This window comes from Rhodococcus sp. MPR-R1B, from assembly GCF_058793255.1.
The window spans coordinates 115,343-229,231 of sequence record NZ_JBXAFO010000006.1 but is presented as its reverse complement, the minus strand read 5'-3'; the positions used below and the strand labels follow the sequence as shown (position 1 = coordinate 229,231).

At 63.1% G+C, this 113,889-nt stretch carries 109 protein-coding genes, 1 tRNA gene and 1 pseudogene (1 of these 111 running past the window's edge); 42 read left to right on the top strand and 69 right to left on the bottom strand.

Annotated features, from left to right (window positions below):
- Positions 1–72: 72 nt before the first annotated feature.
- The 3 genes from AC1Q61_RS11475 to AC1Q61_RS11465 all read right to left on the bottom strand — a co-directional run bounded on the left by AC1Q61_RS11475 (position 73) and on the right by AC1Q61_RS11465 (position 3,226).
- On the bottom strand, positions 73–1,410 hold the full coding sequence (locus AC1Q61_RS11475) for an ABC transporter substrate-binding protein (RefSeq protein WP_030536939.1): 1,338 nt from the start codon (positions 1,408–1,410) through the stop codon (positions 73–75).
- A gap of 251 nt (positions 1,411–1,661) precedes the next feature.
- Positions 1,662–2,156, bottom strand: coding sequence for a general stress protein (locus tag AC1Q61_RS11470; RefSeq protein ID WP_003945065.1), 495 nt, complete (start codon positions 2,154–2,156; stop codon positions 1,662–1,664).
- 107 nt (positions 2,157–2,263) lie between these two features.
- Entirely contained in the window at positions 2,264–3,226 is a 963-nt protein-coding gene (locus AC1Q61_RS11465) for an HpcH/HpaI aldolase/citrate lyase family protein (RefSeq protein ID WP_020908461.1), read from the bottom strand.
- A 72-nt stretch (positions 3,227–3,298) separates the two neighbouring features.
- Here AC1Q61_RS11465 and AC1Q61_RS11460 point away from each other — a divergent pair, with 72 nt between their 5' ends.
- The 5 genes from AC1Q61_RS11460 to AC1Q61_RS11440 all read left to right on the top strand — a co-directional run bounded on the left by AC1Q61_RS11460 (position 3,299) and on the right by AC1Q61_RS11440 (position 8,839).
- Complete coding sequence (locus AC1Q61_RS11460) at positions 3,299–4,585, top strand: magnesium transporter MgtE N-terminal domain-containing protein (RefSeq protein WP_003945077.1); 1,287 nt, start codon at positions 3,299–3,301, stop codon at positions 4,583–4,585.
- A complete protein-coding gene (locus AC1Q61_RS11455; RefSeq protein ID WP_003945067.1) occupies positions 4,582–5,124 on the top strand; it encodes a DUF1003 domain-containing protein in 543 nt (180 codons plus the stop codon). The genes AC1Q61_RS11460 and AC1Q61_RS11455 overlap by 4 nt, the downstream gene beginning before the upstream one ends.
- Before the next feature lie 75 nt (positions 5,125–5,199).
- Positions 5,200–6,669, top strand: coding sequence for a lytic transglycosylase domain-containing protein (locus AC1Q61_RS11450; RefSeq protein ID WP_223304678.1), 1,470 nt, complete (start codon positions 5,200–5,202; stop codon positions 6,667–6,669).
- Positions 6,670–6,814: 145 nt separating this feature from the next.
- The gene (locus AC1Q61_RS11445; RefSeq protein WP_003945171.1) at positions 6,815–7,678 is read left to right on the top strand and encodes a lytic transglycosylase domain-containing protein; all 864 of its coding nucleotides are present in this window, start codon (positions 6,815–6,817) and stop codon (positions 7,676–7,678) included.
- A gap of 24 nt (positions 7,679–7,702) precedes the next feature.
- Positions 7,703–8,839, top strand: coding sequence for an Mrp/NBP35 family ATP-binding protein (locus AC1Q61_RS11440; protein ID WP_003945178.1), 1,137 nt, complete (start codon positions 7,703–7,705; stop codon positions 8,837–8,839).
- A gap of 64 nt (positions 8,840–8,903) precedes the next feature.
- Here the strand turns inward: AC1Q61_RS11440 and tatB are convergent, their stop codons facing one another.
- The 4 genes from tatB to sigE form a co-directional block, all read right to left on the bottom strand.
- Complete coding sequence (gene tatB, locus AC1Q61_RS11435; RefSeq protein WP_003945177.1) at positions 8,904–9,296, bottom strand: Sec-independent protein translocase protein TatB; 393 nt, start codon at positions 9,294–9,296, stop codon at positions 8,904–8,906.
- A 74-nt stretch (positions 9,297–9,370) separates the two neighbouring features.
- Entirely contained in the window at positions 9,371–10,894 is a 1,524-nt protein-coding gene (locus AC1Q61_RS11430; RefSeq protein WP_374195732.1) for a trypsin-like peptidase domain-containing protein, read from the bottom strand.
- Between the two features lie 30 nt (positions 10,895–10,924).
- Positions 10,925–11,284 (bottom strand): hypothetical protein, encoded by a 360-nt coding sequence (locus AC1Q61_RS11425; RefSeq protein ID WP_003945180.1) that lies wholly within the window; start codon positions 11,282–11,284, stop codon positions 10,925–10,927.
- Positions 11,285–11,336: 52 nt separating this feature from the next.
- A complete protein-coding gene (gene sigE, locus AC1Q61_RS11420) occupies positions 11,337–11,933 on the bottom strand; it encodes an RNA polymerase sigma factor SigE (RefSeq protein WP_029255812.1) in 597 nt (198 codons plus the stop codon).
- Positions 11,934–12,263: 330 nt separating this feature from the next.
- On the opposite strand from sigE, the gene AC1Q61_RS11415 reads away from it, so the two are divergent.
- Positions 12,264–12,899, top strand: coding sequence for an O-methyltransferase (locus tag AC1Q61_RS11415; RefSeq protein ID WP_007736091.1), 636 nt, complete (start codon positions 12,264–12,266; stop codon positions 12,897–12,899).
- On the opposite strand, the gene glgC is transcribed toward AC1Q61_RS11415, so the two are convergent.
- Complete coding sequence (gene glgC, locus AC1Q61_RS11410) at positions 12,896–14,110, bottom strand: glucose-1-phosphate adenylyltransferase (RefSeq protein WP_003945185.1); 1,215 nt, start codon at positions 14,108–14,110, stop codon at positions 12,896–12,898. The genes AC1Q61_RS11415 and glgC overlap by 4 nt on opposite strands.
- A gap of 132 nt (positions 14,111–14,242) precedes the next feature.
- Between glgC and glgA the strand changes: the two genes are divergently transcribed.
- Entirely contained in the window at positions 14,243–15,415 is a 1,173-nt protein-coding gene (gene glgA, locus AC1Q61_RS11405) for a glycogen synthase (RefSeq protein WP_042923364.1), read from the top strand.
- 6 nt (positions 15,416–15,421) lie between these two features.
- On the opposite strand, the gene AC1Q61_RS11400 is transcribed toward glgA, so the two are convergent.
- The 10 genes from AC1Q61_RS11400 to dapE all read right to left on the bottom strand — a co-directional run bounded on the left by AC1Q61_RS11400 (position 15,422) and on the right by dapE (position 23,871).
- Positions 15,422–16,261, bottom strand: coding sequence for a putative RNA methyltransferase (locus tag AC1Q61_RS11400; RefSeq protein WP_058228132.1), 840 nt, complete (start codon positions 16,259–16,261; stop codon positions 15,422–15,424).
- Positions 16,262–16,378: 117 nt separating this feature from the next.
- Positions 16,379–16,546: a DUF3117 domain-containing protein gene (locus AC1Q61_RS11395; protein WP_003945169.1), complete on the bottom strand. Its 168-nt coding sequence runs from the start codon at positions 16,544–16,546 to the stop codon at positions 16,379–16,381.
- A 151-nt stretch (positions 16,547–16,697) separates the two neighbouring features.
- A complete protein-coding gene (locus tag AC1Q61_RS11390) occupies positions 16,698–17,267 on the bottom strand; it encodes a DNA-3-methyladenine glycosylase I (protein ID WP_003945189.1) in 570 nt (189 codons plus the stop codon).
- Complete coding sequence (locus AC1Q61_RS11385; RefSeq protein WP_003945181.1) at positions 17,267–17,644, bottom strand: DivIVA domain-containing protein; 378 nt, start codon at positions 17,642–17,644, stop codon at positions 17,267–17,269. Before AC1Q61_RS11385 ends, AC1Q61_RS11390 begins: the two co-directional genes overlap by 1 nt.
- Positions 17,645–17,676: 32 nt before the next feature.
- Complete coding sequence (locus AC1Q61_RS11380) at positions 17,677–18,618, bottom strand: glucosyl-3-phosphoglycerate synthase (protein ID WP_042923362.1); 942 nt, start codon at positions 18,616–18,618, stop codon at positions 17,677–17,679.
- A complete protein-coding gene (folP, locus tag AC1Q61_RS11375) occupies positions 18,615–19,514 on the bottom strand; it encodes a dihydropteroate synthase (protein WP_070161742.1) in 900 nt (299 codons plus the stop codon). Before folP ends, AC1Q61_RS11380 begins: the two co-directional genes overlap by 4 nt.
- Positions 19,515–19,544: 30 nt before the next feature.
- Positions 19,545–21,317 (bottom strand): long-chain-acyl-CoA synthetase, encoded by a 1,773-nt coding sequence (locus AC1Q61_RS11370; protein WP_042923358.1) that lies wholly within the window; start codon positions 21,315–21,317, stop codon positions 19,545–19,547.
- Positions 21,318–21,429: 112 nt separating this feature from the next.
- Positions 21,430–21,987: an LOG family protein gene (locus AC1Q61_RS11365; RefSeq protein WP_492650966.1), complete on the bottom strand. Its 558-nt coding sequence runs from the start codon at positions 21,985–21,987 to the stop codon at positions 21,430–21,432.
- Complete coding sequence (locus AC1Q61_RS11360) at positions 21,981–22,784, bottom strand: LOG family protein (RefSeq protein ID WP_003945176.1); 804 nt, start codon at positions 22,782–22,784, stop codon at positions 21,981–21,983. Before AC1Q61_RS11360 ends, AC1Q61_RS11365 begins: the two co-directional genes overlap by 7 nt.
- Before the next feature lie 16 nt (positions 22,785–22,800).
- Positions 22,801–23,871, bottom strand: coding sequence for a succinyl-diaminopimelate desuccinylase (dapE, locus tag AC1Q61_RS11355; protein WP_030536946.1), 1,071 nt, complete (start codon positions 23,869–23,871; stop codon positions 22,801–22,803).
- A 49-nt stretch (positions 23,872–23,920) separates the two neighbouring features.
- Between dapE and dapD the strand changes: the two genes are divergently transcribed.
- Both dapD and AC1Q61_RS11345 read left to right on the top strand, forming a co-directional pair.
- A complete protein-coding gene (gene dapD, locus AC1Q61_RS11350; protein ID WP_019749368.1) occupies positions 23,921–24,874 on the top strand; it encodes a 2,3,4,5-tetrahydropyridine-2,6-dicarboxylate N-succinyltransferase in 954 nt (317 codons plus the stop codon).
- Positions 24,874–26,256: an amino acid permease gene (locus tag AC1Q61_RS11345; protein WP_063316838.1), complete on the top strand. Its 1,383-nt coding sequence runs from the start codon at positions 24,874–24,876 to the stop codon at positions 26,254–26,256. Before dapD ends, AC1Q61_RS11345 begins: the two co-directional genes overlap by 1 nt.
- A 9-nt stretch (positions 26,257–26,265) precedes the next feature.
- On the opposite strand, the gene AC1Q61_RS11340 is transcribed toward AC1Q61_RS11345, so the two are convergent.
- Together AC1Q61_RS11340 and AC1Q61_RS11335 are read right to left on the bottom strand one after the other, a co-directional pair.
- Entirely contained in the window at positions 26,266–27,024 is a 759-nt protein-coding gene (locus tag AC1Q61_RS11340; RefSeq protein WP_003945183.1) for an ABC transporter permease, read from the bottom strand.
- Entirely contained in the window at positions 27,024–28,013 is a 990-nt protein-coding gene (locus tag AC1Q61_RS11335; RefSeq protein WP_125051626.1) for an ABC transporter ATP-binding protein, read from the bottom strand. The genes AC1Q61_RS11340 and AC1Q61_RS11335 overlap by 1 nt, the downstream gene beginning before the upstream one ends.
- Before the next feature lie 211 nt (positions 28,014–28,224).
- Here AC1Q61_RS11335 and AC1Q61_RS11330 point away from each other — a divergent pair, with 211 nt between their 5' ends.
- The gene (locus tag AC1Q61_RS11330; RefSeq protein ID WP_241199015.1) at positions 28,225–29,445 is read left to right on the top strand and encodes a DUF222 domain-containing protein; all 1,221 of its coding nucleotides are present in this window, start codon (positions 28,225–28,227) and stop codon (positions 29,443–29,445) included.
- Here AC1Q61_RS11330 and AC1Q61_RS11325 read toward each other — a convergent pair.
- The 8 genes from AC1Q61_RS11325 to AC1Q61_RS11290 all read right to left on the bottom strand — a co-directional run bounded on the left by AC1Q61_RS11325 (position 29,442) and on the right by AC1Q61_RS11290 (position 38,629).
- The gene (locus tag AC1Q61_RS11325; RefSeq protein WP_042926345.1) at positions 29,442–31,043 is read right to left on the bottom strand and encodes a substrate-binding and VWA domain-containing protein; all 1,602 of its coding nucleotides are present in this window, start codon (positions 31,041–31,043) and stop codon (positions 29,442–29,444) included. The two genes, AC1Q61_RS11330 and AC1Q61_RS11325, sit on opposite strands and share 4 nt — an antisense overlap.
- A gap of 213 nt (positions 31,044–31,256) precedes the next feature.
- Complete coding sequence (locus AC1Q61_RS11320; RefSeq protein ID WP_492650982.1) at positions 31,257–32,669, bottom strand: acyl-CoA synthetase; 1,413 nt, start codon at positions 32,667–32,669, stop codon at positions 31,257–31,259.
- Positions 32,670–32,681: 12 nt separating this feature from the next.
- Positions 32,682–33,362: a rhomboid family intramembrane serine protease gene (locus tag AC1Q61_RS11315; protein WP_042926347.1), complete on the bottom strand. Its 681-nt coding sequence runs from the start codon at positions 33,360–33,362 to the stop codon at positions 32,682–32,684.
- Between the two features lie 64 nt (positions 33,363–33,426).
- Positions 33,427–34,530: a succinyldiaminopimelate transaminase gene (gene dapC, locus AC1Q61_RS11310; protein ID WP_039972669.1), complete on the bottom strand. Its 1,104-nt coding sequence runs from the start codon at positions 34,528–34,530 to the stop codon at positions 33,427–33,429.
- A gap of 5 nt (positions 34,531–34,535) precedes the next feature.
- Positions 34,536–34,859, bottom strand: a complete 324-nt coding sequence (gene fdxA / locus AC1Q61_RS11305) for a ferredoxin (RefSeq protein WP_003945248.1) — start codon at positions 34,857–34,859, stop codon at positions 34,536–34,538.
- Between the two features lie 146 nt (positions 34,860–35,005).
- The gene (locus tag AC1Q61_RS11300) at positions 35,006–35,764 is read right to left on the bottom strand and encodes a hypothetical protein (protein WP_042926350.1); all 759 of its coding nucleotides are present in this window, start codon (positions 35,762–35,764) and stop codon (positions 35,006–35,008) included.
- A complete protein-coding gene (locus AC1Q61_RS11295; RefSeq protein WP_003945208.1) occupies positions 35,764–38,322 on the bottom strand; it encodes a bifunctional FO biosynthesis protein CofGH in 2,559 nt (852 codons plus the stop codon). Before AC1Q61_RS11295 ends, AC1Q61_RS11300 begins: the two co-directional genes overlap by 1 nt.
- A 118-nt stretch (positions 38,323–38,440) precedes the next feature.
- Positions 38,441–38,629: an Rv3202a family protein gene (locus AC1Q61_RS11290; RefSeq protein WP_003945217.1), complete on the bottom strand. Its 189-nt coding sequence runs from the start codon at positions 38,627–38,629 to the stop codon at positions 38,441–38,443.
- An 82-nt stretch (positions 38,630–38,711) separates the two neighbouring features.
- Here AC1Q61_RS11290 and AC1Q61_RS11285 point away from each other — a divergent pair, with 82 nt between their 5' ends.
- Together AC1Q61_RS11285 and AC1Q61_RS11280 are read left to right on the top strand one after the other, a co-directional pair.
- Positions 38,712–39,215 carry a PH domain-containing protein gene (locus AC1Q61_RS11285; protein WP_042926352.1) on the top strand — a complete coding sequence of 168 codons (504 nt, stop codon included), beginning with the start codon at positions 38,712–38,714 and terminating at the stop codon, positions 39,213–39,215.
- On the top strand, positions 39,212–40,783 hold the full coding sequence (locus AC1Q61_RS11280; RefSeq protein ID WP_080726593.1) for a PH domain-containing protein: 1,572 nt from the start codon (positions 39,212–39,214) through the stop codon (positions 40,781–40,783). Before AC1Q61_RS11285 ends, AC1Q61_RS11280 begins: the two co-directional genes overlap by 4 nt.
- Here AC1Q61_RS11280 and AC1Q61_RS11275 read toward each other — a convergent pair.
- The 6 genes from AC1Q61_RS11275 to typA all read right to left on the bottom strand — a co-directional run bounded on the left by AC1Q61_RS11275 (position 40,743) and on the right by typA (position 47,138).
- Positions 40,743–41,588: a uroporphyrinogen-III synthase gene (locus tag AC1Q61_RS11275; RefSeq protein ID WP_003945251.1), complete on the bottom strand. Its 846-nt coding sequence runs from the start codon at positions 41,586–41,588 to the stop codon at positions 40,743–40,745. The genes AC1Q61_RS11280 and AC1Q61_RS11275 overlap by 41 nt on opposite strands.
- Positions 41,589–41,639: 51 nt before the next feature.
- Positions 41,640–42,056, bottom strand: a complete 417-nt coding sequence (locus tag AC1Q61_RS11270) for a hypothetical protein (protein ID WP_042926353.1) — start codon at positions 42,054–42,056, stop codon at positions 41,640–41,642.
- Positions 42,057–42,148: 92 nt separating this feature from the next.
- Positions 42,149–42,307 carry a hypothetical protein gene (locus AC1Q61_RS11265; RefSeq protein WP_198531608.1) on the bottom strand — a complete coding sequence of 53 codons (159 nt, stop codon included), beginning with the start codon at positions 42,305–42,307 and terminating at the stop codon, positions 42,149–42,151.
- A gap of 107 nt (positions 42,308–42,414) precedes the next feature.
- The gene (gene mshB / locus AC1Q61_RS11260; RefSeq protein ID WP_492650967.1) at positions 42,415–43,299 is read right to left on the bottom strand and encodes an N-acetyl-1-D-myo-inositol-2-amino-2-deoxy-alpha-D-glucopyranoside deacetylase; all 885 of its coding nucleotides are present in this window, start codon (positions 43,297–43,299) and stop codon (positions 42,415–42,417) included.
- Positions 43,296–45,080 carry an ABC transporter family substrate-binding protein gene (locus AC1Q61_RS11255; protein WP_492650968.1) on the bottom strand — a complete coding sequence of 595 codons (1,785 nt, stop codon included), beginning with the start codon at positions 45,078–45,080 and terminating at the stop codon, positions 43,296–43,298. The genes mshB and AC1Q61_RS11255 overlap by 4 nt, the downstream gene beginning before the upstream one ends.
- A 150-nt stretch (positions 45,081–45,230) precedes the next feature.
- Positions 45,231–47,138, bottom strand: a complete 1,908-nt coding sequence (gene typA / locus AC1Q61_RS11250; RefSeq protein ID WP_007726276.1) for a translational GTPase TypA — start codon at positions 47,136–47,138, stop codon at positions 45,231–45,233.
- Between the two features lie 324 nt (positions 47,139–47,462).
- Here typA and AC1Q61_RS11245 point away from each other — a divergent pair, with 324 nt between their 5' ends.
- Complete coding sequence (locus AC1Q61_RS11245; protein WP_003945207.1) at positions 47,463–47,639, top strand: hypothetical protein; 177 nt, start codon at positions 47,463–47,465, stop codon at positions 47,637–47,639.
- On the opposite strand, the gene AC1Q61_RS11240 is transcribed toward AC1Q61_RS11245, so the two are convergent.
- Positions 47,617–48,042 carry a (deoxy)nucleoside triphosphate pyrophosphohydrolase gene (locus tag AC1Q61_RS11240; RefSeq protein WP_007726279.1) on the bottom strand — a complete coding sequence of 142 codons (426 nt, stop codon included), beginning with the start codon at positions 48,040–48,042 and terminating at the stop codon, positions 47,617–47,619. The two genes, AC1Q61_RS11245 and AC1Q61_RS11240, sit on opposite strands and share 23 nt — an antisense overlap.
- 16 nt (positions 48,043–48,058) lie before the next feature.
- Between AC1Q61_RS11240 and AC1Q61_RS11235 the strand changes: the two genes are divergently transcribed.
- The 3 genes from AC1Q61_RS11235 to AC1Q61_RS11225 all read left to right on the top strand — a co-directional run bounded on the left by AC1Q61_RS11235 (position 48,059) and on the right by AC1Q61_RS11225 (position 49,853).
- Positions 48,059–48,361, top strand: a complete 303-nt coding sequence (locus tag AC1Q61_RS11235) for a 4a-hydroxytetrahydrobiopterin dehydratase (RefSeq protein WP_003945236.1) — start codon at positions 48,059–48,061, stop codon at positions 48,359–48,361.
- Positions 48,362–48,632: 271 nt separating this feature from the next.
- Positions 48,633–49,376, top strand: coding sequence for an Rv1157c family protein (locus AC1Q61_RS11230; protein ID WP_003945233.1), 744 nt, complete (start codon positions 48,633–48,635; stop codon positions 49,374–49,376).
- Between the two features lie 78 nt (positions 49,377–49,454).
- Positions 49,455–49,853: a hypothetical protein gene (locus AC1Q61_RS11225; RefSeq protein ID WP_042448789.1), complete on the top strand. Its 399-nt coding sequence runs from the start codon at positions 49,455–49,457 to the stop codon at positions 49,851–49,853.
- Here AC1Q61_RS11225 and AC1Q61_RS11220 read toward each other — a convergent pair.
- On the bottom strand, positions 49,844–50,302 hold the full coding sequence (locus AC1Q61_RS11220; protein WP_492650969.1) for a MarR family winged helix-turn-helix transcriptional regulator: 459 nt from the start codon (positions 50,300–50,302) through the stop codon (positions 49,844–49,846). The genes AC1Q61_RS11225 and AC1Q61_RS11220 overlap by 10 nt on opposite strands.
- Positions 50,303–50,387: 85 nt before the next feature.
- Between AC1Q61_RS11220 and AC1Q61_RS11215 the strand changes: the two genes are divergently transcribed.
- A complete protein-coding gene (locus AC1Q61_RS11215; protein ID WP_054188751.1) occupies positions 50,388–51,818 on the top strand; it encodes an MFS transporter in 1,431 nt (476 codons plus the stop codon).
- Positions 51,819–52,053: 235 nt separating this feature from the next.
- Positions 52,054–52,554, top strand: a complete 501-nt coding sequence (locus tag AC1Q61_RS11210; RefSeq protein ID WP_042920826.1) for a nuclear transport factor 2 family protein — start codon at positions 52,054–52,056, stop codon at positions 52,552–52,554.
- On the opposite strand, the gene AC1Q61_RS11205 is transcribed toward AC1Q61_RS11210, so the two are convergent.
- On the bottom strand, positions 52,541–53,323 hold the full coding sequence (locus tag AC1Q61_RS11205; RefSeq protein WP_042920828.1) for a DUF1906 domain-containing protein: 783 nt from the start codon (positions 53,321–53,323) through the stop codon (positions 52,541–52,543). The two genes, AC1Q61_RS11210 and AC1Q61_RS11205, sit on opposite strands and share 14 nt — an antisense overlap.
- 879 nt (positions 53,324–54,202) lie before the next feature.
- Between AC1Q61_RS11205 and AC1Q61_RS11200 the strand changes: the two genes are divergently transcribed.
- Positions 54,203–54,433 carry a PLD nuclease N-terminal domain-containing protein gene (locus AC1Q61_RS11200; protein ID WP_007726301.1) on the top strand — a complete coding sequence of 77 codons (231 nt, stop codon included), beginning with the start codon at positions 54,203–54,205 and terminating at the stop codon, positions 54,431–54,433.
- On the opposite strand, the gene AC1Q61_RS11195 is transcribed toward AC1Q61_RS11200, so the two are convergent.
- The 8 genes from AC1Q61_RS11195 to AC1Q61_RS11160 all read right to left on the bottom strand — a co-directional run bounded on the left by AC1Q61_RS11195 (position 54,421) and on the right by AC1Q61_RS11160 (position 61,782).
- Positions 54,421–55,362 carry an antibiotic biosynthesis monooxygenase gene (locus tag AC1Q61_RS11195; protein ID WP_042920831.1) on the bottom strand — a complete coding sequence of 314 codons (942 nt, stop codon included), beginning with the start codon at positions 55,360–55,362 and terminating at the stop codon, positions 54,421–54,423. The genes AC1Q61_RS11200 and AC1Q61_RS11195 overlap by 13 nt on opposite strands.
- Position 55,363: 1 nt before the next feature.
- A complete protein-coding gene (locus tag AC1Q61_RS11190; protein WP_042920833.1) occupies positions 55,364–56,764 on the bottom strand; it encodes an amidohydrolase family protein in 1,401 nt (466 codons plus the stop codon).
- Positions 56,765–56,833: 69 nt separating this feature from the next.
- The gene (locus tag AC1Q61_RS11185) at positions 56,834–57,532 is read right to left on the bottom strand and encodes a CPBP family intramembrane glutamic endopeptidase (protein WP_020908494.1); all 699 of its coding nucleotides are present in this window, start codon (positions 57,530–57,532) and stop codon (positions 56,834–56,836) included.
- Between the two features lie 168 nt (positions 57,533–57,700).
- Positions 57,701–58,663: an ABC transporter substrate-binding protein gene (locus AC1Q61_RS11180; RefSeq protein WP_252194525.1), complete on the bottom strand. Its 963-nt coding sequence runs from the start codon at positions 58,661–58,663 to the stop codon at positions 57,701–57,703.
- 109 nt (positions 58,664–58,772) lie between these two features.
- Positions 58,773–59,252 carry a VOC family protein gene (locus tag AC1Q61_RS11175; RefSeq protein WP_003945229.1) on the bottom strand — a complete coding sequence of 160 codons (480 nt, stop codon included), beginning with the start codon at positions 59,250–59,252 and terminating at the stop codon, positions 58,773–58,775.
- An 85-nt stretch (positions 59,253–59,337) separates the two neighbouring features.
- Positions 59,338–60,324 (bottom strand): alpha/beta hydrolase, encoded by a 987-nt coding sequence (locus AC1Q61_RS11170; RefSeq protein ID WP_277377437.1) that lies wholly within the window; start codon positions 60,322–60,324, stop codon positions 59,338–59,340.
- Positions 60,321–61,325, bottom strand: coding sequence for an alpha/beta hydrolase (locus tag AC1Q61_RS11165; RefSeq protein WP_042920840.1), 1,005 nt, complete (start codon positions 61,323–61,325; stop codon positions 60,321–60,323). The genes AC1Q61_RS11170 and AC1Q61_RS11165 overlap by 4 nt, the downstream gene beginning before the upstream one ends.
- Before the next feature lie 331 nt (positions 61,326–61,656).
- A complete protein-coding gene (locus tag AC1Q61_RS11160; RefSeq protein ID WP_257898927.1) occupies positions 61,657–61,782 on the bottom strand; it encodes a hypothetical protein in 126 nt (41 codons plus the stop codon).
- 271 nt (positions 61,783–62,053) lie between these two features.
- On the opposite strand from AC1Q61_RS11160, the gene AC1Q61_RS11155 reads away from it, so the two are divergent.
- On the top strand, positions 62,054–63,175 hold the full coding sequence (locus AC1Q61_RS11155) for a winged helix DNA-binding domain-containing protein (protein WP_042920842.1): 1,122 nt from the start codon (positions 62,054–62,056) through the stop codon (positions 63,173–63,175).
- 114 nt (positions 63,176–63,289) lie between these two features.
- Positions 63,290–64,987: a fumarate hydratase gene (locus tag AC1Q61_RS11150; protein ID WP_029536802.1), complete on the top strand. Its 1,698-nt coding sequence runs from the start codon at positions 63,290–63,292 to the stop codon at positions 64,985–64,987.
- 60 nt (positions 64,988–65,047) lie between these two features.
- Here the strand turns inward: AC1Q61_RS11150 and AC1Q61_RS11145 are convergent, their stop codons facing one another.
- The 7 genes and pseudogenes from AC1Q61_RS11145 to AC1Q61_RS11115 form a co-directional block, all read right to left on the bottom strand.
- Positions 65,048–65,398 (bottom strand): hypothetical protein, encoded by a 351-nt coding sequence (locus AC1Q61_RS11145; RefSeq protein WP_003945214.1) that lies wholly within the window; start codon positions 65,396–65,398, stop codon positions 65,048–65,050.
- A 52-nt stretch (positions 65,399–65,450) separates the two neighbouring features.
- Positions 65,451–66,014: a mismatch-specific DNA-glycosylase gene (locus tag AC1Q61_RS11140; RefSeq protein WP_003945221.1), complete on the bottom strand. Its 564-nt coding sequence runs from the start codon at positions 66,012–66,014 to the stop codon at positions 65,451–65,453.
- A gap of 20 nt (positions 66,015–66,034) precedes the next feature.
- A complete protein-coding gene (locus AC1Q61_RS11135) occupies positions 66,035–67,363 on the bottom strand; it encodes a WS/DGAT domain-containing protein (protein ID WP_030536239.1) in 1,329 nt (442 codons plus the stop codon).
- A 32-nt stretch (positions 67,364–67,395) separates the two neighbouring features.
- On the bottom strand, positions 67,396–67,872 hold the full coding sequence (locus tag AC1Q61_RS11130) for an SRPBCC family protein (protein ID WP_003945238.1): 477 nt from the start codon (positions 67,870–67,872) through the stop codon (positions 67,396–67,398).
- Positions 67,873–67,947: 75 nt separating this feature from the next.
- Positions 67,948–68,291 (bottom strand): annotated as a pseudogene (locus AC1Q61_RS11125) (VOC family protein).
- 17 nt (positions 68,292–68,308) lie between these two features.
- Positions 68,309–68,695, bottom strand: coding sequence for a phage holin family protein (locus AC1Q61_RS11120; protein WP_003945275.1), 387 nt, complete (start codon positions 68,693–68,695; stop codon positions 68,309–68,311).
- 40 nt (positions 68,696–68,735) lie between these two features.
- The gene (locus AC1Q61_RS11115; RefSeq protein ID WP_037132004.1) at positions 68,736–69,701 is read right to left on the bottom strand and encodes an L-lactate dehydrogenase; all 966 of its coding nucleotides are present in this window, start codon (positions 69,699–69,701) and stop codon (positions 68,736–68,738) included.
- 107 nt (positions 69,702–69,808) lie between these two features.
- Between AC1Q61_RS11115 and AC1Q61_RS11110 the strand changes: the two genes are divergently transcribed.
- Together AC1Q61_RS11110 and AC1Q61_RS11105 are read left to right on the top strand one after the other, a co-directional pair.
- Positions 69,809–70,651 (top strand): PE-PPE domain-containing protein, encoded by an 843-nt coding sequence (locus AC1Q61_RS11110; RefSeq protein WP_042921041.1) that lies wholly within the window; start codon positions 69,809–69,811, stop codon positions 70,649–70,651.
- Positions 70,652–70,713: 62 nt separating this feature from the next.
- Positions 70,714–71,811: a glycerophosphodiester phosphodiesterase family protein gene (locus tag AC1Q61_RS11105; RefSeq protein ID WP_172827019.1), complete on the top strand. Its 1,098-nt coding sequence runs from the start codon at positions 70,714–70,716 to the stop codon at positions 71,809–71,811.
- Between the two features lie 296 nt (positions 71,812–72,107).
- Here the strand turns inward: AC1Q61_RS11105 and AC1Q61_RS11100 are convergent.
- A tRNA-His gene (locus AC1Q61_RS11100) sits at positions 72,108–72,183 on the bottom strand.
- Between the two features lie 188 nt (positions 72,184–72,371).
- On the opposite strand from AC1Q61_RS11100, the gene AC1Q61_RS11095 reads away from it, so the two are divergent.
- Both AC1Q61_RS11095 and AC1Q61_RS11090 read left to right on the top strand, forming a co-directional pair.
- Positions 72,372–73,340, top strand: coding sequence for a pseudouridine synthase (locus tag AC1Q61_RS11095; RefSeq protein WP_042920844.1), 969 nt, complete (start codon positions 72,372–72,374; stop codon positions 73,338–73,340).
- Positions 73,341–73,976: 636 nt separating this feature from the next.
- Positions 73,977–75,932 carry a hypothetical protein gene (locus tag AC1Q61_RS11090; protein ID WP_308251931.1) on the top strand — a complete coding sequence of 652 codons (1,956 nt, stop codon included), beginning with the start codon at positions 73,977–73,979 and terminating at the stop codon, positions 75,930–75,932.
- Between the two features lie 716 nt (positions 75,933–76,648).
- On the opposite strand, the gene ychF is transcribed toward AC1Q61_RS11090, so the two are convergent.
- Both ychF and AC1Q61_RS11080 read right to left on the bottom strand, forming a co-directional pair.
- Positions 76,649–77,728, bottom strand: coding sequence for a redox-regulated ATPase YchF (gene ychF, locus AC1Q61_RS11085; protein WP_042920847.1), 1,080 nt, complete (start codon positions 77,726–77,728; stop codon positions 76,649–76,651).
- A 70-nt stretch (positions 77,729–77,798) separates the two neighbouring features.
- Positions 77,799–78,317, bottom strand: a complete 519-nt coding sequence (locus AC1Q61_RS11080) for a CD225/dispanin family protein (RefSeq protein ID WP_371683539.1) — start codon at positions 78,315–78,317, stop codon at positions 77,799–77,801.
- A gap of 92 nt (positions 78,318–78,409) precedes the next feature.
- On the opposite strand from AC1Q61_RS11080, the gene AC1Q61_RS11075 reads away from it, so the two are divergent.
- The 3 genes from AC1Q61_RS11075 to AC1Q61_RS11065 all read left to right on the top strand — a co-directional run bounded on the left by AC1Q61_RS11075 (position 78,410) and on the right by AC1Q61_RS11065 (position 82,594).
- On the top strand, positions 78,410–79,987 hold the full coding sequence (locus AC1Q61_RS11075; RefSeq protein WP_037132028.1) for an FMN-binding glutamate synthase family protein: 1,578 nt from the start codon (positions 78,410–78,412) through the stop codon (positions 79,985–79,987).
- A gap of 112 nt (positions 79,988–80,099) precedes the next feature.
- Positions 80,100–82,382, top strand: a complete 2,283-nt coding sequence (locus AC1Q61_RS11070) for a carbon starvation CstA family protein (RefSeq protein WP_007726338.1) — start codon at positions 80,100–80,102, stop codon at positions 82,380–82,382.
- A 2-nt stretch (positions 82,383–82,384) separates the two neighbouring features.
- Positions 82,385–82,594: a YbdD/YjiX family protein gene (locus tag AC1Q61_RS11065; RefSeq protein ID WP_083291716.1), complete on the top strand. Its 210-nt coding sequence runs from the start codon at positions 82,385–82,387 to the stop codon at positions 82,592–82,594.
- A 6-nt stretch (positions 82,595–82,600) separates the two neighbouring features.
- Here the strand turns inward: AC1Q61_RS11065 and AC1Q61_RS11060 are convergent, their stop codons facing one another.
- Entirely contained in the window at positions 82,601–83,005 is a 405-nt protein-coding gene (locus AC1Q61_RS11060) for a hypothetical protein (RefSeq protein ID WP_042920849.1), read from the bottom strand.
- A gap of 152 nt (positions 83,006–83,157) precedes the next feature.
- On the opposite strand from AC1Q61_RS11060, the gene AC1Q61_RS11055 reads away from it, so the two are divergent.
- Positions 83,158–84,351: an AI-2E family transporter gene (locus tag AC1Q61_RS11055; protein WP_003945249.1), complete on the top strand. Its 1,194-nt coding sequence runs from the start codon at positions 83,158–83,160 to the stop codon at positions 84,349–84,351.
- Here AC1Q61_RS11055 and AC1Q61_RS11050 read toward each other — a convergent pair whose 3' ends face one another.
- Positions 84,352–87,330, bottom strand: coding sequence for an AAA family ATPase (locus AC1Q61_RS11050; protein ID WP_042920852.1), 2,979 nt, complete (start codon positions 87,328–87,330; stop codon positions 84,352–84,354).
- A complete protein-coding gene (locus tag AC1Q61_RS11045; protein WP_030536250.1) occupies positions 87,327–88,502 on the bottom strand; it encodes an exonuclease SbcCD subunit D in 1,176 nt (391 codons plus the stop codon). The genes AC1Q61_RS11050 and AC1Q61_RS11045 overlap by 4 nt, the downstream gene beginning before the upstream one ends.
- Before the next feature lie 217 nt (positions 88,503–88,719).
- Here AC1Q61_RS11045 and AC1Q61_RS11040 point away from each other — a divergent pair, with 217 nt between their 5' ends.
- Positions 88,720–89,676, top strand: coding sequence for a DUF6542 domain-containing protein (locus AC1Q61_RS11040; protein WP_007726347.1), 957 nt, complete (start codon positions 88,720–88,722; stop codon positions 89,674–89,676).
- 70 nt (positions 89,677–89,746) lie between these two features.
- Here the strand turns inward: AC1Q61_RS11040 and AC1Q61_RS11035 are convergent, their stop codons facing one another.
- Complete coding sequence (locus tag AC1Q61_RS11035) at positions 89,747–90,760, bottom strand: 4-hydroxy-3-methylbut-2-enyl diphosphate reductase (RefSeq protein ID WP_042920853.1); 1,014 nt, start codon at positions 90,758–90,760, stop codon at positions 89,747–89,749.
- 153 nt (positions 90,761–90,913) lie between these two features.
- Here AC1Q61_RS11035 and AC1Q61_RS11030 point away from each other — a divergent pair, with 153 nt between their 5' ends.
- From AC1Q61_RS11030 to AC1Q61_RS11020, 3 genes are read left to right on the top strand one after another with little or no spacing between them, the layout of a single operon-like run.
- A complete protein-coding gene (locus AC1Q61_RS11030) occupies positions 90,914–91,513 on the top strand; it encodes a lipid droplet-associated protein (RefSeq protein ID WP_030536251.1) in 600 nt (199 codons plus the stop codon).
- Positions 91,510–92,775, top strand: a complete 1,266-nt coding sequence (gene xseA / locus AC1Q61_RS11025; protein ID WP_042920858.1) for an exodeoxyribonuclease VII large subunit — start codon at positions 91,510–91,512, stop codon at positions 92,773–92,775. Before AC1Q61_RS11030 ends, xseA begins: the two co-directional genes overlap by 4 nt.
- Positions 92,772–92,990, top strand: a complete 219-nt coding sequence (locus AC1Q61_RS11020; protein WP_003945276.1) for an exodeoxyribonuclease VII small subunit — start codon at positions 92,772–92,774, stop codon at positions 92,988–92,990. Before xseA ends, AC1Q61_RS11020 begins: the two co-directional genes overlap by 4 nt.
- A gap of 21 nt (positions 92,991–93,011) precedes the next feature.
- Here the strand turns inward: AC1Q61_RS11020 and AC1Q61_RS11015 are convergent, their stop codons facing one another.
- Positions 93,012–93,581 (bottom strand): DUF4245 domain-containing protein, encoded by a 570-nt coding sequence (locus AC1Q61_RS11015; RefSeq protein WP_003945206.1) that lies wholly within the window; start codon positions 93,579–93,581, stop codon positions 93,012–93,014.
- Between the two features lie 180 nt (positions 93,582–93,761).
- Between AC1Q61_RS11015 and glpX the strand changes: the two genes are divergently transcribed.
- Together glpX and AC1Q61_RS11005 are read left to right on the top strand one after the other, a co-directional pair.
- Positions 93,762–94,796: a class II fructose-bisphosphatase gene (glpX, locus tag AC1Q61_RS11010; protein WP_003945202.1), complete on the top strand. Its 1,035-nt coding sequence runs from the start codon at positions 93,762–93,764 to the stop codon at positions 94,794–94,796.
- A 101-nt stretch (positions 94,797–94,897) separates the two neighbouring features.
- The gene (locus AC1Q61_RS11005) at positions 94,898–96,301 is read left to right on the top strand and encodes a class II fumarate hydratase (protein WP_042920861.1); all 1,404 of its coding nucleotides are present in this window, start codon (positions 94,898–94,900) and stop codon (positions 96,299–96,301) included.
- A gap of 49 nt (positions 96,302–96,350) precedes the next feature.
- On the opposite strand, the gene AC1Q61_RS11000 is transcribed toward AC1Q61_RS11005, so the two are convergent.
- Entirely contained in the window at positions 96,351–97,070 is a 720-nt protein-coding gene (locus AC1Q61_RS11000; protein WP_128637866.1) for an NADPH-dependent F420 reductase, read from the bottom strand.
- 59 nt (positions 97,071–97,129) lie between these two features.
- Complete coding sequence (locus AC1Q61_RS10995; protein WP_042920867.1) at positions 97,130–97,585, bottom strand: nitroreductase family deazaflavin-dependent oxidoreductase; 456 nt, start codon at positions 97,583–97,585, stop codon at positions 97,130–97,132.
- A 340-nt stretch (positions 97,586–97,925) separates the two neighbouring features.
- Between AC1Q61_RS10995 and AC1Q61_RS10990 the strand changes: the two genes are divergently transcribed.
- The 5 genes from AC1Q61_RS10990 (at position 97,926) to AC1Q61_RS10970 (ending at position 102,750) form a co-directional block, all read left to right on the top strand.
- Positions 97,926–98,492 carry a TetR/AcrR family transcriptional regulator gene (locus AC1Q61_RS10990; RefSeq protein WP_492650970.1) on the top strand — a complete coding sequence of 189 codons (567 nt, stop codon included), beginning with the start codon at positions 97,926–97,928 and terminating at the stop codon, positions 98,490–98,492.
- Positions 98,493–98,589: 97 nt separating this feature from the next.
- Entirely contained in the window at positions 98,590–100,161 is a 1,572-nt protein-coding gene (locus AC1Q61_RS10985) for an MFS transporter (RefSeq protein WP_215516113.1), read from the top strand.
- 97 nt (positions 100,162–100,258) lie between these two features.
- A complete protein-coding gene (locus tag AC1Q61_RS10980; RefSeq protein ID WP_051649517.1) occupies positions 100,259–101,872 on the top strand; it encodes a serine hydrolase in 1,614 nt (537 codons plus the stop codon).
- 17 nt (positions 101,873–101,889) lie between these two features.
- The gene (locus AC1Q61_RS10975; RefSeq protein ID WP_007726363.1) at positions 101,890–102,315 is read left to right on the top strand and encodes a limonene-1,2-epoxide hydrolase family protein; all 426 of its coding nucleotides are present in this window, start codon (positions 101,890–101,892) and stop codon (positions 102,313–102,315) included.
- Positions 102,316–102,345: 30 nt separating this feature from the next.
- Positions 102,346–102,750, top strand: coding sequence for a carboxymuconolactone decarboxylase family protein (locus tag AC1Q61_RS10970; RefSeq protein WP_003945227.1), 405 nt, complete (start codon positions 102,346–102,348; stop codon positions 102,748–102,750).
- Positions 102,751–102,810: 60 nt separating this feature from the next.
- Here AC1Q61_RS10970 and phoH2 read toward each other — a convergent pair whose 3' ends face one another.
- From phoH2 to AC1Q61_RS10945, 5 genes are all read right to left on the bottom strand, one after another.
- On the bottom strand, positions 102,811–104,178 hold the full coding sequence (gene phoH2, locus AC1Q61_RS10965) for an RNA 5'-3' helicase PhoH2 (RefSeq protein ID WP_003945274.1): 1,368 nt from the start codon (positions 104,176–104,178) through the stop codon (positions 102,811–102,813).
- Positions 104,179–104,453: 275 nt separating this feature from the next.
- Entirely contained in the window at positions 104,454–105,170 is a 717-nt protein-coding gene (locus AC1Q61_RS10960) for a helix-turn-helix transcriptional regulator (protein WP_042920874.1), read from the bottom strand.
- Between the two features lie 26 nt (positions 105,171–105,196).
- Positions 105,197–106,630: an amidase gene (locus AC1Q61_RS10955; RefSeq protein ID WP_042920876.1), complete on the bottom strand. Its 1,434-nt coding sequence runs from the start codon at positions 106,628–106,630 to the stop codon at positions 105,197–105,199.
- A gap of 152 nt (positions 106,631–106,782) precedes the next feature.
- Positions 106,783–108,090 (bottom strand): serine hydroxymethyltransferase, encoded by a 1,308-nt coding sequence (glyA, locus tag AC1Q61_RS10950; RefSeq protein WP_003945195.1) that lies wholly within the window; start codon positions 108,088–108,090, stop codon positions 106,783–106,785.
- A 76-nt stretch (positions 108,091–108,166) separates the two neighbouring features.
- Complete coding sequence (locus tag AC1Q61_RS10945) at positions 108,167–109,363, bottom strand: hypothetical protein (RefSeq protein WP_007726370.1); 1,197 nt, start codon at positions 109,361–109,363, stop codon at positions 108,167–108,169.
- A gap of 172 nt (positions 109,364–109,535) precedes the next feature.
- Here AC1Q61_RS10945 and coaA point away from each other — a divergent pair, with 172 nt between their 5' ends.
- Complete coding sequence (gene coaA, locus AC1Q61_RS10940; RefSeq protein ID WP_003945270.1) at positions 109,536–110,468, top strand: type I pantothenate kinase; 933 nt, start codon at positions 109,536–109,538, stop codon at positions 110,466–110,468.
- A gap of 6 nt (positions 110,469–110,474) precedes the next feature.
- Here the strand turns inward: coaA and AC1Q61_RS10935 are convergent, their stop codons facing one another.
- Positions 110,475–111,242, bottom strand: coding sequence for an isoprenyl transferase (locus tag AC1Q61_RS10935; protein ID WP_003945211.1), 768 nt, complete (start codon positions 111,240–111,242; stop codon positions 110,475–110,477).
- 172 nt (positions 111,243–111,414) lie between these two features.
- On the opposite strand from AC1Q61_RS10935, the gene trhA reads away from it, so the two are divergent.
- Positions 111,415–112,083 (top strand): PAQR family membrane homeostasis protein TrhA, encoded by a 669-nt coding sequence (gene trhA / locus AC1Q61_RS10930; RefSeq protein ID WP_042920879.1) that lies wholly within the window; start codon positions 111,415–111,417, stop codon positions 112,081–112,083.
- Here trhA and AC1Q61_RS10925 read toward each other — a convergent pair.
- Positions 112,050–113,889, bottom strand: partial view of a thioredoxin domain-containing protein gene (locus AC1Q61_RS10925; RefSeq protein ID WP_492650971.1) — the 3' portion only. 188 nt of this gene lie beyond the right edge of the window; only the last 1,840 of its 2,028 coding nucleotides appear in the window; its start codon lies beyond the right edge, outside the window — the gene reads right to left on this strand; the stop codon is at positions 112,050–112,052. The genes trhA and AC1Q61_RS10925 overlap by 34 nt on opposite strands.

The following is a 113,889-nucleotide window of genomic DNA, read 5'->3' as shown; positions in this document are numbered from 1 at the left end:
TCGCGGAGTGCTTCGGCTCCGGCGATGCCGTCGCGACTGTTGGTGCAGCTCCCGAATTTTCGCTGTCGATCGTCACGGAATCAGCCCCTCGGAATTGACTGCCTTGCGTACCTGCTCGGCAAGATCGTTCACGGTCGATTCCGGATCGATGTTTCCCACAGGGTTCAGCGTGGCAGTGATGAGCGTCGAAATACTCTGATAGGCAGGAGAAACCGGACGAACCGAAGCGGTGTCCAGGCTGTCGCGAACCTCACGCCACGCCGGGTACGCCTCCTGGAACGCCGGGTCGTCGTACAGGCTCTCGAGAGTCGGCGGAACGCCACCGGCTACCGCGTTGTTGCGCTGATTCTCCTCGTTACGCAGACAGGTCAGCGCATCGAAAGCGAGGTCCGGATGCTGGCTGGTCTTGGCCACCGCCACGTTGAAGCCGCCGATCGTGACCTCGGCCGGCTTACCCTCGATCACCGAGGGATACGGAGCGGCAAGGAAATTCCGTTCTCCGTTCACCGTGAGCACCGTGTTTCCGGTGTTCTCACTGGTGACGTTGCCCTTGTCGTCGATGTACGGCAGATCGCCCTTCTCGGCGTTCTCCATGATGCCGGGCAGCACGAACGGCCAGTTGACCTGGAAGGCAGATTTGCCGCTCTCCATACCCAGTCGCGACGACGCTTCATCCCCCTGCGAGATCGAGGGATCCGCACCCTTGGCGGTAGCGACGCGCTTCATGACGGTCAGCGCCTGCTGGGCAGCATCACCGTCGGCCACCGTCACGGTTGTTCCGTCCGGCCCCACCACCGATCCGCCGGCACTGGCGAGAAGGGTGTTGAACCAGACCATCAATCCTTCGTACTGCTTGCCCTGCACACCGATCCAGCTGGGGCGCCCCTCCGCGGCCAGGCCTTCGGAGATGTCGATCATCTGATCCCAGGTCTGGGGTGGTTGCCCGTCCGGCATCAAATCCTTTCGATACCAGAGCAATTGGGTGTTGGTGTTCAATGGCGCCGCATAGAGTTGGTCCTGCCACTTCGCCGACTCCAGCGGACCCTCGAGCGTCCCGTTGCTGACCTCGGCCGCCACGTCGTCAGGAAGCGGCAATGCCCATCCCGCTTCGGCGAATTCGGCAGTCCACACCACGTCGAGCGTCATCAGATCGAGTGACTTGTCGTTGCCGGTCAGACGCCGGGCCAACTGAAGTCGCTGGTCGTCGGCACCCTTGGGCAGAGTTTTCTGCTCGACCCGGTACGCGCCGTTCGACGCCGCCGAACAATTGGCGGCGGCCTCCGCATACTGCTCGGCGCCGTCGGCAGCGGTGTAGAAGGACAGCACCACGCCGTCGTCATTGTCCGATCCGCACGCACTGAGCAAGGGCGCCAACAACAATGTTGCCGCGCCGAGCAGCCCCGCCCGCAATTTCTTCTTCTGTCCCGCCCGCGATCTCTCGTTCTGCCCCGCCCGCGATCTCTTGTTCTGCACAGCCGTCCTCCTCGGGCGGCGAGACGGCGCAGTCGTTACGGCTGGCCGACGCACCACACATCGGCACTTTTGCCGGAGAAGGGACCTATTTCCTTGTCCGGCAAACGGTCACGGGAAGCGAGTACTACCTCGCCCGCGTGTACATAAAGTAACCGAGATCACACAAGTTGGCAGCCCGAGCGAGAATGTCAGATGGCGAGCTTGGCGAGCAGGTCGCGCGCCGACTCCGCCGTCTTGGGCTCACACAGTACGTCGTAACGTCCGGCGACCAACTGCATCGTCGAGGCGAAGTCCCGCTGCCCACGCGTCGCGGCGTACGGAATCGTCGTGGAGATGACACCGAAGATGATGCCGCCCACGATGCCCGCGATCAGCGGAGCGAGGAAACCACCGGTGACGATTCCGAGCACCAGGCCGAAGAAGACACCGAGCCAAGCACCGGAGACGATGCCGCCACCGATCACCTTGGCCCACGTCAACCGACCGAGAACTCGCTCGACCTGCATCAGGTTCACGCCGACGATCGTGACGTCCTGAACCGGGAATTCCTGATCGGAGAGGTAATCGACTGCGCGCTGCGCCTCGGCGTAGGTGGGGTACGACCCGATGGGCCATCCCGAAGGCGGTGTCGGCAACGCTCCACGGCGCGACCCATTCGACGATTGACCGAGCGGATTGGACATGGCTGGCTGCGCTCCTCTTTTCGGGCACGTCATCCACGCGGATGACGCAAGTACATCTACCCCCTATTGTGCCCTTTACAGACCTGATTCGTTCGGCTATGCGAGCGTCAGGCGTGTTCGGGCGGCGTGAATTCCGAGGTGCGCGTCATCCCCGCGGCGCGGCCCTTGGCCGAAATGACCAGTGCCATCTTGCGACTCGCCTCGTCGATCATCTCGTCGCCGAGCATGACGGCGCCCCGCCCTCCCCCGGCAGCCGAGGTGTGGAACGCGTACGCGTCCAAGATGAGTTCCGCACGGTCGTAGTCGGATTGGCGCGGACTGAACACCTCGTTGGCCGCCTCGATCTGCGTGGGGTGCAGAACCCACTTGCCGTCGAAACCGAGCGCTGCCGTTCGCGCAGCCGACCGAGTGAAAGCCTCGACGTCGCGGATCTGCAGGTACGGCCCGTCGATGGCCTGGACGCCGTGCGCCCGCGCGGCCATCAAGATGGTCATCAGGATGTGGTGATACGCGTCACCGCGGTCGTAGCCGTCCGGTTGCTCACCGACGACCAGAGTTCGCATGTTCAAGCTCGCCATGAAGTCGGCCGGGCCGAACACGAGCGCCTCGACGCGGGGACTCGCGGTGGCGATCGCGTCGATGTTGGTCAAGCCGATCGCGTTCTCGATCTGCGGTTCGATCCCGATCTTGCCGACCTCGAGACCGTTGGCCTTCTCGACCTGCGTCAACAACAAATCGAGCGCCTGGACGTGACTCGCATCGGGAACCTTGGGCAGCAGAATGGCGTCCAGATGCGCTCCGGCGCGGCCCACCACCTCCACGACGTCGGCATACGTCCATTCGGTGGTCCAGTCGTTGACCCGGACGACCTTGACCTGTTTGCCCCACCCGTCCTCGGCCAACGCGTCGCCGATCGACTCCCTGGCCGCCTGCTTCGCCAGCGGCGCCACCGCATCTTCGAGGTCGAGAAAGATCTCGTCGGCGGGCAATCCCTTCGCCTTGTCGATCATCTTCCGACTGCTGCCGGGAACTGCCAATACCGATCGACGGGAACGGTTGCGTGAAGTCATTGCGGACTGCCCTTCTCGATTTTCGGTGGCGCCGTTGCAGATTTTGACGCTGGACGAATTAGCCTTGCAATCATGGCAGCAGCAGGCAAGGTATTTGCAGCCAGGCTTGCCGGCCTGGTTGTACTCGGCCCGGACGGCGAATCGATCGGTCGTGTGCGCGACGTCGTCATCACGGTCCGCATCGGACGCCAGCAACCCCGCGTTCTCGGTCTGGTGATCGAAATGTTCACGCGCAAACGCATTTTCGTTCCGATGTTGCGTGTGACAGCAATCGAACCGAGTGCAGTCACCCTCACCACCGGTAACGTCAGTCTGCGGCGCTTCAACCAGCGCCCGGGCGAAGTGCTCGCTCTGGCGCAGGTACTCGATTCGCATGTGCGCGTGGACGACCCGGAACTCGAGGAGCTTCACGGCGTCGACACGATAGTCGTCGATCTCGGAATCGAATCGACGCGGACGCGAGACTGGGTGGTCTCCAAGGTCGCGGTTCGCGGCCATCGCGGACGCCTCGGTCGACGCGCGGCGATTCACATCGTCGACTGGCAGCACGTCGCCGGCCTCACCCAGAGCGATCTCTCACTCCCCGGCCAGGGCGTAGCTCACCTGCTTCTCCAGTACGAAGGCATGCGACCCGCCGATGTGGCCAACGCCATGCGCGAACTGCCGGAGAAGCGCCGCCACGAACTGGCCGTGGCGCTCGACGACGAACGCCTCGCCGACGTCGTGCAGGAACTGCCGGCGGACGACCAGACCGATCTGCTGATGCACCTGGAAGTCGAACGCGCCGCCGATCTACTCGAAGCGATGGATCCCGACGACGCCGCCGACCTGTTGGGCGAGCTGCCCGAAACCGAGGCCGAGTCACTGCTTCAGTTGATGGACCCGCAGGATTCCGAACCTGTTCGACGCCTGCTCGAGCATTCCCCGGACACTGCCGGTGGTCTGATGACGCCCGAACCGGTGGTACTGACGGCCTCGACGACGGTCGCGGAGGCCCTTGCCCGCGCCCGCAACTACGACGTGACCCCGGCGCTGTCGAGCATGGTCTTCGTCGTACGTCCGCCGACGGCGACTCCGACCGGGCGGTATCTCGGCTGCGTCCACTTGCAGAAGCTTCTCCGCGAGCCTCCCGCCAGCCTGGTAGGCGGACTACTCGACACCGACATGCCCCGGTTGGCCCCGGACGACTCGTTGGCGTCGGTCACCCGATATTTCGCGACGTACAACTTGGTATGCGGGCCGGTCGTGGACGACGAGAACCACCTGATCGGGGCCGTGACGGTCGACGACGTGCTCGATCACCTCCTGCCGGAAGACTGGCGTGAGGATTACTCCGACGACGAGGAACTACTCCGATGAGCGAACGGGCGTCGAGCACGACTGCACGGCAACGACTGGAAACGCCCCGCGGAAGCCGCCGGTTCAATCTCGATTTCGACGTCGAAGCTGTCGGGCGCGTCAGTGAACGCATCGCCCGCTTCCTCGGTACCGGGCGTTATCTCGCAATCCAGACGATCATCGTGATCGTCTGGATCCTGATCAACGTGTTCGCGGTGGCCCTGCAGTGGGACCCGTACCCATTCATCCTGCTCAACCTGGCCTTCTCCACCCAGGCCGCCTACGCGGCGCCGCTGATCCTGCTGGCCCAGAACCGTCAGGAGAACCGCGACCGGGTCTCGCTCGAGGAGGACCGCTCACGCGCCGAGCAAACCAAGGCGGATACCGAATTCCTCGCCCGAGAACTCGCAGCTCTGCGTATCGCCGTCGGCGAGGTTGCCACCCGCGACTACCTGCGACGGGAGCTCGAGGAGATCAAGTCGATCCTTGCTGCCGACGGCGAACCGACCCCGAAGAAGAAGCACCGTGACTCGAATACTGCGAAACAAAGTCACAACTAGCTGAGCGTTCGCTGAGTTTTGCTGCACGCACCGTGACCGATATGTAACGTAAGTCACAGGAATATGGATATCACGGTGGGTACTCCGGAGCGGGAGCGCCAGCAAAGGGGAATCGTGCGAGTACGCGGAATGATTGCAGCATCCACACTGGTGGGGGGACTGCTCGTCGTCACAGGTCCAGCGGCCCTCACTGCCGGAAGCGCACCGACCGGAGGGTCACAGGTTCCGATCGCACTGGCGGGCTCCGCCTCGATTGCGCAGCCGGACTCTGTCGACTTCCTCCCGACGCCCCGCACGGTCCGAACGCAAAGATCGGCCCCGCCCAGCGATACGGTCGCCGGCGCCCCGGCAGCGCCTAACGCTGCGGCCGTCGTCCTCACCTCTCTGGGCATCCCCGAGATCGTCCTGAACGCGTACCGCTCCGCGGAGCTGGTGATGATGACCGAGGCACCGGGATGCGGAATCCCCTGGCATCTTCTGGCCGGCATCGGACGCATCGAATCCGGTCACGCCAACGGCGGCAAGACGACCTCGGTGGGTACGACAGTCACCCCGATCCTCGGCCCCGTCCTCGACGGACGGCTGGCAGGCAACGAAGTCATTCGGGACACCGACAAGGGCGCGATCGACGGCGACCCCACTCACGACCGCGCCGTCGGGCCGATGCAGTTCATTCCGGCCACCTGGGCCGGATATGCCAGCGACGGCAACGGGGACGGAATCAAGGACCCCAACAACGTCTTCGATGCGGCGCTCTCGGCAGCGAAGTACCTCTGCAGCGGCGGACTCAACCTGCGCGATGTCGCCCAGGAGACCAAAGCTGTTCTGCGATACAACAACTCGGCCGCTTACGCAGCAAACGTGATCATGTGGTCGACGGCATACAAGAACGGTGTCATTCCTTCCGGTCAGCTGCCGTACACCTCGGGCATCAACACCGGCAGCTCCGCGATCAACGCCGCCGCCTCGGCAGACTCCGCCGCTTCGGCCGTACTCGCCGCGGCTGCGGCTACCGATCCGGCGGCCGGCGACAAGGAATCAGCGTCGACGACGCCGACCCCGACCACCACTCCCCTCTTCCCGGGTCTGCCGGACATGCCTGCACTCTCACCCGAGATCCAGGCACTGATCCCGCCGGGCGTCATGCCGACCAGCCCCGCTCCGGGACCCAACGCCGCCCGGAATGCGGCTCCCGGTCCGATCATCCCGCTCCCCGTCCTCACCTCACGGGGTCTCGTGTGGCCGATTCTGACGGCCGAGGGATGGCGCTGGCCCGACGACATGTGTGTGATCCTTCCGGACCCCGCAGCCCTCGACGCCTTGCAGGACGGCATCCTTCTGCCGTGCACGATCCCGGGCATGGCAGTGGCCGCCACGGCACCCGCCACCACCGACGCGGCTCCCGCGGAATCCTCTCCACCCGCCGCCCCCTCTCCGGAGCCCGCACCGGCACCCGCACCCGCACCCGCACCGGAGCCCGCTCCGGCCCCGGCTCCGGCATTCGTGCCGTTCTTCCCGGGCCTGCCCGGCATGCCCGCTCTGTAACCGAAAAATCACGAAAGAACAGTGCATATGCCCCAAACTGCCCTTCTAGATCACGGTTGAATAACGGAAACGCAACAAATCAGGTAGCCTCGACTCCGTCAGTTGAACGGAAAACCTCCTCGCGGAGGTTCAGGAGGCATACACAGTGGGTCGGCACAGCAAGAAGACAGATTCGCACATCCGTCGAAATTCGGTCATCGCGCTCACCGGACTCATCCCTATCGGACTCGTCACCGCAGCCAACACGGCCGGCGCCGCTCCCAAGGTCCCGTTCTTCAACACCAGCTCCGCCGAAACGGTGGACACCGCCGCACAAGCCACGCAGGAGCCGCAGGCGCAGATTCTGCCCGCCGTCGAAGCAATCGCCGAGCCGGCTCCCGCCCCCGCGCCGGAACCCGCGCCGCTGGCTCCCGTGCAGGCCACTCCCCCGCTCCCCGCGTCCATGGCCGAGGGAGCACTCGGAATCCCGAGCGTGAGCGTCGCCGCCTACCAGAACGCCGAGCGGATCCTCGCCGTCGAGAAGCCCAACTGCAACATGCACTGGACGCTCCTCGCCGGTATCGGCCGCGTCGAATCCGGCCACGCCAACGACGGCAAGGACGCCGACGCGAACGGCAACCTCTACAAGCCCGTGATCGGCCTGCCACTCAACGGCAGCCTCCCCGGCCAGGCCGTCATCATGGACACCGACGGCGGCGCCCTCGACGGCGACACCGTCTACGACCGCGCAGTCGGCCCGATGCAGTTCATCCCGTCCACGTGGAACCAATACGCCGGTGACGGCAACGGTGACGGAATCGCCGACCCCCAGAACCTTTTCGACTCCGCACTGACCACCGGCAAGTACCTGTGCGACGGCGGACTCAACATGCAGGACGTCACCCAGGTTGCCTCCGCGATCCACCGCTACAACAACTCGGCCGCCTACGTCGCCAACGTTCTTGCCTGGTCGCTCGGGTACTCCACCGGCATCGTGCCCGCCGCATCGGACCTGCCGCGCATCCACTGACCTACCTGGACTTACCATGGAGTCATGTCTGTACTGACCGAGTCCGACGTTCGCTCCGCGCTCGCGCGAGTTCTGGACCCAGAGATCCGCAAACCCATCACCGAACTGGGGATGGTCAAGGGGATCTCCCTCTCCAGTGACAACAGCGTCGACATCGGCATCTATCTCACGACCGCCGGCTGCCCGATGCGCACCGAGATCACCGAACGCGTCACCAAGGCCGTCGCCGACGTCGCCGGGGTCGGCGCGATTCGCGTCGAACTCGACGTCATGGACGACGCTCAGCGAACCGAGCTTCGCAAGTCGCTTCGCGGCGATTCCGCCGAGCCCGTCATCCCGTTCGCCCAGCCCGGTTCACTCACCCGCGTCTACGCCGTGGCCTCCGGTAAGGGCGGAGTCGGAAAGTCCAGCGTGACAGTCAATCTCGCGGCAGCAATGGCCGCGCGCGGACTGTCCGTGGGTGTACTCGACGCGGATATCTACGGCCACTCGATCCCCCGCATGCTCGGCACCGACGCCAAGCCCACTCAGGTCGAGCGCATGATCATGCCGCCCGTCGCCCACGACGTGAAGATGATCTCCATCGCGCAGTTCACCCAGGGCAACACACCTGTCGTCTGGCGCGGACCGATGCTGCACCGCGCGCTCCAGCAGTTCCTCGCCGACGTGTTCTGGGGCGATCTGGACGTGCTGCTGCTCGATCTGCCGCCCGGCACCGGTGACATCGCCATCTCGGTGGCTCAGCTCATCCCGAGCGCCGAGATCCTGGTCGTCACCACACCGCAGCAGGCTGCTGCCGAGGTCGCCGAGCGCGCGGGCGCCATCGCCCTGCAGACCCGCCAGCGCGTCGCCGGCGTCGTCGAGAACATGTCCTGGCTCGAACTTCCCGATGGCACCCGCATGGACGTCTTCGGCGAAGGCGGCGGGCAGACCGTCTCCGATCGCCTCACGAAGGCCGTCGGCGCCAAGGTTCCGCTTCTCGGACAGATCCCGCTGGATCCGTCCGTCCGCGAGGCAGGCGACGCCGGGACGCCGATCGTCCTCAGCGCTCCCGATTCACCCGCAGCCATCGCACTCAAGGACATCGCCGACAAGTTGGCCGTCCGTCAGCGCGGGCTGGCCGGAATGTCGCTCGGTATCAACACGGTTCGCAACCTGTAGAACCCCCTCATACGGAAGGGCGCCTGTCACCGATCGGTGACAGGCGCCCTTGCGTATGTCGAATCTAGGTGGCGTCGAAGTCCACAGGAGGACGTTCGCCGGCGGTGAGTGGCTTGTCCTTCGACAGCGTCTTCGGCTCCTGTACTCCGCTCTGCGGCTTCTTGTCGAAGTTGCCCGTGAAGATGGAGTCGTCGCCGTCGAGGAGGTGCTGGGTGATCACAGCGCGCGGCGTCATTCCGCGCAGCTTGTTCAGATCTGCGAGCGGTTTACGCAGATCCTCGAAATCGGTGCCCAGTTCCTCCTTGAGCTGATTGGAAGCGCCCGAAGCATATTCGCGCACCTGCCTCAGGGATTTCGTGACCCAGGAGACCGCACCAGGAAGCCGCTCAGGTCCCAAGATGACCAGAGCCGCTACGAGGAGGATCATGAACTCGCCCCAACCGATGTTGCCAAACACAGGGTCAGCCTACTGTGTGCTCGCTCGGTGCGCGCATGTCCGGATCAACCTCACAGGAAGATCGCAGGGGCCGATCAGTCCGACACCGGCGTGACCGAAATGTCGACCTGCCGTCCGTCGCGGATCAACTGAACGTTGACGGGTTGGTCGACGGTCGTCGCGTTGACCGCAACCACCAATTCGTCGGCGCTTGTCACCGGTCGGTCACCGACCTTGACGATGACGTCCCCCTCGACGATCCCCGCACGTTGAGCGGGGCTGCCGTCGCGGACATTGGCCACTGCCGCACCACTGGTCGCGTCGTTGACCGCGGTGCGGGCATTCACGCCGATGTCGGGGTGATGAACCTTGCCGTCGCGGATGATGGTCTGCGCCACCTCGGTCACCGTGTCGATCGGAATCGCGAAGCCGAGCCCGACCGAACCGCCGGACTCACTGAGCATTGCGGTGTTGATGCCGATGACGCGGGCTTCGTCGTCGACGAGCGCACCACCGGAGTTGCCGTGGTTGATCGCCGCGTCGGTCTGGACGGCGTCGATGACGGCGTTGGTGTCGGTGCCTTCACCCGACAACCGCAGAGGCCGGTTCAGTGCACTGACGATTCCGCGGGTGACGGTCTTGCTCAATCCGAGCGGTGAGCCGACGGCGACGACGTCGTCGCCCACCTGTACATCCTCGGATTTTCCGAGCTGAGCGACCGTCAGATTGTTCGCCGACACCTTGAGCACTGCGAGGTCTGTCTTGACATCACGTCCGACGATCTGGGCGTCGGTCTTGGTTCCGTCGGAGAAGATCACCTGGATCTTCGCGTCCTGAGCGGGCGGAACGGCCGAGGAGATCACGTGGTTGTTGGTGACGATGTATCCGGCGCCGTCGATGACCACACCGGAACCCGTGCTGCCCTGGTCACCGACGGCGACCTGAATCGACACCACGGATGGCAGTACGGCGTCGGCGACCTTCGCCACCTGAGACTCCGGCTGTTCCCCACCGCCGGATTGAACGAGCGTGACACGTGAGCTGGTGAGTGAACTGCGATCGGCAGTGATGACAGTGGCAAGCAATCCACCGACGAGAGCGATGACAAGCGCCATGCCCGCAAGCGCGGCCAGCGCCGAGGGGGCGACCTTGCGACCGAACAACAGCTCACGCACGTCGAGTTTCTGGGCGGGAGGCAACTGCACCGGCGCCTCGGACTCTGCGGGCTTGCCCAGCGAGACGGCGGATTCAGGATCACGCCACGGATCACGCGGCGGTTCTTCGTCGGGCGTGTTGTTCGCCGTCGCCTCGGGATCGCGACCGATCGACTCGGTGGCGTCTGCGGGTCGACCGAACGCTTCGGCCAGAACCGGGTCCGGAGTCCCGATCACGACATCGGAGGACGGAGTCGATCGCGCGGCCACCGGAGTGAACGAGCCCTCGACTCCACTCGGCCGACCGAACACCTGGCGCGAGGCCGGATCGATCTGGGGTCGATAGACCGGACGGGGGTCGAGAACCGGCGCATCTGCCGGTCTGTCCACCGAACCGTTTGCCGAAGAATCCGAACTCACTCCGGAGTGCCCCCTTTTTCCGTCAGTCACATGGTCCAGTATCACTGATCCGCGCCGGGAAGCTGGCGCGCGGCGTCATTTGCGCCAGCGACGGGACAACCTCTTGCTGATGGTGGAGAAGCCGGCGGGTTGATTACCGACGGAACTGTCGGCGTTTTCCGAATTCGGCCCGGTAGTCGGACTGTTGCACGAGGGAATCTGGCTGAGAAGTCCCACCAGGGACAACGGCATCGTCATCTCGCCGCTTCGACGCAGCGCACCACGTGCCTGTTGCTGAGCATCGACGGCCGCAGCGCACTCGGCGCAGATCGAGATGTGATGCGAGGCCCGCAAGTAGGCCTGCATTCGGAGTTCTCCGTCGACGTAGGCAGCGATTGCCTCGCTGGCCAGATGTTCGGTCGAACCGAACTGGCGATGTGCCCGCGCCTCCGTCATTCGTCCCTCCAGGTGATTGACCACGTCCCGCTCTGTAGCTCGAACCCGACCGTCAGAAACCGACGAGTTCGGATTCGGCTGCGCGCTGCGCTGCCAGATGATCACGAATCGCCTGTCGCCCACGATGGATACGGCTACGAACCGTTCCGAGCTTCACTCCCAGTGTGGCACCGATTTCCTCGTACGACAGACCTTCGATGTCACAGAGCACGACAGCGGCACGAAATTCAGGTGCGAGTGAGTCCAGTGCGGCTTGCAGACCTGCGTCGAGGCGCGCGTCGTGGTAGATCTGCTCGGGGTCGGGACCGGGCGAGGGAACGCGGTCGTAGTCCTCGGGCAGCGCTTCCATACGGATGCGATTGCGTCGGCGAACCATGTCGAGGAACAGGTTTGTGGTGATGCGGTGCAACCAGCCCTCGAAAGTTCCGGGCTGATAATCGGAGAGCGAGCGGAACACCCGGATGAAGGTGTCCTGCGTCAAGTCCTCGGCATCCTGGGCATCGCCTGACAACCGGTAGGCCAGGCGGTACACCCGGTCACCGTGCTGACGCACGAGTTCGTCCCAAGACGGCATGGAGGACTTCTCACCAGTTGCATCGAACACAGCAGTGCCGATCAACTCGGAATCCACAGCCGATTCCGTCGTCAAAACTTCCGACTCTCGAGGGCGAGGCTCGTCGTTGACCTGGTAAATAAGTTGATCCTCCTGCTCGGGATCGCGTAGTTCGATCACCGCGTTGTCCGAATCACGTGATGCGCGATATTCGGGAGAACCAGCCGATGCTGTGATTTGTTCCCGATCACCGAGCTGCGAAAGATCAACTTGGTAGAAATCGATACCGCCGTGCGATCTTCGATCCGGCGATGTATACACCTTTTCTCATCGCGGTGTGCACGCCATATGAGGAGCCTGAGGGATTCCTGAGAATCCTGGTGACTGCGCGCCTTGCAGCGACAATCCGAACCGCCCGATAACCTCATGAGCGTGACCCACGCCGAACAGATACTCCGCCACGTCGAGGACGTAGTTTCCGAGGACGAGATTTTGACCGCGGCGCGAGATCGAGCGCTGGATCTCGGAGCCCATCCGGTGACGCCCGCCGTCGGTGCGACGCTCGCGATGTTCGCGAGGATGCTCGACGCGAAGACGGCCGTCGAGGTGGGTACCGGAGCCGGCGTGAGCAGCCTGTGGCTTCTGCACGGAATGCGCGACGACGGCGTCCTGACCACGATCGACAGTGAACCCGAACACCAGCGGGCGGCCAAGCTGACCTTCCGCGAAAGCGGAATCGCTCCGGCACGCACTCGCCTGATCAACGGACGGGCTCTCGACGTACTTCCCCGGCTCGCCGACGGCGGCTACGACCTGGTGTTCGTCGACTGCGCCGCGATCGACCACCCCCACTACGTCCGCGAAGGCGTCCGCCTGCTGCGCTCCGGCGGTGTCATCGTTCTGCACAACGCCCTGGCCGACGGCCGCGTTGCCGACAGCTCCGCTCGCGACGCGACAACGGTGGCGGTCCGAGAAGCAGCAAAGGCCGTGACCGAGGACGAGCGACTCATTCGGGTCCTCCTCCCCCTCGGTGACGGCCTCCTCTGCGCGAGCAAGCTCTAGATCCAGACGCCCTTACCGATGGCGACGACGCCACCCTGACTGACGGCAAATCGTTCGCGGTCACGTTCGAGATCGACGCCGATGATTTCGCCGTCACCGACGACGACGTTCTTGTCGAGGATCGCTCGCCGTACGACGGCACCCTTGCCGATGCGCACACCCGGCATCAGCACGCTGCCCTCGACGGTCGCACCGTCCTCGATCATCACGTTGGAACTGAGTACCGAATTGCGCACGGTCGCCGCGGACAGGATCGACCCAGCACCGACCACCGATTCCTGCGCGAGTCCGCCCTTCACGAACTTTGCGGGCGCGAGATTCTCGGTGGCGCCGCGGATGGGCCAGCGACGGTTGTAGAGATTGAAGATCGGGTGCACCGACACCAGGTCCATGTGAGCGTCGTAGAAGGCGTCGAGGGTACCGACGTCACGCCAGTAACCGCGGTCTCGATCGGTGGCGCCGGGAACGACGTTGTCCTTGAAGTCGTAGACCGACGCCTCACCCGCGGCGACCAAGGCGGGAATGATGTCTCCGCCCATGTCGTGATCGGAATCGGAATTCTCTGAATCAGCGCGGATGGCGTCCACGAGTACCTTGGTGGTGAACACATAGTTACCCATGGACGCGAATGTCGAATTGGGGTCGTCCGGTGTCCCGGGAGGATGGGCGGGCTTTTCCAGGAACTGGGTGATGCGTCCGGACTCGTCACTGTCGATGCAGCCGAAAGCAAAAGCCTCACTTCGCGGTACACGAATACCCGCGACCGTCACGCCTGCCCCGGATTCGATGTGGTGCTGAACCATCTGTTCCGGATCCATCCGGTACACGTGGTCGGCACCGAAAACCACGATGTACTCGGGGTCCTCGTCGTAAACGAGATTGAGCGACTGCAGGATTGCGTCGGCACTGCCGGTGTACCAGCGCGGCCCGAGCCGCTGCTGGGCCGGGACCGGGGTGATGTACTCACCCGCGAACCCGGACAATCGCCACGTCTGCGAAATGTGGCGGTCGAGTGAATGTGACTTGTATTGCGTCAACACACAAATACGCAGATATCCCGCGTTGACAAGGTTGCTCAACACGAAGTCGATAAGTCGATATGCACCTCCGAAGGGCACTGCGGGCTTCGCTCTGTCCGCGGTCAGCGGATACAAGCGTTTGCCCTCGCCCCCGGCGAGCACGATTCCAAGCACATGCGGCTGGCTTCTCACACCGCTAACCTATCCGCACTGGTGAACTCCCGCTAGCGAAGCAGTCCGAGAGGTCCGATCGTGTCCCCCTCCGAACGGTCGGGGATAACGTGATCGGTAGCCGGATCGACCACGGGCGGTTAGGTTTAGCGCGTGCGAGTCGCGATGATGACCAAGGAATACCCGCCGGAGATCTACGGCGGCGCAGGAGTACACGTAACCGAGCTCGTCGCTCAGATGAAACGGCTGTGCGAGGTCGACGTGCACTGCATGGGCGCCCCGCGCGAAGGCGCGATCGTCCACTCTCCCGACCCCGCTCTCGCCGGATCCAACCCGGCCCTGACGACGCTCTCCACCGAACTGCGCATGGCGGACGCCGCGGCCGGTGTCGACATCGTCCACTCCCACACCTGGTACACCGGACTGGCCGGGCATCTCGCGTCGGCTCTCTACGACGTGCCGCACATCCTCACCGCGCACTCACTCGAGCCCAGACGCCCGTGGAAGGCCGAACAGCTAGGCGGCGGCTATCGGATCTCGTCGTGGTCCGAACGCAACGCCGTCGAGCACGCAGACGCGATCATCGCCGTCAGTTCCGGTATGCGACTCGACGTCCTCGACGCGTACCCCGCTGTCGATCCGAGTCGCGTTCACGTAGTCCGCAACGGAATCGACGCCGAGGTATGGCATCCCGGGGGATCTGCGCCGGGAGCACAGTCCGCACTCGCGTCGATCGGCGTCGACCCGGCGAAACCCATCGTGGCCTTTGTCGGACGCATCACGAGGCAGAAGGGCGTCGGGCACCTCGTCGCGGCAGCCCACCACTTCGACCCGGAGATTCAGCTCGTGCTGTGCGCCGGCGCTCCCGATACGCCGGAGATCGCCGCCGAGACGGAGAAGGCGGTGGCCGAACTCGCCCGGCACCGGGGCAATGTCTACTGGGTGCGCGAGATGCTCCCGACCGAGCAGATCAGGGAAATACTTTCGGCAGCAACGGTATTCGTCTGCCCTTCGGTGTACGAACCCCTCGGGATCGTCAATCTCGAAGCCATGGCGTGTGAGACCGCCGTGGTCGCTTCCGACGTCGGCGGCATCCCCGAGGTGGTCGCCGACGGCGTCACCGGTCGACTCGTGCACTACAACGCCTACGAGCCGAACGCGTTCGAGGAATCGCTCGCGGCCACCGTCAATGCCGTTGTCGCCGACCGAGAAGGCGCCGACGCGATGGGTCGTGCGGGCAGGATCCGTGCGATCGACGAGTTCTCCTGGGCCGAAATCGCCAAGCAGACGCTCGAGGTCTACGCGGACGCCGTCACGAGACGCTGATCCGCGTCAGATCTTGCGATAGGTCGAGACCGTCGCCGACGCGGTGACGGTACTCGGCTGCGGCAGCTTCTCCACGGCGGCAGCCAGATCGGCGGGCGTCAGGTGTCTCGCCGACGGTCCCATCCCCACCAAGTCGAGGACGTCCTGGTGTGAGAGTGACATCGTGAACTCGACCTCGTCGCTACTCACACGCTCGAAGTATCCGGCCATCGACGATTCGAGACGTTCCACTTTGCGGTCGTCGACCCGGACCATCGCGAGAATGTCGATCAGCTCGCGCAGATGCCTGTCGGTGGGCGTCAGGACCACCAGAGCGCCGTCTTCGGCGAGAACTCGATGGGACTGCGGACCGTTACGAGGAGCGAACACACAGAGCACATGAGAGAGCGCTCCGCCGCGAATGGGCAGTGGTTGCCAGACGTCTGCGACGATCGAACCGATTCTTTCGTGGACCTTCGCGGCACGCCGGGCCGCGAACTTGGACACGTCCAAGGCTATCGCCCGAGAATCAGGCAGCGAATCCACGACGTGTGCGAGGTATTGTCCTGTGCCTGCGCCGATTTCGACGATCCGCGCGGGATCCGACCCCGCCGTCGTCGCGCAGGCCCGGGTGACGGCATCCATCAGCGGGCCGAAGTGGCCGGCGCCGAGCAATCGTGCACGCGCGGCAATCATCTCGGCACTGTCGCCGGTGAACTTCGTGGCACCGCCACTGATCAGGCTCACGTAACCCTGACGAGCGATATCGAATCGATGTCCGCGGTCGCACTCGGCGGCGCCGTCCACCAATTCCAGATCAGCAGCACACTGCGGGCAGGACAGAAGATCGATCACGGCGGCAAGCATTGATCCGTCCTTTCGGCTACCGGCGGTGCGCACACACTTCAGGCCCCGTACCGAAACGGATACGGAGCCTGCGTGCAATCACGTGCTGTTGTTCGTACTGCTACAACCTGGACCCGACTAGCTGGTGACGTTCGTGAGTTCCACACCGAGCGCTGCAGCTTCATCCGGGGTCAGCTCGACGACGAGGCGTCCGCCACCCTCGAGTGGAACCCGCATGACGATTCCTCGTCCCTCTTTGGTTGCTTCGAGGGGACCGTCCCCGGTCCGGGGCTTCATGGCCGCCATCCTCTGCTCCCTCCAGATCTGCGCTGCATTGCTCTGCGCCTCGACTAACGGTGCGCCCCGCCAACAATCAGCGAGGCTCGTACCCTCCATTGTTCCCTATGGATGCGGGAACCGGGAATCTGAGTCACATTTAGGGGTGTTCAGTCGACCGTCACACCTGCGCCGGAACCCAGCAATCAGCCACGTGATCATCGACCATTCCGGTGGCCTGCATGAGCGCATAAGCCGTGGTAGGACCCACAAACTTGAACCCGCGCCGCTTGAGTTCCTTAGCCATGGCAGTCGACTCGGGAGTGACCGCGGGAACCTCTGCAATTGATGTCAGTCTTCTGGTGCGTCGAGGCGGCGAGAACGACCAGAGTAACGAATCGAGGTCCAGATCGGGCGAATTCACGAGCACTCGGGCGTTGGAAATCGTCGCCTCGATCTTCGCGCGATTGCGGACGATCGCGGCATCGGAGAGCAATCTCTCGACATCCGCAACTCCGTACGCTGCGACCTTGTCCGGATCGAACCCGTCGAAGGCTTCGCGGAACGCCTCGCGTTTGCGCAGAATCGTGATCCACGAAAGTCCCGATTGGAATGCTTCGAGGGCGAGTCGTTCGAACAGTTCGTCGCGCCCGTGCAGCGGACGCCCCCACTCCTCGTCGTGATAGTCGCGGTAGAGCGTGTCGCCGGGCGTCTCGACCACCCAGCCGCACCGAACCAGTCCGTCGGCCATCAGCCCTGGGAATCCTTCGATTCGGATACGGTCTCAGGCTCCTCCTGCGATGCTTCTGCCTTGGCCGGAGCATCCGCTTTCACCAGGACCTCAGACCGCTCGTCACGGCCCAGTTGTGCACGCAGAGAATCGATTTCCAACCCGAGGCGATGCAGGGCCCAATCCACTTCACTCGCCTTGTAGCCACGCAGCACCTGCTGAAAACGCAGCGCGTCGACATCCGCCCCGGTGACGTCCTCTGCCGGGAGTACGGTCGCCGTCGTGCCAGGAGGCAGCGGCGGCAGCTCTTCCGAGCGCCCGAACACAGCGCTGGCGGCGAGGAAGATCATCGCGCCGACCAGAGCCATGACAATCAGGTACAGGAGGATCGTCATCATGGACCGATACTCCCATACCCGAGTGTGAGCGGTCAGACCCCCGCGGTGCGCACTATCGAATTCATCGGGGGTCGATCGAGTAGCGAAACCTCGGTGGTCTCGGGCACGAAAGAATCGCCGTCGACCAGGAATTGGGTCAACCCGGCACCCGAATCCTCGATCCCGCACCGCATGAGCATCGTTCCGATGATCTGCCGGCTCATCACGCCGAGGTCGGCGAGCGGCCGGTTGCGATGCTTGCGCACGCCGAGATTGACCTGACCGATCGCCGCCAGCCCCAACGTGTCGTACGTGTCGAGCAGCAAACCGATCTCGACGCCGTAGCCGGGCGCGAACGGGACAGCGGACAGCAGCTCACGGGTGCCCGCGTATTCACCGCCAAGCGGTTGCAGTACCGACGTGAGTTCCGGCCGCAGCGCGGCCAACATGGGCCGCGCAACCAATTCCGTGACTCGCCCGCCGCCGTTGGCATCCTCCGTGCCGCTCACGCGCAGCGGACGGCGGTAGTAGCCCTTCACCAGATGGATGCCGTCAACCGTGAGCAGTGGCCCCAGCAGTTTGGGCACGAACGCCGGATCGGGATTGATGAGATCGGAGTCGACGAATGCGATCAGATCACCGGTCGTTGCGGCGACCGAACGCCAGAGCACCTCACCTTTGCCCGCAGTCGGCGGGATGGACGGGACCGCGCTCTCACGACTGATCACCGTTGCTCCAGCAGCGCGAGCACGCTCGGCGGTTCTGTCGGTCGAACCGGAATCGAGAACGATCAACTCGTCGACCAGGCCACCGAGCAACGGATGAATGGTGTCGACCACCGCGGCAACGGTGTCCTCTTCGTTGAGTGCGGGCAACACCACCGAGACGGTTCGGCCACCCTTCGCCCGTTCGAGCTCGGCGACCGTCCAACTCGGATGGTCCCAACTGTTGGCGTCTGCCCATACGCGGGTCGGGCCCGCACCGGTGATGCTCATGCCAGACCTCGAACCGTACGTACCGGGGCACGGCGTCCCTGGATCGCGGCCACCATGTCGACGACTCGACGGGTGGACGCCACCTCGTGAACACGGAACACCCGGGCGCCGCCCGCCGCGGCCATTGCTGTCGCTGCCAATGTTCCCTCCAACCTCTCGGAAAGCTCCACACCAAGAGTCTCCCCGATGAAGTCCTTATTACTCAGCGCCATCAGCACTGGCCACCCGGTGTTTACAAGAACGTCCACTTTCCGCAACAACTCGAGCCCGTGGAAGGTGTTCTTACCGAAATCGTGGGTGGGATCGATCAGGATCGCGTCACGCGGAACCCCGAGTGCCAGGGCGCGCTCTGCCGCCGACACGACCTCGGTGACCACATCTGCGACGACGTCGTCGTAGCGGACACGATGCGGGCGGGTGCGCGGAACCGCGCCACCCGTGTGCGAGCAGACGATCCCGGCACCAGTCTCGGCAGCAACCAGGACGAGGTCGGGATCCGCACCCGCCCACGTGTCGTTGATCAGGTCGGCGCCTTCGGCGCGTGCCAACCGCGCGACGCCGCTCCGCCAGGTGTCGACGCTGATGATCAGCTCGGGGTACTTGGCTCTGATCGCGGCGACGAACGGAACGACTCGCCTGACCTCTTCGTCGGCGTCGACGAGGTCGCCGGGCCCAGCTTTCACTCCCCCGATGTCCACCAGATCGGCGCCCTCGTCGACGGCCCTGTCGACGGCGGCCATCGCTGCCGAATCCGAGAACGTCGCGCCCTGGTCGTAGAAGGAATCGGGAGTGCGGTTGACGATGGCCATCACCAGTGCACGGTCGACCGCGACTCGACGCCCACACAGGGTGGGCGCCGGACCTGGCTGCGCGGTAGAACCGGGGAGTGAAGACATGCCACTCATACTGGCATGACGGAACTCGGTCTAGCCCTTGGGTACCGAGCCCGCCGCGACCTTTCCGACGTATTCGTCGTACGAGTCCACGTAACCACCCTCACGGCCTTCGAGAACGTGCAGAGTGTCGGCGCCGACGTCGTAGCCCTCGTTGCGCAATTCCACCTTGCGCGACTTGAAAGTGCTGGTGTGTTCGAGTGAGTCGACGATGCGGATGAACAGCGGGACCGCGTAGTTGGGGAGCTTGCCGTAGAGGTGTGCCGCGACTTCACTTCCCTCCAAGCTTTGACCGTCCCGCAGCTTGACCGCCGCCATGCCCGCGCGACCGTCGGTGCCCGGAATCTCGACGCCGTAGACAACTGCTTCCTCGACGGCCGGGTGCGAACTCAGCGCGCCCTCGACCTCCGTGGTGGCGACGTTCTCTCCCTTCCAACGGAAGGTGTCGCCGAGGCGGTCGACGAAGGCGACGTGGCCCCATCCCTGCTTGCGCACCAGGTCTCCGGTGTCGAACCAGGTGTCGTCGTCCTTGAATCCGCCGCGTACCAGTTTGCTGTTGCTCGCCGCTTCGTCGGTGTAACCGTCGAAAGGCGCCCGGTCGGTGACCTTCGACAGCAGGAGTCCGACCTGACCCGTGGAAACCTTGCGGAGTCGACCGTCGGCTCCACGCAACGCTTTTCCGGTGTCCTCGTCGAACTCCACGACGGCGTGCGGCAACGGGCAGATGCCTGCTGTCTTGTCGACGTTGAGTGCGTTGACGAACGCGATGTTGCATTCGCTCGCACCGTAGAACTCGGCGACGCGGGGTATGCCGAACCGCTGGGTGAATTCGGCCCAGATCTCAGGGCGCAGACCGTTACCCACCATCAGCCGAACAGCATTGTCGCTGTCGGTCGGCTTGACCGGCTGGTTGAGCAGATAGCGGCACAGTTCGCCGATGTAGGTGAACGCGGTCGCCTTGTTCAGTGCGATGTCGTCCCAGAACCGCGAGGCCGAGAACTGACGTCCGATCGCGATTGTCGCACCGGACGCGAGCACCGAGGACAGCGAGACCGTCAACGCGTTGTTGTGGTAGAGCGGCAGGCAGCAGTACAGGGTGTCCGAGCCGCGCAAGCGCACGCCCATCAACCCGAGGCCCGACATCGACTTCAGCCAACGGAAGTGAGTCATCAAGCTGGCCTTGGGCATTCCGGTGGTGCCCGAGGTGAAGATGTAGAACGCCTTCTCCTTTGCCAGCACCTCGGCGGTGACCGCGGGGTTGGACGGATCAGCCGTCTTCGCCAGATCCGCGAGTTCGCTGACGAGAAGTTGGTTCGGTCCGCTAAATCCGGCGGGCAACGATTCGAGGGCTCCTTCGCACTCGTCGGCGACCACCAGGACCCGCGCGTCGAGGAGCGTAAGGCTGTGTGCCAGAACGTCGTCGCGCTGGTTGTAGTTCAGCATGCCCGCTGCCGCGCCGAGTTTTACCGCGGCCAAGGCGATCAGCAGCGCTTCGGGAGTGTTCTTTGCCAGCACTCCGACGACGTCTCCGCGGTCGACTCCTCGACCACGGAGAACGTCCGCGTAGCGGTTCACCAGTTCGTTGGCTTCCGCGTAACTGGTCGCGTGGCCCTCGAACCGGATGAACGGGCGCGACGGGTGCGCGTGCGCGGCCTTCTGGAAGATCAACCCGATCGATTCCTTGGCCGAAGGCTTACGGGTGAGCCCGGCGGCCCCCCGCGCCAGGATCGGCACCTCGGTGATCATCGACGGCAGTTTTGCCGCCAGATCGAGCAGGCCGACGGTCGAACGGGCTTCCGAACTCATGGCTCCCCTAACACGTATCCGGCGCCCATTCGGCCGCCCAGTCTGCGGCCACCTTACTGCACGGTAATAAAGCCCGCCATGCCCCAGGTCAGGGTTTCACGCACGCGTCTGATCAGGATTTGACGCACGCGTCGAGCGCGGCCTCGACGTCCGTCCTCACCAGCAGAGAGTCCAGCGCCTGACGCCCGACGAAGCCGGTCCCGTCGAGCTTGTTCAACCACTCGAGCAGGCCGGTGAAGTGGCCGACGGGATCGAGCATCACGACAGGTTTCTCGTGCATTCCCAGGTAGCCGGCGGTCCACGTCTCGAACAACTCTTCCAGCGTCCCGATTCCGCCGGGCAGCGTGATGAACGCGTCGGCGTGGTCTTCCATCAGCTTCTTGCGTTCGCGCATGGTGTCCGTGACGATCAGTTCGTCGGCATCGACGTCGGCAACTTCCTTGTGCACCAAGGCTTTCGGGATGACGCCGACGGTCCAGGCACCCGCCGCGCGAGCGGACTCGGCGACAGCGCCCATCATCGACACGTTGCCGCCACCCGAGACCAACTGCCATCCGCGTCGACCGATCGCGGTTCCCACTTCTGACGCCAATGCCAGGAACGATTCGTCCACCGGACCCGACGCGCAGTAGACGCAGATCGAGTACTTCTTGTCGGAATCGGTCACCATTCTTCTTCTTTCCCCAGATCTGCGGCCTCGTCGACGCCCTTGTCGGCGTTGAGGACGATTCGTACTGCTTCTTCCACACTGTCGGTGACGTGCAGCAAGTTCACGTCACCTTCGGAAATCTTGCCGTCACGCTCGAGGGTGCCGCGGATCCAATCGACGAGTCCGGACCAGTACTCGGTACCGAACAGGACGATCGGGAAGCGCGTGACCTTGTGGGTCTGCACCAGGGTGAGTGCCTCGAACAGCTCGTCGAGTGTTCCGAAGCCACCCGGCAGGCAGATGAATGCCTGGGAGTACTTCACGAACATCGTCTTGCGTGCGAAGAAGTACCGGAAGTTGATTCCGAGATCCACCCACTCGTTGAGTCCCTGCTCGAACGGCAACTCGATGCCGAGGCCGATCGAGTACCCGCCGGCCTCACTGCAACCGCGGTTGGCAGCTTCCATCACTCCTGGCCCACCACCGGTGATGACGGCGTACCCGGCCTCGGCCAACGCCGTTCCCAGCTCGCGCCCGGATTGGTACTCGGGATGATCGACCGTGGTGCGGGCCGAACCGAACACCGTCACCGCACGCGGGACCTCGGCGAGTGCGCCGAAACCTTCGATGAATTCGCTCTGGATACGCAGCACACGCCACGGATCGGTGTGTACCCAATCCGTGGGTCCGCGCTTGTCGAGCAAGCGCTGATCCGTCGTGGTCTTCTCGTCCTTGCGCTTGCGTCGAAGCTGAACCGGCCCGCGGTGCTTGATCGACGAGCTCTGCTTCTTCGAAGCCGAATTCTTCTCTGGTGCCATGCGGCAAGGCTAACGGTCAGGCCGACAGATACTTCCTCAGCACGGCCGCGACGTCGGTGATCTGCTGCACCGGAACGTGCTCGTCGCGCTTGTGCGCGAGGTTCGGATCACCCGGTCCGTAGTTCACGGCAGGAATGCCGAGCGCCGAGAACCTGGACACGTCGGTCCACCCGTACTTCGCACGGAACTGACCACCGGCCGCCTCGATCAGGGCGGCAGCGGACGGGTTCGCCAAGCCGGGCAGCGCGCCGGGCGAGGAGTCGGTGACCTCGAATCCGAGGCCCAGACCGTCGAACACTTCGCGCACGTGCGCCTCGGCTTGTACCTCGCTGCGATCGGGCGCGAATCGGAAATTGACGTCCATCTCGGCTTCGTCCGGGACGACGTTTCCGGCGACGCCACCGGAGATCCGCACCGCCGACAAGCCCTCGCGGTAGCCGCAACCGTCGATGTCGACCGAGCGCGGCTGGTAACTCGACAACCGCTCCAACGCTCCGCCGAACTTGTGAATGGCATTGTCCCCCAGCCAGGACCTGGCCGAATGGGCGCGAGTTCCCGAAGCCGTCAACCGCACCCGCATCGTGCCCTGACACCCGGCCTCGATGAAACCGGCCGTCGGCTCACCGAGAATTGCGACGTCCGCCGCGAGCCATTGCGGGATCTCGCGTTCGATCCGTCCCAGGCCGTTGTACGTTGCGGCGATCTCTTCGCAGTCGTAGAAGACGAGGGTCAGATCGTGGGCCAGGTTCTCGATGGTGGCCGCAAGGTGTAGGAAGACCGCGTCGCCCGACTTCATGTCCACGGTCCCGCAGCCGTGCAGGATGTCGCCGTCACGCCGCGAAGGAACGTTGTCCGCGATCGGCACCGTATCCAGATGTCCGGCGAGCATGACCCGACTGGGCAAACCACGCGACGTACGCGCCAACACGGCATTGCCGTTGCGGATGATCTCGAAGCCCGAAGTCTGCTCACGCAGCGCATCCTCGACAGCCTGCGCAATGACGGATTCGTCGTGCGAGACGCTGGGGATGTCGACCAGGGCGGCCGTCAAGTCGATGGGGTCCGAAGCAAGATCGAGGATGCTCACACGCACCAGCCTAGGCCGGTGCACCCACCACCCAGTAATCTCTAGTCCCGTGAGCGCACAGGGAGCAACAGCAGTAGGTATCGCCAACGTGACCGCGGACGGAACCGTCCTCGACACCTGGTTCCCGGCACCGGAGCTGGGAACATTCGACAAGACCGGTACCGAGAACGTCGAGGGAACAGATATTCCTTCCGATCTTGCACTGCTGGCAGGCACTGATGACGCTCGCGAGGTATCGCAGGTCGTCGTGCGCACCACCATCGCCGATCTCTCCAAGGCGCCGGTCGACGCACATGACGTCTACCTGCGCCTCCATCTCCTCTCGCACCGTCTCGTCGCACCCCACGGTGTCAACCTCGACGGCCAGTTCGGCCTGCTCAGCAACGTCGTGTGGACCAACTTCGGCCCGTGCGCCGTCGAAGGTTTCGAGCAGGTTCGCTCGCGTCTACGCATCCGCGGCGTCGTGACCGTGTTCAGCGTCGACAAGTTCCCCCGCATGGTCGACTACGTCGTGCCGTCCGGAGTTCGCATCGGTGACGCGGACCGTGTCCGACTCGGTGCACACCTCGCCAGCGGAACGACCGTCATGCACGAGGGCTTCGTCAACTTCAACGCCGGCACCCTCGGCAACTCGATGGTCGAAGGCCGCATCTCCGCGGGCGTCGTCGTCGACGACGGATCCGATGTGGGCGGCGGCGCCTCGATCATGGGCACCCTCTCCGGTGGAGGCAAGGAAACGATCTCCCTCGGCAAGCGCTGCCTCCTCGGTGCAAACGCCGGCCTCGGCATTTCGCTCGGCGACGACTGCGTCCTCGAAGCGGGCCTCTACGTCACCGCCGGCACCAAGGTCACCGGCCCGGACGGAACCGTCGTCAAGGCCAAGGAACTGAGCGGCAAGTCGAACCTTCTCTTCCGTCGTAACTCGGTCTCGGGTGCCGTCGAGGTCGTGCCGTGGAAGGGCACCGGCGTCGAACTGAACGCTGCTTTGCACGCCAACGACTGATGAGTAGCACCGACGTCTCCGACGGAACAACCACTGCTCTCGGCCACGGTCTCAAGGTCCGCCATCTGACGATGATGGGCCTGGGCTCGGCCATCGGCGCCGGCCTGTTCCTCGGAACCGGCGTCGGTATCGCCAAGGCCGGGCCGGCCGTCCTGATCTCCTACATCCTTGCGGGCGCCGTCGTGGTGTTCGTGATGCGCATGCTCGGCGAGATGGGCGCCGCGATCCCGGCCAGCGGTTCCTTCTCTCACTACGCGCGCCTGGGGATCGGCGAGTGGGCCGGCTTCGTGATGGGCTGGCTCTACTGGTTCATGCTGATCATGGTGCTGGGCGCCGAGATCACCGGGGCTTCGGCGATCGTGAACGACTGGGTGCCGTCGATCCCGCAATGGGTTGTCGCCCTGGTTTTCGTGGTGTTCTTCGCCGTGGTGAACCTGGCGAAAGTCAGCAACTTCGGTGAGTTCGAGTTCTGGTTCGCCGCAATCAAAGTCACCGTCATCATCGGCTTCCTGATCATCGGTGTCCTGCTGGTGTTCGGCCTCCTGCCCGATACCGACCCGGTCGGTACGAGCAATCTGTTCGGCCAGGGCGGCTTCATGCCCAACGGGCTGTCCGGCATTGCCGCAGGACTTCTCGTCGTGGCATTCGCCTTCGGTGGGATCGAGATCGTCACCATCGCCGCAGCCGAATCCGAGAATCCGGAACGCTCCATCGCCGTCGCTGTCCGGAGCGTCGTGTGGCGCATCAGCGTCTTCTACATCGGCGCCATCTCGATCATGGTTCTGGTGCTGCCCTGGAACGACCCCGAACTCGAGAGCGGCCCGTTTGTGGCCGTCCTGAACAAGGCGAACATTCCAGGCGTTGCCGGGTTCATGGAACTCGTCGTAGTGGTGGCGTTGCTTTCCGCCTTCAACGCCAACATCTACGGCACCTCCCGCATGGCGTTCTCACTTTCGCGCCGCGGCGACGGACCCGCCTTCATGGCGAAACTGTCGAGCACCGGAGTTCCGACCAATGCCGTTCTGCTGTCGGTGTTCTTCGGTTTCGTCAGCGTCCTGCTCAACTGGCTGCTCCCCGACGACCTGCTCGGCATCCTGCTCAACGCAGTCGGCGCTGCGCTGCTGGTCATCTGGATCTTCATCGTCGTCTCGCATCTGCGACTGCGAAAACAACTCGAAGCGTCGGGCAAGCTGACGGTTCGGATGTGGCTGTTCCCGTATCTGAGCTACGCGACACTCGCGATGCTCGGTGTGTTCGTCGTCCTCATGCTCTTCGACGCCGATGCCCGTGCACAGTTGATCTCGACCACCGTGTTGTTCCTCGTGATCGCGGCATTGGGTTTCCTGAACGCCCGTTGGCGTAAGCAGAATCAGCCCGTCTGATCCGTGTGCCTATGCATCCCGCCTGTTCACGACGACGATGCTGAGACCGAATACGACGAGCACGAAGAGGGCGAAGTAGATCAGGCTGCCCCAGGGTCCCCAGTGGAAATCGACGCTACCGCCGGAACCGAGAAAATTGTTGGCGTTCATGAACGGCAGGAACGGCATGATCTTCTCGCCGATACTTCCGAACAGGTTGAAAAGATTCTCGATCAGCAAGGGCCACAACAGCAGAAGCGCGATCGCACCTGCAGACTGCCGGAGCAACGCGCCGACTCCGACTGCTAGAACTACGCAGAAGAACGCGTAGATCGGTGTTCCGTAGACGACCCGCCAGTTCTCGTCGCCGGACAGAGTCAGGAATCTTCCGGCGTCACCTGATGTGGCCTTCGTGAGGCCGAAGGCGCCGAACGACAACACGAGAGTCAGCACCGCTCCGAACCCACCGATGAGGCCCGCTTTGGCGATGAGCACCGAGGCGCGGTTCGGAACCGCCTGGAAGGTGGTGCGGATGGTCCCGAAACGATATTCGCTGGTGATCGCGAGAGCCGCCATGATCATCAGAACCAACACACCGAAGCCGGTCACTCCACTGAGTGCCCCCGAAACTGTCGGCATCATTGCACCGTTGGGGTTGCTGAGCGACGACTTGGCGCTCAGTCCGAAAACGGTAGCGAGTCCCAACCCGAGCACGATGATGATGATCGTGCACCACAGCGGCGACTTGGTCGTGGTGATCTTGATACGTTCAGCACTGAGAACAGCCATTACAGTGCACCTCCCATAGCCTGCTGCGTGTTTGCCTGCTGTGTATTTGCGTGGTGTGCGCCGACACCCGGATCGATACCGGATGCGTGGTACTGGACATCGTCCCCGGTCAACTTCATGAACGCATCCTCGAGCGACCCCTGCACAGAAGCCAACTCGTACAACACGATCCCCTGCGAACCAGCCAACCCACCGATCACATCGGTGGTCGAATCCACCACCACCAATGCCGGGGCAACACCGGAACCGTCCTCACGCACCGTCAACCCCTGCGAGAGCAACACACTGCGCAACGCATCGAGCTGAGGACTACGCACCCGCACCGTCGACTCCGACGAACGATCCACGAACTCCGCCACCGTCGAATCCGAAATCAACCGACCCCGACCGATCACCACCAACTGCTCCGCCGTGAGCGCCATCTCCGACAGGAGGTGACTCGACACCAGCACCGTGCGGCCCTCGGCCGCCAACCGCTGCATGAACTTACGAATCCAGACGATGCCCTCCGGATCGAGACCGTTGACCGGCTCGTCGAACAACAACACCTTCGGATCCCCCAACAACGCACCCGCCAACCCCAGACGCTGCGACATACCCAACGAGAACCCGCCGGCCTTCTTGCCCGCCACCTCGGACAACCCGACCAACCCGAGCACCTCGTCGACCCGGGACTTCGGGATCCCGTTCGAAGCAGCCATCCACTGCAGATGCGCCCGCGCACTACGATTGGGGTGCACCCACTTCGCATCCAACAACGCACCCACCGTCCGCAACGGCGTCTTGAGCTCCCGATACGGCTTGCCCTCGATCAACGCCGCACCCGACGTCGGCTGATCCAAACCCAGGATCATCCGCATCGTCGTCGACTTACCAGCACCGTTCGGGCCCAGAAAGCCCGTCACGATGCCCGGCTTGACCGTGAACGACAAATCGTCCACCGCTTTCGTCGGTCCGTAAACCTTGGTCAATCCCCTCAGCTCGATCATGAGGACCAGTCAACCACGAAAACCGAACTGTCGGAACTTTCAGACGCCAACGGAGAAAGGCGTTGCGTCCGTTCGCCGTCGAGGCTAGTATCGAATGTATGTTCGACACTACCGGGGGGTAAAAGTGACGACGCAAGTATCTGAACAGGCGATATCCAAACAGGCGATATCCGAAGAGACCATCGGACAATTCCGGGCATCACTCGCCAGCATGGATCGATCCATCGACAACGCAGCACGCGTGGATCTTCTGCGCGCATTGGAAGAGTTGAAGGCCAGTTGCGCTGGTGCCCAGGCATTGCTGGCTGCCGATCTCGACGCGTTCACCCGCAACGACCGCGGCGAACGGGGAGTGCCGCGCGCATACCAAGGCCGTGGAATCAACGCGCAGATTGCCCTCGCACGGCGAGAGTCGGCTTGGTTCGGAACTCAGCATCTGAACCTGGCCCGCGCACTGAACGACGAGATGCCTCACACACTTCGACTACTCGTCGACGGCTCCATCAGTGAGCATCAAGCGACGATCCTCATGCGCGAGACTTCATGTCTCACCGCCCAGGATCGCGCTACATTGGATCGCGAGTTCTGCTGCGACGCTGCAATCTTGGACGGATGCGGCAACCACCAACTGACACAAAGAATCCGCGCACGCACTGCCGAAATAGACTCCGATAGTATTGCCAGACGAGCACGCAAAGCCGTGGGAGACAGACGAGTGACGTCACGGCCTGCGCCCGACACGATGTGCTGGCTCAATGTGTTTCTTCCCGTGGCCGAAGGTATCGCCGTGCACGCCACGCTCAGGCGCGACGCAGATTCCGTACTTGCCGGCGGGGACAAGCGCACCCGAGCGCAAATCATGGCTGATCTCCTGGTCGAGCGAGTTACCGGAATCGGCCGCGCCACACCGACACCCGTCACCGTGAATCTGGTTGTCTCCGACCAGTCATTGTTGGGCGAAAATTCCGACCCGGCGTACGTCCACGGGTACGGACCTGTACCAGCCGCTATTGCACGCGAATGGATCACCAAGGCCAGCGAAGACTCCGAAACGGTGGCAACGCTCCGAAAGCTCTACGCACGCCCCGATACGGGCGCGCTGACCGCAATGGAATCCACGGCGAGAACCTTCCCGAAGGGGTTGGCGCGATTGATCGAACTCCGTGATCGAAGCTGCCGTACTCCGTGGTGCGACGCGCCGGTTCGCCACCGCGACCACATTCGCGATCACTCGAGGGGTGGCCTCACCAGCGCAGCCAACGGTGCCGCGTTGTGTGCGGCATGCAATTACGCGAAACAGGGCTCGGACTGGACTGCCGAACCTGTACCAGGTAACCGGCACACCTTCACCACGACGACACCTACCGGGCACCGGTATTCGTCTGAGGCTCCGCCACTTCCGGCACCCTGGACCAGTCCGGATGCGGCCTAAGTTCCTCGGTGAGCCAATGCGTTCACGAACACCTCGGAAATCTCCGAGGGGTCACGAGCGATGTACGTCGAACCGCCCGTCACGCGGGAGATATCGGCGAGCGCCGCCGCATCTGCGTCATCGGTGATGCCGATGGTGACGATGATGACCGGACGCGCCGGATCCTGCTCGCGTGCAAGAACATCGAGCAACTGTTCACGGCTGATGCTGTCAGGATCTTCGTTTGCGCCGTCGGTCAAGATGATGACGCTGTTGACCGCTCGCGGATCGTACGATTCCTGAACCTTACGGAATGCGGCCAGCGTCGTGTCGTACAAACCTGTGGCGCCACGTTTGAGTTCGGTGAGCCGGTTCGCCTGATCTGCCATCAACTTTCGTTGAGTCACACCGTCGACGATCGTGTCGTAGCGCCTGATCGGCACCAATTCCTGGAAGTCCTGGGTTCCGTTCATACCTTGGGAAAACGCCCAGAGACCGGCAGCGACGCTGTCTGGGAAGACCTGATTGCCGGCCAGAGCAGCAGCAGTGGTCAACTGCATGCGCGTCTTGCCGCCTGCCGCCGGGTAGTCCATCGACGCAGACACGTCGATCGCAACGAGTGTCCGGATCGGCTTGGCCATCAGAGCCCAAGCGCCCAGTGTCTGATCGGCCACCGACTGTTCGGACACGGTCAGTGCCGTGACGTCACCGACTCCACCTTCGACGGCTCCACCGCCGGAAGTACGGAACCCGCTGCGCGTCAGCACTTCCTGAGCAGATTCACTGTGCAACAGCTCGGCGATGGCGTCACTCTTCTTGGCTGCGGCGTAGTGCCGGTCCGGTGCCGAAGCACTGACCACCAGGGGGTAATCCATGATCATGGTTCCCGTCGCCGGTACTGTCGCGGAAATCTTCGACTCGGCCTTCGTGAACTCGACGACCTGTTGCTCGGTCGAAACACCGACCTTTCCGGAGCTGACCAATTCGGTGAGCATCTTCTGTCCTACCGGCTGATCTTCGGTACGAACACTCTCCGCTTGCGCATGGGGTACGAGTGCCGCTCGAACGGATTCGGAGGTGGCCCCGGTTTCCGCGAGAGCTCCGAGAATGGGCGCCGACGCAACCCCTGTGAACAACGGATTGCCCAACGCCAGATCGGGAACCTGTAGCGCCGCGAGCCAACTGGCAAACTGTTCGCCACCGCCGGAGGCGAGAACGACAGGCGAGGTGGCGATCGAACCGCCGGCGGCAGCGACCGGCCCCTTGGCCGTCAATGCAGCTTTGCCCACCCACGCTGTCGAATCCGGTATCCACATGTCCGGCGCGTCCACGCCCTTACCCAGGGTTCCCGCAACGTCCCCGGGCAGCGCAGAGGTAACCGTGATCCGCGAACAGCCTGTCTGCTCCGGCGACGATTCTGCGAGGATCTCCGTGACTGCCGGCGCGATCGCAGGATCCGCTGCCAGCGAGTACTCGTCGACGCTCTCGCAGGAATCGGACTGTGTTGCCTTGAAGACCACCACCCCGGTGGCGATTACCGCGACGGCAACCAACCCACCCACTGCGTAGAACCCGATCGACCGCCCGCTGTCAGGACTCGAATGCCGTCCGCCCGCCATGAAATCTGCCCTTCCGAGGCCACTCGCACTCAGGCATACCGACGGTATGCGCGCGACTGGAACTGTCCCTACCGGGCGGTAGTGTAGCCAAGAACACAGAAATTCCAACTAGCGCTGAATCGTCGGAGAACCGGCGAGCCCACATTTCGGGACAGGCCGGCCGAATTCACGAACCTTCAAGCGTCACAGCGACTTTTCAGCAAACTGACCTGCCTAGAGCAGTTCACGCTTCTGAACCTTGCCCATCGCGTTACGTGGCAGAGTCTCGGCAAATCGAACCTCACGGGGACGCTTGTGCGCCGACAACTCCGCCCCGACCAACTCGACCAATTCGGCTTCGGTGACCTCGGGAGTCCCGGGCTTACGGACTACGACGGCGATGATCCGTTGCCCCAGATCGGCGTCGGGGACACCGATCACCGCAACTTCGGACACCGAAGGGTGCCCGAGGATGGCGGTCTCGATCTCGCCGGCGCCGACTCTGAATCCACCGGATTTGATCAAGTCGATGGATTCGCGGCCGACGATTCGGTCGAACCCACCCTCGTCGATGACGGCGACGTCACCGGTCTTGAAGTAGCCGTCCTCCGTCCAGGACTCGGCGGTTGCGTCCGGACGGTTCAAGTAGCCGTCGAAAAGCATCGGCCCACGTACCTGTAGGCCGCCGATACTCTCGCCGTCGTGCGGCACATTGTTGCCCTTCTCGTCACGAAGACGAGTCTCGACTCCGCGCAGCGGCACGCCGACCCACCCCGGGCGTCGCTCGCCGTCGAAACGCGTGCTCAGGGTCAGCATCGTCTCACTCATGCCGTAACGCTCGATGGGCGTCAATCCTGTTCGCTCCCGCAGCTTTTCGAAGACAGGCACGGGAAGCGGCGCACTACCGGAGACCAGAAGTCGGGCACCGGACAACGCGCGGGCAGCTTCTTCGTCTTCGGCGATACGCGACCAGACGGTGGGGACACCGAAGTAGAGGGAGCCTTTGGCCCTTGCGTAGTTTTCCGGCGTCGGCTTGACGGTGTGGATCACCCGGCTGCCGATCCGGAGGGGGCCGAGGATTCCGAGAATCAGTCCATGCACGTGGAAGAGCGGAAGCCCGTGTACGAGGGTGTCTCGCCACGTCCAGTCCCAGGCCTCGGCGAGCGCGTCGATCCCGGCTGCGATGGCTGAGCGACTGAGCAGAACGCCCTTCGGTGGGCCGGTAGTTCCGGACGTGTACAGGACGAATGCTGTGGACTGCGGTGCCGGTTCGGGATAGCTGTGCCACGAGCGAGCGTGCAATCGGACGGGAACCACGGGCAGACCGTCGCAGTGGTCGTCGGTTTCGCCGAGCCACGCCTGGGCACCGGAGTCACGCAGAATGTGCTCTCGCTCAGCCTTCCCCGAGTCCGGCGGGACCGGCACAACGGTGACGCCGGCAATCAACGCCCCGACGACGGCGAGAATCGTTTTTGCTGTGGGAGTTGCCAATACGGCAACCCGATCGGCCTGCGCCACTCGCTCCGCGACCGAGGTCGCGGCACCGAGAATGGCACTCCGCGAGAGAACCGTGTCACCGATCGTCACGGCGTCGTCGAGGTCTTCACCGCGGGCAACAGCAAGGGGGTTCAAGGATCTCAGCAGCACCACGACAGCATCTCACAGCGCGGATGGTCGCAAACTTTCTCCTGCCCGACGCGCGTCCATCGAGTGCGGAGGGAACAGCGTCACCAGCGCAGCCCCCAAGAGCGCCCCGGAAAGTACCGCGAATCCGTGTGCGTCGTCGACCGTCACCAGGGTTGCGCCGCCGACGACAATCACGACCGTCAGAACAATCTCAGGCATTCGCGGGCGCACCAGAACACCGATCCCCGTGGCCGCCGCTGCCAGAGCAAGCGTGGCACCGGAGTTGCCTGCGCCGGTCGACGGAAAGACTGCGGTGGTGAGCAAACCGAACAACAGTTGACCGAGCAGGAAGAGTGCCCAACCGCGTGCGGCGCCCCAGAGCCGAAAAGCAGGCGGCGCCACCACTGCCAACGTGAGAAGGTTGGCAACCGTCCCGGCAAGGCCGCCGTCCTGGACGAACACCGACGTCAGAATCCGCCACCACTGACCGTCGCGGATCAACGTGGGATCACGGCGAAACATGTCCAACAGTCCCGGCATCAGCGCCTGCAAAATTGACGGCACTGCCACCACGAGCCAAAGCACAACGGCCGAAAGAGGTAGGTCTCCGAATATTCGACGATCCTTCAGCCACGCGAGCATCAGCGCGATCGAGGCAACAACGACGGCGACAATCAGTACCGCGTCCAAGCCGCCGGTCCCTGAGGTGGTCACAGCGCGACCTTACATCGGACAGATACCGACATCAGGGAACCTGACACCTGGGAAAGCACACGATTCAGGCGGAGAGGCGCTTTGCTGCCGCGGCGATTCGTTCGTCTGTTGCAGTGAGCGCGATCCGCACGTGCTTGCTCCCGCTCGGTCCGTAGAACTCACCGGGGGCAACGAGGATCCCACGATCGGCGAACCAACTGACCGTCGCTCGACATTCCTCGCCGCGCGTCGCCCAGAGGTACAGACCTGCCTCGGAATTGTCGACGGTGAATCCGGCGCCTCGAACAGCTTCGATCAACACACTACGACGCTCGCGGTACCGCTCGCGCTGGATGTTCTCGTGTTGGTCGTCGCCCAAGGCTGCGGTCATCGCCGCCTGGATCGGTAGCGGCAGGATCATGCCCGCATGCTTGCGCACCTCGAGCAGTTCCGACACCAGAGCCGGATCACCGGTGACGAACCCGGCGCGATAGCTCGCGAGATTGGACGTCTTCGAAAGTGAGTGGACCGCAAGCAAACCGGTCAGATCACCGTCGTTGACACGAGGATCGAGAATGGAGAGCGCATCGGCTTCCCACGTCAATCCGAGGTAGCACTCGTCGGAGACGACGATGGCGCCGCGCTCGCGCGCCCAGGCCACGACCTTCTGCAAGTGCTCGAGGCCGAGCACCTTGCCGGTGGGATTCGAGGGCGAGTTCACGAAGATCATCGCCGCCGACTCGGGACCGAGCTTGTTCAAGCCGTCGGCGCGCAGGACACGAGCACCTGCCAGTTTCGCTGCGACCTCGTACGTCGGGTACGCCAACTCCGGAATGACCACCAGATCGCCGGCTCCGAGACCGAGCAATTTCGGCAGCCACGCGATCATTTCCTTGGTACCGATGGCCGGCAGCACCGCTGCCGGATCGACGTCGGGAATGTTGTAGCGGCGATCCAGTGACTCCGCCACGGCCTCGCGAAGCGCGAGCGTGCCATGAGTCGTCGGGTATCCGGGCACCTCGGCAACAGAGGCCAGAGCCTCCTGAATCACCGGGTCCACCGGATCCACCGGCGTCCCCACGGACAGGTTCACGATGCCGTCGGGATGAGAGTGCGCCTTCGCCGTGACATCGGCGAGCGAATCCCACGGAAAATCAGGAAGCCCAGCGGCCACCGGAGTACGAGACAAGATCTCTATTCCTCACCCATGGGAGGCAGCGCCTTGATGAACGGCGTGTCGTAGTCGACCTTGCCGAGCTTGGCCGCTCCACCCGGTGAGCCGAGATCGTCGAAGAAATCGACGTTGGTGCTGATGTACGCGTTCCACTGGTCCGGGACGTCGTCTTCGTAGAAGATGGCTTCGACGGGACAGACAGGCTCACACGCGCCGCAGTCGACACACTCGTCGGGGTGGATGTAAAGCATGCGTCCACCCTCGTAGATGCAGTCGACAGGGCATTCTTCGATGCACGCCTTGTCCATCACATCTACACACGGTTCAGCAATCGTGTAGGTCACTGCCGATCTCCCTGCCTTCCTGTCGTGCATCGCCGCCGCAACACGCAGTTGCAAGGGGCCGAAAATCCGATACGACTCTCACGTACCGCGGGAACAGCCTATTATCCCCCTGCCGACCGACTCTGAGCAGGCGGGGGTAACACATTTCAGCCTACTGCGGTGAAGTTCCTCGACCGAATCGCGATCCACTTCTCCCCCAGAGCGGCCGCGCGTACCAGTGCGCCCCGCTCACCGAGGTAATCCGCCACGACGCCGACCACCGGAATCTTGCCGATGATCTCGTACGGTTTTGTCCGCGACGGCCGCTTGTGCAACTCGTCCGTGATGGCACGAAAAGTCTTGGACGTGCGCCACAACATTCCGATGAGCGCGAACGGGCGCCAGGTCTCGTCGGCGCCGCCGGCTGATTTCTCGGCGAAGTCTTCTCCGGTGAGAAGCTCTCGAGACTTCGTCTCACGCCGGCACAGCACCGACGCCAGGAGGTCCACCTGCTGATCCCGTTCGGTCACTCCGTGTTCACGGGCAACCGCAACGAGCACAACGGCCTGATTCGCGAAGGCCAGCAGGTCCTGGATCGGCAACCGATTGAGGAGGACGCCGAAGATGCCGGGAAACGCGACGGCGACGGTGTTGAGTGCACCCAACCGGGTCGTCCACCACTTCGAGCGCTGCTCGTCGGTCATCACCGACCACGCCGCCGTCCCGGGGAACTTGACGACGTCGAGGACCCAAGCGGCCGCGTCCAACACCATCGCAGCAGCGTTTCGCTCGGGATCGGTCGGCTCGAACGTCCGACGTTTGATACCGAGCGGATCGCTGTAGGCGAGGTCGAGAACCGGGTTGATCCCCCACACCGCTCGATCGAGAACCTCGACGACCTTGCGGTCCCCCAGTACGTCAGCCATCAGGCAATCGCTCCTTCGCGTCGTGCATGTGTGGTGGTTCGTTCGCGTGCCGGGCGTCCGATTCCCTCGGCGATGGCGCGCAGCTCTGCGACGGTCTTCTCGGAACCGTGTTCCGAGCCGGCCATCCGCGAGATCGTCTCTTCCATCAGCGTTCCGCCGAGGTCGTTGGCGCCGCCGTTGAGCATCATCTGCGTTCCGGTGATGCCAAGTTTGACCCAGCTGGTCTGGATATTGGGTATGCGGCCGTGCAGCATGATGCGTGCCAACGCGTGCGCAGCGCGGTTGTCCCGATTGGTCGGCCCTGGCCGGGAAGCGCCCGCCAGGTACAGGGGCGCGCTCTGGTGAACGAACGGCAGCAGCACGAACTCCGTGAATCCGCCTGTACGGTCCTGGATTCCGCGAAGAACGTTCAGGTGCCCGACCCAATGGTGCGGCTGATCGACATGCCCGTACATCATCGTCGAACTCGACCGCAGCCCCACCTCGTGCGCCGTGGTGACCACTTCGATCCATTCCGCCGTCGGCAGTTTGCCCTTGGTGAGGATCCAGCGCACCTCGTCGTCGAGGATCTCCGCTGCCGTACCGGGAATGGTGTCCAGGCCCGCCTCACGAAGGGCCGTCAGCCAATCCCTGATGCTCTCACCACTGCGCGATGCACCGTTCACGATCTCCATCGGCGAGAACGCGTGGACGTGCATCGACGGCACGCGCTTCTTGACGGCCCGGACCAGGTCGGCGTAACCGGTGACGGGAAGTTCCGGATCGATACCACCCTGCATGCACACCTCGGTTGCGCCGGCGACGTGCGCTTCCCACGCACGGTCGGCGACCTGCTCTGCCGACAGCGTGAACGCGTCGGCGTCACCCTTGCGCTGCGCGAACGCACAGAATCGGCAGCCCGTGTAGCAGATGTTGGTGAAGTTGATGTTCCGGTTCACCACGTAGGTGACGTCCTCGCCGACGGCATCCTTGCGCAGCGCATCCGCCAGTGCCACAACGGCTTCCAGGCCCGGGCCCTCCGCCGTGGCAAGGGCCAGGTACTCGTCGTCGGAACATCCGGCCGGGTCGCGTTCGGCACTGCGGAGCGCAGCCAGCAGATCGGTGTCGACGCGAATCGGAGCACTGAGTTCGAGGACCTGTTCGCGCACGGTCTCCCAGTCGCCGAACGCACTGCCCAGGTCACTGCGGGTCTCGGTGTTGCGCCCGTCCGTGTCGATCTCGGTATTGAGATCGACGCGTCCGCTCGATTCCCACGACTCGTCCGGTTCCTGCCACGGCCGGCCCACCGGCTTGGTGTCGGGCAGGGCGAGGCCGGTCTTGGGATCCGCCAGCGCCTGCACGTGACCCGCAATGCGCGGATCGATCCACGGAGCCCCGGCCAGGACATATGCTGGCTGAGCCGCAGTGCGTTCGGTCAGCGTGAAGCCGCCCTCGGCGCTGATCTCGGCCAAGGTCTCTAGATTCGGCCAGGGACGCTCGGGGTTGACGTGATCGGGGGTCAACGGTGATACCCCGCCCCAGTCGTCCACGCCTGCGCCGAGCAGCGCGAGGCACTCGCTGTTCGAGACGAGATTCGGCGGACTCTGGATCCGCATCGTCGGCCCGAGCAGCAGGCGTGCGACGGCGATGGCCGCGAGAAACTCGTCGAGTCCAGCATCAGGGGTATTGCGCATCGCGGTATCAGGCTTGGCCAGGAAGTTCTGAATGATCACTTCCTGGATGTGGCCGAACGCCTTCTGCGACTTGCGTATCGCCATGATCGACTCGGCACGCTCGAGGAAGTTCTCCCCGATGCCCACAAGAATTCCCGTGGTGAAGGGGATGTTCAGTCGGCCTGCGTCGGTCAGGGTGCGTAGCCGAACCGCCGGGTCCTTGTCCGGGCTGCCGTAGTGGCATTCGCCCTTGTCGGTGAACAGGCGGGTTGCGGTCGTCTCGAGCATCATGCCCATCGACGGCGCAACGGGCTTGAGCCGCGAGAGTTCCTGCCAGCTCATCACACCGGGATTGAGGTGCGGGAGCAGTCCGGTCTCCTCGAGTACCCGGATCGACATCGCCCGCACGTAGTCGAGGGTGGAGTCGTAGCCGCGTTCGTCCAGCCACTGCTTTGCTTCCGGCCAGCGAGCCTCGGGGCGATCACCCAGCGTGAACAACGCTTCCTTGCAGCCCAATTCGGCGCCTGCCCTGGCAATGTCCAAAACCTCGTCCGGTTCCAGGAACATGCCGTGCCCAGCGGCACGCAGCTTCCCTGGCACCGTGACGAATGTGCAGTAGTGGCACTTGTCCTGGCACAGACGGGTCAGCGGAATGAAAACTTTCCGCGAATACGTCACGGTGTTCGGCCGACCCGCTGCCAGCAGACCGGCATCGCGAACCTTGGCCGCCGAAGAACACAGATCGGTCAGATCGGTTCCCCGTGCCTGCAGCAGCGTTGCCGCCTCGTCGACGTTCAGGGTCGCTCCGTCGCGTGCACGACGGAGAACTCGCCGCATCGCCGACGCTGACGGGCCGGGCGACGGACTGGACGAGGCGGACGCGGAAATACCTGGCATCGGAAGCATGGTGGGTTTGCCGGAGTCATCACCAGTTCGGTTCACCTAGCGATCATGCGCCATGTGGGACGACTAGTGCCACCCGGTGCCAGAAGTAGGAGGCCTCACCGCCCCGACACCGCCTCGATCACGACGGCCGGTAGTCGTCGTCGACCGCAACCTCGACTCGTTGATCCACGACGTCAGCCACTGGCGCGTCGAGCGGAATGTCGGTCAGATCGGGTTCTTCAGGGGCGTTCGGATCTACGGGTGTCGATTGTTCGAGCGCATCTGATTCCGGAGCCTCCGGGTCGAATGTCGCATCTTGTTCGGTCATCACGTGCTCCCTTCGCGGTCGCCACACTCCACGATAGGGCCGATGTCGACAGATCGCCCCTCACTCGACCAAAGTAGTGCCCATGACTGCGCCGCAACCGCTGACCATGGCCGACCCGTTATGGCGACCCAGCACCAAAGCCCCGAGGCTGTGGGCAATCACTGCCTCACTGTTCTGGGTACCCGTTATCGTCGCCGAAATCGTCTGTGCCGTCTTGGTACCCGGAATCCCGTCCTGGGTGGTCGGCACCGTATTCGCAGTCACCGTACTCTTCGCTGCCACCTACATTCTGATGGTCCCGGCGTGGCGGTATCGGGTCCACCGATGGGAGATCAGTGACACCGCGGTATACACCCGCACCGGCTGGTTCACCCAGGAGCGACGCATCGCACCGATCTCGCGCGTGCAGACCGTGGACACCGAGCGCGGACCGATCGACCGCATGTTGGGTCTGGCAACCGTCACGGTCACGACAGCGTCGTCGGCCGGGGCCGTGAAGATCTCCGCACTCGACCAGGAAGTCGCCGACCGCACGGTGGCTCAACTGACGGAGATCGCGGGTACCAACGTGGGAGACGCGACGTGAACGAGAAACAGTTGGGCGACCCGACCGCGATCGAGATCCCGGTAGAGGCGGAAACGGCAGCTGCCGAGGCCGCGGAAGAGGAACAGCCCTGGCTCCGCCTCGACCGACGCATGCTTCTGGTCCACCCCGTCAACGAAGTCGTCAAACTGCTCCCGGTCCTACTCGTCTCCGTAGTTCTCGGCAGCCAATCCGGAAACCACTGGTGGGGACTCGGCGTCGTCACTCTGCTCGTCATCTTCGGTTTGTTGCGGTATTTCACCACCACGTACCGAATCGGACCCGTCCACGTTCAACTGCGCACCGGGGTCTTCCAGAAAAAGCTGCTCTCCGTCCCGCGTAGCCGCATCCGATCCGTCGACGTCGAGGCCGGGGTCATGCACCGGTTGCTCGGACTGTCGATCGTGCGCATCGGTACCGGCCAGCGCGCCGGGAGCGGCCACGATTCGAACAAGTTCGAGCTCAACGCCCTGTCGACCGCCCTGGTTCCGGACCTACGCGCCGCACTGTTGGCCGGCGCCCAGCAAGCACGGCGACTGGAAACCCCGGGCACGCCGGTCGAAAGCATCACCGAACCGGTCGACACCGAAATCGGTCACTGGGAACCGAGTTGGGTTCGCTACGCCCCCTTTTCGTTCACCGGAATCGCCATCATCGCAGCCATCATCGGCATCTCGTTCCAATACGGCATCGGCACTGCCGTCGCGAAATCCTCGGCAGTGAGCGACAGCTTCGACTCACTCGAGAGCCTCGGCATCGCACTGATGGTCGTCATCGCACTCGTCGTGCTGCTGGTGCTGTCGAGTGCACTCGCCTGCGTCCAGTACCTGATCGCGTTCGGCAACATGAAACTCACCGACAACGGCCGCATCCTGCATGTCAGTCACGGCCTGTTGAAGACTCGGCAAACCACACTCGACCGCGCCCGCCTCCGCGGCACGACGCTCAAGGAACCGCTCCTGCTGCGATTGGCCCGCGGCGCGCGGCTCGACGCCATCATGACCGGGGTCAGCGCCGAGAAGAAGGAATCTTCGCTACTGCTCCCGCAGGGACCGCGCAGGGAAGCCGAGCGAGTGATGGCCACCGTGATCGGTGACTCACGCCAGGCGTCCGCCCCGCTGATACCGCACGGCCCGGCCGCGCGGCGTCGCCGGTACACCCGAGCACTGTTCCTCGCCGCGGTGGCGTTCCTGGTCTGTGTGGCGTGCGCGGCTTCTGGACTCGATGTACCGATCTACGCGTGGTTCGGGGTCGCCGTACTCGCCATCGGTGGCACCGCCCTCGCCTACGACCGATACAACGGCCTCGGCCACGCAGTACTACCCGGATGGTTGATCACCCGAAACGGCTCGCTCGATCGCCAGCGTCACAGTCTCGAATCCGAAGGTGTCATCGGATGGACGGTGCGCGAGACGTTCTTCCAACGACGCGCGGGAGTGGCAACCGTCGTCGCCGCGACGCCCGCCGGCACCGGAAGCTACGAGGTGATCGATCTCCCCGCCGAGAACGCGTGGGAATTGATCGAAGCCGTCACTCCGGGCGGTGGCGACGTGTGGGCAGGTCGTCGATGATGAGCCTCGCCAGCGAACCGAGACGCGATCGCTCGGGCTGGATGGTCGGAACACCGAGGAGTTCCAGCGGAGCGGCCGTGACCGGTCCGACGCAGTAGGTCGGTACCGGTCCGCGCATCGCTGCGACGAACCGCTCCAGCTCGCCCATTTCTTTTGCCGTGCTGAGCATCGAGGAGACCGCGGGGGCACTGGTGAAGGTCAGCGCGTCGATCGCACCGGAACGAACTGCAGCGACCAACGCGCGGACCGGCGACTGATCCGGCGGCCGGATCCACCGATAGACCGATACCGGAGTGACAACCGCGCCGATGTCGGCGAGGGAGGCGCTCAGGTCCGTCAACGGCTCCCATTCGGTGATGGTGCCGTGCAACTGGACTGCGATGCGCAAGCCTGCCACTCCCTCGCTTCCGAGATGTGCCAGAACTTCCTCGGACGACTCACCCGAAGGCGACCATTCCTCGCGCAGTCCGGCGCCTCGGATGGCACCCGTCGCCTTGGGGCCGCGGGCGATGATGCGCGTGTGGGCGAGAGCCCCGAGGAACTCCTCGGTCAAACCCCACGAGGCGACGGCGTCGAGCCAACCCCTGAAGCCGATCCCGGTACTGATCACGACCAATTCCGGAGGATCAGCAATCAAAGCGGACGTCTGAGTCCTCAGGTCTCGATCGTCCACCAACGGCAGCACATGGATCACCGGTGTCCGCACGATCTCCGCGCCTCGACGTTCGAGGAGCGTCGCAAATTCTTCGACACGCCGTTCTGCGGTCAAGGCGATAGTCGCACCCGCCAAATCATGTTCAGCCACAGGCTGAGTGTCCCTTATGCACGGGTCAGTTTCCTACGCGCGCGCCGAGAACTATTGCGAGCTGAGGGTGGCGAGTCTGTTGATCGCCACCTTGAAGAGGAAAACGGCGGCCGGAGCGATCGCACCGACCGGCAGCAGGAAGGTCAGAGGGGACGAAAGCACGAGTACGTCGCCGCCGGGGCCGCCCACCATGCACACCAAGAACCCGACGATCCAACCGGCGAGCGGCAATGCGGCCCTACCCGGCGTCGTAACCGTGCGGGCGGCGATCACCAATACGAGGTTCGCGGTCGCGGCTACGAGAATGCTGATGGGAAATGCCGTCGTACCGAGATGAGTCGGCAAGAACAGGACGGACAACACCGCGCACAGAAATCCGTCGAAAATCAGGACGCCGAGGATGACAGGGTCGAGCCACGACAGCGACGTTCCTGTCGAGGCGTCCGTGTTGTTCTCGACGGTCGTCATGGTTTTGATAGTGGTCTATCGGTCGTCATCGCGCGAGCGCGGGGTCCCTCCCGACAAGCACCCCGGCTCGCGCCCGAAAAGCACGAAGCTGATCAGGGAACCGGCGGGAACCCGAGCAGAGTCAGCAAATGACTCTGCTGATCTGCGAATGCGTAGAGCGACCCGTAATAGAAGTCGTGGTAATAACCAGCCATCGGACGCAACGAATCGACGAAGGCGACGATCTGGTTCTGCAGGTCCCAGTTGTACATTTCTTCAGCCCCCAGGCTTTGCTGTTACCGAAAGGACCACCCATCCGGTGACACGCATCACACACCACTACGGCGTCGATCGCAATGCCTGTGAGCCGACGCCCAGGTCAGCTGTGCAGCCCGCCGAACAGATCGCGCTCGCGGCCGTCCTCACCCACCGGACCGAGCGCGCCGGCGGCCAATACGAAATGCTCGACCGTCAGGATCGGTTGGACCACGTTGTTCGACAATGCGAACTCGGCTCGGCTCGGGGCTACCGTCACCTGAGTGGCGTGGGCGCTCAATGCCCTCGCCTTCGCATCGATGACGCCTCGAACGTCGATTGCCGTCGTCACGTCTGTGTCCTCGACGCTCGGCAATTCCCCGGGCTCGGGCAGACGCCAGTTCTCCGGGAACTCGGAAATCGCCGCGATGCCGCGTTCGAGTCCGCTGCGCTCGGTCACGGTCCAGTAGAACTTCGGAGTCGACCACGGTTCGCCGGCCTCGGGATATGCGGTCGTTGCTGCAGCTTCCACGGCCGCTGTCGTGATCGCGTGTGCCTGGATGTGATCCGGGTGCCCGTAGCCTCCGTTGGGGTCGTACGTGATCACGACGTGCGGCCGAATCTCACGAATGACGGCGACCACCGCGCCGACTGCCTCGTCGAGTCGAGCATTGACAAAGGCACGGGGATTGGCGGCCGAAGGTGTGCCGATCATTCCGGAGTCGCGATACCGACCGGCACCGGCGAGGAAGCGAGGAGCGGCACTGCCCAAAGCCGACAAAGCAGCGCTCAATTCGGCGATCCGGTAGCCCCCGAGTTGATCGGCCTCGGCAGCCACGAGCCCGGCCCACGCGTCACCGATCACTTCGCCTTCCTCCCCCAAGGTGCAGGTGAGGACCGTGACGTCGGCGCCTTCGGACGCGTAACGCGCGATGGTGCCACCGGTGGTGATCGTTTCGTCGTCCGGATGTGCGTGCACCAACAGAAGTCGCTTTGCCGACGCGGTCACTTTGCCACCCTCACCCAGTCCGTAGCGTTTCCGAATATCCCCACCTGCACCGGCCCGTCGAGGACCACGCCCTCGACTCCGGTCCCGACTGCAACCAGCGCTCGGCTCTGCACGATCGGCAAAACCGCCGCAAGATCCCACAACTTGGGTTCCGCATCGGCGATCAGCGACCCGAGATCCCCGATGCCACTGAGCGCTTCGTCGATCCGACCTTGCAACGCCGGATCACACAGCCCGGACAGGTTGCTCGGAGCCTCGACGCTTGTCGTTCGGACGGGCTCCGGAGACTGCGACGGCGTCGGTGTGGGTACCGCCGAACCTGTCGCAGGAGTGGAAGGCGCTGTCGGGCAACTGAACCGGGAGGCCAGTGAAGTTGCGGTGTCGGCGCCTGCTCGGCTCCAACCGACGATCATGTCGACGCGTCCTGTAGTCAGATCCTCGCCGTAGAGTTCCTCCGGCGGCACCGATTCGACGGTCGCCAGGATACCCACGTCACGCAATTCGTCGGCAGCGGTGTTTGCCACGGCGATCGCGATGTCGTCGTTTTCGGGAGCGCCGATCAGCAGCGTCAACTGAGCGCCGTCCCGGACGATCGATCCGACCGTTCCAGTGCCAGTGACGATTCCGGTGGGCGGTGCTGTCAAGTAACCGGCTGCGGTCAGCTCGCCGAGCGCCTGCTCTCTCGTCGGTTTCGGCGGCGCGGTTGGCGCATATCCCGGATCCGACGGCGCGAGGATCTGAGCTTTCACCGGGGCCGACGCCGATTCACTCCCTGCCGCCACCACGGCGAGCAGGTCCGGATCGAGCAGTCCCAGAACACCTTTACGCACCCGAACATCCGCGAAGTTCTTGCTTCGCCCGTTCACGTTGATGTCGAGAGTGCGCGGAACGTAGGAGAATGCCGTCCTGACACCCGGGATTGCAGACAGCTGAATATCCGTGGCACTACCCGAATGAACCTGCGCCACTTGGGCATCGTCGGTACGCAGCGCATCCGCCAACTGCGCAGCCGTTCCTCCGCGTCGCAGAACTATCTGATCCGGGTCTGAAGGCTTGCCCCAGAATCGGTCGTTGCGTTCGAGCACGATTTCGTCCCGGCCGCGGTCGACCGAGCGCACGTGAAAGTGGGCTCCCGACACCGGAATCCCCTCACTCAGGCCGGTGCTGAAACCGCCGGGAGTGTCCTTGATCAGGTGGGACGGAAGAATATCGGTGAACAACTCTCGCCATGCCGGATACGGCGCACGCATCACGACGTTGACCGTTTTGCCGCCGCCGGACGAGTTCACGTCGTCGATCATCTGATAGCCCGCGGGATTGACCACACCGGGAACCGAGATCATCTGCTGCCACAGGTAGCGAAAGTCTTCTGCCGCAATGGGAGCGCCGTCCGACCATTGGGCTTCGTTGCGCAGTTGGTAGCGAATCGTGAACGGGGCCTCCGACGTCACTTCAGCGGAAACGAGGAAAGAATCGTCGATCGCCCACTCCGTCGCGCCAGGTTGTGTGGGCGAATTGATCGGGCGAAACGCACTGGGCAGTACGAGGTTGCCGACTGCGGAGTTGACCGGCGACTGATCCGCGAGCAGGTGCGGGTTGAATCCGCCTCCCACCTCGTCGATTGCCACAGTGACCTGCTTCATCGCCGGAACGACCGGAGTCGGTGTGGGCTTGACGGTTTCGGTGCTCTCGACCGGAGGCGGCGGATCGGCTGTACATGCAGTCAGTGACAACGCCGTCACTGCCACTGCCAACGCCAGGTAGCGACGTCCTGAGGCCACAGACAATTCCTTCCGTACGGGGCCGCGTCGCCCCTTCGCACTCGATTTCCAGGCAGAACTTTGCCTGGAAACCATGAAGGCGAATGTACCTTTCCGCCGAAAACTCGGCTGAAAGGCACATCCGCCTGTCAGGTTGTAACCGACGAAAGACTACAGAGCAGCCTTGTCGCGTGCCTTACTACGTGAACGCTCGCGAGCGCGCTCGGTTGCGTTGAGGTGCACCTTGCGGACGCGAACGTCCTCCGGGGTGACCTCGACGCACTCGTCGCTGGAGCAGAACTCCATCGCTGCTTCGAGTTCGAGCTTGATCGGCTTTGCGAGGGTCTCCATCACGTCTGCGGACGACTGACGCATGTTGGTCAGCTTCTTCTCGCGGGTGACGTTGATGTCGAGGTCTTCCTGACGCGGGTTGATACCGACGACGTGTCCCTCGTAGGTGTCTGCGCCGGGCTCGACGAAGAAGGTTCCGCGGTCGGCCAACTGGATCATGGCGAACGGCGTCACCGTGCCGGAGCGGTCCGAGACGAGCGAGCCGGTGTGGCGCGCACGGATCTCGCCGGCCCACGGGCCGTATCCGTCGAACACGGCGTTGGCGATACCGGTTCCGCGGGTTTCCGTGAGGAAGTCCGTGCGGAAGCCGATGAGGCCACGCGAAGGAACGATGAACTCCATGCGAACCCAGCCTGCGCCGTGGTTCGACATCTGGACCATCTTGCCCTTGCGGTTGGCCAGGAGCTGCGTGATGGCGCCGAGGTACTCCTCGGGGCTGTCGATGGTCAGCTCTTCGAAAGGCTCGTGAACCTTGCCGTCGACGAGCTGCGTGACAACCTGCGGCTTACCGACGGTGAGTTCGAAGCCCTCACGACGCATCTGTTCGACGAGGATGGCGAGTGCGAGCTCTCCACGACCCTGGACCTCCCACGCATCGGGGCGACCGATGTCGAGGACCTTGAGCGAGACGTTACCGACGAGCTCCTGGTCCAGGCGGGACTTGACCATGCGTGCAGTCAGCTTGTGACCCTTGACGCGACCGACGAGCGGTGACGTGTTGGTGCCGATCGTGACCGAGATTGCCGGCTGGTCGACGGTGATGCGGGGCAGTGCGACCGGGTTCTCCAGATCGGCGAGGGTGTCGCCGATCATGATGTCCGGGAATCCTGCGACGGCGCAGATGTCACCGGCGACGGCGACCTCACCGGGAACGCGCTCGACACCGATGGTCGTGAGGAGTTCGGTGATCTTGGTCTTCGTGACGACGGGCTCGCCGTCGACCTCGCGGCACCAGGACACGGTCTGGCCCTTGCGCAGCTCGCCGTTGTGGATGCGAACGAGTGCGAGGCGACCGAGGAATGCGGATGCGTCGAGGTTGGTGACGTGAGCCTGCAGCGGTGCGTCGACCGAGCCCTTCGGCGCGGGGACGTACTCCATCAGCACCTGGAAGAGTGCGGTGAGGTCCTCGGCGTCGGGAGCCTTGCCGTTCTCGGGCTGCACGGTCGATGCCTTGCCTTCGCGACCGGACGCGTAGAGGACGGGAAGTTCGAGTGCGAGCTCAGCGGCTTCGGCGGCCTCGTCGGACAGGTCCGATGCGAGGTCGAGGAGCAGGTCCTGAGCCTCGGTGACAACCTCTTCGATGCGGGCGTCGGGGCGGTCCGTCTTGTTGACGACCAGGATGACGGGCAGCGAAGCGGCGAGTGCCTTGCGCAGCACGAAACGCGTCTGCGGCAGGGGTCCCTCGGAAGCATCGACGAGCAGGACGACGCCGTCGACCATGGACAGGCCGCGCTCGACCTCGCCACCGAAGTCGGCGTGGCCGGGGGTGTCGATGACGTTGATGACGGTGATGGAACCGTCTTCGTTGACCTTATGTACTGCGGTGTTCTTCGCGAGAATGGTGATGCCCTTCTCGCGTTCGAGGTCGCCGGAGTCCATAACGCGATCGACCAGCTCGGCGCGCTCCTCGAACGCGCCGGACTGACGAAGCATGGCGTCGACGAGGGTGGTCTTGCCGTGGTCGACGTGTGCGACGATGGCAACGTTACGGAAGCTGGTGATGGTCACGCGATGGCTCTCCTGGCTGAGTTGATTCGGCCACGCGAAAGTCAAGTCGCACGGCTCTTCTGGTGGCCGCTGCACGAGTGTGTGATCCGAATCAGGGCACGAATCGCCTGAGAAGGCACCGCGGCCTAGTAAATACTACTCGCTCCGGGCTGATACTCCTGCATTGTGCGGCCTCTATCACCGCCCCCACCAGCGAATAGTGATCTGCACCACGCCGATGCGCGTAGGATTACGACCTGGAGAAACAGGTCATTTAAGGGTACGCTAACCTCGTTCCAAGAGCGGGCTCTCCGCCGTAGTGAAACAGGAAAGCCGCAGCGTCACATGGGAAAAGTCAAGGCAAGCAAGGTCTCGCAGCTCAAACCGAAGAAGAAGTGCTGCCGCAAGAAGACGCGGTGCATCAAGTGTCCCGTCGTCATCATGCGGATGAAGAAGCTCGAGAACGAGGGCGCATCCAAGAAGGAACTGAAAGCGGGTCTCAAGAAGGCTCGTGCGGCGTAAGCGCGCTCAATTCCGCGAGTAACTCGGGGATCCAGGCTCGATCGTTGTCCACCAGATCCATCGACAACAGTTCTTCGGCGTCGACCCATGTCAATTGAGCATGGTCGAGCGCGACCGGTTCTCCCGACACCAACTCCGCCCGGTAGGCCCGCAGGACCAACCCAGGCGACAGTGGCACGTCGACGCCGATTCTGGCGCCGCATCTCACCTCGACCGCCAGTTCCTCGAGCAGCTCCCGCGCCAACGCGTTCTGTGGCGATTCGAATTCTTCGACCTTCCCGCCCGGCAGCTCCCAACGACCGGCCAAAGCCGGCGGACTCGTCCGCTGCGCGAGGAGCAGCCTTCCCTCGCGGAAGATCGCACCGGCGACAACTTCCCGATCCCTTGCAGGTGCATCACTCATCGCACCATGATGGAGTATGGCCACTTTGTTGTCCGACTCCGCGATCCAAAACGCTCTCGACGAACTGCCCGCCTGGCAACTGTCGCCAGGGTCGATCACTCGCACGGTCGACTCCGCGACATTCCCGGACGCCATCGCGCTTCTTCAACGCATCGCGGCAGTCGCCGAGGCCGCGGATCATCATCCCGACATCGACGTTCGCTGGCGAAAGGTCACGTACACGCTTTCGACACACTCGGCGGGCGGTCTCACGGAACTGGACTTCGACCTTGCCCGTCGAATTGACGTACTCGTCGACGATTCGGTCCGTTTCGACTGATCTTCGAGTGAACAAACCTCGCAATCTGACGTAACAGTTGCATCAACTTTCACATAGATCACTTCAGTCACAGGTATGGTCGCCGTAAATCACGATCGAGGCCGGTCATGCCATAGACTCCCCCCGGTGCGTAGCTGCTCAGCAACTGAACAGCTGTACAACCCGGGGGCTCTGTACATAGAGTGACCCCTCGAGCCGTCAAACGCGGAGCTCGCCTAGGCGCCCGCGCGGTATGACTAAGGATGGGGAAACAGTGCTTCGAACCCGAGGTATGCGAAAGGCGTTCACCGCCGTCGCTATTGCCGCAGTAGCAGGACTGGCATTGCCGGCACAGGCAATGGCCGATCCGGCAGCACCGCCCGCACCCGAAAGTGTGCCGATCGAGTTCCTCGCATCGTTTGCGCCCGCCATCATCGGCGCCGCCGCAGGTCCGGCCGATGTTGCAGGCGGACCGCAGCAAGCGTTGCTCGACCAGGCTCGCGCGATCCTGAACTCCCCCGGCATTCCGCCCGAGATCAAGGCCACCCTCGAGAAGGTCATCACCTTCCTCGACGGCAGCGGCGGCGGCGGACCGGCGATCCCGGACGAGAACGCCCCCGTCATCGCGCAGTTCCTCTACCCGACGCTTGGCAAGGGCTGCATCTCGGCCACCGCCGATTCGGTCGGAACCGCACTTGCCGTTCCCGGCCCGGCTCACCTGCCTCCTCCCGGTCCCGCTGCCGGTCAGGCCGGATTCGTCTTCACCGCTCTCGGTACGGCTCCCGCCGTCGACGACCAGCCGGTGCCGATGACCGTCACCTGGGTCAACATCGACAACCAGCGCAGCGCCACCCAGAACTTGACCAACGCCGCACGCATCAACCCGGACGGCCCAGCCACTCTGTCGGCTATCGCCGATACCGGCCCCGGACGCGTTCTCTCGGTGATCAGCGGTTCGCTGACCACCCAGCCGGAAGGCGCAGATCGCATCACCTGCAGCTTCCTTCCGACCGTGGGCATGTTCGCGGTAGCTTGAACGAAGTCTTGTGAAAGGGACCCACCGAATTTCGGTGGGTCCCTTTTGCATCTCCGATCACCGTGATAGACCCGATAGATGGGACATCTACGAGTGGACATCACGCACGGTCGTCCAGAGAAGAAATCCGGCCCAGACCAGTCGATACGGTCACACAAGTCGACGCGATCGATACTGTCCATCCGATCCGAGGGGTCCATTCTCTCGATCGGATCGGCGTACTCGATCCTGTCGATCGGTAGCGTCGGCTCTTTTCTTTCGATCGGAAGCATCGGGTCTACGGCGTCGGTCCTGAGTTCGGGCTCGTTCGCCAGTCTCGGGTCCGCGCTGTCCGGTCTCTCACGTTGGTCACTGCTCTCCTGGCGTGGAAATCATGCAGCCCCCGAAGAACACCCGAAACTTGTTGTCATTGCGCCGGAATCGGATTCGAGCGATCCGGACCGCTCACTACGATCCGTCTCGCACTCTCAGACCTGATTCGGTCGCGGCCATTCGCGGCCTTGCAGCGCTTCGACCGAGGTATTGAATTGCCGCAATAGGTCACCGAGCGCGAGACGCTGCTCCGGCGTCCACTCGCGGAGGACCTTTTCGACACCGGCTGTCGAATGTTCGCGATCAGCACGAAGTTTCGACAGCCCCTGCGCCGTCGGCCGGACCTTTCGCGCGAGCCCTCCGTCCGGATCCTCCACTCGCTCCACCAAGCCCTGACGCCTCAGCGCGCCGATCTGCCGGTTGATGGTGGAGATGTCGAGCGAGAAAGCGCAGGAGAGTTCCTTGAGGCTCATGGGATGTTGCAATTCCAGTCGACCGAGCAGTAGATACGCCGACCGGTCCAGATGAAGTTCGGCCCGTTGTGCGAGCGCGTGGTAACGCGAGAGCAGAGTCAACTCGTACTCGATATTCACCAGATCAGGGTCCCGGTCCATCCTCATATTGTGCAGACTACACACGATGTGTAGCGTGCACACTGGGGCGAACGCACCAATCAGAACACGCCATGGCGGGAGCCGCATGTCCGTTCACGCAGGGTCGTCCAATGTCGACGAGAAAATCCCCGACACGAACTACGCATCCTCGGGTCCAGTGCTCACCGTTCTAGGACTGTGCGGAATCGTCGTCGCCTTGATGCAGACGCTGGTAGTCCCCATCATTCCGCAATTGCCACACCTGTTGAACTCCACTCCCGCCGACACCTCGTGGGCGGTCACCGCAACACTCCTCGCCGCCGCGGTGATCACGCCGATCAGCGGGCGCCTCGGCGACATGTTCGGCAAGAAACGAATGCTGCTGGTCAGTCTCGCGATGGTCGTTCTGGGCTCGGCCATCTGCGCGATCGCACCTTCACTGATCGTGCTCGTTGTCGGCCGTGCACTTCAAGGAGCATCGGTCGGGGCAATTCCATTGGGCATAGCCATCATTCGTGACGTTCTTCCACCGAAGAAAGTGGCCGGCGCGATGGCGGTCATGAGCGCCACCCTCGGCGTCGGCGGTGCGATCGGACTGCCGATCGCCGCGGTGATCGCCCAGAATGCCAACTGGCACTTCCTCTTCGTCACATCGGCAGCGTTCGGGCTGATCTGCATCGCACTGGTTGCGTTCGTCATTCCCGAATCGACCGTACGACGCCCGGGACGTTTCGACTTCGTCGGTGCGCTCGGCCTCACCGTTGGTCTGATCACCCTGTTACTCCCCATCACCAAGGGCGGAACCTGGGGATGGGGCGACGCGAAAACCCTGGGGCTCCTTGCGGTTTCCGCGCTCAGCTTCCTGGTGTGGGGATGGTGGGAACTTCGACGCAACGCACCGCTGGTGGACCTCCGCGTATCGGCCCGGCCGCAAGTTCTCTTCACCAACTTCGCGTCGATCGCCGTCGGTTTTGCCATGTACGGCAATTCCCTGACGCTCCCCCAACTGCTCATGGCACCGACGTCCACCGGTTACGGACTCGGACTGTCCATGGTTGCAGCGGGGCTCGCACTGGCCCCCGGCGGACTCGTCATGATGGCGCTCTCGCCCGTCTCCGCTCGAATTTCGGCGTGGCGCGGCCCGCGAATCACGTTGATGCTCGGCGCCCTCGTCATCGGATTGGGTTACGCCTTCGCATATTTCACGGTGTCGAGCGTCTGGCAGGTCGCCGTGGCCGGAATGTTCATCGGAGCGGGCGTCGGGCTCTCGTACTCGGCCATGCCGGCCTTGATCATGGGCGCAGTCCCCATCACGGAATCTGCAGCCGCGAACGGACTGAACTCACTGATGCGATCGATCGGCACGTCGACGTCTGCCGCGATCGTGAGCGTCGTCCTGGCCGGAATGACCATCACCGTCGGCACCGCAGTGATCCCCTCGTTCGAGGCGTTTCGTGCCACGTTCCTGATCTCCATCGCCGCCGCCGTCGTGACGATGGTGTTCGCCGGGTTGATTCCCAAACAGAAAGTCTCGTAAGGGAATCAACCCGGCGGAGGACTCACTTCTCCGAAGAGCCTTCGATGCTGCCCGTCTGCAACTTCGACAGAAGTGTGTAGATGAAATTGATGATGATATCCACGTGGTGCCCTCTCACATAACGGGTCCCCGACCCGCCAACGACGGTACCGCAGAACTCTTCTCCATCGAATCGCCGACAATCAATTCTGCAACGTGTTCTAATTTGAGGCGACGACTACCCGAGGAGCCTTTCATGACCTGGACACGCACCGAACTCGAAGACGCCTTCGCGGGTTACCAGAACACCGTTGTCGAGTGCACTCGTTCCGGCGATTGGAACGCCTTCGCGGACATGTTCACCGAGGACGTCGTCTACGTGGAACACGCTTTCGGCACCCTCAATGGCCGAGAGGCCGTACGCAAGTGGGTCACTCGCACGATGACGGAGTTCCCGGGGCACCGCATGACCGAATTCCCGGCCAACTGGTTCGTGATCGACGAGCAGCGCGGATGGATCGTGTGCGAGATCGACAACCCGATGGAGGATCCGGGTGACGGATCCAAGCACGGAGCCGCCAACATCACGATCCTGCACTACGCCGGCAACGGACTGTGGTCTCGCGAAGAAGACGCCTACAACCCGATGAACTTCCTGTCGATGGCAAAAGCATGGTGCCTCGCCGCGGAAGCGGCGGGCACCCTCCCCGATGACGCCAAGGCCTGGCTCGCCAAATTCGGCGCTATGGTGCGATAGATCCTGTCGGCAACGAGGATCCGACCGGCTGGGCCGGACCGACCGCACCGGCCAACGACCACTGCCCGTAGTCCCGAGTGAGGATCGAGTTCAGATCCACGCCGACGCCGTCGACCTTGCGCTTGTCGATCTCGAACTGATGCAGGTTTGCCCGCGGGTGCACATACCCTGCGGGCGAGCCCCAGTTGTGCTGCCAGAACCAGGTTCCGACGCCGGCACTGATCATTGCGTCGATCACGCGAGTGTTTCCGTAGACGCCGAGCGCTCCGTTGCCGACAACCGAGGCCCACCCCTCGAGGTACGGCGCGATCAGCGTAGTGATTTCAGTACTGGTCGGGTTGTCGTCGATCGACGCGTAGATCGGGCGACCGGACGGCCCACCAGCCGCCGCATGTAGTTCGAGGCCACGGGCAGCATGACGCTTGCCCGCTTCGCGGGCCCCGCGCCAGTCCGCCGTTCCGCCCTTGCCGAATTGATAGCAAGAAACGACTTGAAGTCCGGCCGCGGTCAACGCGTCGGTTTCCCGCGCCAGTACGGGCTTGCCGACCATCCAATCGGCGCCCGGGCGCCTGTCCGAGACGTATCGAATGGCGCCCGCATACCCGGCGGCCTTGATTGCCTGAGCGGACGGCACACCGGCGGCGTAATCGAGCAGGGTCCCGAGCGAACCGGCATTGGCCACCGACGTCGTACCGCTCAATGCAGCGAGTCCGGCAGCCGCCGATCCAGCCGCTGCGTACTTGAAGAGGTTTCTTCGCGAGACGTGCACAAAGCTCCGATCATCGGCGTGTCCCGCTCGAAGTGGCGGGCAGGCAAGCTATCTTCTTTCGCTCGCATTCCACCACAGTCACATCAACCCCGCCATGCACTTGGTCAACAATGCTCACATTGTCACCAAATTGGACGCCTGACAGACAACAGTGGCCCCCGAAGGCATCGCCTTCGGGGGGGCCACTGTTGTCGGCCTAGCGGCCGGAAGCTATCAGCTGAGCGAGGTGAAGAAGCTCAGAGCGCTGAAGAGATCAGACGCGTTGCTGAAGAAGTCGTTGAGGAAGGTGAAGGCATCCGAGAATTCTGCGCTGCTCATGCGATGTGCTCCTGTCGAAGATACGGTCCAGAGGATTGCCGCCACGTGAGTGGCTGCTGGCGATAAGAGTAGAGGCCTTCCGTTACTTCCGCGACACCAAATGTGTCCGGGACGTTACATTTCGACCCCTTCGGGGCGCGGACATACACACAGGTAACACCCACCGGCAGTGATCAAACTGTCACCTAAGGACGATTTATTGACGTATTCCGAACATCGTTCCCGATAGCAGCTACCGCACAGCATCAAACCTGTAGGGCGACCACAAGATTGGCAAGCCTTACTTAACAGGATGGGTGTTGCTCCCGATAGAGGGCGTACCAGCAGATTGGCCAAATCCCCCGCGGCAATGTAGCCACGCGAGCTTAGTGCGGGCGCAAACATTCAGCCACAGTTCGAGTTAGCGAGATCTTTACGCCGAAAACGACCGGCCCGACGGCCCGCGGGACCGTACCTATCGGTCATCATGGTGACGCTATTCACACTGATTTGAGGAACTCCCGGCACCGATAACAACCGGCTCTCGACACCGATTGGACGTTCGAGGGCACAGTGGAGTTCATGAACCTCACAAAGAAGAAGTCCTGGAGTGAGCTGTCACCCGCGCAACGCCGCGTCGTCGCCGTGCTCGCAACGATTCAGTCCCTGTTGGCGATCGCCGCGTGGACAGACCTGGCGCGACGCCCTGCCAATACGGTCAACGGAAGCAAGAAGAAGTGGGCGGCGATCATCTTCGTCAACTTCTTCGGGCCACTCACCTACTTCCGCCGAGGCCGGATTCAGTCGAAGTAGTCCCAGAACTGCAGCCACTTCACCGACGCGAAGAGCGTCAGAGTCACTGCGTACACCGCAATTACCGCCGCGACGCCGCGCCAGTTGGTGCGGGGAACGGCGCCGTCGACCGGGTCCAGCCAATGACGGAACCATCTCGTGACCGTCGGCATCAGGAACCACGTCATGGCGCCGACGCTGACTATCTGGCTCAACCACATCGACAGCCACGGCGGCGCTCCGATCCCGTCGAGCAACGGCCCGAGAAACCTCGACAGCGTCATCACCGTCGGATAGAGGACGAGCAGGATGATCATCGCCGTCTTCCAATTCGGCGTCGCGCGAGTCTGCCCGTTCTCCGTACGCAGAATGGTGCCGAACGGTGTCGACCGCGTGGTCTCGGTGAAGTCCTCGGCCAACTCGGCCCGCAGTTTCGGTAGTGCTGCGGCCCTCTCGGGCGACGCCATCCACACCGCCAACTGCTGCTCTGTCCGAAACCGAAGGACGGACTTCCACTCGGTGGAGTCGGTGACCGACCGCAACAACATCACCGACTCGTAGCCGGAGAATCGCGAACTGAGATCGATGAGGTGTCGTTGCGTTCGCAGAAACTCGTTCTCCTTACCCACGACGACGGCGTGGTCGTACACACCGATACCGGGCGGCGGCAGCACGCCGTCGATCAGAACGAGATCACTCGTCTGCGCCATAATTCCCGTTGCAGCAGCTGATCTTTCGAGATCGCGGCGATCAGTCGACTCCAGCCAACGATGAAGATCGTCGGCACTGTCGAAAGTGACGGACACGCCGTGCGACACCGGTTCCGGTTGATCACTGATGCCACAGCTCAGGTAGCCGTCGAATCGACCGGCGGTCTCGGCCGCACGCTCGACCCACGCCCGGAATCCCGAACTCGTTCGGTGGTACCCGGTGATGGCAGTTGCGGACACGTCAGCCCGATATCCGGCGCCCTTGCACGTACACGTGCGCAATCGCGGGCTCGCGCATCGCCATCAGGAGCCCGAAGAGCGTCTGGTCGCGGGCGAGTATCGGATCATCCGAACGCGTTCCGTAGCTGACGAGCCCGGCGAGCGGCGGCCACCCGGACGGATCGATCACCAGGAAGTCGGCCTCTTTGCCCTCGTCGAAGTTGCCGATCCGGTTCTCCATGTCCAGCGCGCGAGCACCGGCGAGTGTTCCGGTGAACAGCAGTTCGGCAGGGTGCATCGACACTCCGTCGTCGCCGGCTTCGGAGATGTGAACCTTGAAGGCGTCGCCGAGGACTCGGGTGAGCAGGCACTCGTCGCCGCCACCGAAGTCCGATCCGATCGCGATGTTGACCCCTGACGCAACGGTTCGTTTCCACGGCATGGTGCCGGAGCCGAGAAACTGCTGGGAAGTAGGGCAATGTGCGATCGAGGTTCCGGTCTCGGCCATTCGTGCGAGTTCGGAGTCCTGGCAGTGCACCGAGTGCGCGAGTATCGCGCGTGGACCCAGGAAGCTCTTTCCGCCGACCTGTGAGCCGGGGAGGAACTTGCCGTCGTACGTGTCGAGATAGGTCTCGACCTCGTACTCGGCGAGTGTGGTCGCCACCTCGCCGGTTCCGGGCCGATTGTTCTCGTTGAGATGACTGTGGAAGTAGACGCCCCGGTCACGGACGGAGTCGTACAACTCCCCCAAGTCCTTCAGCGTCCGTGTTGTCACCGCGAGAGAGAAGCGGGGAACCACTGCGACGTGAATGAGCGCAGTGTTCACGTCGCCGGTGTCGGCCGCGTGCCACTTGTCGATCTCCTCGCGGGTGAGTCTGATCGCGTCCTCTTCCGAGGTGATCAGTGCAGCGGCGGAGGCCGGGCCGGTGGTCTGAATCCCGCGTCCGCTGACCACTCGAAGGCCGCGTTCCAGAGTTTCCGAGAACAGGGCGTCCTGCGCGTGCGGGAAGGCCGATCCGAACACCATCGCGGCCGTGGTTCCCGTGGCGATTCGGCGAGCGCAGAAGGCCTCGGCAGCGTGCTGGGCGAATTCCGGATCAGCGAATCTCGATTCGGAGGGAAAGACGCACAGGTCGAGCCACTCGAGGAGTTGGCCGCCGCCGTAGGCGTCGCCGGCGTAGGTCTGCGGGAAATGAATGTGTGCATCGACGAATCCGGGCAGCAGGAAACCCGGTCGGTGGTCGTGGGTTTCAGCGCCTTCGAGACCGCTCGGGAGTGATCCGAATTCTCCGCAGTAGACGATCGTTCCGGCATCGTCGATCGCCAAGACGCCGTCGGGGATCGAGACGAGCGACTGCGCCGCATCCTCTACCGTCGGACGACCGGAGATGTGGAAGACATGGCCTCGATGAAGGTGCGTCACTTACTGAGCAAAGCACAAAACTACCCGGCGTCGCGCGGCGAATGCTGTCCTTTTTGTCAGATATTGGGATCAAGCAAGAGTTGCATGCCAAACAAGAGCCGCAGCCAGCGCACCGGCACCGTTCAACGACCAATGCAGAGCAATCGGCGCAATGAGGCTGCCGCTGCGATGACGAAGCCAGGTGAATACGAGACCGGCCGCAGCGGTGGCGAGAACGGCTCCGAGGATGCCGGCGACCTGGCCGACGACTCCGGTACCGAGAAAGCCGGACAGCCCTTCGTTACCGCTGGTCAAACCCATCGACGACGCGATGTGCCACAGTCCGAACATCAGAGAACCGGCAGCGGCGACGCCGCGGAATCCACTGACCCGGTTCAACGTGCCGTGCAGGACGCCACGGAAAGCCAACTCTTCGGGAATGACGGTCTGCAGCGGGATCACGATCATCGACGCGATGATCGCGCCGGAAATTGTGGCGTAGCGATCCGCCATGAAGAAAGGGCGTGTGAGCGGAAGCAACGCGCCGACGGCGACAACCGTCAGGACCAGGCCGACGGCAGCAAGCGCGTACTTCGAACCTCGCCGCAGGTCACGAGGGGACAGCCCCAATTCCGCCCACCCCATTCCCCGGCGCTTGGTGAGCGCCAACAGGACGAGAGCAGAGATGGGTACCGTCGCGATGCTTGCCCAGGCGGTGGTGAAATGCGCGATCAGATTGGTTCCCACCAGCACCACGATCACAACAGCGATATCCACGTATGCATGCATCCGCGGAAAACGAGGAGCGGTCGCTTCGATCTCCACTGGACCGATCTCCACTGGGCCGCCGCTCGTTAGCTGAAAGTTCACTTTTTCCAGTGTACTGACGCACGAGAACTGCCCGCCACTGTTTGCGAACACGCTCACAGTGACGGGCAGGTCCCGAAGCACCTCTGATCAGGCGCCGAGCGTGCTCGCAAACTTCGGAACGGCGTTGTCGATCGCGTAGGTCAACCCCGGTACCGAGCCACTCGAGAACGCATTGACGAGTGCCGGGTCATCGAGGATCAACAGATGTCCCTCCTGGGCCGACGGGATTGCGCGCAGCAGCGGATCGTTCGCAAACGCACTGCTGTCGAGGAAGATCGGAAACAGAACCGTGAGATCCGCGTCGAACAAGTTCAGGTTCTCGTTGGCGACCGGGATGTAGAAGTTTCCGGTGGCTTTTTCGGTGATCGCCGTCGGGATCGTGAAGCCGAGGCGGGTCATGAAGTCTGCGCGTGCGTCGCCGGGTACGTAGGCGCCGTAGCCGTCGGAACTGTAGGCGCCGACCGCCGCGGTCTTGCCCGCGAAGTTCGGATTGGCGGCAATCGCGGCCTCGAACTTGGCGTCGAGGCCGTCGAGTAGCGCCTTGCCTTCCGATTCTTTGCCGAGTGCCTTTGCGACGAGTTCGGTCTGCTGCTCGACCGTCGTCCCGTAGGCCGTGGCGAGACCCGGCGGCGGCCCGACCGTCGGTGCGATGGCACTGAGCTTGTCGTAGGTGGCCTGCGTGTTGTCGCTTCGCGTCCACAGAATGAGGTCCGGTTCGAGCGCGATGACGTCTTCGACGCTCAAGTCCATCGTTCCGAGGATCTTCGGGTCCGTGGTGAACTCGTCCGCAATCCACGGTCCGACGCCCTTGCCGCCGAACGCCATCCAGTCCGCGACGCCCACTGGTTGAGTGCCCAGAGCGAGTGCCGTCTCGGCATCCGACCAACCAAGCGCCACGACGCGCTGCGGGTCGGCCGGGACTTCGACGTCGCCGAACATCGTCGAAATGGTTGCGCCCGCCTCTGCCGGTGCGTCAGCACTGTCGCTACTGCAACCGGCAAGTCCGGCGACGGCGAGCGAGGCCGCCAAGGCGGTGACTGCAATCTTCATTCGAGAGACTTTGATTCGCATGGTTACCAGCACTCCTCCAACGCTCAGCGAGAATTAGGGAAGGCTAGCATCAGCCAACGAAGGCTGTCGCCCATCGGCCAGATCGTGTTCAGGACGCGTCTGCGGCCCGTTCGAGCTCCGCGATATCGATCTTCTTCATCTTCATCATCGCGTCCGTGGCGCGTTGCGCCTTGGCCCGATCCGGATCCTTCATCAGTTCGAGAAGGCGATTCGGGACTACCTGCCAGGACAATCCGAACTTGTCCTTGGCCCATCCGCACGGGCCCTCTTCCCCACCCTCGGTCAGCCTGGACCAGTAATGATCGACCTCAGCCTGATCGACGCACGGAATCTCGAAAGACACTGCTTCCGAGAACGTGAACATCGGCCCGCCGTTCAATCCGGTGAATCGCTGACCGTCGAGCTCGAAGCTGACGGTCATCACCGATCCCGCCGGCATTCCGGAAGGCGATCCCTCGACGTACCTTTCGATTCCCAGGATCTGCCCGGAACCGAACACCGAGATGTAGAAGTTCGCTGCTTCTTCTGCTTGGTTGTCGAACCACAAACAGGGAGTGATGGAAGGCATGTTCTGTCCTTGTCGACGAGGTTACGAAACAGGTGTACAGGGTTATAGACCCGGCCCGAAGCGGAAACTCATCGCAAGGAATTACTCAAGCCGACAACGCAGAGTCGAGCATCGGCCAGGAACGAACGAGTTCGTCGCGCCAGTACGGCCAACCGTGCGTCCCCACCGGTTGAGCGCTGCGGGTGACATCGACTCCGCGATCGCGCAACACCTGCGTGATCTGGTCGGTGCACAGGTTCGATCCCAGTTCCATGACCCCGCCAACGACCAATACCCGGCCCAGGGCAGGAGTATCGAGAGTTTCGTGCGGACCTGGTAGTCCCGATCCCGAGGCGAGATACACCTTGGTGCCGCGCAGCTTGTCGGCATTGGCGAAGATGTCGTGCTCTTGCCAAGCCTCACTGCCGGCCGGACCCCACATCTGCTCCGAACGGGCATTTCCGTTGATCACCACAAGATCGGTCAACGCCTTGCCGAATCCCCCGACAGTTGTGTAGCAGCCGCTGTAGCCCGCGACCGCGTCGTACAACCCGGCCGAGCGTTGGGCCAGGATCAGCGCGGCTTCTGCACCCATCGAGATCCCGCCGATTGCGTTGTGCCCGTTGGTGGCGAACCTCGTGTCGATCAGTGGGGGAAGCTCTTTCGTCAGGAATGTCTCCCACTTCAGACGACCGAATTTCGGGTGGTCTTCCTGCCAATCGGTGTACATGGTGCCGGTTCCACCGATGGGGAGTACGACGTTCACATTCTTGTCGGCAAAGAACGGGACGATATCGCCGTTAGCCGGGGCCAACCAGTTGTTCTCTTCGATCTGCCCGGAATTGCCGTCCAGGAGATACAGCGTCCCGCGCGGTTCCGAGCGGTCGGCAGGAAGCAGCACTTTCACCACCATGGTGCGCCCCATGGCGGGACTCGCGACGTCGAGAAGCACCAAGCGCGAAGACAGTTCGGTGACACTCGTTATCTGCGGAGTCTCGTCGGCGAGTGCGGTCGACGGCAGCGCAAGAAGTGAAGTCAGGGCGAGCGCGCCGACGAGAACAACGCTTCGAAGGCTCGCTCGACGGGAACTCACAGGCCGAGCGACGCGGCGATCATCGGCCACGAGTCGTGTAAGTCGTCTTCCCAGTATCCCCATGAATGCGTTCCTGCCGGCTTGAAGTTGTAGCGAATGTTGTTCATACCCAATGCGTTCGTCTTGTCCGCAAGCTGGGTGGTGCAGTAGTGAGTTGCCGCCTCGATTCCGCCACCGAGAACAAGCTGCAACGCCAAATCTGTGACGTCGTTGCCGATCCGCGGATCGGCAAGTGTGTCGTACGGACCCGGAAGTCCGGTTGCGGTTGTGATGTACATCGGGATTCGAGGTAGCTTGTCCGCGTTGACAACCGGATCGTGAGCCGGCCAACCCGGACCATCGTACGGACCCCACATGTTTTCCGCGTCACCCCCACCGACGGCGACCACGAGTTTCACGAAGTCCTGCCCGATGCCCGGACTCGTCATCGCGCACCCGCTGAAGGACCCGACACTGTTGTACAGCGCGGGCGCCGCCATAGCCAGATCCAGTACCGACGTGCCTGCCATCGACAGGCCTGCCAGTGCGTTCTCGCCGGTCGTCCCGAATGTCGAATCAATGACTGGCGGTAGTTCTTCCGTCAGGAACGTGGTCCACATGTTGACCCCGTTGTTGTTGCCAGATTTCGCGAGGCCGGGGTCCGGCCGCTCCCAATCGGTGTAATAGCTGAATGCTCCACCGAGAGGGGTGACCACGTTGACGTGCTTGTCCGCGAAGAACTTCGGTGCGTCGGTCCGCACCGACCACGTCGCGTCGTCTTTCCCTCCGTCTACTCCGTTGAGTAGGTAGAGCGTCGGAGCAGGCGTCGAAGTATCAGCCGGCCGCAAGACCTGCAACGGAATGTCGCGCCCCATCGACGGTGAGTACACCGAGATGTCGACCAGCCTGCTGTCCGCCGACTGAGCGTGACCCGGTGCTGTGAGGAGCTGGAACCCACACACTGACGTGGCCAACGCCACGAAGACACGGAAAACCGTTCGTAACGCACGAGTCTCGATCATCCGGGTCACTCTCTTCCGCAGCGGAACCTTTCGAACGGTACCGCCTGAAACAGGCAAACCCGACGTGATCGGAAAAACTCGATCCGGTCGACACGGAAAGGCTCACGCACCGAGTGCGTGAGCCTTTCGGAACCTATAGCCCTCCGATCAGGCCGGAGGGGTTCCTCCGCTGAGCGAAGTCAACAGGTTGACGATCTCGGTGCCAATCGCACTCGAACCCGTGGTCAGAATCTTGATGATGTCGAGCGAACCCATGTGAACTCCTATGTTGGTGGGCGCTTTGTACGCCAAGCTGAAGCAGATGACTGCAGACCCCTGAGAGGCCAGACTTTTAGCCGCCGAAGCTACCGAGGTTGGTCTCAACCGAACCCATGAAAGTTTCGAGAAGACCGTCAGCAGCAAACAACGAGCCCAAGCCACCGAGGGCAGCGGCGAGAATCGATTCCATCGAACCCATGTGAATCTCCTTGAGAGGTCAGAGGTCAGCTGCCAAAAGCACCCGACAGTGCTGTGACAGCTGCATCACATCTGTAATGTATCCGTGACGTGGGTAACAGTAATCATACGAACGACCAGTTGGCAAAGGATTCCGACAATGGGGTCATTATTTCGACTAATAAGGTCTGCTACTGAAAAAATTCCGGCCAATCGGTCGAATTTGACCAATTCTGTCGCCGCATTGATCAACCGCCCTAAATCCTGCGGTTACCCACCAGTAAACTGAAATCATGTCTAGCGCAACCTCACTCACGCAGGTAGCTAATTTCCGGTGGCACCGCCATCAACTCGACCGAGCGGTTGTCGGTGACGCCGATCACAGCGATTGCAGCATTCTCGATCTCGGGATTCAGAACACCGGACCTGACGGAGCCGCCTGGGCCCTGCGGATCCGCGGCGTCCGCGTCGACGCCACTGAGCTCGCTCTTGCCTGGACGTTGCGCGGAGCCCCCCACTATTACCGTCGGGGCGACCTGCCTGCCGTCGCCGCCGCCACGTCGCCGTTCAGCGAAGCCGATGCAGCCAAGCGCATTTACGACGCGAATCGGCCCCTGAAGGCCGCCGGCATCCCGACGCTGACTGCCCTGCAAACAGTTGCTGCTGCGATGCGGGACATCGTCTCGAAACCAACCGTCAAGGGCGAGATGTCCGCGCAATTGACCACGCGGGTCACCGAGCCCTATCTGAGATTCTGCCGCCCGTGCAATGCCACTCATCTGTACGAGATGCCGTTCCGGCTCGCGGCACTCCAGGCAGGCCTCGAGCTACAGCCGGACACATCTCCCCCAGTGCTCGAACGCATTCCGGGTTGGCGCCGACGCCCATTCAGCGCCACGGGTGCAGACGCAGATTCCCACTTCCACGTGATCCGGGGTTATCTGCGGTTCTACGGCCCCGCGACTCCTGCTCACGTCGCTTCGTTTCTCGATGCTCCGGTCAGGGATGTCAAAGCCCACTGGCCAGTCGATGCCGAGGAGATCGAGGTGAACGGCGAGAAGCGGTGGATTCTCGAACAGGACCGCGAAGACTTGTTCGGCTCCCCCACCGATTCGAGTACGCGCTTGCTCGGGCCTTTCGATCCGTATGTACAGCTCAAGGATCGGGAGACCCTGGTTCCCGATCCGACCGCCCAGAAGACGGTGTGGCCGACCCTCGGGCGACCGGGCACAGTGGTGGTCGGTGGCACGATCACCGGATTGTGGCGACCACGAGCATCCGGAAAGAAGCTGAAGGTCGCGATCACCCCGTGGGGAACGTGGTCTCGATCGGCCCGCGCAGCAGTGGCCGAGCAGGCCGAAATACTTGCCGAATTTCGCGGCGTCGAGCTCTCCGAACTGGTCGAAGTATCTTGATCGAGCCAGTGGCATCCGGATAATTCCAGCTCACACCCGCCCCGATTCGGAGAAGGAAACCCCCAACGATAACCTGAATGCGACCTTCGCACGCACCCTTGTTCAGGAGAGATGATGGCCGACTTCCTCTATGAGGACCTGTTGCCGATCGGTGATGACACCACCGAGTACCGATTGCTCACCACCGAAGGGGTGTCGACAGTCGAGGGACCGGACGGCCGCACCTTCCTGCAGGTCGAGCCGGAAGCGATGCGCTTGCTGACCGAAACGGCGCTGCACGACATCTCTCATTACCTGCGCACGGATCACCTGACGCAGCTCGCGAGCATCCTCGACGATCCCGAAGCGTCGAACAACGACAAGTTCGTCGCGCTCGATCTGCTCAAGAACGCCAATATCGCCGCTGCCGGCGTTCTGCCGATGTGCCAGGACACCGGAACCGCCATTGTCATGGGCAAGCGTGGACAGCATGTGCTCACCCCCGGCGACGACGAGAAGTCCATTGCCCGCGGTGTCTACGACGCCTACACGCGTCTGAACCTGCGCTACTCGCAGAACGCCCCCATCACGATGTGGGACGAGAAGAACACCGGCAACAACTTGCCCGCGCAGATCGAGCTGTACGCCGATACTGCTGCCGGACATGAGAACTCGTACAAGTTCCTCTTCATGGCCAAGGGCGGCGGAAGCGCCAACAAGTCCTACCTGTACCAGGAAACCAAAGCGATCCTCAATCCCGACTCGATGATGCAGTTCCTCGAGGCGAAGATCCGCTCACTCGGCACCGCAGCCTGCCCGCCCTACCACCTTGCAATCGTCGTCGGCGGTACCTCGGCCGAGTTCGCGATGAAGACGGCGAAGTACGCGTCGGCGCACTATCTCGACGAATTGCCCACCGAAGGCGCCATCACGGGTCGCGGCTTCCGCGATCACGAGCTCGAGAAGAAGGTTTTCGAGCTGACACAGAAGATCGGCATCGGAGCACAGTTCGGCGGCAAGTACTTCTGCCACGACGTCCGCGTCGTCCGACTCCCCCGCCACGGCGCGTCGTTGCCCGTCGCCATTGCGGTGTCCTGCTCGGCAGATCGACAGGCGAAGGCCAAGATCACCCCGGAGGGCGTGTTCCTGGAACAGCTCGAATTCAACCCGGGCCGTTTCCTGCCCGAGGTCACGGACGCTCAGCTCGACGAAGAGACGGATGGCATTTCGGGTACCGGCAAGGGCGCTGCGGTCAAGATCGATCTGACCAAGCCGATGTCGGAGATCCTGGCCGAGCTCTCCAAGCACCCGGTGAAGACTCGTCTCTCCTTGACCGGTCCGCTCGTCGTGGCACGCGACATCGCGCACGCCAAGATCAAAGAGCGTCTCGACGCAGGCGAAGAGATGCCGCAGTACCTCAAGGATCACCCGGTGTACTACGCCGGCCCCGCCAAGACGCCCGACGGCATGGCGTCGGGTTCGTTCGGCCCGACCACGGCCGGCCGTATGGACTCGTACGTCGAGCAGTTCCAGGCCGCCGGTGGCTCGATGATCATGCTCGCCAAGGGAAACCGCTCCAAGCAGGTCACCGACGCCTGCAACACCCACGGCGGTTTCTACCTCGGATCCATCGGTGGACCGGCAGCACGCCTGGCACTCGACTGCATCAAGAAGGTCGACATCCTCGAGTACGCCGAACTGGGGATGGAAGCCGTCTGGAAGATCGACGTCGAGGACTTCCCCGCGTTCATCGTCGTCGACGACAAGGGCAACGACTTCTTCGCCCATACCGGTGAAGTGACCCTGACGATCGGTAAGCGTCCAGGCCTGTAGACACGTCAACAGCAAAGAGCCCCGGCGAGTTTCGATCGCCGGGGCTCTTTTGTGTCTTTGTCAGGTCCAGAGCGCGGCCACGAAGACGGTCACGATCGACAACCCGCCGACGACGTGTACCAGATTCGGATTGGGCTGGCCCTTCTTCTGCTTCGCCCGGGTGATCTCGGCAAGCGCCACGATGACCAGCGAAAGCACCAGCTTCACAGCGATCTTCGCGTGAATGTAGTTCTTGTCCAGGGCGCCTTCGCCCAACCCGACGATGATCAGGCCGGACACGAACTGCATCCTGGCACCCCACACCATGACCTCGGTGATCGAAGGAGCCTTGAGGACGGTGAAGTAGCTACCGACCAGGGCAGCCATGCCGAGTAGGTGAATCACTACAAAGACGTTGTATAGAACAGACATACAAGCACTTTAACTTGTACCTTGTTCTGGCCGAACGGAACTGCGACTTCTCTCAGAGAATTCCGGCTTCGGATGCGGCGGAACGATATTTCGCTGCCAAGGTGTCCACCGTCTCGTGTGCGTTGAGACCACTGGGATTGGGCACGATCCACAGTTTTGCCCCCTCGAAATCACGGTCCTGACGCCCGGCCTTCGCCTTCTTGTCACCGAAAGCTGTTCGATAGGCGGTGATCCCGGCGAAGGCAACGACTACTGGATTGGTTGCGCGCACGATGTTTCGGACCCGAACTCCGCCAGTTGCGAGTTCCTCCGACGTCAATTCATCGGCGCGCGCAGTTGCCCGCACCGCCAAATTGGTGATGCCCACTCCCCGATCGATCAGATGCTGTGTGTCAGCGTCCGACATACCCGCGGAAGGATCGATCGCATGCTCGATTATGCCTGCCCGCAGCAGTGCCGGATAGAACCGATTACCCGGTCTGGCGAAATGCGCGCCGGTCGCCGCCGTCCACAGTCCCGGATTGATACCGACGAACAACAGCCGGCAATCCGGCCCGATCAGATCCTCGATCTCGGCGTCTCGGAACGATTCCAGTTCGGCGCGCGTGAATCCCATGCAGCCAGTACATCAGGCCGTCACGACAGCGCTTCGCGCACCTCGTCGATCGCGTCGTGCATCATCTGCTCGTACACATCGATGTCCGGAATCGAGGCCGGACTGCTGGTGATGCTGATCGTCACAGTGTCCCCGATCCCGTGTACGCCGTGGGTCAACGACATGACCGGCGACAAACTCGGGAAGCCCGCTGTGAACCGAACGACGCCGCCTCCGAGCACCAGATCCGCGTCACCGCGCGCGACACTCGACACCACGGTGTTTCCAGTGACCTCGTCGGGTACTGCCGTGAAATCGTATTGCTGCACGCCCCAACGGACCAGCGGGCCGGGAACCGCGTTCAGCGCGAGATCCGACGCTGCGCTGGATGGATGGGACGCACGTGCGCGACGCTCGTCCATCGACTCCCTGATCAATTGGGCTCGCTCACGAAGATCATCGACTTCCGGGAACAGCCCGACACCTGCATTGCGGAAGTGATTGCGCGCCGTGGGTGTACCTGCCTTGGCGATGGTCACCTCAGCTCCCAATTCGGGCGGTACCGAGCCGTCTCGCTCGGTGAGGTAGTTCGCCATCGCTACCGAGATGGCTGTCATCGCTCCGACTGTGACGGATACGCCGTCGCCACGGAAATCTGCGCTGTCCCGCACGACCATGCGCACCAGTCGGTGCGGTCCGGGAGGGATGTTCGAGCGCACCTTCGGACGGCTCGCCGCCTGCGGCGCAACAACTCCCGATTCGGTGTCCGCCTGCAGCTGTAACTGCGCGCGGTGCCCCGCCCGGCCGTCGCGGAACAGCGAAACAAGTTGGCCCGGAAGGCGCAGGGCGGCGCGGCCCAGAATCTCGGCTGATCCGCTACGCCGCACGTCCGTCTTCTGCTTCGCGGGCGGTTGCGGCGAGAACAGTTGGCGAGCAATCGCCGACGCGCGTTTGCCGTCCGCCAGAGAATGAGCGACCTGCAGAACTGCGATCAGCGCCGGGCCACTGCAGCGCGGCACGCCGGTGACGCCGTGAAACAGGTGCAGCGTCCACGGGGACTCGCGCGGGTCGACGTGGTTCTCGAGTAGTTTCTCGATTCCGTGAATGCACGAGAGCCACGAGTTTTCGGGCAGCTCATGCACTCTCACCAAGGAGGCGTCGACCGGCATGGGCTCCCACACCGGATAGTCGAGGTGCCACGGTGATTCACGAATCCGAACATTGAGATCCGGAATGAGCGACGCTCTTTCCACCACCGAGCGTCGTAGCTCGTCCATGTGCTGGCTCTGCCCGTCGAAACAGTAGAGCAGCAGCTGATCGTTCGGGATCTTCTCCGAAATCCAGAAGGTTTGGGCATCGGTGGGCGTCATCCGTAACACCGGGAGACGGTACCACCGGCTTGTCAGCTCTTTTCTGCAGCAGCTTTCAGCTGGGACAGGCCCTTCTCGAAATCCTTTCCGACAAGCTTGTCCATGCTGAAGATGAAACCGAAGATCTTGAAGAACAGATTCTTCTTTCCGGTCATCTTCCACGTCACCTGAACTTCACCGGAATTCGGCGAGATGAGAAACGTGGTGACGTTCTGCGCCTTGAACGGCTTGAGGAAGGCCAGGTCCAAAACTACTCGTTCATTCGGGACGGATTCGGTGATCACCATCGAACCGGAGCCCGCCTTCTTGTTTCCCGCCCAGGCGTACGAAGCCCCGACGCCCGCGTCAGGACCCGCGTACGTACGCTGCATCGCCGGGTCGAGACCTTCCCACGGCGACCACTGAGTCCACTGATGGAAATCGTTGATCAACGCGAAGACGACCGGTGCTTCTGCCTTGACGATCGTCGTACGTTCTACCAGGAATTCGTCGGAATTCTGCGAAGCCATCGTCGATCTCCAATTCTCGGGCGTGACAAGTGTTCGGAATTATCCACGGTCGACGAGATCGGAGCGAGTCGACACTCAGTCCCGCAGGCACAGGCAGAAAAAGTGACCGACCGGGTCGCGGTACACGCGGAAAGTCTGATGTTCCGGAATGTCGGTCACCCGCTGCGCACCCAGGCTGATCACCCAAGCCTCGGCGGGTTCAAGAGAATCCACGAACAGATCCAGATGGATCCCGACACCGGAGGTCGGCCAGTCCACCGGAACAAAATCCGGAGCGAGCTGAAATGCGAGCCGCCCCCGCCGGGCCCTTCGATCACGTGCCAATCATCCTCGTCGCGAACACTTTTCCACTCGAGGACCTGGACGTAGAAGTTGGCCAATGCAGCCGGATCCGGGCAGTCCAGGACTGCGTAGTCCATACCGATGTTCGGGCGCGTCACTGTGCCTTCTTCTCCTGAACTTTCTTACGCACGAACAACAACGGAAGAACCAACGTCGCAACGGCGGTTACCAGCCACACGACGACGGTTCCCAGAATCCACGTCGAGACACCGGAGATCGACAGATTGGAGAAGAGCGACGCCACCAACAGCGCGACAAATGTCGACACCAATCCGATTCCGCCGAGAAATGCCGGTGCATGGCGCTTTGCCACCGTGGCGATGAACGGCGCCAGGACCGACTGCGCAATCGCAAAGATCACGACCGCAACGATGAATCCGGATGTGGGCGCCGAGAAGCCCGAAAGAATCAACGACGCAACTAGAAGCCCGACAGCGGCAGAACCCAGGAAGATCGCGGCGCGAATCAGGAAGCTGATCATTTGTTGATCCTATATGTCGGATATCGAGGAGAACAGATATTCACAATCCCAGAGATTCCTGCACCTCTCGCAATGTCCGGGCAGAAGATCGGAGCCCCGAAGCCTCTCTTTCCGATAGCGGTACTTCGAGGACTCGGCCGGCACCAGCACGACCAACCATCGTGGGAAGGGACAGGCAAACGTGCTCGAGTCCGTGGACGCCGCTCTGCAAAGTCGACACCGGCAGAACCCGTTGTTCGTCCCGCAACACGACTTCCGCGATGAATGCGCTCGACAATCCGATGGCGAGGTTGGTCGCACCCTTACCCTCGATGATCTCGTAAGCACTCTCGACTACAGACTTCGCTACTTTCGCGCGTAGGTCGGGGCCGAGGACGCCACCCGACGGTCCCACGAACGAGGTTGCCGGCACTCCGCCGATGGTTGCGCTCGACCAGAGCGGAATCTCGGAATCCCCGTGCTCGCCCACGATGAAGGCATGAACGTTCTCCACCGCGACTCCGAGTTCGGTAGCCAGCAGGAATCGCAATCGGGCCGTGTCCAGCACGGTCCCAGATCCGAAAATTCGGCCGCGGTACGACGGTCCCGCAGCCTGGATCGCTGCGTAGGTCGCCACGTCGACCGGGTTGGTGACGAAGAGAAGGACCGCGTCCGGTGACACCGCCAACAGTTGTTCGGTCAGTGTCTGCGCGATCTTGACGTTCACCGCGGCAAGTTCGAGCCGCGACTGACCGGGATGCTGTTTGGCGCCCGCGGTGACGACGACCAAGTCGGATCCCGCGGTGACCGAGATGTCATCGCCTCCGTCGACAGTGCACGGCGGTGTGAACTGGGTGCCGTGGTTGAGATCGAGAACTTCGGCCCGGACCTTTGCGCTGTTGGTGTCGTAGAGGGCGAGCGCGTCGGCCGATCCGCGTATCAGGCACGCATACGCAATTGCGGTGCCGACGCTTCCCGCACCGACAACGGACACTTTTCGCCTGGATGAACGATTCGGCGTCGTCATGGGTAAATGGTGCTCGTTCCATAACGATTTCGCAGCACAACGGATTGCCAGTCTCTTCTCAGGGTTTGGATGCCGACCTCTCAGAATCGACATGGATCATCGCTGGCATGGCTGAGGTAACCGTTCTTGCAGTTGGCGGCACCGGCGAATCCCACGTCGGCGACGACGGCACCCGTGTGCGCGGACTCCTCAGTGCCGTCACCGACGAACTCGACAGTCGATTCGATTCTCGCTGGGTCGCTTATCCCGCATCGTACGGTCCGGTCGCCGACGGTGGCCTGAGCTTTCGGCACAGCACCGCGATGGGTGTGAAGGCCCTCACCGCCGAAATCGCACAGACAGACGGCCCGGTCATGCTGATCGGATACTCACAGGGATGCACCGTGATCCGCTCGGCTCTTCCGACGCTGAACCGCGCCAACATCATCGGAGTCGGACTGATCTCCGATCCTCAACAACCGGCAGGCGTGATCGAAGGTTGTGAGGGACACGGAGTTGCCGGCGACGGACCCGAGATCCAGCCGTGGATTCCGGTCAAGTGGATCGGGCACCCGCAGGACATGATCTGTAATGCCAGCGACGACAGCTACATTCGCGACATCGCAGACTTGACGCGCTGGATGTCCTTCTCGCAGGCACGCGTGTGGGCAGGAAAGGTTTGGGAACTACTTCGTAGCAATGCTTTCCAGAATGCGCAGAAGACTCGTTTCAGTCCGAAACAGTGGCGTACCGATCTACGACGTATTCGCACCGCGTTCCTCGAAGTACTTGGTTACCTGCCGACGAAGTTGAACCTGAACCGATTTCAGCTCAAGAACCCTCGCGGCGGTAGACACATCAGCTACGCGATCGAACCTCTCGACGAGAGCGGACTGACCGGGTGTGAGCTTCTGGCGTCGTGGATGAAGGTCCACGCGAGCGGCGTCGGGCAGCGCATTCACGCGGCCTGACCTTTACCGTTAGTTTACCTAACGAACCCCGGCGAGCCATTCGACGCCTCTACGTTCCTTTCATGCAACTGAGCAGAATATTGTCGTGTGCCGCCGTGACCGTCGCACTCCCCCTCACCGCCCTGGCGGCCCCGGCCGGCGCATCGCCAACCGGCAGTCTCGACTGGTCCGGTTCGTTCGGTAGTTCAGCACCCCAGCCGGTTTCGACGTTCGACGTCCAAGCCCACCGCGGCGGGCTCGGCCTGTACACGGAAAGCAGCCTGGCCGCGTTCGCGAATGCCCTCGAAATGGGCGTCAGCACACTGGAACTCGATACCCAGATCACCGAGGACGGGATCGCTGTCGTCACGCACGATCGTAAGATCTCGAACAAGAAATGCCTCGACACCGAGCCCGCAACTGCGGGTGACCCGGAGTTCCCGTACGTCGGCAAATTCGTCAACACGCTGAGCCTGCAGCAGATCAAGACCATGGACTGCGGCACTCTCCCCCTTGCCGGATACCCTGAACAGCAGAATGTTCCGGGAGCGAAAATGCAGACGCTCGAAGAAGTGCTTGCCCTGGTGAAGTCGTACAACGCACCCGGAATCAAGCTCAACATCGAGACCAAGGTGGAAGCGGGAGCGCCTCACGAGACCGCCCCGCGTGAGCAGTTCGTCTCTGTAGTCCTCGATACGATCCGGGCAGCCGGATTGTTGGACAGCGTCACCATTCAGAGCTTCGACTGGGGCTCGCTCATGCTCACCCGTCAACTCGCGCCGAGTGTCCCCGTCGTTGCGCTCACAAACGGCGACTTTCTCCAGGTAGGCAAGGACGGAGCGTCACCGTGGCTCGGCGGTCTGGACATCGATGATTTCGGTGGCGACGGCATCGCGGCGGTAGCAACCTTTGGTGCCTCCGCCTACTCCCCCGTCCAAGGAACTCCGCAGGGCGGAAAGGTCGGGGATCCCGGTTTCACCCTCTATCCGACAGCCGACATGATCGCGAGCGCACATGCGCGTGGCATGAAGGTCATCCCGTGGACCGTCGATGATCCCGCCACCATGCACGCCCTGATCGACCTCGGTGTCGACGGGATCATCACCGACTACCCCGATCGTCTCCGAGCCGTTCTGGCCGAGCGAGGCATGCCACTACCTGCACCTGCGGTCAAGAAGTAGCCTCCACCGCGCACCGAAGCAGGTACCTGAACAGGTACTACGGCCGATGTCCCCGGGGTCCCGTCGGCCGCATCCTGGACAGGTACTTGCTCGGGTGATCGGAGGTGAATTCTGATGATGTCTTTGAAGGATCAGTTGGACAACTGCGAATACCTACTTGCCGACGCGGAAATGGCCGGCGACTGGAATGCTGTCCGGCGATTCAGGGAATACCGGCTCAGGCTCGTTCGACAACTGTGCAGGCAAAGGGCCGCCGGCCTCTGCGCCTAGAGGCCCGACCTCAACCGTATCTGAGCTGGTCCCTCTGGGCGGTTACGATCCGCCGTCGCCCGAGTCACAGTCGGGTGCTCTCACCAATTGAGCTACAGAAGGTATGGCCCGCAGTGCTTTTCGACTGCGATCTTTCTCTGCCGAACCATACGGGCCCGCATCTCGTCCGCGCTACTGATTTTCGAGTAGACGATCTACACCGACCACCGCTGTGAGTTCGGTTTCCGCGTCCCCGCGGGGACGTCCCCGTCGAGGCCACACCGAATCACCGCTGACCAGTAGTCGATGGGATGATGACCCGCGTGTCCATGTCCCCACCGCTGCCCGTCAAGAACGGGGTTGGCCCGACGCGCCTACGCATCCCGCTCTCGGGGCCGTGGGCGACGATCGCCGAGTACGTCGTGGCCAAGTTCGACCATCTGGACGCCGAGAACCTGTATCGGCGGTTCGACGACGGCGAGTTCGTGGGTATCGACGGCCAGTCGCTCTGCCGGAGCACAGAACTCAGTGCGCACCGGTTCGTCTGGTACTACCGCGAGTTGCCGGCGGAGGACCCGGTGCCGTTCCACGAGGAGATCCTGCACACCGACGACGATCTCGTCGTCATTGACAAGCCACATTTTCTCCCGACCACTCCGAGCGGGCGATACCTGCGTGAGTCGGCGCTCATCCGCCTGCGGGTTCGTCTCGACAACCCAGATCTGACCCCGATCCATCGACTCGACCGCGGCACCGCAGGGGTGGTGATGTTCTCGGCCCGCCCCGCGACGCGCGGCGCGTATCAGTCACTGTTCGAGAAGCGTCAGGTCACGAAGGTCTACGAGGCGGTGTCGGCGCGACCCACCCGGCGGGGCCAGGATTCACCAGCGCTCGACGTCCCTCTCGTTTACCGCAACCACATCGAAGCTCGACGCGGCGAGTTGCGAGTCGTCGTCGACGACAGCCGTGAACCCAACTCCGAGACCATGATCGAGGCGCGAGGGATGGGCGTGAGCGCCTCCGGACGTACAGTGCTGCATACGGTTCTGCGTCCGCGGTCCGGACGGATGCACCAGTTGCGGGTGCATTTGGCAGCTCTCGGCGCCGGGATCCTGGGCGACCGGCGATACCCCGACCTACTTCCCGACGCGCCGGACGATCATTCTCTCCCACTCCAATTGCTCGCGAGGGAACTCGAATTCACCGACCCGTTGTCGGGGAGAGCGCGGCGGTTCGTCACCCGTCGGACGCTCAGCGAGATGCCCGAGTCTGACGGCTAAAGCGTCCGTCTGCCGCCTGTGCCCTCAGGCACCTGGAGACCGTCACTGGCCTGGCACCAGGCGAAGTCACGGTGGTGGACCGGCGGCGACCACACCGTCCTCGTGAAAGACGCTGGGAGATCCCGCGACGGCCGGACTGCTCGAGATTCTCTCGGAGCATGCGGGGGCGATCATCGCCCCGATTAATCAAACGGCGTGGTTGTTCCTGGTGTGAACGTGCACCTCAGCCTCTCCCGACGCCGACGGCAAACCCCGCAGAGCCGCAGAACCCGCGGAACCGCGGAACCGCGGATGACTTGTTCCGGACTCTGCGGGTACTGCTGCGGACGGACGATGAATAGGCCGCTGACCAGTGTCCTTAAATATTGAATCGGAACGCCAGTACGTTCCGGCACACATAGGCATCTGCCGGCGACGAATCACGTGGACGCGGCTCATGAGGCACTCCAGGGGTGATCAGTTCGACGTCGGCGCACACGGAGAAGTCTTTGTTGTTGCGGGAAGTGCACCGTTGTTGCGGGAAGTGCACGCAACCCGAGCGGTCTGGTCGGGCCAGCCTTCGCAGGCCCTGTTCTGTCGCACCAACCCGTCATAATGACGTTGTTCGGGCTGCGCGAGGTGAAGTGAGGTCAGCAGGTGAGCGAAGTGGACGCAACCGCGCGTCGGGTTCGGTTCTATGGCGTACATGACATGGCAGCAGGTTGGCACGTCCCGCGCGTCGCAGAGCTTGCTGAGGGGTTCGACCCTAAGAGTGTCCCCACGAGCACTGAGGACATGCTTGAGCTCCACAACGTTCAGCAGTATCTCGAACATGGTTTCTTGCCGAACGCCTACTCCGAGGAACAGCGCAACCAAGCTAAGGCACTGATTCCTCAGATCCACAGTGCGGTGGCGCGGTACTTTTCGTCGGTCGACAACACGAACTTCGCAGCCACAGTGGCTGGTGTCGGCCACGACTATCACGGGGATCTTCTGCACTTGCTCGGCCGGAACAAGGCCTTCGAACGTTGCGACAGCGCGACGGTCCTTCCCGCGCTCTCCGCGGCAGGTGTGCACCTAGGGGAATTGCTCGCGAGCAAGAAGCTTGTGCAGGCCTATGACGCCGAGATACGGGATGAGTTGCGTGCTTCCTCTCGTGGTGCTGAGCATTTGGTTCGAAAGTACCTGCAGGACGATGTGAAAGGAGAGATACATCTTCCACCGAGCTTCACTCAAGTCGACGCTCGCGAACTGCTGGAGGGCTACGTCGACAGCGAGGACGCTAACCCCAACTACGTTGGGCTGATTGCGACTGCCAAGGAGTGTTCTCTGTCCGGAATCGACGCCAAGCTCAAGCTGCGTGCGAAGCGACGCTCCGACGAGATAAGCGCGAACTTCTTCAACGAGAACCAGGGCTTCAAGACTGGATGTGAGGTGGGCATCTCCGAAACCCAAGATGATCCAGTTGTGTTCGAATTGGACACCTCGGAGGAGTTGGTCTGCCGGTACATATACAGCGGTCGGTGGCTGGAAGAAAGCAGCGACAACCCCGGTATCCTCAACAACTTTCTGCACCTCTTCGAGTTCGCTGACCTTCAAGCGCTGCTGCTCCTTCCGTCCTACCCGGCGTATTTAGGCGTCATGGAACGGTTCATGGGGGCCACAGGAAAGAACGAGTACAAGATCGGCGCAGCCTTTCGAGCCATCGACATGAGCACCCTGCTCCAGACGCGCCTCTACCACTGCTTCCTAGAGTCGAAGGACATCGACCTGGAGCAGGTCATCTCTTGGTTCTTCGAGGAGTACCTCGTTAAGGAATTCGGCGCCTCAAACTTCTCGTTCACCCCGTCAGACAGGGGGTCGTCATACCTCCAGAAGGTGAGGCACCTTTTCGCCGAGATGGAAAGCGTCGCAAATCAATTCACCCTGTTCGCCAGAGACGGCGAACTCGACCGCGATCTGCTCGCCATGGGATCTGAGCAGGTCAAATACAAGGAGATACCAAGCCTCCTCGACGGTAAGTACGTCTGCTCATCCGAAAGTGAGGAAATTGCTGGCATCCTCCACCACCTGTTCTCCGACCAATCGAGGCTCCACTACATCAATGAGTCCCTGAACGCGGACAACGCAGCAACGCTTCTTCTGGAGAACCAGATTGCGTACGACGACTTCGAGGACTACCAGAAGCCAACCGTCGACCACCTGATCAAACTGGGAGTTCTTGAAGATACTGGAGCGCGAGTTCAGCTCGCGAACTCGGAGCAGTACCTCATCCTCAAAGCACTGTTCGCCACTCAAGCAGCTAGCTACTATCACCTCTCAGATGCCGGGCGGGCGACGGCAGACGACATGGTGACGAAGGGCTGGACAACGCGCTCCTCCTCGTTGCTGACAGATGCGGAAGGGAAGTACTTCAACTACTTCCTCAACGGGGTGGACTTCAGCAACGGACCTCAGCTGCGAAACAAGTACCTTCACGGGGCACAAGCCGGTATGGATGGCGACGATGCACACTTCAGGACTTACATCACCGCGCTACGACTGACCGTGGCACTGGTCATCAAGATAAACGACGACTTCTGTCTCGCAGCGCCCGAGGATGACGATGGCTAAGAATCACTGCTCTCACGTCCTGGCTCTGCGTACATTCGCATGGCTTCGCAATGTCGCAGCAGGCAACGAGGTGGGAGCTAGCAGCAAAGCCGAACCGCATGATCTCCCAGACCTTGTGCCCTGCGTTCCAACTATCTGGACCCCTGGAACGAACTAGATACCCCGCGAAAGTCAGTCCCCAGCGCGTCAACGATTCTAGCCACGTCCGCTGCGGGCGCTGCGCGATGGAAGTGAATGCTCCCGGCAGCGCTTTCGCGACTCGGAGCCTGCGAGTGCGAAGAGCCCAAGCGCCCGCTCGGAGCTCAGAAGTACGCTGGCTGACAGACCCCGTCAGCCCGAGCCTGTGTAGATGGCGCGAAAGGACTGACTACGCGGAGCTTTCGCCTCTTTCGCTCCCCACGAATTCGACTGTGAGAGCTGCGAACTCACGCGCGGAGGAGTCGATGCCTCGGAAGTAGTCGACATTCTCACGGGCGCCGCTTCGTTGACGCTCGCGAAGAGAAAGTTTAGGAACAGAAACCTGCTCCGTGTGTGAGGAACAGAGCGGCCTCGTATCGCTGCCACAGGGGCCACGCCACCAAAGCAGCACCTCAGACCAATGAAGCACTAGATCGCCTTCGCCTGAAAGCTCGGGTGAGACGCCGGAGGGCAATTGTGCAGCCGCGAGGACAGTTCTCCCTGCGGCTGCACAATTGCCCTGCAGCAGTACCGCGGATTTAGACGTTGAAGCGGAACTCCACCACATCGCCGTCGGCCATGACGTATTCCTTGCCCTCCATGCGGACCTTGCCGGCAGCCTTGGCCGCGGCCATGGAACCGGCCTCGACGAGGTCGTCGAAGGACACGATTTCAGCCTTGATGAAGCCGCGCTCGAAGTCGGTGTGAATGACGCCGGCAGCCTGGGGCGCGGTGTCACCCTTGTGGATCGTCCAGGCGCGAGCTTCCTTCGGACCAGCCGTCAGGTAGGTCTGCAGTCCGAGGGTGTGGAAGCCGGTGCGCGCGAGAGCGTGCAGGCCCGGCTCGGTCTGACCGATCGAGTCGAGCATTTCCTGGCGGTCTTCCTCGTCCAGCTCGAGGAGTTCCTGCTCGACCTTCGCGTCGAGGAACACGGCGTCGGCCGGAGCGACGGAAGCGCGCAGGTCCGCGATCTTCGCCTCGTCGGTGAGCACAGACTCGTCGGCGTTGAAGACGTACAGGAAGGGCTTGGTGGTGAGCAGGCTCAGTTCACGCAGCAGCGAGAAGTCGAGCCTGTCCTTGACGCTGAAGAGCGTCGTGCCCTCGTTGAGGAAGGCCTGAGCCTTGAGCGCCTCGTCGTGGGCCGGCTTGAGCTCCTTGTTCTTGCGAGCTTCCTTGTCCAGACGCGGGAGAGCCTTCTCCAAGGTCTGCATGTCGGCGATCACGAGCTCGGTCTCGATGACCTCGATGTCCGAGGCCGGGTCGACCTTGCCGTCGACGTGGATGACGTCGTCGTCGGCGAAGACGCGAACTACCTGGCAGATGGCGTCCGCTTCACGGATGTTGGCCAGGAACTTGTTACCCAGGCCGGCGCCCTCGGACGCTCCCTTGACGATGCCGGCGATGTCGACGAACGACACGGTCGCGGGGAGGATGCGCTCGGAGCCGAAGATCTCGGCGAGCTTCTGCAGCCGCGGATCGGGCAGCTCGACCAGACCGACGTTGGGTTCGATGGTCGCGAACGGGTAGTTCGCTGCCAACACGTCGTTGTTGGTCAGTGCATTGAAAAGGGTGGACTTGCCGACGTTGGGCAGTCCGACGATTCCGAGGGTAAGGCTCACGGTCTGTGGATTCTACGGCCTCGCGGCGACGTGACGGGTACTCGCCCCACCGTCACGTCGCGGCAGGTGATCAGTTGTAGGTATACGAATCGACGGACGACACGATCGCAACCAGGAAGATCACGTAGAACGCGATGAACAGCACCCAGCAGATGACGGCTATCAGGAGCGAAATCTGCCCGAGCTTCTTCACCCGCTCGGACGCGTACTGCGCGCCCTGGTGATCGCCCATCGCCCACTTCGGGTAGATGTCGTGGAGATGGTTGAACGCGGCGAACGCGATAGGCCAGAAGAAGATGATCGACGCGACGGCCCATCCCGCGTTGGACTTCGGCGGACCGTACTGAGGCGCCGCGTACGTGGGAGCAGCGCTGTACTGCTGGGCTGCGCTGTACTGCTGACCGGTCGGATACTGCTGTCCGGCTGAGTACTGCGGGTCGGTCGGGTACTGCTGACCCGTCGGATATTCCTGGCCTGCTGAATATTGCTGACCGGCTGAATACTGCTGGCCTGCCGGATACTGCTGCTCCTTCGGATACTGTTGCTCCTTCGGATCCTGCGGGTCGGTCGGATATTGCGGTTCGGTCATCATTCCCCCAAAGAGTCGGATTCGGTTCTCTATCGCAGAACCTAGTGGAGACTTACCGCTGCCGTGTCACAGTGAGCGCCTACGCTCTCGAGGTGACTCGGATGCTGATCGTGCTCTTGATATGGATAGTGGGTCTCGGCACCGCCGCGCTCGCAATTGTCGCCTCGCCCGGATGGTGGGTGATCGCTGTCGTCACACTCGCGCTGGCGGCCATGGGCACCTACGACCTCACTCAGAAGTCCCACAGCATCCTCCGTAACTATCCGGTCCTGGGGCACGCGCGATTCCTCCTCGAGAAGATTCGACCGGAGATCCAGCAGTACTTCGTCGAATCATCCACCGATGGAATGCCATTCGATCGCGAAACGCGAGATCTGGTTTACGAGCGGGCAAAGGGAACACTGGCGGAAGAGCCCTTCGGGACCGAGCGCGACGTCAATGCGATCGGCTACGAGTTCATGACGCATTCGATTCGCGCACGGACCGCCCCCGACACCGTTCCGCGAGTTCGCCTCGGCGGACGCGATTGCACGAAGCCGTACGACATCGCTCTCCTGAACGTCTCCGCGATGAGCTTTGGGTCGTTGTCCGCCAACGCAATCGAGGCCCTCAACGCCGGCGCCGCCAAAGGCGGTTTCGCTCACGACACCGGTGAAGGCGCGATCAGTCCGTATCACCGCAAACACGGCGGCGATCTGATCTGGGAAATCGCTTCGGGATACTTCGGATGCCGGACCGAGGACGGCCGATTCGATCCTGACCGTTTTGCCGAGCGCGCAGGCTCCGACCAGGTGAAGGCCATTTCGATCAAGCTCTCGCAAGGTGCGAAACCCGGGTTGGGTGGCGTGCTTCCCGGAGTCAAGGTCTCCCCCGAAATCGCCGAAACCCGCGGGGTACCCGTCGGCCAGACTGTGATTTCGCCACCCGCGCACACCGCGTTCAGCACCCCGGTCGAACTGGTCGATTTCATCGCGACCCTGCGAAAACTGTCGGGAGGCAAGCCGGTCGGGATGAAACTGTGTGTCGGCTCGCGTCGTGAATTCCTCGGAATCTGCAAGGCGATGATCGAACGCGGCATCACGCCCGACTTCATCATCGTGGACGGTTCCGAAGGCGGCACCGGCGCAGGTCCGGTGGAGTTCGAGGACCACATGGGCATGCCGTTGACCGAGGGCCTGATGCTGGTGCACAACGCTCTGGTGGGAACTGGTTTGCGCCCTCTCGTGAAAGTCGGCGCTTCCGGAAAGGTGGCGAGCGGTTCCGACATCGTCAAACGCATCATCCAGGGCGCAGACTTCACGATGGCGGCCCGCGCAATGATGTTCGCAGTGGGCTGTATTCAGGCCCAGATGTGCCACACCAACCGCTGCCCGGTCGGCGTTGCCACTCAGGATCCGGCACGCACCCGCGCACTCGACATCCCCGACAAGAGCGAGCGCGTCTACCGCTTCCAGAAGGCAACTGTCGCCAGCGCACAACAGATGATCGCGTCGATGGGCATCGATTCCTTCGACCAACTGCAACCGGGAATGCTCAACCGCCGCGTCGACGGTCTCACCACTCGCACCTATGCCGACCTGTTCGACTGGCTGATGCCGGGCGAACTGCTCGACTCCCCGCCGCAGAGCTGGCTCACCGATTGGATCGACGCCGACGCTCACCGATTCTGACGTCGGTCGACTCCCGCGTTTCAGATCGCGCGGATTCACCCTTCTGGTCCTACAGTGACAGATGGCCCGCTGTGACGGCGGCCACACGTGCACTAGTGGACGGAGTTCGACGATGAGCTTGACGACTGCGCCGGAACCAAATGTCGAGTACCTGAAAACCGATCCTGACCTGCCACCTGTCGGCGTCATCGACAAAACACCCATCTCCACGACTGCGCGCGTCGTCTTCCTTGTTCTCGGACTGGTCGGCGCGGGCGCCTGGTACATGATTGCGATCGTCCGCGGTGAACACATCAGCGCTGTGTGGTTCGTGTTGGCCGCAATCTGTACCTATCTGATCGCCTACCGCTTCTATGCGCGGTTGATCGAACGCAAGATCGTCAAGCCTCGCGACGACGTCGCCACTCCCGCCGAGATCATGGAGAACGGCGCCGACTACATGCCGACCGACCGTCGGGTGCTGTTCGGTCACCACTTCGCGGCAATTGCCGGTGCCGGCCCCCTGGTCGGACCCGTGTTGGCCGCGCAGATGGGATATCTTCCGGGAACGATCTGGATCATCGTCGGCGTCGTGTTCGCCGGGGCGGTGCAGGACTTCATGGTCCTGTGGATCTCGTCGAAGCGCCGCGGGCGCAGCCTCGGTCAGATGGCCCGCGAAGAACTCGGCCTTGTCGGCGGCGTCGCCGCACTGATCGGCGTGTTCGTCATCATGATCATCCTCATCGCGGTGCTCGGACTTGTGGTCGTCAATGCGCTCGCCGAGTCCCCGTGGGGAGTGTTCTCGATCGCGATGACCATCCCCATCGCGCTGTTCATGGGCGTGTACCTGCGGTATCTGCGGCCGGGCAAGGTTTCCGAGGTCTCCCTGATCGGCGTCGTCCTGCTTCTCCTGGCCATCGTCTCCGGCGGATGGGTTGCCGATACCGGTTGGGGCGCAGACTGGTTCACACTCTCGAAGGTCACCATCGCGTGGCTGATGATCGCGTACGGATTCGCCGCATCGGTGCTGCCAGTCTGGCTGCTCCTGGCACCGCGCGACTACCTGTCGACGTTCATGAAGGTCGGCACCATCGCGCTGCTGGCCATCGGAATTCTGGTCGCACGACCCGCTCTGAACATGCCGGCAGTGACGCCATTCGCCTCCAACGGCGAAGGCCCGGCCTTTGCCGGTTCACTGTTCCCGTTCCTGTTCATCACCATTGCCTGTGGCGCACTCTCGGGCTTCCACGCACTGATCGCGTCCGGTACGACGCCAAAGCTGCTCGAGAAGGAAAGCCAGACCAAGATGATCGGGTACGGCGGCATGCTGACCGAATCGTTTGTCGCGATCATGGCTCTGGTCACCGCCTGCATCCTCGATCAGCACCTGTACTTCGCACTCAACGCTCCCGCGGCACTGACCGGTGGAACACCGGAAACCGCAGCCGAATACGTCAACAATCTGCCCCTCGGCACTGCCCCCATCACACCGGACGTGCTGACTCAGGCAGCCGAGGCCGTCGGCGAAGAATCGATCATCTCGCGAACCGGCGGCGCCCCGACGCTCGCGTTCGGAATGTCCGAAGTGCTCAGCGACGTCTTCGGCGGCGACTCGCTGAAATCGTTCTGGTACCACTTCGCGATCATGTTCGAGGCGCTCTTCATCCTCACCACGATCGATGCCGGCACCCGCGTCGCTCGATTCATGCTCTCCGACTCGCTCGGCAACTTCGGCGGTCCGGCGAAGAAGTTCAAGGACCCGTCGTGGCGCATCGGCGCGTGGCTGTGCTCGCTGATCGTCGTCGCTGCCTGGGGCGCGATTCTGCTCATGGGTGTCACCGATCCGCTGGGCGGAATCAACACACTCTTCCCGCTCTTCGGCATCGCCAACCAGCTACTCGCCGCGATCGCACTGACGGTGGTCATGACGATCGTCATGAAGAAGGGCCTGTTCAAATGGGCCTGGATTCCCGGCGTGCCGCTGGTGTGGGACCTGGTCGTAACCATGACCGCGTCGTACCAGAAGATCTTCTCCGACAACCCCGCGATCGGGTACTGGGCTCAGCACAACGTGTTCAAGGACGCGAAGGCTGCCGGCGAGACGGCGCACGGTTCCGCGAAGACTCCGGAGGCCATCGATGCCGTCATTCGCAACACCTTCATCCAGGGCACGTTGTCGATCATCTTCGCGTCACTGGTGATCGTCGTGGTCATCGCCGGGATCATCGTATGTGCCAAGGCAATCCGAGCGGGCGGGCTGCCGACCACCGAGTCCCCGGAAGAACCGTCGAAAATCTTCGGACCCGCCAGCTTCATTCCGACGCCCGCGGAGAAGGAAATCCAGAAAGAATGGGACGAGCTGATCAAAGCCGGGAAAGTCCGGGCGCCCGGCGCCGCACACGGAGGTGGGCACTGACCATGACGACGGCGACCATGACGGCAAAACTCACCACAGCGTTCCGCGGAACGCTGTGGTGGGTTCGCTCGGTGATGGGTGATCTCGACTATCAGCGCTACGTCGAGCACACCCGACGCCACCACGCCGACTCACCGGTGATCAGCGAACGAGAGTTCTGGCGCCGCCGTCACGCAGCAACCGACGCCAACCCAGGCGCCCGCTGCTGCTGAATCCGGTCAGGGGCAGGTGGCCTTCGCGAGTTCGTAAATGTGGCCGGCCTGCTCGTCGGTGGGCTTGTTGCCGTTGTTCTCGGCCAGGTCGGTGATCTTGGTCTTGACCTCCGCCTCGTCCGTGCCGTTGGCGACCTCGGTACACGTGGTCGTCAAGATCACCTCGATGTCTGCGTCGTCGCGGTTCTCCGCCAACGGTGCGTAAGCCCCACGGAACGTGGCGACGAACAGCGCCGTCTTGCCCTGATCGATGGCGTTGCCCGCTGACTGTTTCGCCGTCTCGAGCGCCTGTTGCCCGCTCGTGACTGCCTCGCTGATCTTGTTCTGCGCGTTGTCCTGATCCTCGGTGCTACACGCGGTGAGCCCGAGAACGACGATTGCTGCTGCCCCGACTGCTGCTGCGATTCTCATGACGGAAATGTTAGTCCGATCAGCATGCTTCAAAACACAGTATTGCAGCGCAACACACGAGTTATCGCATGCAGTCGTTACGATCAGCTCAGCTAGATCACCGGATTCGCACATCGGCGAGGAGATCCCTGCGCCGACGGAAAGGACGATCAGTGAGCGAGCAAGACAAGGGGACGTCCGCAGGGGTGCGCAAGCGCGACCGCGGCGAGATCATCGGGCAAGGGGGTATGTGGCTCGCAAAATGGTCGTTGGTGTTGGCGTCGATTTCGCTGGGCGCCTGGATTTTCGGCTGGCTGATCGAAAAGCTCTGGGTCATCATCCTGCCGGTGGCTCTGGCTATCGTTGTTGCGACAGTCATGTGGCCGCCGACCCGCGGCATGATCAAGCGCGGGATGCCACCGGCCGCGGCAGCCGGCATCACCCTGGTGCTCTCGATCGGAATCCTGGCCGGTGTGATCGCCGGCATCGTTCCGTCAGTGGTCAGCCAGGCCCCCGAGCTCGCGAACAAGACCACCGAGGGCATCAACCAGGTTCAGGACTGGCTCCAGGGTCCGCCGCTGAACCTGAAGGACGACCAGATCGACAACGCCGTCCATGCCGTCATCACCAAGGTGCAGGAAAGTGGAACCGCCATCGCTTCAGGCGTTTTCAGCGGCGTGAGCACAGCGAGCTCGTTGTTGGTCACGCTCGGTTTGGTCCTGATTCTCGCTTTCTTCTTCATCAAGGACGGACCGAGGTTCATCCCCTGGCTCCACGCTGTCGGCGGCGGCCGTGCCGGTCGGCATCTCGAAGAGGTCCTCACCCGCATGTGGGACACGCTCGGCGGATTCATCAGGACACAAGCACTGGTGAGTCTGATCGACGCGGTCTTCATCGGCGCCGGACTGCTGATACTCGGGGTCCCGCTGGCACCGGTGCTGGCAATTCTCACGTTCATCGGTGGCTTCATCCCGATCGTCGGTGCCTTTGTCGCCGGCGCCCTGGCCGTGTTGGTTGCGCTGGTGGCCAACGGTCTCACCACCGCCATCATCGTGTTGATCATCATCCTGGCCGTTCAGCAGATCGAAGGAAACGTCCTTCAGCCTGTGCTGCAGAGCAAGTCGATGAAACTCCACGCCGTCATCGTGCTGCTTGCCGTGGCCGCCGGTAGCTCGCTGTACGGCATCGTCGGCGCCTTCCTCGCAGTGCCCGTCGCCGCTGTGGCAGCAGTTGTCATCCGGTACATCGGCGAGCAGATCGACGAACGCGCAAGCGACAACGAGCCGATGCCCGCCGGCGATGCGTCGGACATCCTCGAGGATCAAGACGACGACGCCGAGTCAGAGGTAGAGAACAAAAAGGCCTGATCAGCCCGCGATCACCTTCACCGAGGAGCCTGCACGTCCGCGAATGACGTGCAGGCGACTCGGGATTCGCTGCCTCATCTCGTCCACGTGACTGACGATGCCCACCACTCGTCCACCGTCGCGAAGCTCGTCCAACACAGCCATCACCGAGTCGAGGGTGTCGGCGTCGAGAGTGCCGAATCCTTCGTCGATGAACATCGTGTCGAGAACGATTCCGCCGGACTCCGCCGCAACCACATCGGCAAGTCCGAGGGCCAAAGACAACGACGCCAAGAATGATTCACCGCCCGAGAGCGTCTTCGCCGAGCGAACGACACCCGTGAAGTCGTCCCGGATGTCGAGCCCCAGACCGCCGCGGCGACCCCGAGAACCTGCCTCGTCACTGTGCACGAACTCGTATCTGCCCCCGGACATCCGCTGCAGCCGAACCGATGCCGACACGGCGATCTCTTCCAACCGCGACGCGAGCACATACGCTCGCAGCGACATCTTGCGACTGTTCTGACCTTTGCCGGCGATCACGTCGGCAAGCGCCGCGAGTTCGTCGTGCAGTTCCCGCTCAGGTGCAACCGCTTCGTATGCCTTCTCGAGTTGTCCGCTGAACCGTTCGAGATCCGACACACGGTTCTCGGCCAGGGAAGCAGCTGCAACAGCCGAGTTCACCACCTCGGCGCACTGAAGAGCACGCTCGCGAGGACCGTCGACGTCGACTGTCTCGACTTCGCTCACCGCAACAACCTCGGGGTCGTCGAGGACCGTCCGAGCGGCCACCTCGAGGTCGCGTGCTTTGGCGAGTTCCGTTTCGATCGCTGCGATTCGGGCCGGCGATCTCACCCCTTCGATCGCAGCCTCGACCGAATCGAATCCAGCAGCGGCCGCCGCAGCGGCCAGTTTGGTCGACAGTTCCGCCGATCGCGCCTGCGCACGAACGGCGTCGTCACGCATCTCAGACGCCGCCGAGGCAGCGGAGGCAAGCCTTTCGAACCGCGAGCGCTGAGCAGCGATGGTCGAATCTTCTCCCACCGCAGCGACGATCGCCGCTCGAATCTGCTCGACCGTGGCCGACAGAGTCGTCGTACGCTCGGTCAGTGCCGCCAATTCGGCCGTCAGAGAAGCGGATTCCTGTTGCAGCTCGCCGTCACGCTCGTTGAGATGCCCGAGCTTGTCGGCCAACCCTCCAACCTGACCGGCAGAGTGGGCCGCCTCGTCAACGGCGTTCCGAGCCGCGGCGCGGAGCCTGTCGAGTTCTGCGACGTCGCCGTCCCCGCCGCGGGCGATCACCCGGTCGATGTCACGGTCGACGGTTACCTGGTGGTCGACTACCTTGCTCAGGGCTTTCTCGGCCGCACGCTCGGCTGCGGACGCGGCTTCCAGATCGGGCTCGGTGACCGTGACGACATCAGACTGCGCCGGCGCAGGGTGTTCACGCGAACCACACACCTGGCATGGGTCACCGGGCGCGAGTGAACTCGCCAACTCCGCCGCCATGCCCTCGATACGCTTCTGCACGAGGTCGAGCCAGCGCCCGCGAGCACTCTGATGGGCGTCGCGCGCATCCAACACCTGCACACGAATCTTCTCGGCTTGCGCACGCAGAGAGACGAATTCATGAGCCGCTGCCGCAGCATCCGATGCTTTGGCCAGTGCAGCTTCGAGGCCGGGCAGAGCCGCGTGCGCGCGTTGCGCATCCTCCAGTCGTTGGCCGGCCGAGCGCACCATTTCTGGCAGTTGAGTGCGTTCAACCGCGATGGCATCGATGCGCTCGGACAGAGCGTCTCGCCGAACTCCGAGTTTCTCGATCTCGGCTTCTGCCGCATCGGCTCTGCGAGCATCCTCCGCCATTGCGTCCAGGCGAACGATCTCGTCACGCCAGGTCCGGATCCGAGCTACGACGCGTTGACGCTCGTCGTCGGTGGGTGGCCACACCTCCGGCACGAAAATCTCCGGACCGCCCGTTGCGGAGTAGGTCGACATCGCTGCGGTCATCGATTCGAGTGCGGCAGCGAGGTGCAAGCCGGCAGCGTCCACATCGCCGGCGACAGCGGCCACCGGCAGTGCGCGCTTGGCGGTCTCGAGTTCAGCGCCGATCACAGCTCTTTGGGCGGCGCCCGTATTGAATGCTGCGAGTTCAGCGGTCGCACGATTACGGCGAGCGACCAGATCTGCGGTTCGCTGCGCCGCCGACAGAACCCGATTAGCCTCGGCTGCTGCATCTTTCGCGGTCACCAGCTCCGCAAGACTTGTATCGCGGGTGTCCTGAGCCTCGGCGAGGAGTTTGCGCGACCATTCCAGTGGGTGTGCCTCGGCGCCTACCTCGAGTCCCGCAGCTGTCTCGACCTTCGCGAGCAGCAGCCGCACGGATTGCTCCCTGGCCGCGAGCGCGGTCGCACTTGCCTTTCGCTTGGCGTCGAACCATGCCTCGACGGAGACAAAACGCTTGGTGTCGAACAGACGCTCGAGCAGTTTGCCTCGCTCGTCACTCTCGGCACGCAGGAATTTGGCGAACTCACCCTGCGGCAAGAGCACCACCTGGAAGAACTGATCAGCGCTCATGCCCATGAGGCGGTTGATCTCGTCACCGATGTCAGGGATGCGCGAAAGATTCTCGCCGCGGCCGTCCAACCACGTCAGTGTGGCCTTTGCATTCTCTGTGATCGAACCGGTGCCACGCTTCTTCGGGCGCGAATACTCTGGACTACGAACAAGTTTGATTCTGCGACCACTGATGGTCGCTTCGAGTTCCACGCGCGGCACCGAACCGGCGGGCGCGTGATCGGACAGTAGCCGTTTGCCCTCGTTGCGCGCACCCGGAACCCGCCCGTACAGGGCAAAGGAAACCGCGTCGAGGATCGTGGTCTTGCCTGCACCGGTGTCGCCGTGCAGAAGGAACAGCCCGTCTGCACCCAATCGGTCGAAGTCGACCTCGACAGTGTCGGCAAAGGGCCCGAAAGAGCTGACTTCGAGTTTGTGCAGCCTCACGCGGTTTCACTCAGTTCTACCGTGGACTCCTCGGCGCGCGCGGCAGCGCTGAGCGCTTCGGCCATCAACGTGACCTCCCGCTCGGACGGGTCACTACGCACGGCCGAGACAAAGCCGCGGGCGATCTCCATGTCGGTTCGACCCCGTACCGCGTCGCGATACTTGAGATCCGATTGTCCTTCCGGCCTTTGCCATTCGAGGTGAACGGCAAAGGGGAAACGTGCCTGGAGCTGCCTCATGGCATCGACGGGACGAACCGGGTCGGTGAGCAAAGCGGAGACGTAGCACTGCTCGGAATCGGCGTACTTCGACTCGGTGAGAAGTTCCTCGAGAGTTCCCGTCACCTGGCTCAGCCCTCGAATCACCGGAAGATCGAGGCGCTGCACCGACGACAGACCGGCTGCGTCGAGTTCGATCAAAAGCGCAGCCTTGCGGTGGCTGCGCTCACCGAACGAATACGGCAACGGTGAACCTGAGTACCGCACACTCTCCGAGAGCATCTGCGGAGAATGCAGGTGTCCGAGGGCGACATAGTCGACGCCGTCGAATTCGCCCACTGCGACGGTCTCCACTCCGCCGACCGAGATGGAGCGTTCCGATTCGGAGGCCTCACCGCCCACGACGAAGGCATGGGCGAGCAATACCGATCGAGTCGCGGGGTCGGCAGCCGTTCGTTCGGCGAGATCTCGCCGAACACGCGACATGGCCGCTCCGAGGATGTCGGAATGAGTACGAGCCCGGGGCACGTCCAACTCGACGCGCGTGATCTCCGGCTCGAGGTACGGAATCCCGTAAAAGGCGACAGGACCGAACTGATCGCTCAGCATCACCGGAGTACCGATCTGGCCGACGCGAGTGATCAGGTGCAAGCCGCCGGCAGCGGCAAAGGATGCCCCGGCTCCGAGCCGCACCGCGGAATCGTGATTGCCGGACGTCGCGACGATGACCGCCCCCGCCGCCCGGATTGCCTCGAAGCCTCGATTGCACACGGTGACCGCGTCGGAACTGGGAATCGAGCGGTCGTAGATGTCCCCCGGCACGACCACGACGTCGACGCCGTGTTCGCGGACGGAATCTGCGATGGAACCGAGCACACTCGACTGATCGGCCAGCAGATCGACGCCGTGAAAGGTGCGACCTATATGCCAATCGGAGGTGTGCAGAATCTTCATGAATCCGACGGTAGAGCAGCCCACCGACACCGCCGATCTCCCACGCTGACGGCTTCGTCGGTGTGCCCCAACCCACGAGCGTCCGGTGACCCTGCACACAATCCGTCCGGTTCGTTTGGCGAAGAACCCGAAACCATCGCGCCATCGCGTCGATAAATGCGCCAGCCACGACCCGCACAAACACGGCCGACAACGCAAGAACCGCTAATGTCGTTATGTGTCTGCAACCCAACGTGCTCGCTCCGGGGTACCGCTGGACAAGCGATCGCTCATCGTGACCGTCCCCGGCCTGCCCTGGTGGGGAGTGATCCTGCTTGCTGCCGGTGTGACCGCCGTCGGCGTACTGATCGATGCCACCGGAGGCGGCGGAGAGCTCACCGCGGTGTTCTCGACGTTCTACTTCCTGGGCTGTCTCTTCGCTGTGGTTGCCGCTTCGAACAAAGCACTCTTCACCGCGATGGCCCAACCGCCGTTGCTGCTCTTCGCTGCGGTGCCGATCGGGCACACGCTCATCGGCAAGGACAACAGCACCGCGCTGCGCGATATCGCGATCAACATCGCGTACCCGTTGGTCAACCGCTTTCCGATCATGTTGGCCGCAACCGTGGTCGTGCTGATCATCGGTGGCTTCCGATACTTCCTGCTCAATCAGCGCCCCACCGGGCCCGCGCGCTCGACCCGCTCCCGCCGCTCGGCGGCCACCACTCGTGACTCCTCTGCGGCTGCCACGCGAGAACAACCCGCACCCGAGACCGGGCGTCGACGCAGAGTCTCGGACGCGCCCGTCCCCGGGCCGCCGCGTCGCCGCGCCCCCGAGGTGGACGAGCAGCCCGCCTACCGAAGCACCCCCAGGCGCGAGCCGATCCAGGACGAGCGTCCGCTGCCGCCTCGGAGAAGCCCTCAGCCACCCAGGGTCGATCGCACGCACCAACCGCCTACGCGTCGCCCCCAACCCGACAGTCGGCCCGTGGCAGACGACGACTACCCGTCGTACGGTCGCCGCCGGGCGCCCGAGCCCACTTCGTCGCCCAGACGTGAGGAGCGGATGGAGCCCTTCTTCGCTTCGGGTGACGACGTATCGCCGCCGCTGCCCCCTCGCCGCCGCCCACCCGGAGTCGATCTTCCCGCGTATCCGCCGCCGCGAGTTCGGTACCGCGATCGCGAAGAGCCCTGAACAGACGCGCCCGGTAGCACAAAAAATGCGGGGCACCTTCCAGATGGAAGGTGCCCCGCATTTTCTTGTTTCAGGACGTGCGCGCTGCTCGCAATTCACGGGGAAGGGCGAACACCAGAGTCTCGTTGGCAGTGGTGACGGGTTGAACGTCGTTGTATCCGTGCTCGGCAAGAAGTTCGATCACGCCGCGCACGAGCACCTCGGGTACCGATGCACCCGACGTGATGCCGACGGTCTCGACACCCTCGAGCCACGCGAGATCGACCTCACGGGCGTAGTCGACCAGGTACGACGCGGCAGCGCCCGCCCCGAGCGCGACCTCGACCAGGCGAACCGAGTTGGACGAGTTCCGCGAACCCACCACGATCACGAGATCACACTCGGGAGCCATCGCCTTGACCGCGACCTGACGGTTCTGCGTGGCGTAACAGATGTCGTCGGACGGCGGGTCCTGCAGATTGGGGAAGCGCTCACGCAGGCGCGCGACGGTCTGCATCGTCTCGTCGACGCTCAGTGTGGTCTGGGAAAGCCAGATGACCTTCGACTCGTCACGAACCGTGACCGCGTCGACCGAATCCGGGCCGTCGACGATGGTGACGTGATCGGGAGCCTCACCTGCGGTGCCCTCGACCTCCTCGTGGCCTTCGTGGCCGATGAGCAGAATGTCGTAATCGTCGCGGGCGAATCGCTTCGCTTCCTGGTGCACCTTCGTGACCAGGGGGCACGTCGCGTCGATCGTGCGCAGGTTCCGCTCGGCAGCCGAGTCGTGGACGGCCGGCGACACACCGTGCGCCGAGAACACGAGCAACGATCCCTCGGGAACCTCGTCGGTTTCGTCGACGAAGATCACGCCCTGATCTTCGAGCGTCTCGACGACGTGGCGATTGTGGACGATCTCCTTACGCACGTAGATGGGTGCGCCGTGCTTCTCGAGGGCCTTCTCGACGGTCTCGACCGCGCGGTCGACGCCGGCGCAGTAGCCGCGAGGCTCGGCGAGGAGCACGCGCTTGGCGCTGCCCTTGCGGGTGGACGGCGAATCAGCCGAGTGCGCGATACCGAGATTGAGAGGAACAGCCGAAGACATGTGATCAGCCTACTGGCACCTCGAACGTGAGACACTCCGGCAAACGTGAACACCTCGGTTTCGGGCTCCGATCGAAGGTTCCGAAGTAAACGAGTACAGCCGTCACAGGCAAGTCGGCTACCGATTGTCGGAGCTTTGCGGCAAGCTGTGGGAATGATCCGACCACCGTTCGTGGCGCGCGTTGCCGCGGGACTCGCCGTCACCGCGATGGAAGAGGCAAAGAAGTTGCCCACCACCGCCGTCGCCCTGCCGATGACCGCCGTGAGCCAGATGCTGCAGACAAGCATGCGCGTGCAGCAGTCGATCACCTCGCTGGCGATCAAGGGCGATCAGGCATTTGCACTGATCAACTGGTCTTCCGAGGACGAACAGCCCGAGTGGGCGGTCTTCGACGAAGACGTCGATGCGCCTGCTGACCCGACGCCTTCCACCGGATCGACCACCGCTGACACCCCGACCAACGCCGGTCGCTTCGCGCTCTACTCGCTCGAGCCGACTGCCCCCATCGAGGAACCCGCACCCGTCGCCGAGTCCGAATCCACGGCAGCTACGACGGACGGACCTGCCGAAGAGCCCGAGATCGTCACCGAACTCGACTACCCCAACCTCACACTCGCACAGCTCCGTGCGCGCATCCGGACGCTCAGCATCGACGAGCTGACCGCAGTCCTGGACTACGAGAATGCGACGCTCGCCCGGGCACCGTTCCAGACCATGCTCACTAACCGCATCACCACAGCCAAGGCAAAGTGACTTCCGCAACGCCCCCCGCTTCATCGCAGCGATCGTCCGGCGCCAGTAGCGCTGAGCAGCCGTGGCCGGTCCGCACGGTTTCCGCCAAGGTCGCCGGCTGGATCGATCGGCTCGGCAGTATCTGGGTCGAAGGTCAGATCACCCAGATCAATGCACGCCCCGGCACCCGAACGGCCTTTCTCGTCCTGCGTGATCCGTCGGCAGACATGTCGCTGTCGATCACGTGCTCACCGCAGTTGTTGCACAACTCCCCGGTGCCGTTGACCGAGGGCTCGCGAGTCGTGATGTTCGGCAAGCTCTCGTTCTACACCGGACGCGGAACGGTGTCGTTGCGTGTCACCGAGATTCGCGCCGTGGGTATCGGTGAGCTGCTTGCCCGCATCGAGAGACTGCGCGCCTTGCTCGCCGCCGAGGGCTTGTTCGATCCGCGGCTCAAACGGCCGCTTCCGTTTCTGCCCGGCACGATCGGCCTGATCACGGGCCGAGCCAGTGCGGCCGAGAAGGATGTCGTCTCAGTCGCCCATCGTCGTTGGCCAGCAGTTGCCATCGCAGTGCGTAACACCGCGGTTCAGGGTCCGACTGCTGTTCCCCAGATCATCGAAGCGCTGAAGGAACTCGACGCCAACCCGGTAGTCGACGTCATCATCCTCGCTCGCGGCGGCGGTAGCGTCGAGGATCTCCTGCCGTTCTCCGACGAAGCGCTGTGCCGCGCCATCGTGGCCTGCACGACGCCGATCGTCAGTGCCATCGGACACGAGCCGGACAGCCCGCTCAGTGACCACGTCGCCGACCTGCGCGCAGCCACACCCACGGACGCGGCCAAGCGCGTCGTACCCGACGCGGTTGCGGAAGCTGCCCTGGTTGCGGATCTGCGTGACCGCAGCGCTGCGGCACTGCGCAGCTGGGTCAAGCGTGAGTCTCATCTGATCGAACAGTTGCGCACTCGACCGGTCATGGCATCGCCGCTGCTCGCGGTGGACCGTCGCGCCGAGGAGGTCGAAAGGCTCCAAGCCGCCGGACGACGCGATGTGACTCGGTTGATCGACTCCGAGTCCCGAACGATCGAGCATCTGCGCGCCCGGCTCACCACGCTGGGCCCCGCCGCGACGCTGGCCCGCGGATACGCAGTCGTGCAACGTGTTGTCGCCGAAGGCGATCCGGAGGTTCTGCGCTCGGTCGAGGACGCGCCACCCGGTACCCAGATTCGAGTTCGACTTGCAGACGGCGCCGTTCGCGCCGCAGTGATGGGAAGAGAAAAATGAGCAACGCCACCGACACCGACATCAACGAACTCGGCTACGAAGCAGCCCGGGACGAACTGGTGAGCGTCGTGAAGATTCTCGAACAGGGCGGTCTGGACCTCGACGCGTCACTCTCACTGTGGGAGCGAGGCGAAGCGTTGGCCAAGCGCTGTGAAGAGCACTTGGCCGGCGCGAGGGCCCGCGTCGAAAAGGCTCTGGCCGAAGCGGACGAGTAGCGTCCGCTCCGACCGCAAATCCTATGGCGTGATCGGCTGCGCTGCGCCGACCTTCTCGGCAAGAATCCGGAACTCTTCCGGCGTCGCCGCGCCCGTGAGCAACAGGCGAACATCCCCGACGTCCGTGACCCAGATCGACTCGACACCTTCGCCGCCGAAGACGTTCCACGTATCGGCACCGACGGTCTCGACTCCGGTCGCGAATCGCTGTCCACCGGCAACATGTGACACCAACGGGAATTCCTCGGCGTTGCTCTGTGTCAGCTGGATGTAGCGACCACTGGTCGTGATGAATCCCACAGTGCTCGAATCTCCGCCGCCGTCGCCGGAGATGATCTTGCGACTGCCGGAGTTCGGAGTCCACCCGTCCGGAACACCGGGATTACGGATGGGAAATCCGAGTTCCTTCGCGTCGTAGTTCAGAGCTGCGTCCACGTCGACGCTCGGGATAGGCCCCTGTGTCGGGCCGCCAGGACTGAACGTGCACTGGCTGGCGATGCCCGCAATGATGATGCAGAACAGCACCAACGGTACGAGAGACCAGACCATGTCTTTGTTGTCTTCGAGAATGCGGGGTTTCTTCGATGCCACACCCCCAGTATCCAGGTACTCCGCAGTAGATACGATTCCCGGTCCCCCTCGAGCGAGACAAAACGTCTCTGCGGCGACCCGACAGCGCACGTAGCCGCTCCCATCTGGGACAATGACGCCTGAAGAAACCACTGCGTCGACACACCCCGTCGACCGCGACCGCGCCAGGAGGCACCGCACATGACGGCCAGCAGCACTCATCGTGAGACCCCGGACCGTAACCTCGCACTCGAATTGGTCCGAGTCACCGAAGCCGGTGCTATGGCTGCCGGCCGCTGGGTAGGCCGCGGCGACAAGGAAGGCGGCGACGGAGCAGCCGTCGACGCCATGCGTCAGCTCGTCTCCTCAGTCTCGATGCGCGGCATCGTCGTCATCGGTGAAGGCGAGAAGGACGAAGCGCCGATGCTGTTCAACGGCGAAGAGGTCGGAAACGGCGACGGCCCCGACTGTGACTTCGCCGTCGACCCGGTCGACGGCACCACCTTGATGTCCAAGGGCATGCCCAACGCGATCTCTGTTCTGGCTGTTGCCGAGCGCGGCGCGATGTTCGATCCGTCGGCCGTGTTCTACATGGAGAAGATCGCTGTCGGGCCGGATGCCGCAGATGTCATCGACATCAGCGCACCGATCGCCGAGAACATCAAGCGCGTGGCCAAGGTCAAGAAGGCGTCGGTCTCCGACATCACGATCTGCATCCTGGACCGCCCGCGTCACAACCAGCTGATCCAGGACGTTCGCGACACCGGCGCTCGTATCCGTCTGATCTCCGACGGTGACGTTGCCGGCGCGATCGCCGCAGCGCGTCCGGAGTCCGGCACCGACATGCTCGTGGGCATCGGCGGAACGCCAGAGGGCATCATCGCCGCAGCAGCCATGCGCTGCATGGGTGGATCGTTGCAGGGCAAGCTGGCCCCCACCGACGACGAAGAGCGTCAGAAGGCCATCGACGCCGGTCACGATCTCGATCGGATCCTGTCCACCGAAGATCTCGTCTCGGGCGAGAACGTCTTCTTCTGCGCCACCGGCGTCACCGACGGTGACCTCCTGCGCGGCGTCCGCTACTACGGCGGCGGCGCCAGCACGCAGTCCATCGTGATGCGTAGCAAGTCCGGCACCGTTCGCATGATCGACGCGTACCACCGTCTCGAGAAGCTGCGCGAGTACAGCTCCGTCGACTTCGACGGCGAAGAGGGCGCGGTTCCCCCGACGTTCTGATGGGCTCCGCCCCGTGAGTGGTTAGGGAGTCCCTGCACTCCTTAACCGCTCACGGGGGACGTAGTCCCCTACCCGCTCTCGAAAAGTGGCAATGTGGAGCCATGACGGAGAGCAACGATCAACAGTTCCGAATCGAACACGACACCATGGGCGAAGTTCGGGTGCCCATCGACGCACTGTGGCGAGCACAGACCCAGCGTGCAGTCGAGAACTTCCCGATCAGCGGGCGCCCGCTCGAGCGCACCCAGATCCGCGCAATGGGCCTGCTGAAAGCAGCGTGTGCGCAGGTCAACAAGGACCTCGGACTCCTCGACGCGGGCAAGGCCGACGCAATCATCGCCGCCGCGAACGAGATCGCCGAAGGCAAGCACGACGATCAGTTCCCCATCGACGTCTTCCAGACCGGCTCGGGAACCAGTTCGAACATGAACGCCAACGAGGTCATCGCATCCATCGCGAAGGCCGCCGGTGTGGACGTACATCCCAATGATCACGTCAACATGTCGCAGTCCTCCAACGACACCTTCCCCACCGCCACGCATGTCGCAGCTACCGAAGCAGCGGTCACCGATCTTGTTCCGGCACTGGAACATCTGCATGCTGCGCTTGCCACGAAGGCGACCGAGTGGAAGACCGTCGTCAAATCCGGACGCACCCATCTGATGGACGCTGTGCCGGTCACGCTCGGTCAGGAGTTCGGCGGCTACGCACGTCAGATCGAGGCCGGCATCGAGCGCGTCAACGCAACACTCCCCCGCCTCGGCGAGCTGCCGATCGGCGGAACAGCAGTCGGCACCGGTCTCAATGCTCCGGATGGATTCGGCCCCAAAGTTGTTGCCGAACTGGTCAAGTCGACCGGTGTCGACGCGCTGACTCCGGCGAAGAACAGCTTCGAAGCGCAGGCCGCGCGTGACGGACTGGTCGAGGCATCGGGCGCGCTGCGGACCATCGCCGTCTCACTGACGAAGATTGCCAACGACATTCGGTGGATGGGATCGGGTCCGCTGACCGGACTCGGCGAGATCGCACTCCCCGATCTGCAGCCGGGAAGCTCGATCATGCCCGGAAAGGTGAACCCGGTCCTGCCCGAGGCAACCACTCAGGTTGCGGCTCAGGTGATCGGAAACGACGCCGCCATCGCGTGGGGTGGCGCCGCCGGAGCTTTCGAACTCAACGTCTACATCCCGGTCATGGCCCGCAACCTGCTGGAGTCGTTCACCTTGCTGGCCAACGTCTCTCGACTGTTCGCCGACAAGTGCGTCAGCGGACTGGTCGCGCACGAGGAGCACCTCAAGACACTCGCCGAATCTTCGCCGTCGATCGTGACGCCCCTCAACTCGGCAATCGGTTACGAGGAAGCCGCAGCCGTCGCGAAGCAGGCGCTCAAAGAGAAGAAGACGATCCGTCAGGTCGTCATCGAGCGCGGACTCGTCCCGGACAAGCTGAGCGAGGAAGAACTCGACAAGCGTCTCGACGTTCTGGCGATGGCGAAGGTCAAGGACTGAACAAACAACAGAGTGGCGGTTTCCACTTCGGAAACCGCCACCCTTGCACTCACACCGCAGCGGTTGCCCGCCACTCGTCGGTGCGATCGGGGCTCGCCTCGGCCAATGCCTTCAACGTCGCTTCTCGATCGAAGTCCTTGCCGTACACGGGAGTTCCCGGCTGCTGACGCCAGGAATCGTCGATCGTTCCCGCATCGACGGGATCGAAGCCCAACTGATTGATCAGATCGAAGACGACCTGCTTGTTCGCGTCGTCGTCGCCGGCGATGGGTAGCGCAATGCGCCCCTCTGCACCTTCGGGAAGCCCCTTCTCGAGGAGATGCTTCCACCAGATTCCGTTGAACGCCTTGAACACCGGTACACCCAGGTGTTCCTGCACCCATCCGCTTTCGGTCTGTCCGTCCTCGATGGCGGCGATCAGACCGTCACGCTGTTGCGGGTAGTAGTTGTTGGTCTCGATGACCGGGGCACCGGCGACCGCACCGCTGAGAATCCCCGCCGGTAGATCAACCACGTTCTTCTGCGGAATGCTCACGATGACCAGCTCGGCACCCTCGGCGGCCTCGGTGCTGCGGACTGCCTTCGCACCCGTCTCGGCTTCCAGTTCTGCAAGCGTGTCCGGTGTCCGCGAGTTCGAGACGCGCACGTCGTGACCGAGCGCAGCGAGCCTACGTGTGAGCGTGCCACCGATCTGACCGGCTCCGATGATTCCGATGCGCATGACCCTGCTCCTTCGTCGTGTGCGGTGGCGATCGCGCCACCGCTGCATTCGTCAACGACGAGAACGCACCGGGTCATTCCGCACCGGCCATTTCAACTCCCGTTGATTCAATCGGTTGACGAATCGAGTGCGAGTTTGATGCGAACACTGACCGGGTCGGTCTGCAATCCGCGAAAGGCAGAGGCCGTCAGCGCCGATCTGATCTTCCCCGACGCAAATGTCTTCACCCGCGCCGGCACGTCGTCGTCCGGCATGATCTGGGCCTGTCCGTCCACCCACTCGCCGCGGCGACGGATCCGAACCTTCGGCGTCGCAGAGATATTGGCACCCCACCCCGTGCCGGTGCCATGCTGCGCAATGACCCACGCCTCGTCACCGTCGTAGGTGATCGCAACGGGCACTCGGCGGGTCAGACCGGTTCGGCGTCCAACCGTCTCGATCTCGGTCATCAACGACGGCATCAAACCGATCCGATTCAATCCGGTGACCAGCGGATTGGCGAAATACTTCCCGACTGCGACTTCGATTCTTCGTTTTCGTGCAACTGACGTCGGTACCGGCATGCCGTTTCCTCTCCTCCGAAGCTGGTGCTCGAAGCAACAGCTCTATACCGCACGATATAACCACTGTTCGGGCAGTTTTGCCACTAAGAATCTCCATCAACACCCACCACCTGCACACAACACTTGACTGTGTCTGTCGGTTACATCTAGTCTCAGATTCGTTCCTATACCGATCGACATACTGGGAGGCAGTGATGAACACACCTCGAGACGCCTTGTTGCCATGACCGGCCCGCAGACGCGTTGTCCGATCGCCGCAGCGCGTCGCAAGTGGGGAGTACCAAGAGAATCAGCGGCACCAGATGATTCGAACAGCACTGCGATTGCATACGATGGCGGGATGGCCGACTCCGATTCCCGCACTCTGATGCTGGTCGGCGCCATCAATGCCTTCCGTGAACACGGGATCGCGACGACCTCGCTCACCGAGATCGTCGAACGCTCGGGAGCTCCCCGCGGGTCGGTGTACCACTACTTTCCCGAGGGCAAAGGACAGCTGGCCGGCGAAGCAGTTGCCTACTTCGGCCGGGGCGTCAGTGCCGCGATCAGTTCGATGATCGCTCAGTCTTCCCCACCGGAGATCATCGACGCGGTTGTCACGATATTTCGAAACAGCTTGGTAGAGAGCGATTTCACCTCCTCCTGTCCGGTCGCAGCCGCGGCAGTGGAGGGCGCGTCGACGCCGGCGGCATTAACTGCTGCGGGCGAATCCTTCACCTCGTGGGAATCGCTTCTCACATCGTTCTTCTGGCAGCAGGGACAGCCGTCCGAGACTGCAGCACAGTGGGCAACCGTCGTGATCGCGTCAATCGAAGGCGCGACGCTGATGGCAAAAGCTCAGCACACCACGGCGCCTCTCGATCGCATCGGCGCTCACCTCAAGGCTCTGGTCTCGGCCGCGAGCTGACCAACCCTCTTTCTTCCAACCGCTGCTGCCGTCCGCGCAGGAGCAGAGATGGCGTACAAACATGTCTCACACACTTGCACCGGCGCCCTCGGCGCCCATGATGACCAAGTCCCGTCGATTCACTGCGCTGATCTTCATCTGCCTCGCCGAACTCCTTGTCGTGCTGGACAACACAGTGGTCAACGTCGCACTGCCGACGATGAGCGTCGACTTGTTCGCCAGCGTCAGCGACCTGCAGTGGATCGTCGACGCGTACACGTTGACCTTCGCCGGGTTCCTACTCACTTTCGGCCACCTGGGTGACCGCTTCGGACGCCGCCGAGTGATGATCATCGGCTTGATCGGCGTCGGTGCGATGTCGCTCGTCGGCGCCTTGGCTTCCAACCTCGAACAGGTGATCATGGCGCGAGCCGCCATGGGTGTCTTTGCCGCAGCTGTCTTTCCGGCTACGTTGGCCATGATCACCAACATCTTCACCGACGCCAGAGAACGAGCCATCGCCATCGCGGCCTGGACCGCAATGGCCGGCTTCGCGATTGCCATCGGCCCGACTGCGGGCGGCTGGCTTCTCGAGCACTTCTCCTGGCACTCGGTGTTCTGGATGAACGTTCCGGCAGCATTGTTGGTCATCGTGGGTGTGCTGCTGGTTGTTCCGGAATCGAAGGCGCACCACGTCGGCCGATTCGATTTCGTCGGAACAATCTTGTCGCTACTGGGCATCGTCATTCTGGTGTGGACCATCATCGACGCACCACATCGCGGATGGGTCTCGACATTCAGCATCACGGGATACCTCTCTGCGACAGTGTTGTTGGCCGCATTCGTAGCGTGGGAACTGCGCACCGACGCGCCGATCCTGAACATGAATCTCTTCCGAATCCGGCGGTTTTCTTTCCCCGCCTTGGCTATTGCTGTCAGCTACTTCAGCATGTTCGGATTCTTGTTCCTGATCACGCAGTACTTCCAGGGCGTTCGGGAGTACTCGCCGCTCGAATTCGGCATCCACTCTTTGCCTTTCGCTGCAGCTGTCGCCGTGGGCGCCCCAGTCGCCACCTTGGCGGCACAGAAACTCGGCACGACTGCAGTGATGGTGTTCGGCCTCCTGGTACTCAGCGGCGGGATGTTCCTGGCGGGTCGGACGACCGTCGAGACGCCCTACCTCGGACCCGTCGTGATCTCGATGGTCCTCATGGGTCTGGGCCTCGCAATTGTCCAGGGACCGGCGACCGACTCCATCATGTCCTCGGTGCCCCTCGACGAAGCGGGCGCAGGTTCGGCAGTCAACGACACGACGCGTGAGCTCGGCGGGACCCTGGGCGTCGCCGTCATCGGTTCGATCGTCGCCTCGTACTACACGTCCAAGGTGGCTCCGATCGTCGACGCCATTCCCGACGCCGTGATGTCGGCGCAGGAGAAAGGCTTCGCTCGTGAGTCCGTGCTCAGCGTCATCGAGATCCGCTCCCGCGACATCAGTCCGCTCTTCGAGCAGCAGAAGAACAGTCTGATCTACACGATGAAGACCGCATGCCTGGAAGGTTTCGCCATCGCGTCGTACTTCACAGTCGGAGCAGCATTGATCACCGCTCTGCTGGTCGCGTTGTTGCTCCCTTGGAAGCCGGTCACGGAAGGCTCCATTCTCGGCAGTCTGACAACCAAGACCCCGAAGTAGCTACAAGGTTTCCCGATTTGTCCCAATATCAGCCCGCCGTTCCCCGATACTGGGTTGACCGAGTGGTACCGACGACAACCCTGCTAGGGAGAATCTCGTGTCCATCACCAGTAGAAACAGCTCGCGACTGTCGGCAGCGGCGGTTCCGGTAGTACTGACGGTCGCCCTGCTCGCCGGATGCTCGTCCGATTCAGACACCACCTCGGCGCCCGGGCCGGTCGTCAGCGACGCCAGCCCGGGTCTCGACGCCGGGGTGCCGATCCCGGACGGGCAAATCGACGACGCGGTCGGGAAGCTCGACGACCTCGCGAACGACCTCATGGCAAGTTCCGGTGTTCCCGGCATGGCGGTGGCCGTGGTGCACGGAGGTAAGACTGTGTACGCAAAGGGATTCGGGGTTCGCGAGTCGGGTAAGAGCGCCACCGTCGATGCCGACACCGTGTTCCAACTGGCATCGGTGTCGAAATCGGTCGGGGCCACGGTGGTCGCCCACGAAGTCGGAATCGGGACCGTCGACTGGGACACTCCGGTGATCTCGAAACTGCCGGGGTTTGCGCTTGCCGATCCGTGGGTGACCGACCACCTCACGATCTCCGATCTCTACACGCATCGGTCGGGGTTACCGGACCACGCCGGCGACGGGCTGGAGGACCTGGGCTACAACCGGGCCCAGGTGCTCGAAAAACTTCGCCAACTACCGCTCAATCCCTTCCGAATCACATACGAGTACACGAACTTCGGCGTCACTGCCGGTGCGGAGGCCGTTGCAGCCGCGGCGGGCACCGATTGGGAAACGCTGTCGCAGAACACGATCTACGGTCCGCTCGGTATGACGTCGACGTCTTCGCGGTTCGCCGATTACCAAGCCCGAGAAAATCGAACAGTCGGCCACATCCTCGAAGACGGAAAGTACAAGGTAGGGCCGGTTCGGGACGCCGACGCCCAATCCCCCGCCGGTGGAGTCAGCTCCTCGGTGAACGACATGGCCAAGTGGTTGGACATGGTGCTGTCGGGCGGTCGGTATCAGGGGCAGCAGGTCGTTCAGACGGATGCGCTCGTGCCCGCAGTCAACCCGGAAATCGTCTCGCGCCATGCGCAGGAAATCGGGGAACGCTCCGGCTTCTACGGCTACGGGTTCAATGTTTCCGACAGCGCGGCAGGCCGTGTGACCGCCAGCCACTCCGGTGCCTTCCTGCTCGGTGCCGGGACCAATTTCGTGACGATTCCCTCCGCTGACGTCGGCATAGTCGTTCTGACCAACGGCACGCCCACCGGCGTCGCAGAGACCTTGACCGCCGAATTCGCCGATCTGGTGCAGTTCGGGAAGATCACCCGCGAGTGGCGCCCGCTGTACGAAGCGTCCTTTGCCTCACAAGCCGACCCTGAGGGCGAACTTGCCGGGAAGACGCCGCCGGCCTCCCCCGCTCCCGCGCCACCGACAGACCAATTGACCGGCGACTACGGCAATCCGTACTGGGGTCCCGCGCTCGTGACGCAGCAGAACGGTGCGCTGACCTTGACCATGGGTCCCGCGGCCGCGACGTACCCTCTGACCCACTGGGACGGAAACACCTTCACGTTCCCGCTCAGCGGCGAGAACGCACCGGCCGGGACGGTCTCGAAGGCCACCTTCGACGGAAACTCGCTAACCTTGGAGTACTTCGATCACGATCATCTCGGTACCTTCATCCGGGCAACACCGGCCGAATAATCAGCCAAGGACACCCCATGAGTAGTTCGACAGCCACGGTGAACGCAATGTTCGCGGCCCTCACCGATTTCGACGTGGACGCCGCAGCCGAATTGATGACAGACGACATCGTCTGGCAGAACGTCTCGCTCCCCACCCTGCGAGGCAAGAAGACCGTCGTGCGAGCGCTACGTCTGGTCACCAAGCCTTCACTGAAATTCGAGGCGGAGATGCACCACATCGTCGGCGACGAGTCCACGGTGCTCACCGAACGCACCGACATCCTCACCGTCGGACCGCTGCGCATCGAGTTCTGGGTATGCGGAACTTTCGAACTGCGCGACGGCAAAGTCTGCGTCTGGCGGGACTACTTCAGTCTGCGAGACGTCGCGTGGGGCGTGGTGACCGCGGTCGGCCGCGCAGTCGTCGGGACCGGGACACGAAGTAGGCTTGCTCCGGCCTGAAATCACCTGCCGAAAGCGAGCGAACCTGCCATGTCCGAAAACACCACGCCTGACTCCTTCGACGCCGGATTGGCTGTGCGCACCGAAGTCATGGGGGCCGATTTCGTCGACGCCGCCTTCGAGCGCACCCGGGGAACGGATAGCGAAGAACTGCAGAACTTCGTGACGGCCAACGTCTGGGGTTCGGTATGGACGCGTCCCGGACTCGATCGCCGCAGTCGCAGTCTGATCAATCTGGGGATGCTGATCGCGCTGCGCGCCGAGAACGAACTCAAAGGCCACGTACGTGGGGCATTGCGAAACGGCTTGACGCGCACCGAGATCGTCGAAACCGTGATCCACGCGAGCGCGTATTGCGGCGCTCCGGCCGGACTGGCGGCGATGCGTGTGGTGCAGGAAGTTCTCGACAACGAACTGGGACCGCTGCAAAACTGAACAACTTCAAACCCAGGCATCTCCCCGTGCAGACCGAAGTCCGCACGGGGAGATCACTTCTCAGGAAGTGGGGCCGAACTCCTCGAGCATGTCGGTCACCAACTCGGCGATCGGCGAACGCTCACTGCGCGTGAGTGTGATGTGCGCAAAAAGCGGGTGCCCCTTGAGCTTCTCGATGACGGCCGCAACTCCGTCGTGCCTGCCCACTCGCAAGTTGTCACGCTGCGCGACGTCGTGCGTGAGGACCACTCGCGAGCCGGTTCCCAGACGAGAAAGCACTGTCAGCAGAACATTTCGTTCGAGCGACTGCGCTTCATCGACGATCACGAACGAATCGTGCAGCGACCGACCGCGAATATGCGTCAGCGGCAACACTTCCAGCATTCCGCGGGCGAGAACCTCCTCGAGAACCTCTGGCGAGGCCAACCCGTCGAGAGTGTCGAAAACGGCCTGAGCCCACGGGCCCATCTTCTCGCTCTCACTACCGGGAAGGTAGCCGAGTTCTTGTCCGCCAACGGCATACAACGGACGGAAGACGACAACCTTGCGCTGAGTGCGCCGCTCGAGAACGGCTTCCAAACCTGCCGTCAGAGCCAAGGCCGATTTACCGGTGCCCGCCTTACCACCGAGAGAGATGATGCCGATGCTCTCGTCCATGAGGAGATCGAGCGCAATGCGCTGCTCGGCGGAGCGGCCGTGCAACCCGAACGCCTCGCGCTCACCGCGCACCAACTGGATGCGCTTGTCGGGAGTCACCCGACCGAGGGCGCTCGACGAACCACCGAGCAGGCGAAGACCCGTGTGACACGGCAGATCTCGCGCTTCGTCGAGGTCCAGGAAACCCTCGTTGAACAGCTCGTCGATGTCCGTCGAGGCGACGTCCAGCTCGGTCATACCCGTCCATCCGGAGGGCACGACGTCGTGAGCGTGGTACTCGTCGGCAGGTAGTCCCACCGCGCCCGCCTTCACGCGAAGCGGAATGTCCTTGCTGACGAGGACTACGTCCTTGCCCTCCGCCGCAAGGTTCAGCGCACACGCCAGAATCCTCGAATCGTTACTGTCCGTGCGGAATCCGACTGGCAAGACCGCAGGGTCGGTGTGATTGAGTTCGACCTGCAGCGTCCCGTTCTCGGTGCCGATCGGCACCGGACGGTCGAGGCGGCTGTATTCGATCCGTAGATCGTCGAGCATGCGGAGCGATTCTCGGGCGAACCATCCCAGTTCGTGGTGGTGCCGTTTGCCTTCGAGTTCACTGATCACGACCAGTGGGAGTACCACGTGGTGTTCGGCGAATCGAGTGACAGCCCATGGATCGGACAGTAGTACCGAGGTATCCAAGACGTACGTGCGAAGTGCATCTCCCGAATGATTCCCGGCTGATAGATCAGCCCGGGCCGAGTGGGCAGAGACGGAGCGTGATGCAGTCACGTTGGGCTCCTAGGTCTGCGCGGCACCCGCGCAAACTCAGCTCGCTGGGCCGGACGGCTCTGGTGTCAGGTGACGCTGTGTCAGCTGAAACAAGGGCCGGGCGCCGGCCCTCTCGTACTGAGTGTTTCAGTCACGATCAGAACCTCCCGCACAAGTAACTTCTGGTTACTCGTTACTGCCGACGGTACTGCGGATCGGACACTCGCGCCACGGAACGAGCCGCACATCTGGTGAACGCCAGGTAACAAAATGCCACTCGTGTGATTCGGCGTCACTCAGGACTCGATCAGACCCCACTTCGCGGCGCGCACCGCCGCCTGAACCCGCGAATTGGTTCCGGTCTTGACGAAGATGTTCTCGAGGTGGGTGGCGACGGTGCGACGGCTGACGAACAACTCCTCGGCGATCTCGACATTGCCCGCGCCCCTGGCCACCAATTGCAGTACTTGGATCTCGCGTGGGCTCAAATGGACACGATCGAGCGCCACCTGGTCCCCCACCACGCGCGAGCAGGCTGCGCTGGACGCCGCCACCACCTCCCGTACGCGATCGACGACGCCGGAATCCGCGAAGCTCATGTGCAGCAATCCGGTCACCTCACGGCCGGAGAACCCCAATGCGACCGAGGCACCCTCGGCGTACCCGGACGGCCGCAGAACATCGGTGACCATCTCGACCTGCTCGAATCGTGGCACGTCCTGCCAGAACACGGGCACGCCCGAAGCCTCGCGAATGATGCCGAAGAGATTGCGATCGGCGACGAAGTCCTCGAGCAGGAACTCGAGCACCCTGGCGTCGTATCCGGAACACGCCAGAGCCCGATGCCTTCCGGTCGACGGGTCTCGGTACGTGACCGCCGCAGCCGAGTACGCGAGTCCACGAGCGCGGAGTTCTTCGGCGCACAGGCCGAGAATGCCGTACGCCCCGGCCGCCGGCGATCGCGGCGCGAACATGTCAGGTCCAGCGCCGCGATCAGGCAGTACAGACGTCATCACACCAATCTAGCCAATCGTGTGAGCTAGGCCACGACCAGTGAATCGGCCGGCTTCTTGTCCGCCCACGGACGTGCCGCTTCGAAGTTCGCGGCAGCCCGCAGGACCAGTGTGTCCTGGCGGTGACGTGCGGCGATCTGCAGCCCCACCGGTCGACCGTCGGCTGTGAATCCAGCGGGCACGGTGATCGCCGGATTGTTGAGCATGTTGTACGGGTAGGTGAAGAGCCAATCGAGCAACTGCTCACGCAGCGACGCACCCTCGAGCCACGACGGCGCGAACTGACTGAGCGGGAACGTGGCCGAAGCCAAGGTCGGCGAGACCAACACGTCGTAGTCGTTCATGAACGCGGTCCACGTGTCCCACATGACGCCGCGGAATGCGTCGGCCCGCCCGACGTCGACACCGGTGAGCCGCTCGGCCTCGTGCATGATCTCGATCAGGTTGTCGTCGACCTCGCCGCGCTGGTTCTCCCAGTCGAGCAAGTCGTATTCGGAAGCGAAACCGGGAACCCAGATGCCGTTCCACATCGACGCCGACGGATTTCCCCACTGCGGGGTCGCCTCGGTGATCCGGGCACCCAATTCCTCGAATGCCGACAACGCGTCGAGACACACCGCCAGCACCTCCGGATCAACATGGCCGAGACCGAGATTCGTCGACCACGCCACGCGAAGGCCCTTCACGTCACCCTTCGAGGCTTCGACGTACGAGGTCTCGGCACGCTCGATCGAGAGCGGGTCCGCATTGTCCGGCCCGGCCATGATGTCGAGCATCAGCGCGTTGTCGGCAACAGTCCGGGTGATCGGACCGTGATACGCCCAGTTGTAGAAGCGCCCGGCCAGAATGGTCTGCGGGATGACGCCGGTGGTCGGCTTCAACCCGACGACCCCACAGAGCGCCGACGGGATACGCACCGATCCCGCACCGTCACTGCCCTCGGCGAGTGGCCCGAGGCCTGCAGCCACGGCAGCCGACGCACCGCCACTGGACCCGCCCGCGCTGTTGCCGAGCTTCCACGGGTTGTGCGTCGGCCCGTACAGGTGGTTGTCCGTGCCACCGTAGTAACCACTTTCGGGAGTATTCGTCTTTCCCAGGAACAGTCCGCCGGCGCCACGCAGCCTGTCCACGACGACGGCATTTCCCGTCGCGATGTTGTCGGCCATCGACTTCATCCCGAACGTGGTCGGCAGCCCGTCGACTGCCGTCAGATCTTTGATCGTGAACGGAACGCCGTGCAGCGGGCCGAGTTTCTCGCCCGCTTCCTGTTGCCGTGAGAGTTCGGCCGCATCGCGCGTCACCTGCTCGCGATCGAACTGGACTATCGCGTTGATCGACGGATTGACGGCGTCGACGCGCTGGATCATCGCTTCGGCAATCTCGTTGGGCGAGAGACTGTTCGACGCGACCGACGCCGCCATCTCGGTAGCGGAGAGCCAATGCAGATTCTGTTCGGTCATGGGGTTTCCTTCGCCGGAGGGGTGATGCTCTCAGGCTAGGAAGCACCGAACTCGGCCACCATCGGTCATGTGACCGATGCCACAATCCGCGACTGGAAAAAAACCAGCGGCCCGGCCCCTCGAAAGGGACCGGGCCGTCGGTGAAGGAATTCCTAGACGTTCTTGCTGAGCAGGCCCCAGTTCTCGAGACCGTCGTACAGCGGAAGGTCGAGAGCGAGCTTGGCGACGCGCGCACGCAGCGCCGGCAGATCCGCGTTGCCGGCCAGAGCGGTACCGATGATGTCGGCGACCTCGGTGAACTCGGCATCACCGAATCCGCGAGTGGCCAACGCTGCGGTACCGATACGCAGACCGGAGGTGGTCATCGGCGGGCGGGGATCGAACGGAACAGCGTTGCGGTTGACCGTGATGCCGATTTCGTGCAGAAGGTCCTCACCCTGCTGGCCGTCGAGCTGCGAGTTACGCAGGTCCACGAGCACGAGGTGGACGTCAGTGCCGCCGGTCAGGACGCTGATGCCCTGGTCTGCGACGTCCTTGTTGCCCAGACGCTCGGCAAGGATGCGCGCACCGGAAAGGGTGCGTGCCTGACGATCCTTGAACTCTTCACCGGCAGCGATCTTGAAGGTGACTGCCTTGGCCGCGATGGCGTGCATGAGCGGTCCACCCTGCTGACCGGGGAAGACAGCGGAGTTGAGCTTCTTGGCCCACTCTTTCTTCGCCAGGATCAGGCCCGAACGCGGACCACCGAGGGTCTTGTGGACAGTCGAGGAGACGACGTCTGCGTACGGGACGGGCGACGGGTGCAGGCCTGCAGCAACCAGTCCGGCGAAGTGAGCCATGTCCACCCACAGGTACGCGCCGACCTCGTCGGCGATCGCACGGAACGCCGCGAAGTCCTGCTGACGCGGGTACGCGGACCAGCCGGCAACGATGACCTTCGGCTTCTCGGCGAGGGCGATCGAGCGCACCTCGTCCATGTCGATGCGGTGATCTTCCTTGCTGACGCCGTAGGACGCGACGTCGTACAACTTGCCGGAGAAGTTGAGCTTCATGCCGTGCGTGAGGTGACCGCCGTGTGCAAGGTCGAGGCCGAGCAGCTTCTCACCCGGGTTCATCAGTGCCATCAGAACAGCAGCGTTGGCCTGTGCGCCCGAGTGCGGCTGAACGTTCGCGAACTCTGCACCGAAGAGTTCCTTCGCACGGTTGCGCGCCAGATCCTCGATGACGTCGACGTGCTCGCAACCGCCGTAGTAACGACGTCCCGGGTAGCCCTCGGCGTACTTGTTGGTCAGGACGCTGCCCTGAGCCTGCAGAACCGAGCGGGGAACGAAGTTCTCCGACGCGATCATCTCGAGCGTGTCGCGCTGACGAGCCAATTCACCAGCCATCGCCTCGGCGACTTCGGGGTCGAGTTCGGCGAGTGATGCAGAGTTGACGTCGGAGCCGGGCACAGCGGTCATCGAGGAATCTCCAAGCTGGATGCGGAAACGAATGCGTCCAGTCTACGAAGTTCGCTCCCGCCGTCTCCACCCGGCACTAGGCAGCACGCAGAGAGCTGGGGACCAGCGGCTCGTCGAGCAGCCTGCGGAAGCGTTCGGTGCGCTCCGCGCCCACCGGCACCTCGTCCAGCCAGCCCCCGAGCAGCCGGTATCCCTCGACATACGTGCTGGTGTATGCCCGCCACAGCGGCGAAGACAGGAACTTGAGCGATTGGCGAGCGCGTTCCGGCGTCGACAGCGACCACCGTTCGAGGAACAGCGCCACGTCGTCGAGGCTGCGCCCCTCGTCGTGCAACATCAGCGCCGCATCCTGCCGGACACTCAGCAGTTGCCCCGACGCGGCGGAGAGCCGTTGCGCCTTTTCCCCGTCGAAAGACAAGCCGAGGTCGGCGTAGATGTCCTGCGCCCACAAACCCCAGTCCGGGCCGACAATCGCTTCCAGCGCCAAATCCGCGAGGCCTTCGGCCATGATGCACTGCGGCGTGTTGACCAGGAACAGTGTCTGCTCGAGCTGGCCCGAACCGACCAGACCGGCTTCCTTACGGCAATGCTCGGTGTGATGGCCGGGGTAGGACTCGTGCGCGATCAGCCGCGGCAGGTTGGCCATGAACTGCGGCAGATCCGAATTGATCGCAACCTTGGAGCGGTAGTCACCGAGGTAGTAGTTGAAGCCGGACCACGGCTTGTCCCCCACCACTTCGTATTCGACGGTTTCCGACGCGGGAAGCCCGAACGTGCCGCGGACCAGATCGCGCAGCGCACTCGACATTGCCTCGACGCATTCGTTCAGTTTCGCCGCGGGGATCTCGTCGGCCTTGCGATGGGCCTGCACCCGCTCGGCCAACGGTCCCGGACCGGGCAGAACTTCACCCATCAACCGGTGAGCGTCGCTGTAGGCGTCCTCGTTTCCCTTCTCGATTCGGACGTCGAAGTACGCCTCGACCTCGTCCACGAAGCCGATGTCCTCACCCGCGAACTTGCGCCCGGAGCATTCCAGGGCGCGAAGGTGTACGTCGACGAAGTGGGAGCGTTCGGCATTCAGACCACTTCCGGCCAACTCGCCCCGCAATTCACGTGCCGTGCGGGCAAGTTCACGCGGATCGGGCTTCGGGGCGCTCTCGATCTGCTTACGCAGCGCCGGGTCACCGGTGAACGCGTCGACGAACCCGTCTTCGAGACGGTCGAAACCCAGTCCGAGCAGCAGGTATTGGCGAACAAGTGTGTCTGGATCCATAACGACCGAGCCTAGTCGCTCGCTCCGGAATGCCACCCGGCGAAAGTCCCGGACGTGGCACCGAGCACAATCCGACTATGCACTCGGATCGTGCGCACACGCGCCTGGCTTGCTCGCATAGCTGTTTCGTCCGCCGGGCCCCGGGTTCACTACGTGCCGGTGAGCTGGGCTGATGGCGCGCACCAACGAATCGAGTCCCTACGTCGAGTTCGACCGCAAGCAGTGGCGGACACTGCGTAAGTCGACGCCACTGGTGTTGACCGAGGACGAGTTGTACGGCCTGCGTGGTCTCGGCGAGCAGATCGATCTCGAAGAAGTTGCCGAGGTTTATCTCCCCCTCGCACGTCTGATCCACCTACAGGTAGCGGCACGCCAACGACTGTTCGCGGCCACCGCGACCTTCCTCGGCGAGAAGCATCCCGACCGTCAGGTGCCCTTCGTCATCGGCGTCGCCGGTTCGGTCGCGGTCGGAAAATCCACGACTGCTCGTGTGCTGCAAGCTCTCCTGGCCCGCTGGGATCACCATCCGCGCGTCGACCTCGTCACCACGGACGGATTCCTCTATCCGACCAGGGAACTCCAGCGTCGGGGCATCATGCACCGCAAGGGTTTTCCCGAAAGCTACGATCGCCGCAAGCTGTTGCGCTTCGTCACCGAAGTCAAGTCCGGGGCGGAAGAGGTAGCGGCGCCGGTCTATTCGCATACGTCGTACGACATCATCCCGGGCCAGTACCACCTGATCCGCCAGCCCGACATCCTCATCATCGAGGGCCTCAACGTCCTGCAGACCGGCCCGCGTCTGATGGTCTCCGATCTGTTCGACTTCTCGATCTACGTCGACGCCCGCATCGAGGACATCGAAGCCTGGTACATCCAGCGGTTCCTCGCGCTACGCAACACGTCGTTCGCCGATCCGAACGCCCACTTTCACCACTACTCCGGCCTCTCCGACCGTGACGCGACCATCGCGGCGAAGGAGATCTGGAACTCGATCAATCACCCGAACCTGGTGGAGAACATTCTCCCCACCCGTCCCCGCGCAACCCTGGTGCTGCGCAAGGACGCCGACCACACGATCAACCGGCTGCGGCTGCGCAAGCTCTGAGACGGCTCAGGCGCCGAACCGGCGGTGGCGCGCCGCGTAATCGCGCAAGGCTCGAAGAAAGTCGACTCGACGGAACTCGGGCCAGTACGCCTCGGTGAACCAGATCTCCGAATAGGCGCTCTGCCACAACAGGAATCCGGAGAGCCGCTGCTCGCCGGAGGTGCGGATCACCAGATCCGGATCGGGCTGTCCCGACGTGTACAGATGCCCGTCGATGCCGTCGACCGTGACGGCCTGGATCAGTTCGTCTCCGCTCAGACCCGCACCGATCTTGTCGCGCAGGAGCGATTGGACGGCGTCGGCGATCTCCTGACGCCCGCCGTATCCGATCGCGACGTTGACATGTGTCCCGGTTCGGCCGCTCGTCCCCGCCGCCGCTTCCCGCAAGCGCCTGGACTGCTCGGGAGGCAGAAGATCGAGAGCACCGACGATCTGCACACTCCAGTTCTTGCCGGGCCCGGAGATCTCTTCGACGACGTCGGTGATGATTTCGAGGAGGGTGTCGAGCTCTTCCGGCTCGCGGCGCAGGTTCTCGGTCGAGAGCAGGTAGATGGTTGCCATCTCGATTCCGGCGGCGTCGCACCACTCGAGCAATTCGGCAATTTTGAGCGCGCCCATGCGGTGCCCGTGACTGACATCGGTGAAGCCGTTCTCGCGAGCCCATCGCCGATTTCCGTCACACATCACGGCTACGTGCCGTGGGTGCGCGAGACCGTCGAGATGACTGAGGAGTCGTCGCTCGTAGATGCTGTACAGCAGTCCGCGCAGATTCACCGTGACATCACCATGGTGTCAAAGACTACGCCCGGCAGTGACAGCCACATGCGAGCGCCGTCACGGTTTTTGTACGCGTCGAAAACCCGCAGGTAGGTTATGCTACTGATGCGTAACCTACGGTACCGTAGGTTACGCGGTTCGCAACAGTACGGAACGAGAGGGGTTGCACATGACGGCATTCGGGGTCGACGAGCTTCCGGTCAAACCACGCATGCGCGGTTGGATCCATCTGTGGGCGCTCGGTGTCTCCGTCGTCGCGGGCGTCGTTCTCGTCTCCGTAGCCGGCGCTCAGGTCGGCGCCAAAGCGGCTTGGGCAACCGCGATCTACAGCGTCACGATCTGCGGCCTCTTCGGCATCAGTGCGACGTATCACCGCATCCAGTGGCAGACGGTCAAGGGCCGTACGTGGATGAAGCGTGCGGACCATTCGATGATCTTTCTCTTCATCGCCGGCAGCTACACACCGTTCGCCATGCTCGGCCTCCCGACTCACACCGGCAAGATCATCCTCGCGATCGTGTGGGCAGGCGCGCTCGCCGGCGTCGCACTCAAGATGCTCTGGCCCACCGCCCCGAAATGGGTGGGAGTCCCGCTCTACCTGCTCCTCGGTTGGGCGATCGTTCCCGTGGTCGGTGAACTGACGCACCAGGTCGGTGTGGCGCCGATGGTGCTGCTGCTCGTCGGCGGAATCTTCTACAGCGTCGGCGCAATTCTGTACGCGACGAAATGGCCAAACCCGTGGCCCACGACGTTCGGGCATCACGAGTTCTTCCACGCCGCGACGGTCGTCGCAGCGATCTGCCACTACATCGCGGTATGGCTCGTCGTGTTCAACTGACTCGCCAGTTCCACCACCGTCGTCACCGGCCGATCACACACGAATCCCCGACAGATGTACGCGGCTTCACCTCCGTCGACGAGGGGTCGATCTGCAAGCAGCGGTGAAGAATCCGGGGCACCCCCGACAACCACTGCACCACCCGGCGCAAGCCGGCGGGCATCGGCCAACAGCGAACCTTCCCCGACGACGGCCACCTGTATCGGACCACGCAACGACGCTTCCGCCACCGCGAGCCAGTGCCCCGCCGACCGAGGCGCACGCTCGAGCGGCAGCGTGGCCCTCGCCAGCGCGTCCGCCGCGGCCTGGGCGTAACGAGAAGAGCGCTCGGCATCGGTCAACGCCGCTGCGGTCAACAGAGCCTCCGCGACGCTCGACGCACCGGACGGCGTCGCGCCGTCCAACGGGTCTCGGGGCCGAGTCACGAGCGACTCCGCGAAATCGGCCGTGTCGAACCAGCTTCCCGGCTCGGCCGGATCAGCGAAGTGGTCGACAGTGACGTCGAGCAACTGCTGCGCCGCATCGAGCCACCGCGCCAATCCCGTTGCCTGATATAGAGCCAGGAGGCCGGTGGCCAACATTGCGTAATCCTCGAGCACACCCGTCGGGGCGCCGACAGCCCCGCCGAGGGAAGCACGACCCAAGTGACCGTCCACCAGGTGAAGGTCGAGAAGAGCGCCTGCGCACTCGGCCGCCGCGGTGATCCAGTCGGGTCGGTCCAGGGCAAGTCCCGCTTCCGTCAAGGCCGTGACGGTCAGCCCGTTCCAGGCCGTCACCACCTTGTCGTCGCGGCCGGGCTGTGGACGCTGAGCCCGGACGGCGCGTAGAGCGTCGGAGACCGTCTGCCAGCGCGACCAGTCGTCGGGGTCACGGAGCAACTGCAGTACCGACGCACCCTCTTCGAAGGTTCCGGTATCGGTGACCCGGAACAACTCCGACGCCCACTGCCCGTCCTCCGCGCCGAGAATCTCGACCAGCTGCGTCGGCGTCCATACGTACGTGAGGCCTTCGACGCCGTCGGTGTCGGCATCGAGAGCCGAAGCGAAGCAACCGTTCTCGGTCAGCAGATCGGAGAGCAGGAACCTTGCGGTCTCCTCGGTGACGCGAGTGGCGAGGTCCGATCCGGTTCGCCGCGCCCAGTGCGCGTAGAACCGCAGGAGCAGCGCATTGTCGTAGAGCATCTTCTCGAAGTGCGGAACCACCCACTCGGCATCGACCGAGTAGCGCGAGAAACCGCCACCCAACTGGTCGTAGATACCGCCACGTGCCATTGCTTCGGCGGTGCGCTCGATGCCGCCGAGGATCTCGCCCGAACCCGTTCGCTCGTACTGTCGGAGCAGCCCCTCCAGTAGTGCCGACGGTGGAAACTTCGGTGCCCCACCGAATCCCCCGCGCGGGATGTCCTCGTCGCCGAGGATCGACCGACCCGCCGCGTTCAGCAGCTCGGCGTCGATGGGTGCTCCCCCGTACGGAATCCCGCCCGACGCGCGCTGAAGTTCCGTGACGATCGACTGTGCCGCGTTGTCGACCTCGTCGCGCCGATTCGTGAAGGTGTCGACTATCGCTTCGAGAAGCTGTGTGAACGAGGGCATTCCGCCGCGAGGCGTCGGCGGGTAGTACGTGCCGCAGTAGAACGGTGAACCGTCGGGAGTCAGGAAACAGGTCATGGGCCAGCCGCCCTGGCCGGTCATCGCAACCGTCGCATTCATGTAGACGGCGTCGATGTCGGGACGTTCTTCTCGGTCCACCTTCACACAGACGAAATTCGCGTTCATGACGGCCGCGATCTCGTCGTTCTCGAACGAC

What these genes read in the sequence shown, in the direction of transcription:
- AC1Q61_RS11470 (WP_003945065.1), bottom strand. Translation starts at nt 2,156, where the DNA reads ATGTCCAATCCGCTCGGTCAATCGTCGAATGGGTCGCGCCGTGGAGCG.
- AC1Q61_RS11465 (WP_020908461.1), bottom strand. Translation starts at nt 3,226, where the DNA reads ATGACTTCACGCAACCGTTCCCGTCGATCGGTATTGGCAGTTCCCGGC.
- AC1Q61_RS11460 (WP_003945077.1), top strand. Translation starts at nt 3,299, where the DNA reads ATGGCAGCAGCAGGCAAGGTATTTGCAGCCAGGCTTGCCGGCCTGGTT.
- AC1Q61_RS11455 (WP_003945067.1), top strand. Translation starts at nt 4,582, where the DNA reads ATGAGCGAACGGGCGTCGAGCACGACTGCACGGCAACGACTGGAAACG.
- AC1Q61_RS11440 (WP_003945178.1), top strand. Translation starts at nt 7,703, where the DNA reads ATGTCTGTACTGACCGAGTCCGACGTTCGCTCCGCGCTCGCGCGAGTT.
- AC1Q61_RS11425 (WP_003945180.1), bottom strand. Translation starts at nt 11,284, where the DNA reads ATGACGGAGGCGCGGGCACATCGCCAGTTCGGTTCGACCGAACATCTG.
- AC1Q61_RS11415 (WP_007736091.1), top strand. Translation starts at nt 12,264, where the DNA reads ATGAGCGTGACCCACGCCGAACAGATACTCCGCCACGTCGAGGACGTA.
- AC1Q61_RS11400 (WP_058228132.1), bottom strand. Translation starts at nt 16,261, where the DNA reads ATGCTTGCCGCCGTGATCGATCTTCTGTCCTGCCCGCAGTGTGCTGCT.
- AC1Q61_RS11395 (WP_003945169.1), bottom strand. Translation starts at nt 16,546, where the DNA reads ATGGCGGCCATGAAGCCCCGGACCGGGGACGGTCCCCTCGAAGCAACC.
- AC1Q61_RS11390 (WP_003945189.1), bottom strand. Translation starts at nt 17,267, where the DNA reads ATGGCCGACGGACTGGTTCGGTGCGGCTGGGTGGTCGAGACGCCCGGC.
- AC1Q61_RS11385 (WP_003945181.1), bottom strand. Translation starts at nt 17,644, where the DNA reads ATGATGACGATCCTCCTGTACCTGATTGTCATGGCTCTGGTCGGCGCG.
- AC1Q61_RS11380 (WP_042923362.1), bottom strand. Translation starts at nt 18,618, where the DNA reads ATGAGCATCACCGGTGCGGGCCCGACCCGCGTATGGGCAGACGCCAAC.
- folP (WP_070161742.1), bottom strand. Translation starts at nt 19,514, where the DNA reads ATGTCTTCACTCCCCGGTTCTACCGCGCAGCCAGGTCCGGCGCCCACC.
- AC1Q61_RS11370 (WP_042923358.1), bottom strand. Translation starts at nt 21,317, where the DNA reads ATGAGTTCGGAAGCCCGTTCGACCGTCGGCCTGCTCGATCTGGCGGCA.
- AC1Q61_RS11365 (WP_492650966.1), bottom strand. Translation starts at nt 21,987, where the DNA reads ATGGTGACCGATTCCGACAAGAAGTACTCGATCTGCGTCTACTGCGCG.
- AC1Q61_RS11360 (WP_003945176.1), bottom strand. Translation starts at nt 22,784, where the DNA reads ATGGCACCAGAGAAGAATTCGGCTTCGAAGAAGCAGAGCTCGTCGATC.
- AC1Q61_RS11345 (WP_063316838.1), top strand. Translation starts at nt 24,874, where the DNA reads ATGAGTAGCACCGACGTCTCCGACGGAACAACCACTGCTCTCGGCCAC.
- AC1Q61_RS11340 (WP_003945183.1), bottom strand. Translation starts at nt 27,024, where the DNA reads ATGGCTGTTCTCAGTGCTGAACGTATCAAGATCACCACGACCAAGTCG.
- AC1Q61_RS11335 (WP_125051626.1), bottom strand. Translation starts at nt 28,013, where the DNA reads ATGATCGAGCTGAGGGGATTGACCAAGGTTTACGGACCGACGAAAGCG.
- AC1Q61_RS11330 (WP_241199015.1), top strand. Translation starts at nt 28,225, where the DNA reads ATGGATCGATCCATCGACAACGCAGCACGCGTGGATCTTCTGCGCGCA.
- AC1Q61_RS11325 (WP_042926345.1), bottom strand. Translation starts at nt 31,043, where the DNA reads ATGGCGGGCGGACGGCATTCGAGTCCTGACAGCGGGCGGTCGATCGGG.
- AC1Q61_RS11300 (WP_042926350.1), bottom strand. Translation starts at nt 35,764, where the DNA reads ATGGCTGACGTACTGGGGGACCGCAAGGTCGTCGAGGTTCTCGATCGA.
- AC1Q61_RS11295 (WP_003945208.1), bottom strand. Translation starts at nt 38,322, where the DNA reads ATGCTTCCGATGCCAGGTATTTCCGCGTCCGCCTCGTCCAGTCCGTCG.
- AC1Q61_RS11290 (WP_003945217.1), bottom strand. Translation starts at nt 38,629, where the DNA reads ATGACCGAACAAGATGCGACATTCGACCCGGAGGCTCCGGAATCAGAT.
- AC1Q61_RS11285 (WP_042926352.1), top strand. Translation starts at nt 38,712, where the DNA reads ATGACTGCGCCGCAACCGCTGACCATGGCCGACCCGTTATGGCGACCC.
- AC1Q61_RS11270 (WP_042926353.1), bottom strand. Translation starts at nt 42,056, where the DNA reads ATGACGACCGTCGAGAACAACACGGACGCCTCGACAGGAACGTCGCTG.
- AC1Q61_RS11265 (WP_198531608.1), bottom strand. Translation starts at nt 42,307, where the DNA reads ATGTACAACTGGGACCTGCAGAACCAGATCGTCGCCTTCGTCGATTCG.
- AC1Q61_RS11245 (WP_003945207.1), top strand. Translation starts at nt 47,463, where the DNA reads ATGGGAAAAGTCAAGGCAAGCAAGGTCTCGCAGCTCAAACCGAAGAAG.
- AC1Q61_RS11240 (WP_007726279.1), bottom strand. Translation starts at nt 48,042, where the DNA reads ATGAGTGATGCACCTGCAAGGGATCGGGAAGTTGTCGCCGGTGCGATC.
- AC1Q61_RS11235 (WP_003945236.1), top strand. Translation starts at nt 48,059, where the DNA reads ATGGCCACTTTGTTGTCCGACTCCGCGATCCAAAACGCTCTCGACGAA.
- AC1Q61_RS11230 (WP_003945233.1), top strand. Translation starts at nt 48,633, where the DNA reads ATGCGAAAGGCGTTCACCGCCGTCGCTATTGCCGCAGTAGCAGGACTG.
- AC1Q61_RS11225 (WP_042448789.1), top strand. Translation starts at nt 49,455, where the DNA reads ATGGGACATCTACGAGTGGACATCACGCACGGTCGTCCAGAGAAGAAA.
- AC1Q61_RS11220 (WP_492650969.1), bottom strand. Translation starts at nt 50,302, where the DNA reads ATGGACCGGGACCCTGATCTGGTGAATATCGAGTACGAGTTGACTCTG.
- AC1Q61_RS11215 (WP_054188751.1), top strand. Translation starts at nt 50,388, where the DNA reads ATGTCCGTTCACGCAGGGTCGTCCAATGTCGACGAGAAAATCCCCGAC.
- AC1Q61_RS11210 (WP_042920826.1), top strand. Translation starts at nt 52,054, where the DNA reads ATGACCTGGACACGCACCGAACTCGAAGACGCCTTCGCGGGTTACCAG.
- AC1Q61_RS11200 (WP_007726301.1), top strand. Translation starts at nt 54,203, where the DNA reads ATGAACCTCACAAAGAAGAAGTCCTGGAGTGAGCTGTCACCCGCGCAA.
- AC1Q61_RS11185 (WP_020908494.1), bottom strand. Translation starts at nt 57,532, where the DNA reads ATGCATGCATACGTGGATATCGCTGTTGTGATCGTGGTGCTGGTGGGA.
- AC1Q61_RS11180 (WP_252194525.1), bottom strand. Translation starts at nt 58,663, where the DNA reads ATGAAGATTGCAGTCACCGCCTTGGCGGCCTCGCTCGCCGTCGCCGGA.
- AC1Q61_RS11175 (WP_003945229.1), bottom strand. Translation starts at nt 59,252, where the DNA reads ATGCCTTCCATCACTCCCTGTTTGTGGTTCGACAACCAAGCAGAAGAA.
- AC1Q61_RS11165 (WP_042920840.1), bottom strand. Translation starts at nt 61,325, where the DNA reads ATGATCGAGACTCGTGCGTTACGAACGGTTTTCCGTGTCTTCGTGGCG.
- AC1Q61_RS11160 (WP_257898927.1), bottom strand. Translation starts at nt 61,782, where the DNA reads ATGGGTTCGATGGAATCGATTCTCGCCGCTGCCCTCGGTGGCTTGGGC.
- AC1Q61_RS11155 (WP_042920842.1), top strand. Translation starts at nt 62,054, where the DNA reads ATGTCTAGCGCAACCTCACTCACGCAGGTAGCTAATTTCCGGTGGCAC.
- AC1Q61_RS11150 (WP_029536802.1), top strand. Translation starts at nt 63,290, where the DNA reads ATGGCCGACTTCCTCTATGAGGACCTGTTGCCGATCGGTGATGACACC.
- AC1Q61_RS11145 (WP_003945214.1), bottom strand. Translation starts at nt 65,398, where the DNA reads ATGTCTGTTCTATACAACGTCTTTGTAGTGATTCACCTACTCGGCATG.
- AC1Q61_RS11140 (WP_003945221.1), bottom strand. Translation starts at nt 66,014, where the DNA reads ATGGGATTCACGCGCGCCGAACTGGAATCGTTCCGAGACGCCGAGATC.
- AC1Q61_RS11135 (WP_030536239.1), bottom strand. Translation starts at nt 67,363, where the DNA reads ATGACGCCCACCGATGCCCAAACCTTCTGGATTTCGGAGAAGATCCCG.
- AC1Q61_RS11130 (WP_003945238.1), bottom strand. Translation starts at nt 67,872, where the DNA reads ATGGCTTCGCAGAATTCCGACGAATTCCTGGTAGAACGTACGACGATC.
- AC1Q61_RS11120 (WP_003945275.1), bottom strand. Translation starts at nt 68,695, where the DNA reads ATGATCAGCTTCCTGATTCGCGCCGCGATCTTCCTGGGTTCTGCCGCT.
- AC1Q61_RS11115 (WP_037132004.1), bottom strand. Translation starts at nt 69,701, where the DNA reads ATGACGACGCCGAATCGTTCATCCAGGCGAAAAGTGTCCGTTGTCGGT.
- AC1Q61_RS11110 (WP_042921041.1), top strand. Translation starts at nt 69,809, where the DNA reads ATGGCTGAGGTAACCGTTCTTGCAGTTGGCGGCACCGGCGAATCCCAC.
- AC1Q61_RS11105 (WP_172827019.1), top strand. Translation starts at nt 70,714, where the DNA reads ATGCAACTGAGCAGAATATTGTCGTGTGCCGCCGTGACCGTCGCACTC.
- AC1Q61_RS11095 (WP_042920844.1), top strand. Translation starts at nt 72,372, where the DNA reads ATGATGACCCGCGTGTCCATGTCCCCACCGCTGCCCGTCAAGAACGGG.
- AC1Q61_RS11080 (WP_371683539.1), bottom strand. Translation starts at nt 78,317, where the DNA reads ATGACCGAACCGCAATATCCGACCGACCCGCAGGATCCGAAGGAGCAA.
- AC1Q61_RS11070 (WP_007726338.1), top strand. Translation starts at nt 80,100, where the DNA reads ATGAGCTTGACGACTGCGCCGGAACCAAATGTCGAGTACCTGAAAACC.
- AC1Q61_RS11065 (WP_083291716.1), top strand. Translation starts at nt 82,385, where the DNA reads ATGACGACGGCGACCATGACGGCAAAACTCACCACAGCGTTCCGCGGA.
- AC1Q61_RS11060 (WP_042920849.1), bottom strand. Translation starts at nt 83,005, where the DNA reads ATGAGAATCGCAGCAGCAGTCGGGGCAGCAGCAATCGTCGTTCTCGGG.
- AC1Q61_RS11045 (WP_030536250.1), bottom strand. Translation starts at nt 88,502, where the DNA reads ATGAAGATTCTGCACACCTCCGATTGGCATATAGGTCGCACCTTTCAC.
- AC1Q61_RS11035 (WP_042920853.1), bottom strand. Translation starts at nt 90,760, where the DNA reads ATGTCTTCGGCTGTTCCTCTCAATCTCGGTATCGCGCACTCGGCTGAT.
- AC1Q61_RS11030 (WP_030536251.1), top strand. Translation starts at nt 90,914, where the DNA reads ATGATCCGACCACCGTTCGTGGCGCGCGTTGCCGCGGGACTCGCCGTC.
- AC1Q61_RS11020 (WP_003945276.1), top strand. Translation starts at nt 92,772, where the DNA reads ATGAGCAACGCCACCGACACCGACATCAACGAACTCGGCTACGAAGCA.
- glpX (WP_003945202.1), top strand. Translation starts at nt 93,762, where the DNA reads ATGACGGCCAGCAGCACTCATCGTGAGACCCCGGACCGTAACCTCGCA.
- AC1Q61_RS11005 (WP_042920861.1), top strand. Translation starts at nt 94,898, where the DNA reads ATGACGGAGAGCAACGATCAACAGTTCCGAATCGAACACGACACCATG.
- AC1Q61_RS11000 (WP_128637866.1), bottom strand. Translation starts at nt 97,070, where the DNA reads ATGCAGCGGTGGCGCGATCGCCACCGCACACGACGAAGGAGCAGGGTC.
- AC1Q61_RS10995 (WP_042920867.1), bottom strand. Translation starts at nt 97,585, where the DNA reads ATGCCGGTACCGACGTCAGTTGCACGAAAACGAAGAATCGAAGTCGCA.
- AC1Q61_RS10990 (WP_492650970.1), top strand. Translation starts at nt 97,926, where the DNA reads ATGGCCGACTCCGATTCCCGCACTCTGATGCTGGTCGGCGCCATCAAT.
- AC1Q61_RS10985 (WP_215516113.1), top strand. Translation starts at nt 98,590, where the DNA reads ATGATGACCAAGTCCCGTCGATTCACTGCGCTGATCTTCATCTGCCTC.
- AC1Q61_RS10975 (WP_007726363.1), top strand. Translation starts at nt 101,890, where the DNA reads ATGAGTAGTTCGACAGCCACGGTGAACGCAATGTTCGCGGCCCTCACC.
- AC1Q61_RS10970 (WP_003945227.1), top strand. Translation starts at nt 102,346, where the DNA reads ATGTCCGAAAACACCACGCCTGACTCCTTCGACGCCGGATTGGCTGTG.
- AC1Q61_RS10960 (WP_042920874.1), bottom strand. Translation starts at nt 105,170, where the DNA reads ATGACGTCTGTACTGCCTGATCGCGGCGCTGGACCTGACATGTTCGCG.
- AC1Q61_RS10955 (WP_042920876.1), bottom strand. Translation starts at nt 106,630, where the DNA reads ATGACCGAACAGAATCTGCATTGGCTCTCCGCTACCGAGATGGCGGCG.
- glyA (WP_003945195.1), bottom strand. Translation starts at nt 108,090, where the DNA reads ATGACCGCTGTGCCCGGCTCCGACGTCAACTCTGCATCACTCGCCGAA.
- AC1Q61_RS10945 (WP_007726370.1), bottom strand. Translation starts at nt 109,363, where the DNA reads ATGGATCCAGACACACTTGTTCGCCAATACCTGCTGCTCGGACTGGGT.
- coaA (WP_003945270.1), top strand. Translation starts at nt 109,536, where the DNA reads ATGGCGCGCACCAACGAATCGAGTCCCTACGTCGAGTTCGACCGCAAG.
- trhA (WP_042920879.1), top strand. Translation starts at nt 111,415, where the DNA reads ATGACGGCATTCGGGGTCGACGAGCTTCCGGTCAAACCACGCATGCGC.